The organism is Dysgonomonas sp. PF1-14 (assembly GCF_029892965.1).
In the GTDB taxonomy this organism is placed as follows: Bacteria; Bacteroidota; Bacteroidia; order Bacteroidales; family Dysgonomonadaceae; genus Dysgonomonas.
In genome coordinates this window covers 1-97819 of record NZ_JARXWN010000017.1, presented here as the reverse complement: position 1 = coordinate 97819, position 97819 = coordinate 1, and the positions used below count along the sequence as shown (strand labels likewise).

94 protein-coding genes, 1 tRNA gene and 2 pseudogenes are annotated in these 97819 nt (G+C 40.3%); 26 read left to right on the top strand and 71 right to left on the bottom strand.

All coding sequences use genetic code 11. From position 1 onward, the window contains the following. From M2448_RS17140 to M2448_RS17095, 10 genes are all read right to left on the bottom strand, one after another. On the bottom strand, nucleotides 1–774 hold a 774-nt coding region (locus tag M2448_RS17140), incomplete at its 3' end, for a hypothetical protein (RefSeq protein WP_280697190.1). 1 nt (nucleotide 775) lies between these two features. Further along, on the bottom strand, nucleotides 776–1726 hold the full coding sequence (locus M2448_RS17135) for a hypothetical protein (RefSeq protein ID WP_280647365.1): 951 nt from the start codon (nucleotides 1724–1726) through the stop codon (nucleotides 776–778). Continuing rightward, on the bottom strand, nucleotides 1723–5136 hold the full coding sequence (locus tag M2448_RS17130) for a hypothetical protein (protein WP_280647364.1): 3414 nt from the start codon (nucleotides 5134–5136) through the stop codon (nucleotides 1723–1725). The genes M2448_RS17135 and M2448_RS17130 overlap by 4 nt, the downstream gene beginning before the upstream one ends. A 303-nt stretch (nucleotides 5137–5439) precedes the next feature. Next, the gene (locus M2448_RS17125; RefSeq protein WP_280647363.1) at nucleotides 5440–5895 is read right to left on the bottom strand and encodes a hypothetical protein; all 456 of its coding nucleotides are present in this window, start codon (nucleotides 5893–5895) and stop codon (nucleotides 5440–5442) included. A gap of 9 nt (nucleotides 5896–5904) precedes the next feature. Then, on the bottom strand, nucleotides 5905–6528 hold the full coding sequence (locus M2448_RS17120) for a hypothetical protein (protein ID WP_280647362.1): 624 nt from the start codon (nucleotides 6526–6528) through the stop codon (nucleotides 5905–5907). Then, nucleotides 6510–6911 (bottom strand): hypothetical protein, encoded by a 402-nt coding sequence (locus M2448_RS17115; RefSeq protein WP_280647361.1) that lies wholly within the window; start codon nucleotides 6909–6911, stop codon nucleotides 6510–6512. Before M2448_RS17115 ends, M2448_RS17120 begins: the two co-directional genes overlap by 19 nt. After that, nucleotides 6853–7299 (bottom strand): hypothetical protein, encoded by a 447-nt coding sequence (locus tag M2448_RS17110; RefSeq protein ID WP_280647360.1) that lies wholly within the window; start codon nucleotides 7297–7299, stop codon nucleotides 6853–6855. The genes M2448_RS17115 and M2448_RS17110 overlap by 59 nt, the downstream gene beginning before the upstream one ends. A gap of 4 nt (nucleotides 7300–7303) precedes the next feature. Next, complete coding sequence (locus M2448_RS17105) at nucleotides 7304–7714, bottom strand: structural protein P5 (RefSeq protein WP_280647359.1); 411 nt, start codon at nucleotides 7712–7714, stop codon at nucleotides 7304–7306. Between the two features lie 4 nt (nucleotides 7715–7718). Beyond that, nucleotides 7719–9209: a hypothetical protein gene (locus M2448_RS17100; RefSeq protein ID WP_280647358.1), complete on the bottom strand. Its 1491-nt coding sequence runs from the start codon at nucleotides 9207–9209 to the stop codon at nucleotides 7719–7721. Between the two features lie 65 nt (nucleotides 9210–9274). Next, nucleotides 9275–10288 carry a hypothetical protein gene (locus tag M2448_RS17095; RefSeq protein WP_280647357.1) on the bottom strand — a complete coding sequence of 338 codons (1014 nt, stop codon included), beginning with the start codon at nucleotides 10286–10288 and terminating at the stop codon, nucleotides 9275–9277. 140 nt (nucleotides 10289–10428) lie between these two features. On the opposite strand from M2448_RS17095, the gene M2448_RS17090 reads away from it, so the two are divergent. From M2448_RS17090 to M2448_RS17050, 9 genes are all read left to right on the top strand, one after another. Then, nucleotides 10429–10881: a helix-turn-helix domain-containing protein gene (locus tag M2448_RS17090; RefSeq protein ID WP_280647356.1), complete on the top strand. Its 453-nt coding sequence runs from the start codon at nucleotides 10429–10431 to the stop codon at nucleotides 10879–10881. Nucleotide 10882: 1 nt separating this feature from the next. Continuing rightward, a complete protein-coding gene (locus M2448_RS17085) occupies nucleotides 10883–12469 on the top strand; it encodes a hypothetical protein (RefSeq protein ID WP_280647355.1) in 1587 nt (528 codons plus the stop codon). Between the two features lies 1 nt (nucleotide 12470). Further along, a complete protein-coding gene (locus tag M2448_RS17080) occupies nucleotides 12471–12761 on the top strand; it encodes a hypothetical protein (RefSeq protein WP_280647354.1) in 291 nt (96 codons plus the stop codon). Further along, nucleotides 12748–13164, top strand: coding sequence for a phage protein Gp36 family protein (locus M2448_RS17075; protein WP_280647353.1), 417 nt, complete (start codon nucleotides 12748–12750; stop codon nucleotides 13162–13164). Before M2448_RS17080 ends, M2448_RS17075 begins: the two co-directional genes overlap by 14 nt. Before the next feature lie 11 nt (nucleotides 13165–13175). Then, nucleotides 13176–13964, top strand: coding sequence for a chromosome partitioning protein ParB (locus tag M2448_RS17070; protein WP_280647352.1), 789 nt, complete (start codon nucleotides 13176–13178; stop codon nucleotides 13962–13964). A 12-nt stretch (nucleotides 13965–13976) separates the two neighbouring features. Beyond that, the gene (locus M2448_RS17065; RefSeq protein ID WP_280647351.1) at nucleotides 13977–14945 is read left to right on the top strand and encodes a DUF935 family protein; all 969 of its coding nucleotides are present in this window, start codon (nucleotides 13977–13979) and stop codon (nucleotides 14943–14945) included. A 147-nt stretch (nucleotides 14946–15092) separates the two neighbouring features. Continuing rightward, nucleotides 15093–16571, top strand: coding sequence for a hypothetical protein (locus M2448_RS17060; protein WP_280647350.1), 1479 nt, complete (start codon nucleotides 15093–15095; stop codon nucleotides 16569–16571). A gap of 125 nt (nucleotides 16572–16696) precedes the next feature. Beyond that, on the top strand, nucleotides 16697–17245 hold the full coding sequence (locus tag M2448_RS17055) for a phage virion morphogenesis protein (RefSeq protein WP_280647349.1): 549 nt from the start codon (nucleotides 16697–16699) through the stop codon (nucleotides 17243–17245). Continuing rightward, on the top strand, nucleotides 17242–17700 hold the full coding sequence (locus M2448_RS17050; RefSeq protein ID WP_280647348.1) for a hypothetical protein: 459 nt from the start codon (nucleotides 17242–17244) through the stop codon (nucleotides 17698–17700). Before M2448_RS17055 ends, M2448_RS17050 begins: the two co-directional genes overlap by 4 nt. A 42-nt stretch (nucleotides 17701–17742) precedes the next feature. Here M2448_RS17050 and M2448_RS17045 read toward each other — a convergent pair whose 3' ends face one another. The 18 genes from M2448_RS17045 to M2448_RS16960 all read right to left on the bottom strand — a co-directional run bounded on the left by M2448_RS17045 (nucleotide 17743) and on the right by M2448_RS16960 (nucleotide 26590). Then, the gene (locus M2448_RS17045) at nucleotides 17743–18027 is read right to left on the bottom strand and encodes a hypothetical protein (RefSeq protein WP_280647347.1); all 285 of its coding nucleotides are present in this window, start codon (nucleotides 18025–18027) and stop codon (nucleotides 17743–17745) included. A gap of 73 nt (nucleotides 18028–18100) precedes the next feature. Then, nucleotides 18101–18682, bottom strand: a complete 582-nt coding sequence (locus M2448_RS17040; protein WP_280647346.1) for a hypothetical protein — start codon at nucleotides 18680–18682, stop codon at nucleotides 18101–18103. Between the two features lie 23 nt (nucleotides 18683–18705). Then, nucleotides 18706–18948 carry a hypothetical protein gene (locus M2448_RS17035; RefSeq protein ID WP_280647345.1) on the bottom strand — a complete coding sequence of 81 codons (243 nt, stop codon included), beginning with the start codon at nucleotides 18946–18948 and terminating at the stop codon, nucleotides 18706–18708. After that, nucleotides 18945–19499, bottom strand: a complete 555-nt coding sequence (locus M2448_RS17030) for a hypothetical protein (RefSeq protein ID WP_280647344.1) — start codon at nucleotides 19497–19499, stop codon at nucleotides 18945–18947. Before M2448_RS17030 ends, M2448_RS17035 begins: the two co-directional genes overlap by 4 nt. Then, a complete protein-coding gene (locus tag M2448_RS17025) occupies nucleotides 19417–19917 on the bottom strand; it encodes a hypothetical protein (RefSeq protein WP_280647343.1) in 501 nt (166 codons plus the stop codon). The genes M2448_RS17030 and M2448_RS17025 overlap by 83 nt, the downstream gene beginning before the upstream one ends. Continuing rightward, complete coding sequence (locus M2448_RS17020) at nucleotides 19887–20189, bottom strand: hypothetical protein (protein WP_280647342.1); 303 nt, start codon at nucleotides 20187–20189, stop codon at nucleotides 19887–19889. The genes M2448_RS17025 and M2448_RS17020 overlap by 31 nt, the downstream gene beginning before the upstream one ends. Nucleotides 20190–20200: 11 nt before the next feature. Continuing rightward, nucleotides 20201–20374, bottom strand: a complete 174-nt coding sequence (locus M2448_RS17015; RefSeq protein ID WP_280647341.1) for a hypothetical protein — start codon at nucleotides 20372–20374, stop codon at nucleotides 20201–20203. Continuing rightward, nucleotides 20374–20496, bottom strand: coding sequence for a hypothetical protein (locus tag M2448_RS17010; RefSeq protein ID WP_280647340.1), 123 nt, complete (start codon nucleotides 20494–20496; stop codon nucleotides 20374–20376). Before M2448_RS17010 ends, M2448_RS17015 begins: the two co-directional genes overlap by 1 nt. Next, nucleotides 20493–21014, bottom strand: a complete 522-nt coding sequence (locus M2448_RS17005; RefSeq protein WP_280647339.1) for a host-nuclease inhibitor Gam family protein — start codon at nucleotides 21012–21014, stop codon at nucleotides 20493–20495. The genes M2448_RS17010 and M2448_RS17005 overlap by 4 nt, the downstream gene beginning before the upstream one ends. After that, entirely contained in the window at nucleotides 21007–21210 is a 204-nt protein-coding gene (locus tag M2448_RS17000) for a hypothetical protein (protein ID WP_280647338.1), read from the bottom strand. Before M2448_RS17000 ends, M2448_RS17005 begins: the two co-directional genes overlap by 8 nt. Further along, nucleotides 21207–21647: a hypothetical protein gene (locus M2448_RS16995; RefSeq protein ID WP_280647337.1), complete on the bottom strand. Its 441-nt coding sequence runs from the start codon at nucleotides 21645–21647 to the stop codon at nucleotides 21207–21209. The genes M2448_RS17000 and M2448_RS16995 overlap by 4 nt, the downstream gene beginning before the upstream one ends. Then, complete coding sequence (locus M2448_RS16990; RefSeq protein ID WP_280647336.1) at nucleotides 21628–21954, bottom strand: hypothetical protein; 327 nt, start codon at nucleotides 21952–21954, stop codon at nucleotides 21628–21630. The genes M2448_RS16995 and M2448_RS16990 overlap by 20 nt, the downstream gene beginning before the upstream one ends. Before the next feature lie 12 nt (nucleotides 21955–21966). Further along, nucleotides 21967–22611, bottom strand: a complete 645-nt coding sequence (locus tag M2448_RS16985) for an ATP-dependent serine protease (protein WP_280647335.1) — start codon at nucleotides 22609–22611, stop codon at nucleotides 21967–21969. Between the two features lie 30 nt (nucleotides 22612–22641). Then, complete coding sequence (locus M2448_RS16980; protein ID WP_280647334.1) at nucleotides 22642–23571, bottom strand: AAA family ATPase; 930 nt, start codon at nucleotides 23569–23571, stop codon at nucleotides 22642–22644. 6 nt (nucleotides 23572–23577) lie between these two features. Beyond that, a complete protein-coding gene (locus tag M2448_RS16975) occupies nucleotides 23578–25716 on the bottom strand; it encodes a kinase (protein WP_280647333.1) in 2139 nt (712 codons plus the stop codon). Nucleotides 25717–25738: 22 nt separating this feature from the next. Beyond that, nucleotides 25739–25837 (bottom strand) — tRNA-OTHER (locus tag M2448_RS16970). A gap of 337 nt (nucleotides 25838–26174) precedes the next feature. Next, nucleotides 26175–26396, bottom strand: a complete 222-nt coding sequence (locus tag M2448_RS16965) for a hypothetical protein (protein ID WP_280647332.1) — start codon at nucleotides 26394–26396, stop codon at nucleotides 26175–26177. Between the two features lie 29 nt (nucleotides 26397–26425). Further along, entirely contained in the window at nucleotides 26426–26590 is a 165-nt protein-coding gene (locus M2448_RS16960) for a hypothetical protein (protein ID WP_280647331.1), read from the bottom strand. A 26-nt stretch (nucleotides 26591–26616) separates the two neighbouring features. Between M2448_RS16960 and M2448_RS16955 the strand changes: the two genes are divergently transcribed. Then, entirely contained in the window at nucleotides 26617–27054 is a 438-nt protein-coding gene (locus M2448_RS16955; protein ID WP_280647330.1) for a hypothetical protein, read from the top strand. Nucleotides 27055–27093: 39 nt separating this feature from the next. On the opposite strand, the gene M2448_RS16950 is transcribed toward M2448_RS16955, so the two are convergent. The 3 genes from M2448_RS16950 to M2448_RS16940 are packed head-to-tail and all read right to left on the bottom strand — an operon-like array spanning nucleotide 27094 to nucleotide 27979. Continuing rightward, nucleotides 27094–27570, bottom strand: coding sequence for a hypothetical protein (locus M2448_RS16950; RefSeq protein WP_280647329.1), 477 nt, complete (start codon nucleotides 27568–27570; stop codon nucleotides 27094–27096). Between the two features lie 5 nt (nucleotides 27571–27575). Beyond that, the gene (locus M2448_RS16945) at nucleotides 27576–27776 is read right to left on the bottom strand and encodes a hypothetical protein (protein ID WP_280647328.1); all 201 of its coding nucleotides are present in this window, start codon (nucleotides 27774–27776) and stop codon (nucleotides 27576–27578) included. Then, nucleotides 27773–27979, bottom strand: coding sequence for a hypothetical protein (locus tag M2448_RS16940; protein ID WP_280647327.1), 207 nt, complete (start codon nucleotides 27977–27979; stop codon nucleotides 27773–27775). The genes M2448_RS16945 and M2448_RS16940 overlap by 4 nt, the downstream gene beginning before the upstream one ends. 119 nt (nucleotides 27980–28098) lie before the next feature. Between M2448_RS16940 and M2448_RS16935 the strand changes: the two genes are divergently transcribed. After that, nucleotides 28099–28611 (top strand): hypothetical protein, encoded by a 513-nt coding sequence (locus tag M2448_RS16935; RefSeq protein WP_280647326.1) that lies wholly within the window; start codon nucleotides 28099–28101, stop codon nucleotides 28609–28611. A gap of 725 nt (nucleotides 28612–29336) precedes the next feature. On the opposite strand, the gene M2448_RS16930 is transcribed toward M2448_RS16935, so the two are convergent. Continuing rightward, on the bottom strand, nucleotides 29337–29510 hold the full coding sequence (locus tag M2448_RS16930; RefSeq protein ID WP_280697188.1) for a hypothetical protein: 174 nt from the start codon (nucleotides 29508–29510) through the stop codon (nucleotides 29337–29339). A gap of 203 nt (nucleotides 29511–29713) precedes the next feature. On the opposite strand from M2448_RS16930, the gene M2448_RS16925 reads away from it, so the two are divergent. Both M2448_RS16925 and M2448_RS16920 read left to right on the top strand, forming a co-directional pair. Further along, on the top strand, nucleotides 29714–30661 hold the full coding sequence (locus tag M2448_RS16925) for a hypothetical protein (protein ID WP_280647324.1): 948 nt from the start codon (nucleotides 29714–29716) through the stop codon (nucleotides 30659–30661). Between the two features lie 15 nt (nucleotides 30662–30676). Further along, a complete protein-coding gene (locus tag M2448_RS16920; RefSeq protein WP_280647323.1) occupies nucleotides 30677–32773 on the top strand; it encodes a S9 family peptidase in 2097 nt (698 codons plus the stop codon). A 287-nt stretch (nucleotides 32774–33060) separates the two neighbouring features. On the opposite strand, the gene M2448_RS16915 is transcribed toward M2448_RS16920, so the two are convergent. From M2448_RS16915 to M2448_RS16880, 8 genes are all read right to left on the bottom strand, one after another. After that, nucleotides 33061–33495 (bottom strand): GNAT family N-acetyltransferase, encoded by a 435-nt coding sequence (locus M2448_RS16915; RefSeq protein ID WP_280647322.1) that lies wholly within the window; start codon nucleotides 33493–33495, stop codon nucleotides 33061–33063. A gap of 168 nt (nucleotides 33496–33663) precedes the next feature. Beyond that, nucleotides 33664–33795 (bottom strand): hypothetical protein, encoded by a 132-nt coding sequence (locus tag M2448_RS16910; protein ID WP_280647321.1) that lies wholly within the window; start codon nucleotides 33793–33795, stop codon nucleotides 33664–33666. Continuing rightward, a complete protein-coding gene (locus M2448_RS16905) occupies nucleotides 33792–34505 on the bottom strand; it encodes a DMT family transporter (RefSeq protein WP_280647320.1) in 714 nt (237 codons plus the stop codon). Before M2448_RS16905 ends, M2448_RS16910 begins: the two co-directional genes overlap by 4 nt. A gap of 12 nt (nucleotides 34506–34517) precedes the next feature. Further along, entirely contained in the window at nucleotides 34518–34787 is a 270-nt protein-coding gene (locus M2448_RS16900; RefSeq protein ID WP_280648038.1) for a hypothetical protein, read from the bottom strand. Nucleotides 34788–34790: 3 nt separating this feature from the next. Further along, entirely contained in the window at nucleotides 34791–35888 is a 1098-nt protein-coding gene (locus M2448_RS16895; protein ID WP_280647318.1) for a hypothetical protein, read from the bottom strand. A 28-nt stretch (nucleotides 35889–35916) separates the two neighbouring features. Further along, the gene (locus M2448_RS16890) at nucleotides 35917–36654 is read right to left on the bottom strand and encodes a hypothetical protein (protein ID WP_280647317.1); all 738 of its coding nucleotides are present in this window, start codon (nucleotides 36652–36654) and stop codon (nucleotides 35917–35919) included. A gap of 10 nt (nucleotides 36655–36664) precedes the next feature. Then, a complete protein-coding gene (locus tag M2448_RS16885) occupies nucleotides 36665–37606 on the bottom strand; it encodes a hypothetical protein (RefSeq protein WP_280647316.1) in 942 nt (313 codons plus the stop codon). A 9-nt stretch (nucleotides 37607–37615) separates the two neighbouring features. Next, nucleotides 37616–38965 (bottom strand): hypothetical protein, encoded by a 1350-nt coding sequence (locus tag M2448_RS16880; RefSeq protein WP_280647315.1) that lies wholly within the window; start codon nucleotides 38963–38965, stop codon nucleotides 37616–37618. A 427-nt stretch (nucleotides 38966–39392) separates the two neighbouring features. Here M2448_RS16880 and M2448_RS16875 point away from each other — a divergent pair, with 427 nt between their 5' ends. Then, a complete protein-coding gene (locus M2448_RS16875; protein ID WP_280647314.1) occupies nucleotides 39393–39551 on the top strand; it encodes a hypothetical protein in 159 nt (52 codons plus the stop codon). A 35-nt stretch (nucleotides 39552–39586) separates the two neighbouring features. On the opposite strand, the pseudogene M2448_RS16870 reads toward M2448_RS16875, so the two are convergent. Then, a pseudogene (locus M2448_RS16870) lies at nucleotides 39587–39709 on the bottom strand (Crp/Fnr family transcriptional regulator); the annotation flags it as partial. Then, nucleotides 39678–39920 (bottom strand): VOC family protein, encoded by a 243-nt coding sequence (locus tag M2448_RS16865; RefSeq protein WP_280647369.1) that lies wholly within the window; start codon nucleotides 39918–39920, stop codon nucleotides 39678–39680. The gene M2448_RS16865 and the pseudogene M2448_RS16870, both read right to left, overlap by 32 nt. A gap of 76 nt (nucleotides 39921–39996) precedes the next feature. Here M2448_RS16865 and M2448_RS16860 point away from each other — a divergent pair, with 76 nt between their 5' ends. The 3 genes from M2448_RS16860 to M2448_RS16850 all read left to right on the top strand — a co-directional run bounded on the left by M2448_RS16860 (nucleotide 39997) and on the right by M2448_RS16850 (nucleotide 43528). Beyond that, a complete protein-coding gene (locus M2448_RS16860) occupies nucleotides 39997–40254 on the top strand; it encodes a glycoside hydrolase domain-containing protein (protein ID WP_280647313.1) in 258 nt (85 codons plus the stop codon). A 285-nt stretch (nucleotides 40255–40539) separates the two neighbouring features. Next, nucleotides 40540–40722 carry a helix-turn-helix domain-containing protein gene (locus M2448_RS16855; RefSeq protein ID WP_348523199.1) on the top strand — a complete coding sequence of 61 codons (183 nt, stop codon included), beginning with the start codon at nucleotides 40540–40542 and terminating at the stop codon, nucleotides 40720–40722. A 472-nt stretch (nucleotides 40723–41194) separates the two neighbouring features. Then, a complete protein-coding gene (locus M2448_RS16850) occupies nucleotides 41195–43528 on the top strand; it encodes a beta-galactosidase (protein WP_280647312.1) in 2334 nt (777 codons plus the stop codon). Nucleotides 43529–43572: 44 nt separating this feature from the next. Here M2448_RS16850 and M2448_RS16845 read toward each other — a convergent pair whose 3' ends face one another. From M2448_RS16845 to M2448_RS16735, 23 genes and pseudogenes are all read right to left on the bottom strand, one after another. Then, nucleotides 43573–44391: a ThuA domain-containing protein gene (locus M2448_RS16845; protein WP_280647311.1), complete on the bottom strand. Its 819-nt coding sequence runs from the start codon at nucleotides 44389–44391 to the stop codon at nucleotides 43573–43575. A gap of 200 nt (nucleotides 44392–44591) precedes the next feature. Next, a pseudogene (locus tag M2448_RS16840) lies at nucleotides 44592–45287 on the bottom strand (ThuA domain-containing protein); the annotation flags it as partial. Between the two features lie 168 nt (nucleotides 45288–45455). After that, nucleotides 45456–45926 (bottom strand): hypothetical protein, encoded by a 471-nt coding sequence (locus tag M2448_RS16835; RefSeq protein ID WP_280647310.1) that lies wholly within the window; start codon nucleotides 45924–45926, stop codon nucleotides 45456–45458. A gap of 47 nt (nucleotides 45927–45973) precedes the next feature. Then, nucleotides 45974–48433, bottom strand: coding sequence for a glycoside hydrolase family 9 protein (locus M2448_RS16830; RefSeq protein ID WP_280647309.1), 2460 nt, complete (start codon nucleotides 48431–48433; stop codon nucleotides 45974–45976). A gap of 42 nt (nucleotides 48434–48475) precedes the next feature. Further along, entirely contained in the window at nucleotides 48476–49504 is a 1029-nt protein-coding gene (locus M2448_RS16825) for a glycoside hydrolase family 18 protein (RefSeq protein ID WP_280647308.1), read from the bottom strand. A 9-nt stretch (nucleotides 49505–49513) separates the two neighbouring features. Further along, nucleotides 49514–50833, bottom strand: a complete 1320-nt coding sequence (locus tag M2448_RS16820; RefSeq protein ID WP_280647307.1) for an MFS transporter — start codon at nucleotides 50831–50833, stop codon at nucleotides 49514–49516. 13 nt (nucleotides 50834–50846) lie between these two features. Next, the gene (locus tag M2448_RS16815; protein WP_280647306.1) at nucleotides 50847–51581 is read right to left on the bottom strand and encodes a glucosamine-6-phosphate deaminase; all 735 of its coding nucleotides are present in this window, start codon (nucleotides 51579–51581) and stop codon (nucleotides 50847–50849) included. A gap of 7 nt (nucleotides 51582–51588) precedes the next feature. Next, the gene (locus M2448_RS16810) at nucleotides 51589–52581 is read right to left on the bottom strand and encodes an ROK family protein (protein ID WP_280647305.1); all 993 of its coding nucleotides are present in this window, start codon (nucleotides 52579–52581) and stop codon (nucleotides 51589–51591) included. A 36-nt stretch (nucleotides 52582–52617) separates the two neighbouring features. Then, the gene (locus M2448_RS16805) at nucleotides 52618–54831 is read right to left on the bottom strand and encodes a glycoside hydrolase family 3 C-terminal domain-containing protein (RefSeq protein ID WP_280647304.1); all 2214 of its coding nucleotides are present in this window, start codon (nucleotides 54829–54831) and stop codon (nucleotides 52618–52620) included. A gap of 24 nt (nucleotides 54832–54855) precedes the next feature. After that, nucleotides 54856–56103: a glycoside hydrolase family 5 protein gene (locus M2448_RS16800; RefSeq protein WP_280647303.1), complete on the bottom strand. Its 1248-nt coding sequence runs from the start codon at nucleotides 56101–56103 to the stop codon at nucleotides 54856–54858. 32 nt (nucleotides 56104–56135) lie between these two features. Then, on the bottom strand, nucleotides 56136–56606 hold the full coding sequence (locus M2448_RS16795) for an alginate lyase family protein (RefSeq protein ID WP_280647302.1): 471 nt from the start codon (nucleotides 56604–56606) through the stop codon (nucleotides 56136–56138). 2 nt (nucleotides 56607–56608) lie between these two features. Beyond that, the gene (locus tag M2448_RS16790; protein WP_280647301.1) at nucleotides 56609–59245 is read right to left on the bottom strand and encodes a glycoside hydrolase family 2 TIM barrel-domain containing protein; all 2637 of its coding nucleotides are present in this window, start codon (nucleotides 59243–59245) and stop codon (nucleotides 56609–56611) included. An 83-nt stretch (nucleotides 59246–59328) separates the two neighbouring features. After that, nucleotides 59329–61233: a RagB/SusD family nutrient uptake outer membrane protein gene (locus M2448_RS16785; protein WP_280647300.1), complete on the bottom strand. Its 1905-nt coding sequence runs from the start codon at nucleotides 61231–61233 to the stop codon at nucleotides 59329–59331. Nucleotides 61234–61261: 28 nt separating this feature from the next. Continuing rightward, a complete protein-coding gene (locus M2448_RS16780; protein WP_280647299.1) occupies nucleotides 61262–64486 on the bottom strand; it encodes a TonB-dependent receptor in 3225 nt (1074 codons plus the stop codon). A 27-nt stretch (nucleotides 64487–64513) separates the two neighbouring features. Further along, a complete protein-coding gene (locus tag M2448_RS16775) occupies nucleotides 64514–65842 on the bottom strand; it encodes a DUF5125 domain-containing protein (protein ID WP_280647298.1) in 1329 nt (442 codons plus the stop codon). Between the two features lie 40 nt (nucleotides 65843–65882). Next, a complete protein-coding gene (locus M2448_RS16770; protein ID WP_280647297.1) occupies nucleotides 65883–67427 on the bottom strand; it encodes a glycoside hydrolase family 30 protein in 1545 nt (514 codons plus the stop codon). 290 nt (nucleotides 67428–67717) lie between these two features. After that, a complete protein-coding gene (locus M2448_RS16765) occupies nucleotides 67718–69376 on the bottom strand; it encodes a DUF6377 domain-containing protein (RefSeq protein ID WP_280647296.1) in 1659 nt (552 codons plus the stop codon). A gap of 319 nt (nucleotides 69377–69695) precedes the next feature. Beyond that, a complete protein-coding gene (locus tag M2448_RS16760; protein WP_280647295.1) occupies nucleotides 69696–71438 on the bottom strand; it encodes a bifunctional alpha/beta hydrolase/class I SAM-dependent methyltransferase in 1743 nt (580 codons plus the stop codon). 4 nt (nucleotides 71439–71442) lie between these two features. Further along, on the bottom strand, nucleotides 71443–72756 hold the full coding sequence (locus M2448_RS16755) for a dual specificity protein phosphatase family protein (RefSeq protein ID WP_280647294.1): 1314 nt from the start codon (nucleotides 72754–72756) through the stop codon (nucleotides 71443–71445). Beyond that, nucleotides 72738–73490 carry an SDR family NAD(P)-dependent oxidoreductase gene (locus tag M2448_RS16750; RefSeq protein ID WP_280647293.1) on the bottom strand — a complete coding sequence of 251 codons (753 nt, stop codon included), beginning with the start codon at nucleotides 73488–73490 and terminating at the stop codon, nucleotides 72738–72740. Before M2448_RS16750 ends, M2448_RS16755 begins: the two co-directional genes overlap by 19 nt. Then, entirely contained in the window at nucleotides 73487–74530 is a 1044-nt protein-coding gene (locus M2448_RS16745; protein WP_280647292.1) for a patatin-like phospholipase family protein, read from the bottom strand. The genes M2448_RS16750 and M2448_RS16745 overlap by 4 nt, the downstream gene beginning before the upstream one ends. Before the next feature lie 340 nt (nucleotides 74531–74870). Then, nucleotides 74871–75476, bottom strand: coding sequence for a CDP-alcohol phosphatidyltransferase family protein (locus tag M2448_RS16740; RefSeq protein ID WP_280647291.1), 606 nt, complete (start codon nucleotides 75474–75476; stop codon nucleotides 74871–74873). A gap of 118 nt (nucleotides 75477–75594) precedes the next feature. Then, the gene (locus M2448_RS16735) at nucleotides 75595–76425 is read right to left on the bottom strand and encodes a TerC family protein (RefSeq protein ID WP_280647290.1); all 831 of its coding nucleotides are present in this window, start codon (nucleotides 76423–76425) and stop codon (nucleotides 75595–75597) included. Between the two features lie 350 nt (nucleotides 76426–76775). Between M2448_RS16735 and M2448_RS16730 the strand changes: the two genes are divergently transcribed. Continuing rightward, nucleotides 76776–78002 (top strand): HD domain-containing protein, encoded by a 1227-nt coding sequence (locus M2448_RS16730; protein ID WP_280647289.1) that lies wholly within the window; start codon nucleotides 76776–76778, stop codon nucleotides 78000–78002. Nucleotides 78003–78026: 24 nt separating this feature from the next. Beyond that, nucleotides 78027–79346, top strand: a complete 1320-nt coding sequence (gene tilS, locus M2448_RS16725; RefSeq protein WP_280647288.1) for a tRNA lysidine(34) synthetase TilS — start codon at nucleotides 78027–78029, stop codon at nucleotides 79344–79346. Here the strand turns inward: tilS and M2448_RS16720 are convergent. The 4 genes from M2448_RS16720 to M2448_RS16705 all read right to left on the bottom strand — a co-directional run bounded on the left by M2448_RS16720 (nucleotide 79339) and on the right by M2448_RS16705 (nucleotide 87443). Next, a complete protein-coding gene (locus tag M2448_RS16720) occupies nucleotides 79339–80097 on the bottom strand; it encodes a hypothetical protein (protein WP_280647287.1) in 759 nt (252 codons plus the stop codon). The two genes, tilS and M2448_RS16720, sit on opposite strands and share 8 nt — an antisense overlap. Nucleotides 80098–80457: 360 nt before the next feature. Beyond that, the gene (gene carB, locus M2448_RS16715; protein WP_280647367.1) at nucleotides 80458–83676 is read right to left on the bottom strand and encodes a carbamoyl-phosphate synthase (glutamine-hydrolyzing) large subunit; all 3219 of its coding nucleotides are present in this window, start codon (nucleotides 83674–83676) and stop codon (nucleotides 80458–80460) included. Between the two features lie 84 nt (nucleotides 83677–83760). After that, nucleotides 83761–84831 (bottom strand): glutamine-hydrolyzing carbamoyl-phosphate synthase small subunit, encoded by a 1071-nt coding sequence (gene carA / locus M2448_RS16710; RefSeq protein ID WP_280647286.1) that lies wholly within the window; start codon nucleotides 84829–84831, stop codon nucleotides 83761–83763. Between the two features lie 272 nt (nucleotides 84832–85103). Then, nucleotides 85104–87443 (bottom strand): glycoside hydrolase family 20 protein, encoded by a 2340-nt coding sequence (locus tag M2448_RS16705; protein ID WP_280647285.1) that lies wholly within the window; start codon nucleotides 87441–87443, stop codon nucleotides 85104–85106. Nucleotides 87444–87657: 214 nt separating this feature from the next. Between M2448_RS16705 and M2448_RS16700 the strand changes: the two genes are divergently transcribed. The 3 genes from M2448_RS16700 (at nucleotide 87658) to M2448_RS16690 (ending at nucleotide 91386) form a co-directional block, all read left to right on the top strand. After that, nucleotides 87658–88971: an aspartate kinase gene (locus M2448_RS16700; protein WP_280647284.1), complete on the top strand. Its 1314-nt coding sequence runs from the start codon at nucleotides 87658–87660 to the stop codon at nucleotides 88969–88971. A gap of 14 nt (nucleotides 88972–88985) precedes the next feature. Continuing rightward, nucleotides 88986–90143, top strand: coding sequence for a diaminopimelate decarboxylase (lysA, locus tag M2448_RS16695; RefSeq protein ID WP_280647283.1), 1158 nt, complete (start codon nucleotides 88986–88988; stop codon nucleotides 90141–90143). Nucleotides 90144–90225: 82 nt separating this feature from the next. Then, nucleotides 90226–91386 carry a glycosyltransferase gene (locus M2448_RS16690; protein WP_280647282.1) on the top strand — a complete coding sequence of 387 codons (1161 nt, stop codon included), beginning with the start codon at nucleotides 90226–90228 and terminating at the stop codon, nucleotides 91384–91386. Between the two features lie 215 nt (nucleotides 91387–91601). Here M2448_RS16690 and M2448_RS16685 read toward each other — a convergent pair whose 3' ends face one another. After that, nucleotides 91602–92303 (bottom strand): archaeosortase/exosortase family protein, encoded by a 702-nt coding sequence (locus M2448_RS16685; RefSeq protein WP_280647281.1) that lies wholly within the window; start codon nucleotides 92301–92303, stop codon nucleotides 91602–91604. 392 nt (nucleotides 92304–92695) lie between these two features. Here M2448_RS16685 and M2448_RS16680 point away from each other — a divergent pair, with 392 nt between their 5' ends. The 4 genes from M2448_RS16680 (at nucleotide 92696) to nth (ending at nucleotide 97604) form a co-directional block, all read left to right on the top strand. Continuing rightward, entirely contained in the window at nucleotides 92696–93979 is a 1284-nt protein-coding gene (locus M2448_RS16680) for an outer membrane protein transport protein (protein ID WP_280647280.1), read from the top strand. 66 nt (nucleotides 93980–94045) lie between these two features. Continuing rightward, nucleotides 94046–94663 carry an LPS export ABC transporter periplasmic protein LptC gene (gene lptC / locus M2448_RS16675; protein WP_280647279.1) on the top strand — a complete coding sequence of 206 codons (618 nt, stop codon included), beginning with the start codon at nucleotides 94046–94048 and terminating at the stop codon, nucleotides 94661–94663. 107 nt (nucleotides 94664–94770) lie between these two features. Further along, nucleotides 94771–96879: a peptidylprolyl isomerase gene (locus M2448_RS16670; RefSeq protein WP_280647278.1), complete on the top strand. Its 2109-nt coding sequence runs from the start codon at nucleotides 94771–94773 to the stop codon at nucleotides 96877–96879. A gap of 80 nt (nucleotides 96880–96959) precedes the next feature. Beyond that, the gene (gene nth, locus M2448_RS16665; RefSeq protein ID WP_280647277.1) at nucleotides 96960–97604 is read left to right on the top strand and encodes an endonuclease III; all 645 of its coding nucleotides are present in this window, start codon (nucleotides 96960–96962) and stop codon (nucleotides 97602–97604) included. A gap of 1 nt (nucleotide 97605) precedes the next feature. Here the strand turns inward: nth and M2448_RS16660 are convergent. Further along, the coding region (locus tag M2448_RS16660) for a hypothetical protein (protein WP_280647276.1) at nucleotides 97606–97819 on the bottom strand (214 nt) is incomplete at its 5' end.

Sequence of the window (97819 nt, the reverse complement as noted above, 5' to 3'; positions counted from 1 at the left end):
GCTTGATGCAGGCGAAGTTACAGACAGGTCATTGTACTGTATGCACTTATTGAACAATGTATTGCCAAAGAGATTCACACGCGTAGTATTTCCTATAACAGATGTTGGCAGGGCTATACGGCTGTTTATATCAGATACCTGCTTATCTGCCTGATCCTGCTGATCGTATAGCAGTTGAAGCACTGAGGTATTTGTTTTATATGCTTCACTGTAATTGCCGTCTACATTATCTTTAGACAGGCATAACATTACGGCATTCTCCGGCACGGTTATTTCTGTATACACATCAATGGCTGCAGATATAGCCTCACCGCCGGAGACAAAGTTTTCGGCTGAAATAGTCGTGGATGAATAGAAGGCATAGGCGCGCTTTTTCCCCGATCCTGTACTGACAAGTTTAGCTTTAATTTTATAGGTATCACCTGCTTTAATATCTGATAGTGTAAGTACATTCCATCCTTTCACGCCCATTGTTGCGCCTGTCTCTCCTATGCAACAGTTGCTTTGCGGATAGATGGATAGGCTAAGGGCGGTGAGGGTGTCGACCGATGAATGCAGTAGATTACTGTCATCTGTCCATGCCTTTTGACTTGGTACTTGTGTAACAGACTGCCCTTTTTCCTGCGACACACTAAACAAAGGAATCAACGCTTTAAAATCTATACGTCCCGACTTAAGACTGACTGTCTTATCTTCATAAGCTAGGAACGTCGATTTATTGATGTCTTCAACTATCGGCAACTCAGAGCCTTTTATTATTTTAATATTAGCCATATTATTTAGTTATTTCTATGTATTCGTTATCTTCTGTGAGTAGCGCCGAGCCGTCCTCTGCACCCAGTACATAGGTTGTCAATCCGGTATCTAACTGCATAAACCGAAGCGTAAAGCTCACCATAACACCCCGCGCAAATACCCCATGCTTTTTGAAATTCTCCATTTTCAGATAATAGCACGATGCCCCGCCCAGATAGGTCTCTATAAGCAATTCACCCGTTTGGCTGACATGATTAAACAACGCCTCATAATTGTGGTAGAACTCAGCCAAGCTGTTAGCCGCCATTGTACACTTGATCGTTATTTCTTTAGCCTCGAATGTCGGGTTACTGTTTGGGTAAGCCAGCAAGCCCGTATATTTTGCAAATTTTCGGGTTAGCGGTGCTTTAACGGCTGCCTGTGCCAGCATACTGCTGTAGCATTCGTTGACAACAATACCGAACTGCGCAAGATCGTAGCCATTGAGCAACACACCCGACAGCGGGTAATTCTTGCTTGAGGCTGGTACGCGTATGGCAGGGTCGGTAAAAAGCTGTAGCGGGTCGTCCATCGAAAAGTTAACCTTTACCCATCCCTGCTTAGCGCCCTGCTTGTACAAGCCGCCTTTATGCTTATAGTCGGCAACCGACAGGTAACGCATCCGGAATGTACGGGCAAACTCGCGGCTGTATAAATCAATATATCCGGTAGCGATAAGCCCATAGAACGAATTGAGGTTAAACTCATATTCGAGGCTGTTGCCGTTGGATATATAGAACTGCACCGACAGGCTGCGCTCCTTGAAATACACCTCTGTGAGATCGACATCGAGCCCGTCATGCTCATGCCAATTATTCTGCTTTGGCTCTACGCGGGCAGGAAATGGCAGAAAATCATAATCACCACCTCTGAGAATCAGCGCCCCAAAGTCGGAAATATCAGTACCGTTAATAATTACACTTCCTTTCATTCTCTCAGTTTCATTTTTAGCCCGTAAGCGTCAATATCTTCCAGTTTCTTAACCACGCGCGGCAGTTCTTCTAGGTATAGCCAGTATTCGGAGCGCTCGACTAATACAGATAGCTGCCCCGTAATAGTACGCTGTATGAGCAACTCTTCGCGGTTGTCGTTGCGTATGTCGCCTACTATCTGACGTACGGCATACACCCCGCCCGTAAGTTCATTAATCGAATCCTGCGAGGCAGTGGCAAAACCCTGCGAAGCGCCTGTGCGTGATGCTTCGCTCTCCCAGCCGAATATACCCATCAGTTTGTCGCGTTCAGCCAGTGCATTATTGACAATGTCCTGCCATTGGTTTTGCAGGCGGGTATATTCGCTGTCGCTTATCTGCCCGTCGTTGCTGTTATAGTCGGCGAAGTTGTCGTAAAATTCTTGCAACTTGTCAGCGTACAGCCTGTCTATCATTGATTTTAAGATTGCTTTTTGCATATATCCGGCAAAGTCATTCGAAAAGTCCTCTGCCGAGCTGCTCATATCAGATAATGTATTCAGAAAATTATCTTTCAGGCTATCGAACGATATACCCGTTGCCGCTTCTTTAGCTGCCTTGATAGCTTCCTGCGCCTGATCGGCGTATTCTATGATCTGTTCGAGATACCCCCTGTAATCAGCATCCATAACCGACCATAAGCCGCTGTAATTCTCTTTTATCCATTGCAGCTGATCTGCCGACATATCCAACATATCAGACATGCTATTGAATGCAACCCCCAGCTGAGCGGATATTTCGCCGGATACGTCTTTCCATGTTTTACCATCGAACACATTGTGCTTGCTGTCCCACATCCGGTAGGCAATAGAATGGCTACCGGAACTTTTACCAGCCTCAAGCCTTGCCTGTGCCAGTTTTCTGACGGCATCAGCCTGTTTGTTGATAAGATCGAGCGTTTCCTGCTCTACGCGGCGCACTTCATCGGCTGTAGATGTACGCAGATATTCGTTTTTCTTATCTATGAGGTCATTCCATATACCGAGCAATGCGTCATACTTACTTTTCAGATCGGTGTATTCCGAATAGTCAGCGCCGCCGAATATACCGAATGCCGTTTTAGCCAAGCCACCCAAAGCCGTCAGCCCCCCTGTTATAGCCGAGACGGGTTTTGTTACATCAATAGAAGCAAGCCCCGACAGCACCTGATTTAACCCCTCTACCGTCTTTTGTGTGTCTTCGGACAGGCTTACGCCTAAATCGCCAAGCGTTTTCATTAACGCGTCGGACACATCGGAGATATAGCCAGCCACTTCTTTGAATTTCTGCGCTGGCAGTTTCTCTATTTTTTTATTTACTTCGTCCTGTTGCGCCTTGACCTTTTTCAGGTTGGCAGCCAGCTCTTCGGTAGGTGCGATGTCGTAAGCTTCCTGCATAGCCTGTTCGGTCTGTTGAAGCCCTGCGAGTTGTATCTGTAACAGCTCTTTTTCTTTATCGGCTTGGAACAGGTAGGTTTTATTGGTTAGTTCTTCTTTACGAAGAGCCATGTCCGTTTCAAAGTCAATTACGGTCTGTCGGTTGTCCAGCCTTGCAAGCTGAATATCCTTGTCGCGGGCAGCATTCAGTTCTTCAATCTGCGTAATGGTAGCCCCTGCTTTGGTCGCTTCTCTGACAAGCTCGGCATAATACTGGGTTATGCTGGTTATATTTCGGTCGAGCTCACTGGCAAAGCGGGTGTTTACCTCTGTGAATATACCGTCAAGCGTTGCCTTTGCCTGTGCATTTATGCGCCCTGTCTCCGCTTCATACTGGCGGGTAGCTTCCACGTCTAAGCTGAGCAATAATGTGCGCTGCTCTGTGGCTGGCTTTCCCGTCTTTTTCTCAAGCTCGGCAACGCTCCTGTATTCCCGTTCGAGAAATGCCTGTGTCTGGTCGTATTCGGCTTTAGCGGCTTCGCGCTCCTTTTCAGCACCCTCATGTATGGCTTTGACAGTTGCCGCATCTATGCGCTTCCGGTAATCGTATGCTTTTTTCTCAAGATCAGCGGCGGCTTTTGTCGCTTCTTTTTCGTCGTCTTTTGTCTTGGTCTTTTTCGCAGCTGGCGTTTTAGTTTCTTTTATCAGATCATTGACATTTATACCCTCTGCAAGTTCCCTGTTTGCTTCATCGAGCTTGCCGATTTCCTTTGTCGTTTGCCAAATAGTCTTATTATATTCTTCGATGTCAGCAGTAGCTTCGGACATTTCTTTACCACGCATCATATTCATGGCATTTGCGGCATAAGGGTTACCCCCCGAATTTTGAGCATTATATTTATATCCGGCTGCTTCTTTATTCCTTTCTGCCTGCTCTTTATCAGCTATGGCTTGCGTTCTCTTTTCCTCTAATTCTAGTTTTTTAGTCTCGTTTTCGACTATCTTATCTTGAGCAGCGCGGGCTTTTGCCGCCGCAATGATAGATGAAGCCAAACGGTTATACGCGTCAGCTCCTTTTCCTGCTAGTATTTCTTCCTGACTGAGATTTGAAAAATACTTCGGGTACAACCTCTGTAATTCGTTAGCAGCTGTTATCCGGTCTTGCTTGGAATTAGCTTCCTTTTGCGATGCGTCATATAATAATTTTAAGGCGACTGTTTCCTTTTTAGCCGCTTTTTCGCCCTCACTGGCGGCAGCTTTCAGACTGTCCGATACTATTTTATTTAATCGGGTGATCTCTTCCTGCTCTTCTTTCAATTTTTTGAAATGTGAAGCAAGGACGGCTACAACGGCAACTATAGTGCCTAAGCCCGTTGCCAAGCCCAAGCCGAGCATTATTTTACTTTGAGTGATGGTAAAGCCTAACTGTGTGTTTAGTATCTTGACGGCATTAGCCCAGCCCGTCTTAGCCGCTTGGATAACCCGCACATTGCCGATAGCATTTACTATTTGGGTATTTTCTATGCCGAGCCCCTGACATACTCCTTTTATGGCAACGCTCAGTATCTGATTGGATGCGCTGTATGTGTCTGCCGATTTGCTGCCAGTGTCGAGCTTTTGGTTTATGTCTTCCTGATTGCTGATTAACTCCTTTGCATTGTCGATAAGAGCACCTTTTGTCTCTGCAAGACCTTTCTCGGCATCTACCAGCACATCGGCAATGTCTGCCCCGTCCTGTACGGCTTTGTTCATTTGCTCGGTAGTAGCCCTGTAAACGGCAAGCTCCAGATTAGCCCTGTCGAGGGCGGCTTGCATCGCATCTATTTTCTTGGTCGAATTGTCGAACTCGTCACCGCTGCCTGCTGTTTGTTTCCTTTGCTCAGCTAACGCTGTAGACATATCCTGTACAACATTTTGGAGCCGTTCGATTTCCTTTTGCATGGTTTCGACCGACTTTGTCATTTGTTCATTAGCAGCAGAGGCTTTGCCCGCCTCTTCGCTAACGTTTTGGTTCATGTTTATATCTATGTCTATTGGCTCAAGCATAATAAGTTACAAGTTACGAGTAGACGAGTTACAAGTTGTAAGCACGCACAATCTCAATTTATCTACCGAATGCGGCGGCGGCATCTGCTACCGATGTTATTGTTTCTGTCTCGCTGGGCGGTGTTCCTCTTACATAGCGTGGCGCGTCTGCCATTTCAAGCAGGAAGAGTACCCACGCCTGCCCCCAAAGTATGTAATGGTGTGTATATCCGTATTTCTCTTTTAATTGACCTATGATTCCGAAAGGGCTATGAAGACCAGCGGTGTAGCCTCTTAACTCCCTTTTGCCTGTTGCCCCGTCCTCTTCTCCATCATCATCCGTACCTGACGATTGAAGTATGCGGTAATAGCTGTAAAACCCTCTATTTGATTCAGGCTTTCGATGTGCCTGTATATCTTTATCAGTACATGCGCCGGACACTTCCACAATAATTTTTGAGCAAGGGCTTCGCGCTTGTACTGTATTGCCCCGTCATCGTTGAGTATGGCGGTCGCTATCACAGTAGCAATAACATCGAGCCTGCTATGCAGCTCCACATTAGTGAGCCGTTCATCGAGCCCGTTTTCAAGCATCAATACAGCTATTTCCATGATAGCACCAGCCCGAAGCGGGCGAATGTGTATTCTGTTGTTGCGCCTTATCCTGTCCCAAAAAGGGGCATCGGGTATTGTAATCCGAATACCCCTTTCAAGTAACAGGTTAGCGGCTTTTACCTGTGTATCAGCCATAGATCAACGTTATTTCTTGGTTGTTGACGTTGTTGTCGTTTCTGTAGTAGTTACAGGAGCGCTGAGAGGCATAGCCTTAGCCACTATTGTTTGTGGTGCCGGAATGACAGCTGTTACATCTGTTTCCCAAATTCCAACTATATTGCCCCCTGTAGCAGGAACTAGCGGAGTGAAATCAAAAGGAGCTTTAACCCTGCTGTTATATCCCACATTCATATCTAACAGAACATAGCCCTCAACGCGTGGATATACTACCCAGCCACCGCCTTGAAATCTGATTCTTATTGCTTTTTGTAAAATTTTGAGGACATCTTCCATCAGATAAGCTGTACCATCTGAATTACCCCCAATTAATTCTACAAGTTGCGCTATTGTCATACGAATAAATGAGCCGGCTATATTTCTTGGGTCTCCTATCGTAATTTCATTCTCCACAGGTGAATCGGCTTCATGCGAGTAGATAGGTGTCTTGTTAATTGTAGGCGGCGTTATTAGAAGTTCATCATCACGCAAGGTGTCAGGCGCAGTCTTCCATTCAGCGGCTAATGCTGTAGCTTTGTCTACTATATCGGTATTGTCTGAGAAGTCAATACCTGCAACTCGCCATTTTACTCTTATTTTTTCTTCTGCCATTTTGATTTTATTTTTTTATAAATTATGAATACTATAAATAACCCCAGCAGGATGCGCCCGCACCATATCTGAAAATTTTGCCAACCGCTAAGCGCTATAGTCTCTTTTTTACTTAGTTTGGTTACAAGTGCCTTGTTACTTTCTTTGTAGCGATACACCTCTGTTGTCAGTTCATCTATTAAGAGCGTAAGGCTGTCGCAGTTGGCTGTTATTTCAAGTGTGCCATCGTCGGCAATGGTTGCCGTAGCTGTGGCGTTTCCCTGTTTATTTTCAAACTTTGCCCCTTTCGGCAGGCTTGCCAGTACGGCGGGGTCGATGTTAAGCTTAACCGTCGCCTGCGGGGTCGTTATCGGCTTGGTCGTCTTCGTCACTCGTAGGCTCACGCTGTCGGCTTCCTGTACGCTTTCCCTTACTTCGCTTGTCGTCTCTTGTTTTGAGCTTCGACAGCTCCAGCTGAATAGGACAAGGAGCATGAGGGCAAATAGTGTATTTTTTGAACGCATCTTCAAATCGTGTTAGTGCTTTTTTTAATCCTTGTATCTCAAGCTCTGCCTTATGCAGGCGACTTGCTTGGTCGTCATGGAGCTTTTTATAGAGGTCTAGCCACGAGTTCTGATTCTTTATTTCCTGTGCCTCGTTATTAGCTTTCATGCCGTCGACCTCTGCTTTCAGCTTATTCTTTTCAGAAGTGGCTTTCCAACCGAAATAGCCTGTCGCCAGTGTTACAACTGCGAGAATAAACTGCGAGACCTCTATAAAATTTAGTTCCATAACCTTACCTTGTTATTTTGCTTTGTAGATTGAAGCCTGCAACCACATCGGATAGTATTGCCTGCTTTCCGTTTTCAACTCTTGACATAGCAGCAACAATACATATATAAGCATCGCCGTCCTTTGCTGTCAGTACCTGATGGCGCGGTATGCCGGATAACTTTACAACCTGTGCTATGTATGCTTCAGTATCGTTGTTATCTTCGGGAGGTGCCCATGCCTTTATGATCTTATCTATCGTGTTGCGTCCATACTTCGACAAATACGTACCCAGCGTTACAAATGCGGCGCGGTAACCGTATGCCATAGTGCTGAATGTGATGAAGGATTTATCAGTTCCGACAACCGCCCCCTGCCATTTATCACCATTGTGGCGAATGTTCAGGGGGTTATTGTTTCTTAGTCCTCGTGCCATTGCTTTACTCTGTTACAGGTTCAGAGAAATACCCCTCGCCAAGTGTTGCTATAATAGCATCGGCAAGCTGGGCGTTTGTCATGCCCTCTGTAATTTCTATTACAAGATTATTGTCAGCGATGAATGCCTCAAGCGCGCTTCTGCTTAGCCTTTTGATAGCTGCCTGTGTCAGATGCGTGCCTGCATCATTTACCGGAGCACTGGCAGTGCTTACCGCTTCGGTCGATGTTGCTGCTTTCAGCTCGTCGAGCTCAGCCTTGAACTCTGCCAAAAATGCCTGCTGTGCTGCGTTTGTCTCAGCCAAGTCGCTAAGCGATGTAACCAACAGTTCTAAAGTTTGTGCAGATACCGGCTGCCCTGAATTAATATCCAAGCCCTGAGTAGAGAATGTGCTTGTACCTACGAAGCCCTCTTCCGCTGTATCTTGTACCAAAGCAATAACCCCTTTACCGTCTGCACGCATGATAGTACCGCCAGCACGTAACAGGAACGAATAAATATCACCATAGTACAGCGGGTTGTCTTCCGAGCCGAATGCTTTAATCTCACCAACAGAACGGCAAACATATTTCTCATACCAAAAAAGTGCCCCTGCGTTATCTGTCGGGTCGAATGTTTGCGGGTCGTCTTCATCGTCTACCAGCCACTCAAGCGGTGTGCCGTCAGCCTTATAGATAAGAGATTTAGAGCGCAGCATGAAGTTAAACGTAGCCAGCTTACCTACTACGCCGTTTTTTACATCGGCAGCGGCATGGAACGCCGTAGCGTCTTTATCTGTCATGCTGTTTAAAAGCTGTGAATACATATGCGCATCAAGCAAAGCATAGCGCCCCTCTTGAGGTACATTCTTGTCATTAAACACAGTCATTACCCTGAATACATCGGCTACGGTCAAGGCTTTGCGGAATCCTGTAGACCCATTCAGATATGAAGCAACGGCGCTGCCCGATGTTTTCAAAATGCTGGTTGTTTTGGTAGGACTCCAAGAAAGAAGAACGTCATTTGCTACAGTTTCATGCAATACCGCCCTGTCTTCTGAAATTGCTGATTCACGTTTGTTGTACGATAGTTCGACAGTTTCGATGTTCGGTATGTAGATAGGGTCGGTAGTAAATTCATTCATTTTATATTCTACGTCCTTATCTTCGCGCTTCTTAGCAGCGGCGGGTACTGTAGTCCTGTTTTTCTCTGTTTTGGATGGTCGTCCGGCATTCGGTATATGTACAAGGCTGCCCGTTACATATTCATCGGCATTAAATGCCTTGCTCAGAAAGGAATTGTCTGCAAACAGGTTGCCTATAATGGCTTTATGCCATATTTCGACAGACAGCCCCATATTCAGAGCGCCCGTAGCTGTACCTCCGAACAGGCTCAACAGCCCGCTTGCACCAAGCACACCCGCAAAGGGCAAGCCCGATACTACCGACACGGCAGAGGCGCTCAATACGTTGAATACTATAGCACACAATAGTGCAATTACATGTTTTTGTTTCATTTTCTTAATTGTTTAGTTATGATTACTGCTTTTGATTGTTTTTTTAAATCGAATTTAAACCGGATTTAAGCAGTTGGTTTTTTGCCAAACTCCTGCTCGTATTTATCGGCGTAAACTTCGGGGTACTTATCTTTAAGCATGATAAGCTTGCCGCCTTTGTCGAGTTCGTCCCAGCTCTTCGCGCTCAGATCGGTAAGTTCTGCCTGATTCCCTTTTTTTGTTTCGTCGATTTTTTCGACTACAGGCTGACGGGCTGGCAGGCTGTCAAGTAGCTTTTTAGTACCCTCATGGTCTTTATCAAATAGCTCAAGCCATTTTTTAGACACAGACTTTTCTGCATCGTCATTGATCTTGCCCGACTTAACGGCAGCATCGACAAGAGCTGCGGCTTCCGATTGCTTGGCGGTTTTATCTGCCAGTTCCACTGCTTCAAGCTTGGTCTTTAGGGTTGTGTTCTCTTCGCCAAGCGTTTTATTACTATCCTGTAGCGTAACGATAGCCGCTAATACAGCCGCATCGTTGGCGTTGTCGGATAGGTTCAATAACTTCAATAATTCTTTGTTCATTTGATTTTCTTGTTTATATGGTTTAATAAAATCAGATAGTTTTATTTCGTCTGATATGTCGATCTCTATGTCTTCATTGTCATAGAATTTAAGGGCATTATGATTTGCTCCTATGCCAACTATCGAAGCTTCACGCAAGCGGCATTTTATGATAGTGGGTAAGGTTTGCCCCTCAAGCATAAGCTTAGGGTCTTCGCTGAAAACAAGGTCGGCAAGCCCTGCCGAAACCATTTTAATAAAGCCCCTTTTCACCTTTCCGATTATGCGCTGTACCTCTTCATCGGTATCGGCTTCATCAAATTCGACATCAATAAGTATCTGCTTGTTTTCTTTCCACACATTAACACATCGCCCGATTGGTAGTTTGTCGTCAAAGTGATAACTCAAAAAAATAGGATTACGCTTGAATTGAGACAGATCAACCCCCGTAATTAATACTCTGAAACCATAGGACACTACACTTTCATCAAGCAGTGTAAATCTATGGGTGTTATTATTTTGTGATTTTGCCATTTTTTCGCTTGTTTTTCACAAAGAAAAAGGCAAAAAAGAGGCATGGCAAGAATTATTATAACGCTTGTAATGATTGTTTTAACCCTTGTAACTTTTCTTTTTTACCATTCGTATGCGGGTTAGTTTTGCTACAAAAAAAGATGGCAAAACAAGAGTTATCAATCAGCCAAAAGAAAGAATGGGCAAAGCTGCTGTTTACAAAAGAGAACCTTACACAGGCTGAAATAGCCGAACGTGTAGGGGTACGACCTGCAACCCTGAGCAAATGGGTAAATACCGAAAACTGGCAACTGCTAAAGACCTCTATCACCATCACACGCGAAGAGCAGCTCGCGCGACTATATCAACAATTACAGCTATTACAAGAAAAAATACTTGAGCGCCCCATTGCTGAACGTTTCCCGACAACTGGCGAAGCCGATACTATCACAAAGCTGGCATCAGCTATTGAAAAGCTTGAAAGGGAAACGGGCTTATCCGAGATTATCGGCGTATCAAAGCAGTTTATTGACTGGCTGCGCCTGTCAGACCTCGACAAAGCCAAAGAACTGACAATGTATTTCGACGCTTTTATTAAAGAAAGGTTAAGATAAAATGGCAAAGCAAGTAGATAAGCAAGCGGTTTTAGACTGGGACAAATACGTACAGAACATACAGGCTGAAACTACCATAGATTCAAATATGAGCTATGCCGAGCGCGAAAAAAAGCGCAAGGAACTGGAAGACGACCCTATAGAGTGGATGTATGAACTATTCCCAAACTACGCCAAGTCTAAATTTGCCAAATGGCAGATCGTGATAATATTAATGATAATCAAACACCCCCAGTTTTATGCAGTGTTGTCATGGGCTAGGGAATTAGCCAAATCGACAATAATAATGATGATTGTCATGTATTTGGTTTTGACCGGACGCAAAAAGAATGTGCTTTTAGTATCTAACAGCTACGACAATGCCGAGCGACTACTGGCACCGTACAAAGGTAATTTTGAGGGCAACAAGCGCATAGAGTTTTATTATGGCATGCAAAAGGGCATCAAATGGGAAGACGGCGAATTTATAATTAAAAAAGGCGCTGCTTTCCGTGCGCTGGGTGCCGGGCAGTCGCCGCGCGGTACGCGTGTAGAAAACGTGCGCCCCGATGTAATACTACCCGACGACTTCGACACAGATGCCGATTGCAGGAATATTGATATTATCAATAAAAAATTTGAGTGGTTTGAAACGGCGCTCTATTTTACACGTTCATGGTCTGAGCCCTTACTGACTTTGTGGGCTGGCAATGTTATCGCTAAGGATTGCGCAATAGTAAGGGCAGGAAATAAAGCCCTTGAGCTTTCAAAAAAGGGGCGGGGCATCTGGGATATTAAAAATATCCGGATGGTGAATATAAACAAGCCCGACCCTAAAAACGACTTTCTTTATGGTAAGAGCGTTTGGATAGAGAAAAATTCAGAAGAGCAAATAGACATTGTGCAGTCTGACGTATCGGCATCGGCTGTACAAAAAGAATGCTATAATAACCCCGTATCTGAGGGTGATACATTCAAAGAGGTTACATGGGGCAAAGTACCAGCGCTAAATACGTTTCCTTTCCTTATCAACTATAGCGACCCATCACCGAGCAACAACACAAAGAGCTTAGCTAATTCTTACAAATCTTCTTTTTTGATCGGCATTCACGAGGGCAGGCTTTATGTTATTACGGGCTATTTAGACAGGGTTACCAATTCCGAGTTTGTAGATTGGTTTTATCATATTGACAAATTTGTAAAAGACCGCAATCAGGTCTACAACTATATCGAGAATAATACGTTGCAAAACCCATTCTATGAACAGGTCTTTATTCCACTTTTTGCACAGGCACGGGACAAATACAATAAGATAATAAACATTACGCCCGATGAACGCCGCAAGCCTGACAAGTTTGCACGTATTGAGGGTAACCTTGAGCCACTAAACAGACAAGGCAACCTGATACTGAACGAAAGTGAAAGAGGCAACCCGCACATGCAGCGCCTTGAGGAACAATTCAAAATGGTTACACCCCGCCTGTCAGCACCTGCCGACGGTGTAGACTGCATCGAGGGCGGGTATTTCATCGCTAATAGTAAACTAAGCCAGCTTACACCCAGCTCTTACACTGTAGGAACTAGGGAAAGAGGCTCTAATAAATTTTAATATGAGACTGAAAAAACGTATCAAAAACATCGCTGTAAAGCTTTATATCCGGTTTAAGGGTAATAGTTATTTTTTGGCTAAGGCTATAGTAAAAGCAGACAAGCTGCATGCTAAAACGGGCAAGCGCTACCGTGTCTTCTTTTTCGGCTATGAGTACAAGGCATGGAACAGACAGCAGATACAGGCACAGAAGCGTATCGGGCTGCTAAGGAACGGGCTCAAGGTAGGTGAGGACTTTGATAAGATTTGCTTTTATGACACTCTAAACCCTGACGGCTATGTTTCTTACTAATGAGGAAATGAAGACGCACCTGTACGCTGAAAATGTCGATGTCATACAACGCAACGACCCGACAATACTCACGGCAGCCATACAGGGCGCGATAATAGAAGCGAAAGGCTACCTAAAAGCATACGATCTCGAAAAAGTATTCGGGGCGATGGGCGACCAGCGCAACCCCTTGCTTTTGATATGGATAAAGGACATAGCTACATGGCACTTTTTGGTATTGTGCAATGCGGGGCATGAACTGAAATTGCGGCAAGACCGCTACGACAGGGCAATAGCTTGGCTGCGCGGCGTACAGAAAGGTGATATAGACCCCGATCTGCCTGTACAGGAAGATGAAAACGGCGAAAACGGGACAGGCATTATAAAATTTGGAAGTAACCCCAAACGGGGACAACATTACTAATTATAAACAAAATGAATAATCTATTTGACGAATACGAGGCATTTGTAGACAAGTTCAAACCTAAAAAAACGACTGACGACTGCTATACACCGCCAGCAATCTACGACTGTGTTTTAAATTGGGTGGCTGAAAATTACGATCTGGCAGGTATGGAAGTCGTGCGACCGTTCTATCCGGGCGGCGATTACAAAAAATTCATATACCCCGAAAATTGTATAGTCATTGACAACCCGCCTTTTTCGATCATTGCGGAGATATGCCGTTATTATACCGAAAATAATATCAAATATTTCTTATTCAGCCCACACCTGACACTTTTTTCCTCGCTGCTGGAAAACTGCACATATGTAGTATGTGGTGCTGATATAATCTATGAAAACGGTGCGCAGGTGAAAACTTCTTTTCGCGCAAATATCTTTCCAGACACTATCATACTTGGCGTTCCCGATCTGTACAACAAACTGAAAGAAGCGAATAAAAAAAAGGATGCTGTCACTTTGCCTAAATATCAGTATCCGGATAACGTCTTAACTGTAAGCATGGTGTCGTCCATCGTTGAAAAAGGAATACCGTTAAATATCGCAAAAAAAGATGTAGCATATTGCAAGGCTTTAGAATCGCAAAAGAATGCCAAGAAAAGCATATTCGGTAACGGTTTCCTTATTTCAAACGAAGTCGCTGCGGAAAAGCTGGCTGCGGAAAAGCTGGCTGCGGAAAAGCTGGCTGCGGAAAAAAGCAATGATATAGTATGGAAATTGTCAGACAGAGAGATCGATTTAATAAAATCGTTGGGTAAGTAAATTTAATTAATTATGGCAAGGAAAGTACAAAATAGAAGAAACAAGAGTAACACCCCAGCGGTCTTACCTCAAATTATAGTCAAAGCCCCAAGCAGACGCACTTCTGATGTGTCGGTATGGCGTAATGCCATACGCTCGGCAGATAGTGGTCGCGTCAAGACGCTGTTTGAACTCTATGAAGACCTATTGATAGATTCTGTATTATTCAGGGCGTGGAGCAACAGGGTAGAAGCTATCACCAATGCAGAGCTTGTATTCCAACTGGAGAACAACGAAAGCAGCGACGATGTAGACAACCTTATGGAATCGCTGAGTTGGGAAAAGCTCATAACAGGTATAATGAACTACAAGGCTTATTCGCGTGGCGGGGTAGAATGCCGATTCGACAACGAATTTACCGTAGACATTATACCGCCCAAGCATATCAATTTGGATAACAACACCATACTGATAAACGATACTGACGAGCGGGGCATTGATTACATCAACGACCCGCACCTGATCGTACTGGGTGATAAGCGCGACTACGGGCTGTTCTTAAAGACCGCACCTTTTGCTATATGGAAACGCGGGGGCTTTGGCGACTATGCACAGTGGCTCGAACTATTCGCTATGCCGCAGCGTATCGGTAAATATTCGAGCTACGACCCGCAAAGCCGCATATTGCTTGAAGAGGCTTTCAAAAATGCAGGCTCAGCCCCGTGGCTGGTTATTCCCAAAGAATCGGACGTAGAAACAGTAAAGGATTCGGGCGGCAATTCGTCCGGCACTTCATTCAATGAGTTCCGGCAAGCATGCAATGAGGAAATGCTTATAACAGTGCTGGGCAATACGCTGACGACTATTGCAGGAGACAAAGGGGCTCGCTCGCTGGGTGAGGTACACAAAGAAGTAGAGGAAGCCATCAACAAATCAGATATGCGCTTTGTCGAAAAGGTACTCAATACATACCTTAAACCCTTACTTGAGCTGAAAGGCTAAAATGTAAAAGGGGGTAAATTCGTTTTCCCGTCGGCAGTAGAGCCATTAAATGTATCAGAGATTATCAGTCTTAGCGATGTACTCGATATTCCGACATGGTGGCTTTATGACAAATACGGCATACCATCACCCAAAGAGGGCGAAGTCTTGGCAAAGAAGCGGCAGGAAACTGCAACAGAAGAGCCAAAAGATAAGGAAGAGGAAGAGAAAAAAGACAAAAACCCGCCTGCCGACCCTAAACAGGAAAAAGACAAAGGGAAAAAGGACGAAGAGCAGAAACTTCATGACGACCGCTTTTTCTTACTGCAACTTTGGGATAAGGCATTTTCTTTTTTCGCAGTCGCCCCGACGAAGTGGAGCGGGGCATTTCAGAGCTTCAAAGGGAACTTGACGAGGCGTATAACGGGAAAGATACAACTATCTGACGGGTATAGCATCAATATAGACCAGCTGATAAATGAAGCTATAAAAGAAGTCTACGGCAACAGGGGCGAGGAACTGATAAACAAAAAGTTCTTCGATATAACAAACGATGTTCTGCAAAATGGTATAGATACTACACTCACCCGTAACGATGTAGACGAAGACTTCGCAAGGCAGTTCAAAGAGAATGCCGCCGTTTTTGCTGCGTTCAAGAATCACCAGCAGACCAAAGAAATAGCCGCCCTGATGTATGACAACGAGGGCAAGCTTGTACCATATAGCCAATTCAAGAAAGAAGCCCTTAAGATTTCGGAAAAGTACAATGAACAATGGCTGCGCACCGAATACAACACAGCGGTAAGGCGGGCACGCGCGGCGGCAAACTTCAAGAAGTTCGAGAAAACAAAGCACCTGTACCCGAATTTAGAATATATGCCGACTGGCTCGACCGTACCGCGCGAAAGTCACGAGATATTTGTAGGCACTATTCTGCCTATCGACCACGAGGTATGGGAATGGCTGATGCCGCCCAGCGACTTTAACTGCGACCACAGCGTAAGGGCTACCGACAAAGAGGCAGCGGGCGTACCTGTGAAACCGTCCGACTGGAACAATATATTTACGGGCAACCCTGCCAAAACCGCCGAATTTATCAACACCAAAGAAACGCCGTACTACAAGCATACAGACGAAGCGCTGCGCTTTGATGTGACGGCAGAGGGCAAAAGGCTGTACAAGGAATATGAAGACAGCAAAGAAGTCTATCACGGCGCTGATGGTGGCTACCTCGAGATAGTAAGGCAACAGGGTAACGAAAGAGCTAAAAACTTGAAGACATACAAGTTCATGGCTGACAGAGGGGGCAAATACCAGCTACTCAAGCCAAGCGTGGCAGAGAATGTAAAAAACCCCGATGCTTTTAACCTGTCAACTGGTATGTTCTCGGACGCCAAGCATCCGGTAACGGAAATAGGCAAAAACGCCATGCAGCGGTCGATACGTGAAGCAAACAAGCAAGGTGTTGGCGAGGTAATTATAAGATTTGAGCGTGAATATTCAACAAGATCACTGTATGACGGAATGAAAGCCGCGCTGCAAGGCAACAGGATAGACAAGGTAGAAAAGATCATTATCATACGCCTGAATAAAGAGCCCGTCACGTTTGCTGTTAAGGACTTAGTCGCGTACTTCTATAAAAAATAACAAAGGAAAGCATCTTGCGAGACTTTCCTTTGTTCGGGTCGCGAGCCACGATTGATTACGTAGTCTCTCAACACTGCAAATATAGCACTTAATTATCAATTAATCACTATTTAAACACTCTTTTTATGGATATGCAGGAATTTAACCGCCGATTTCAGCAACAAATGCAGGAAATACAGGAATTTGTAAAAGGCGACGACATAAAAGACATTATGGGTGTTGAATCGGTCAATCATTTTCAAAGCTCATTCGACAATGAGGGCTTTACCGACGAAAAGCTTGATAAATGGGACGACGTTGCGCGGCGTGACCCTAATAGCGTTTGGTACGGGCACAACGGTTTCCCTACTGAAAAGCCAAAGAAGAAAATAAAGAAAGGCAATACCGAGCTTGTCGGCAAGTTCTCACAGGCACGGGCTACAGCTAAAATTCTCAGGGGCGAAACCAGCGAGCTGCGCAACAGCATATTTTATAAACATACCGAAAGCGGGGTGCGGGTTACCAGCCCGACCGATTACGGGCGGGTGCATCAGTTCGGCTTACAGTCTAAAATTTATGGCAAGGGTGTATTCACCCAAAAGAAGCGCCCATTTATGGGTAAGTCTAAAGTGCTCAAGGCGAGTATTGAGAATAAGATAAAACGGGAACTAATTAAAATACTGAAAAAGAAATGAAGATTATTTATAACGAGTTACTAAGACCAGCAAACGACCTGCTGAGTAGTAATATTATACGCTGGTTCGACTGGGACAAAGGACAGCTTAAGAAAAAAGACGATACCGGGCGATATATGATTGCTGAGCCCTGTTTATTAGTCCGTATCAGCCTGAAAACAAAAGAGAATATAACCACTACCGTACAGGACTGCGAAGCTATTATAACCATGACACTGGCTTTCGACCCACTAAGCATGGGGCGTACTGCCGCCAACGCTCCCGAAGAGGTACGCGCACAAGGCTTAGAGCCTTACGATGTAATCAGCGAAGTATATAAAAGTTATCAGGGCTTTACAGGCAACCATTTCGACCCGTTAACCCGAATATCGGCAGGCGAACTGACACACCCCGATCTGTTTGTATATGAGATTAAGTTCAAGACCGAATTTGAGGACAGCACAGCGGACACATAAAACAAAATAGCCCTGTGCAGCATTTTGCACAGGGCTATTAACCTAAATAAACTCTATTGATAGCTGACAGCCAAGTAGCGCCTTTCGTCTTTCTATCGCTCTCTGTTTGGCTTCCTTTTTCTCTGCAAGTCTTTTTTCTGTTTTCTCTTGTTCAAGCCTGACATTAACACTCAGATAATTATTGAACGTGGAATATGACATCGGATAAACGGGGTTAACCTCATTCTCATAAACCCACTTTTGAGTAGCACCGCGCTTTTGTCCTGCTAAAACAAGCTCTTGCACTGTTTTTACTGTAAGTAATTTATTTCTGTTGTTATATGCCATATATCCAAGATTTTGCGTACATTTGCTGTTGCTACCCAGCCTTTCGCGGAATCTTCGGATATGTGAGAGGCTTTTATTTTCCCAGTACACCACAGCTTTTAGGCGTCCAAGTGTCCTCTTTACCATCTTTGTGCTCGTCTACCCAGCGCTTCATATAAGAAACCATAGAAGTAAACCAGCCCATCTGTGTACCCGTATCAAGGTTCATGTATTCGTCGCGATTGAGCGATTCGCCTTTATATTTGGATTTACCAGCAAGCCGCATATATTCTTTTATCTCACCGCTTAGATTTACGCGTAAGAGGTAAAACCATGCGGGCTCTAAACAAATAGCCAGCTTATCGGCAACACAAAGCCTTGATGGCTTAACATTATCATTCTTGGCGTAGAATCGTGAATGATACTTTGAGAAATCAGCCCACTCTTTGCCAAACAGGAAGCCCATTATTTTAGCCCCCAGCTCTACATGAGCTTCACCCTCTTTACCGTCCATATTCGGCTTGCCTATATAGCCTAAATCATGGACAAAAAAGGCAACCCACAAACGAGGGTCAAACGGAAAGCCGTAAAGCTTGCACCAAGCTATGAATAAAAATATCGGATGAATAAAAAAACAATGTGCTCCGAATAACACGCTTTTAGTTCCTACTTTCATATTGTTATATTTATTGAATTATTTTATACTGTTTCGTCCGGCTTCCATCTTACAACCACATCGGCGATCAATAAGCCTGCGCCGTTGCATCGTTGGCAAATATCCATATCGGCAGGCTCTAAACCGAAAAAGTCGCCATGTTGCGGTACTTCGCCTGCCCCGTTACAGGTGGGGCATATAATGTCGAGAAACCGGAAATGCTCGCCGTTTAAATCCTTTTCAAACATCGGCGGGGTTATTATCAATACTTGCTCTTTTCTGCTCATTTTTTCGATTTGCTAAATTTATCCTGCATCGTGTCAAAATATTTAGTCATACGCTGGGGTGTCATATTACCGCCTTTGTCGTGGAACTGGCTGTTTTCGTTTTCTTGTGTTACTGCCTGACTACGCATATCGTCGTATTTCTCAAACCAATTCATAACCTTTGGCATATCTATAGATTCGTACAGAGTGCCATATTTACCCATTTTTGCCCACTTGAAAATGAGGTGTATGTCGGCAATAGTGAAATAATAATACGTGCTTACAACCTCAAGGGCTATTTCCTCTATCTGTTCATCTGACAAATGCCGCTTTGCATGTATCATTTTGCGCATTTCGATTAAATAAGCCATTATCAAATCCTCTACAGTCTCGCTGTCGTAGTCGCGGCGGATAGCTGCCAAGCTGGGGCATAATTCACTATCGGCAGCCAGCGCCAAAGCATCGCTGACACTCTTAACTTGCTTTAGCTCACGTGTTAGAACGGCGGGCGTTAGCACGGCGGGCAAGTTTGCTTTCGAGGCTGTCGTCTGTAATTCCTGTTTTATCTCCATTTTGTTTAATACTTGCTACTATTTCGTTGAAACTTCCATTTATCCGAGTAAGAGAGAAAGCATTTTGTTTGTACCATTCGGGCAGCTTAAGAAGCAAAAGCCGGAACGTGGCAATAATTGCCGTATCAGTCGGGAACTGAATAATGCCCTTAAGCTTCGTAATGAGTGACGACAACGCCACACCGTCTTTCGCTACAAAAGAATAATCTATGCCCGCATGCTCCTTATATGCTTCTAGGAACGTATCGCGGCACAGGGCGAAGAGTGTTTTTTCTTTCTCTTTGCTTTGCCGCTCATAGGTAACGCCCAAAGCACAGGCGAGCGCTTCGCGTAGCTGCTCTTTGCTCGCCTTTGGGCTGTTTAGGGTCTTGAGTTGCTGGTCTCTATTCATTGGTTTATTGTTATATTTTGTCCGCAACGAACAGTTGAAAAATAAAGACTATCGACATCGAACATTTTTACGCCGTTTTTATTAGCTACATATATCACCCATTTACTTTTAATTAAATAAGGCTTTGGTCTGTAAGGCACTGGGCGGGGCATAATGATTGCCATTTGTACAGGTTGTACATTTTCGTTGCTCATATGCTTTGGTCTATACTCTTTACAGACTATATAGCCATTAAAAGAAGTTTGTCCTGAACAGCTCAGAAATATTACCACGATCAAAAAAGATACTATTTTTTTCATATCTGTACTATTTATATTGTTTCTACTCTCAAGCCTACTGCCCACACAAACCAGCCTATCTCTATAGCCCAGTCTTGCCACTTTGGCTTGTTTTTGTTGGCATGTATCAGCAGCTGCGGGGTAACATTCACCGACTTAGGATATATGCCCGCCTTGAGCTCTATTTTCTTTCTTCCTATTATCATTACCATATCTTGCTTAAAAAGTGCATAACTACATATACTATAAAAATCCATAGGGTAAGACCAGCCAACGGTATCATTATCCACGATATAACCGTTTCCCAGTTTATCTTATATCGTTTCATACTTCGCTGGTCTCCTTTTTAAGCTCAATGTAGAATGTTTCTTCCTGTACCACTTCTACCCCGTAATCTTTCATTTTCTCAGCCATACCCTCTTTATCGCGGTCTGCTATTAACTTTTCTTTATCAAGCTCTACAGTTTTACGGATATAATCAGGGTTTAATTTCTCTAATAGCTTAGCTACTGCTTTTTGAGTGAAGCCTTTGAGGGTTTTTATTTTCGGAGTACCAAGACGAAAACCGATAGTACCATGAGTAAGCTCGATACTCTTTTTCTTTGAAAACAGGGGGTCTTTGTTTTCCATTGCATAGGCTTGGACTAAATCAAATGCCTCACTTTTATCCGCTTCCAGCCTTGACAGTTCGTCTGCTTTTTCGTCACGCAGCTTTGTGAATTTTACATCTAAGTCAGCATTAATTTTTGTAATACTGGCATCTGCTTTTGCATATGCAGCTAATGCTTCGTTCATTTTTTCATCTGAAATGTTTGTTAAAACTGTTTTCTTTACTCTTTTAGCCATGATTTCTTATATTTAATAATTGTTTATGTTCTGTACTGATACTTACTGAGGTTATAGGGTCGCCCGTTATATGACATCTGTCTATTTTCAGGGCGTTGTATCGGTGAATGGCTGTGTCCCATTCTTTCATCGTTGTGGCTTCCATAAGCGCCACCTCAAGGCAGTCGAGCTCTGCGTCAAGTGCTATCAGGTTCATAGGCTTAGGCTTGTTAATAGTTCGTCTAATTCGTTTTGCAGATTCTTATTTTTGAATCGGTTATATAGATTCTTGAGCACGTTTAGCGGTATGTCGTTGAACCGTTCCTCTTTAGCCGCCCTGCAAGCAATGCCTTTCACGTATGCCATATCGGCGGTAATGCGCCTGTGCTCCAAGTTTCCGAATATGGCAGCTATCAGGCGCTTGCGGGCGGGGTCGAGCTGGTCGGTATCTTTCTTCTGCTGTGCGCTGAGATCACGGCGCATTCGCTGGTATAGCTTCGGGTATTTGTTGTAGAGTTCCGACAGGCTCGATGTCTTACCGTCCGAATATTCAAATACCAGCGCCGCGCGGGCTTCGTTAATATCGTCGTACCCGTGTGCTGTCTGCAAATGTGCAAATAGCCATTTGTGGGGGTTAGAGGTTTGGGTTGTCATAGTCTTCTTGTTTTTGCCATTCCATAGAATGGGCTAATGTTTGTAAATAGTCAATATATTTTAGTAGTTTTATTTGATCTGCTTTCATGAAGCAATCAATTATAATTGAACTCGGGCGCTTATCTTCAAACCTTGTACCTCTTGGCGACTGGAATAAACCTAATGTAACTGACTGCCCGCTATCAAACATCATAGTAAACCTGCTATTATCGTTGTCCTTATTAAGCCGCTCCATTACTTTTTTGCGCTCTTCATCACTCAATGTATTCCACTTTCGGAAATCCTGTAAAATTTTATCCTTATTCATGTCTGTATATTTTTATTCCACTACCGCCCAATACTTGTCGGCTTCTTCTTTCCAAATGTTATAATATCCACGCTCACCGAAGTAGCGCCCCTGAGAGATAGCTCTGAACCTGTCGCAGAATATCTTGAGCGATGCCTCTCTGTAGGCTTGTACCGCCGCCTGCTTATCAGGCAGCCCGTTCGGTTGCACATGGCACACAAAAATTATTAGTTTACTCGGGAATAGTTCCCTGAGCTCTTCCACTTGTTTAGCGGTGATACCGCTTTTCTGTATGGTATCTACCACTATCACATCATTTCGGGTGTTGGCTATCTCTTCTTTCAGCTCCTTATAGCTGATAAGGGAATTAATCATTACGATATTTTTCGCCACCTCTTCAAGTCCTACCCTGCGTATGGTTTTTTGCATGGTAATGCTCTGTTGCTCTTCGAAGTTGTAAAACCGGATGCGAAACCCCAGTAAGGCTAGTGCTTTGATCAGTTGCACCACAAAGCTTGTCTTGCCATTCGTCGGGCGACCGCCAACATACCAGATACCGCCTTTCTCAGGACGACCGAAAGCAAGCAGCCACTCACCTATAAATTCGATTACCTCGAACGTCATGCTCAGAAAGTTGGATATAGACGTAGCCCTTTGCCTTGCTGCCTTTTTAGCCATAGTTTTTAAATATTCTTTAAATGGGGTTTATTAATCCAGTGCGAAAAGTTGCTTGAACAGTTTTTCTGTCAGGGGCAGACCTTGACGGTCGGCTTCGCGCAGGGCATACTCTACATAGTCGTTAAGCTCGCCGTAGTTATCTGCCAGTGTTGTTATCAGTGTACGCAGGTTTATGTCGTCTATCGGCTCAAGGAAAGGCGCGTAATCCTTTTCTTTGTTGATGTCTCTTACAACCCTTATGCCTGCTTTAAGCCTGCGGTAAACTTGCGGCATACCGTCTACATCGTGGTCGCGCAGGTATTCCAGTTTGGCTAACAGCTTTGGCGTACCTATCAGCGCAATACAGCAGTATGGGCTCGCTACATCGTAAAATGCTTTTATCATTCGCAGTGTCGGTATGTTGGCGTTTTCTGCCTCGTCGAATGCGATAAACGGCTGCAACCCGTTCGCTTTACGCATGTACAGCTTTGTAGCCATCTTTTGCAGCTTCGAGGCAGGGCTGCCGATCTTCTCTACACCCAGCAGATCACACAGGGTATCTATTATGTCATTCAGCTTATGCAGCGAGCTAAGTTTGATAAAATGCGATTCTACAGGGGCTTCTTTTTTGAAGTAGTTAACCGAATAGGTCTTGCCATGCCCTGTCTTGGCTATAATTACTTTAACGCGCCCTGTTACTTTACCGTCCAGTAGCTCGGTAAATATCTGTGTAAACTGAGGCGTTTCGGTATGTCGCCAGTAGGTCTTGCCGGATATATTCATACCGATGGCAGAGGCTATAGTTTCAAGGTGTGCATCTTTCAGCGGCGTTTTTCCTACAGAGAAGTCGCCATTCATCAAAGCGTTTATATAACTTACATTTAACCCTGTAGCCCTTGCCAGTTGTTCTTGAGACAATGCTTTTTCTTTAGCATATGTTGTAAGGGCTTCTGCGATCTGTTTTTTAGTTTCTTGGTTCATATCTTACTAGTTTAATGATTGTTGTAATAGTTCCATTCTTTGCTTATAAAAGTCGGTACGGTCGTCGTCCTGTTGTACCTGTGCTTGCTTCTCGGCTTTCTTAATGGCGCGGCGGGTAGCTTTCTTCTTTTCTTCCAGTGCTGCCATGTTGCTGACTTCTTTCTGTAGCTCGCCTATGTCGATCTTGCCTTTCTTTGCCTTGCTGGTATTCACACCCTTAAGAGGGGCAACGTTAAGCCCGTGCTGGTTCGGGTGCATGTTATGCGATGCAAGCAGCTCGTTGCGCTCGCGTTCGTTGTCGATGCGCATTTTCTTGTTGGCTGCATCCATTTGGCGTATAAAGCTCAGGTCTTCGCTTGTTTGGTCTTGCATTGCCCGCTGTACGTAAATAAAGCTTTGTGCTATAGTCACAAACCGCATCTTTTCGGCTGCATCTTTTTCGTATAGCGAAACCATGCTCATGTCGTCAGGGCAGTAGCGGGTATAGAACTTGCGCCCGATATTCCGGCGGTAAAAGTCCATATCGGGCATGCCGTCAGCTGTCAGCACCTCAAATGCAAACTTTTGGCTTTGTCCTTGTATCTTTACCTGAATCTCTATACCGTTCGAGCGATATGTTGCTGCGGCTTTTGTAGTAACCCCGAATATAGAAATCATATCGAGGCAATCTACTGCCTGTGTCTCTTCGTTCACGCTGGTGCGGTACATTTCACTGCGGGCGATACCTGTTTTCGGGTGAGGGGCATTATTCCACTCTTCGCGGCGCTTGGCATATTGGGCTTTTACTTCGTCCAGTGTCGGCAGATTCTTTTGGTTTGCAAGAATAAACTCTTCGTTGCCCCTGCTTTCTTTAGTCTTGGCGGTGATATTCTGCCCTGTGAAATACCAGTCTTTATGCAAATAGTGTTCTTGATACCGACCGAATGCCGATTCTATGGTTTTCGATTTTCCGTTATATGGAGCTGTACGTATTGCATGACGTGATAGATTTTTAAGCAAGTCTGAGCTCTCAAGCTTCCTGTGCCCGCCCTGTCCGTCATACTTCAACTCGTAAGGCTTATGCCCTGCTTTTTGGATAGCCATTTTATAGGCATAATATTGCGCTTCGTAATCTTCGGTTTCGCTGATATGATAACCGAGAAAGACTTCACTATATACGTCCATTACTTCGTACACGTTGCATGTTCTTACTTTGCCGTCCTCGTCTTGGTAGTAGTAGTTTAGTTTAGTACCGTCACTGTACCAAAGGGTATCGCGGCGGGTTGGTAATATTGTCCTGTGCTGGCGACCGAATTTTTCTTTAGCTGCCAACTCACCATAGCGTGCAGCATACCATTTCGGCTCTATTTCGGGTCTGTGCAAATAATCGCGCACTGCTTTAGTGCTTTTTAGCTTTTTCCAACCCGCTTTGTCGGCTTTACAGTTGTATTCTGCAAACAGCTGCTCAATGGTAACTATGTCTATCGAACGGGTAGAAAAACGTGCTACCAGCCATTCGCCTGCCTCTTCGGTTATCTTCACAGAATATGTATTCCCGTATCTTTCGCTTATCAAATATCCGTAACCGTGAGTTATATACCCCTGTAGCTTTTCTTGCAGTCGGCGCGGGTTTTTCTTTAAATCGTGTTTTATTTTATTTTCCTTGAGTGTTAGTAGCTTTTGGGTAGCTGCTGCCGCATTTTTCCAAAACTCACCTGTAAGAGGTCGTTTGCTCTTGCTACGTTGAGCCATTACGTGCTTTTCCCATCTTATTTTCAAAGCATCCAGTACAGCGGCGGTATTTACATACAGCTCCTGCACTTCATCGGGCAGGCTCTCTATACGGTCGGCATACTCTATAGTATGCTTTTTATAGAAGTCTACAGCTTCGGTCTTTATCTCTATGTCATTTAGCAAGCCGTCTTTCTCTGCCTCTACTTGCGGGTCGCCAAAACGTTCCTGTGCCATCTTTTTATATTTAGGGGGTAAACTGTCAAATGCTATAAGCGATGGGTTGCCCTCACCGCCGCCACGACGAACAATTTTAGCTTTCTTTCTATAGATCATAGAAAATAAAGTATTTTCTGCCATTAGCCCTGCCGGATTATCAGCTGACCGAATAAGTTGAGCTGTGCTAATACAAACAATGCCGTTATATGTGTCCATATCTAAAATTTTTCTTTTTTTGTGGATATGGGCGGACTCGAACCGCCATCAGCCTTTTTTATGTTTCACGCAGGGGTTTGCACGCTGCCTTTTACTTGTTTTCCCATTAAACTACATATCCTACCCTCGTATCGCGGGTCGCGTAAGCGCAGTCATTGCCTTTCTATCTAGGGTTGTGCCCGTGTAAGACTCGAACTTACATGTTTGCCAATCGGGCTAAATGATTAACTTTGAAGTCTCTAATTTTAAAATCAATCATTATGGGTTATCTTCAAGAAAATTGTCAAAGTGCTATCTATATCTTTTCTTTTCAAGTTACAGGACTTAATAAAAGGGACGGAAAAAAGGCTCTGAATGCTACTATACGTAGATGCTCTATGTTTGCTGAATCTTTGCAGATTAACTTTCACCATGATTTATACCTATACCTTTCCGATGAGAAAGTGAGTTTTGTCCGCCTAATTTTCAATATAAAGGAATCGGAGGATTTTATCCTCGTTAAGGTGCCTGTTCTTTTCACATTCGCTACAGCTATCAAGCTGACTTTCGTCAATCAGGAGTTTTTCGCCAAATAATTTATCCAATACAGGATAATAGGTGCTATGTTTGAAACCATCTACAGTACGACCTAATTGCTTATTTCTTTCAGCACAAGCCTCATATTGTTGTATTGTTGCCATATATCTTTGTTATTTATTAATATTATGTATCAGATAGCCGGATAATAGATTACTTCACTCTTAGATAATTGAGGGTGAAGTATCACTTTCACATATACTTTTACGCCTATTATCCTGATGGTCTTTTTAGTTGCTACAACATCATGGATATTTATACCTGTGCCAAAAACTGGCTCTATCAATACTTTAATCATACTTTTAGTTTTTAAAATCAATCATTATGGATAATAATATTTCAAACTCTTTCAAGACTTTAGGCGAACAGACAAATCTGCTTGCAGAGAAACGTGCATCGTGGCATCATCAGTTGCTGGTGGCAAGCTCAGCTCTCTTCGGAATTCTAATTTCCCTTCATAATGGAAACTCATTATTACTTTTCGTTCGGCTGGTATTTGCTCTGTCTGTGGTATTACTCGCACTCGGTATTTTCCTAATCGGAATAAGCCTATATAGTCATATAGATGCTGTATCTCGCGCTCGGAAAGCAGCGACAGAGGAAGCGATACTCGCAGCTCGCGAACACCGCGCAATGAAGCCTGTCGCCGTGCCCGTAAGAAAAATATTCTCATTCTGCGAAAAAGCCTCATATATTTGCTTTGGGTTATCTGTTTTACTTTTGGCTGCATATTCTGTACTTATTGCTGTTTATCAATCTTAAAATCAATCATTATGAAAAAATGGAGGATCAATTATTACATCACTTATGAAAATCCAAATGCTGTAAATCTTTATCGAGAGTTAATCCATGACGTTCTAAGAAATGTCGCGTTTCTGCAAGGAATCGATTGCGTGATACAGAACGAAGCCCTTTTCTATTACGATGAGCATTTGTACGATGGTAGCAATCCATCAAAAGAAATTTCTGACATTGTATATTTCCGCTCTTCACCGCAGACAACAATTCCTGTTGGAAAGTTCCGGGGTTTGATAGACCATATATTTGAGCCATATCAGATTCTAATTTTTTCGCCTCTACCTGTCGAGGTTGGCTCATTACCTCAGAAAACTTTGCCGAAATATCCGTTTCCAAACGGTTAGACTTGTTTTTCCCTGCTATCAGATTTTCAAGGTTAACTTCTAATAGCTCCAGCTGTGGCTCATTAAGCCCTGCTGATTTCATAGCTTTATATATTTTTTCAATTCTACCCTTATCGGTAATGCTTATTTCTTTCATGGTTTTTAGTTTTTATATGGTTTAATCATTCTAGTTACTTCTTTCTCACTCAGGGTACAGGGAGCACCGCAATAGTGCTTCGTGGTAGGGTCGTAGGGTATAAATACAAAGTCCTCACCCGACATGCCATCATAGACAACCGCCTGTTTTATCGCGCCGTTTTCGCAGTTATACAGCTTATTAGTATCAAATGATATTCTTTTCATAATGTCCTAGATTTTTCGTTTTCGACCTTTACCACTTCCCAACCCCCATTTTTCTTGGCGGCTTCCCTTATGCGTTTTGCTTTGTCCTCAGATACGCGCCCTTTGTATTTTCCTTTCAGCGCTAGGTTTATCGCTACATGACTCAATTTGAATATTTCTTGTAGCTTCACGTTAGTTCCATGCGGTACGATTATTTGATTCATATTGTCAGGTTTAAAAAATTATATCTACTTTTATAGGCGTTTCGTATTAAAACTACATACAAAGAAATAAGATATATTCTAAATATCCAAATTATAAATAAGAAATATTCTATTTTATTATGGGAACATTAAAGAGAATTAAGCAATACATTGAATTTAAGGGTATTAATAATAAACAATTTGAGGAAAGTGTTGGCTTTTCAAATGGCTCTTTTGCTTCTCAATTAAAGAATAATAGAACAATTGGAGTAGATAAGTTAGAAAATATCTTATTTGTTTATACCGACATAAATGCAGAGTGGCTTTTGACTGGTAAAGGTGACATGCTGAAGACTTCAAAAGTTTATCCAAGCAGTGAATTAGCCCCTACTATTATTGAGGAACAAGAGAGTGTTTATGGTGGAAATATCTCTGATATAGATATATCTAAACTTGGTGCTGCGTCAAAAGATGAACTTATAAATATTATAAAAAAACTATTGGTAATTAACGATAGAGATAGTATCAGTATCGAAAAAATGGTAGAAACAGCAGACAGAAACAGTATAACCTTATCTCGGTTAGTAGATGTGTTATATGGAGAAGCAGGAATAAAAGGGGGGAGCAGGGAAATGGAAGCAAACGCAGGCTGATATACCCGCAATTAGAGAACAATCGCAGGGCAAGTTTGTATAGTCGTTTTGTAAATAATAATCTAACATATTTAGTGTTGTTTAGTTCGCCCGATAGAGCCGAAATGCTGCCTATTTATCAAAAAAAAGACGCAAATAAAGATACAATAGCCCATAATATAATATAACTATTTGATTATAAGAAGTATATGCCAATATTTATTTATATTATTTTATGTTCTTAGGGGGGTGCTTAATTGCAATATTCTTGCTTTTTCGTGCAATTTTATGTTATTAGCATACGATAATCAACGCTAAAAGCACAGACATTTGCACAGACATTTGCACAGACAATGAGTATTTTTAGACTTTCTGCATGTACAACACAAACCATATTTAAACCCTATTTATTTGCCATTTAATTATCGTTATATCCGTTTCTGTATGCAGTTTTGCACTACCTTTAGCTATAAAACAACAAAAGAGGCTACAAAAGCCCCTCTTATCACTCAATTATTGCGCTGTTCTTACGCTATATTGCGCATTTAGTTTTTATCTTTGTACTTTGCTAATTTGCTCGCATCCTTTTATACATGGGCATTCAGCACTATTTTAAATCATTTTTGTTTTGCGCTTTTAGTTTTTACCCCCTTATATTCAAAGACCGCTTTCATTGGCATATCGGCACATTACCAGATTAGCTCATTGATATACTATAGATAAATGTAGCACAAAATAATGCGGTATTACAAAGGCAGATCTAAAGAATTTATCATTGTACTGTCTAAGGCGCACCACTGATTATCTTTGAGTACATAATCTATTGTAAAACTCATTTGTTTTGTGGGTTTCTGTTCTGTGGTAGAATCATTTACTCCTGTGTTTTCTCCTTCTTTATCGAAAGTCTGCATAAAAGCCATATAATATTCATCACTTTCATGCTTGTAATATTTGTCTATAGTATCTGCCGTTTCGCATTTTTCGGTTAATTACAGTAAGTAGATAACAATAGGAATAAGGAAAAAAGTGGAATATATTTCTTCATCTCCATGACTAAAGTTGTGTGTATTGTAAAAAAACTGATACCTTTGATGATGTAAAACTAACAAATATTTATCTATAAATGAGACAACTTTTTTTTATTTGTATATTAGTGAATCTGAGCTTGTTGTCTTATTCGCAAACCGTTGCTACATACCGGCTGACTGTGCCTTTCAGCGGTTTTGTAGATAAATATCCCATAGAGATGACATTGGAAATATATCCTTCGCAGAATGGATATGTATCGGGTATGTACAAGTATGCTAAATCCAAGAGTAAAAACTATTTGTCTCTAGAAGGAAATATAGCCCCATCGGGTAATATAAAACTGGAAGAAAGTTATTATGATCCTAAAGCAGACGGGTTTAGGGTATCGGGTTATTTTTCTGGATCGATAGATAACGGATATAATATCTCCGGTAATTGGGCTGATTCGGCTGCAACTAAATCTCTGCAACTAGCATTAACACCCAAACTGAAAGAATTTCATAACGGTTTCAGATTCGAGCTTGTTACTACCTCCGATTTTGATGATGATGACGTTGATAAAATATATTATTCGCTACTGACAGATGTTATAATCAGAAATACAGACGGAAAGGAAATACAGACGCTAACGGGGATTGACCGTTATGTGCAAAAAGATAATGAAGCGGATGATATAGAGTTGGCCGATTATAATTTCGACGGATATCCGGATATTGCTGTATATTATGCTTTTCCCGGCAGGACTAAGTATGATTGGGGGCAACTCTATTTCCTCTATAATCCACAAACAGGAAAATTTGAACGTAATCTGGAATTGGAACGGTATGAACGGGTGTCTGTAAATTATTTTGATTATACGCTTGGAGTTAGTTTTGCAGATGGAAGCGGCAACGAATCCGATTATTCCTATATTTATCAGGACGGACATTACTATCTGATAAAAGAAGATCATCAGACCGAAGAAGGTAAAAGTACGATTATCAATTATGAAGTAAAAGGAGGTAAATCGGTTGAGGTATCACGTAAGACGATGGAATTTTAACTAAATATTTAATATATGAACAAAGCAGTTATGGCATTAGTATGCGGTGCAGCATTAGTAGCTTGTAATTCGGCAGACAAAAAGCCGGAAACAGGCAAGGAAGCGCCGATTATCGGAAAGGCGACAGTAAAAGTTGAAAATGGGATAATGACCCCCGAAGTTCTTTACAGCTTTGGGCGGGTTACCGATGTGCAGGTTTCGCCTGACAAATCCAAGATATTGTACGGGGTAACTTATGTGAGCATAGAGCAAAATAAAACGAACCGTGAGCTGTTCACGATGAATATAGACGGTTCGGAGAAGAAGCAGATAACAAATACAGCCAAGAGCGAGAATAATGCTGTATGGATAAAAGGAGGTGCAAAAATTGCTTTCCTGAGTTCAGAGAGCGGGTCTTCTCAGATTTGGGAAATGAATGCCGATGGTACAGGCCGTAAGCAGGTAAGTGCCATTGAGGGAGATATCAATGGCTTCACATATTCGCCTGACGAAAAGAAAATAATGTATATCAAGAATATTAAGTTTGGCGAACGCACAGCCGATCGTTATCCCGATCTGCCTAATGCTTCGGGACGTATTATTGATGATTTGATGTATAAGCATTGGTCGGAGTGGATAGAGGAGATACCACATACCTTTATTGCCGACTATGACGGTAATAAAATGGCTGACACTGCTATCGACATACTGGGCGATGAACCTTACGAATGTCCTATGCTACCATTCGGCGGTACCGAGCAACTGGCATGGAGTCCCGATAGTAAGTCGGTAGCTTATACATGTCGTAAGAAGACAGGAGTAGAATATTCGTTGTCTACCAACTCAGACATCTATCTTTATAATCTGGAATCGAAAGAGACTAAGAATCTGACAGAAGGGATGATGGGATATGATACGAATCCTGTATTCTCGCCCGATGGTAAGTACATTGCATGGCAAAGTATGGAGCGCGACGGGTATGAGTCGGATAAGAACAGAATGTTTGTGATGAATCTGGCAACATCCGAAAAGATATATGTAACTGAGAAGTTTGATTACAATACCGATTATCTTGCATGGAACGACGATAACCAGAGCATATACTTCGTGTCGTGTGTAGAGGCTAAAACACACTTGTTTAAGGCTTTCTTCCATACGAATGAAATTACCCAGATCACCAAAGGTGACTATGACTACGAATCGTTTGGCATAGCAGGCGATAAGCTTATTGCACTTCGTCACTCTATGTCGATGCCGAATGAAATATATGCTGTAAATACGGCAAATGGTGAAGCGAAAGAGCTTAGCTTTGAAAATAAGGAAATCCTAAGCCAGCTTACAATGGGTAAGGTTGAGGAACGTTGGATTCCGACTACCGATGGCAAAAAAATGCTGACATGGGTAGTATATCCGCCAAACTTCGATCCGAATAAAAAATATCCGACATTGCTTTATTGTCAGGGAGGCCCTCAGAGCACAGTAAGTCAATTCTGGTCGTATCGCTGGAATCTGCAAATGATGGCTGCCAATGATTATATAATTGTAGCTCCTAACCGCAGAGGATTACCAGGATTCGGGCAGGAATGGCTCGAGCAGATCAGTAAAGATTATGGTGGTCAGAATATGAAAGATTACCTCTCAGCTATAGATGCTTTGGCTAAAGAGCCATATGTAAATGCAGATAAATTGGGTTGTACGGGAGCTAGCTATGGCGGATTCTCGGTATACTGGCTTGCCGGTAACCACAACAAACGATTTAAGGCTTTCTTGTCGCATGCGGGGATATTTAATCTGGAAGCACAATATCTGGAAACAGAGGAAATGTGGTTTGCCAACTGGGATTTGGGCGGTTCTTTTTGGGACAGGAGCAATTCTATCGCACAGCGCTCTTATGCTAATTCTCCACACCGATTTGTAGATAAATGGGATACTCCGATCATGGTTACACATGGAGAACTCGATTTTCGTATTCTTGCATCGCAGGGTATGATGGCTTTCAATGCTGCCAAGCTGAAAGGTATTCCGGCTCGCATGCTTGTATATCCTAACGAGAATCACTGGATATCTCAGCCACAGAATGGGGTTTTGTTCCAACGGGAGTTTTTCCGCTGGTTCGACACTTATTTGAAATAATATTTATATAGTATAGTAAAAGGGCTTCTCCAAATCAGTTTGGAGAAGCTCTTTTTTATTTATATATCTCAGGCAGTATTTTTTTACGCCCAGCAACTCTATTGTAACGCCTATGTATCATAAAGACTGTTTGATAGCGGGCTATTTAAGCCCTATAACGGGTCGTCCTATGAAGCCTGGCGCAAAAGACTTTTTGATTCCTTTTGGGGCTTAGGCCAAAAGGAATGTAAGCAATCTGTGATTGCGCGCAGTAGAAAATTTACATAAAAAGGCATATCAAAGAAATTTCATTTTATTCTATAATTATACATTTTGAATATCTCTTCAAACCCCAACTTTTTATATACACTCAATCCCATTGGAGAAGCCTGTAAATGGGCATAATCCAATCCTTCTTCTATAGCGTCCGATAAAACCACTTGCATAGCCATTTCGGCAAAACCCCTCTTGCGAAACGGTTCCGTATTGCCCATACTATGTATCCCTATCGAATTATCGAGCTTGTAAGTTACCATTGTACCAATAAACTGGTCCTCATACTTCAAATTGCAAAATGAGACTTGATCCTTTATAACGTCAATCACTCTATCCGATATCAGGTAACCGAACGATTGTTGAAAAAGGTTGCTCCATAAGGTTGCATCTGCTAAGTTTTCGACAGGTACAATGTCGATCGAGTTGCTCACAGGAATCACTTTATAGTCTTTCAAACATAGTGACATACCTATTTGAACCGATTTTAACGTCATGCGATAGACATCAGCTCTGTTCGATTCATCTATACCGACCTATTCGGAAAAAGTCATTACGGGATTGATTCTTTGTATCAGTTCCCTTAGTGGGTCTATGTTTTCCGGTATCATTTGCTGCCGGCTCCATACTCTGTTTGGTCATTCGGAAAAACCGATATTGACTGTTTCGAAACCGTACACTGATTGGTATGCGTCAAAAGCTGTGCCGGTCAATGTCCACAAGGATGTCAGATTGTCAATATTTTCTTTTTTCATATTTTCTTTTTTCATATTTTCTCTTTGTTTTTTGTTATTGTACTCATTGCGATGCCAACCAAGACAAGGAGGCCTCCATATATATAATAGTTGTATAGATTCTCGTGCAATATAATCACTCCTGCAAATAAACCGATAACAGGGCTGAGGTTATTAAACACTCCTACCAGACTTGCCGGTAAATATTTCAGACTGTAGTTTGTGAAAAAAGAAGTGACAAGCGTAGATAATATACCCAGATACAGAATGACATAAACATAATCGGCAGTGCTGAACCGTTCCAGATAAGATGCTATGTTCCCTTCTCCAATATGATTCCCTATATTAGCTACATTGACAATAAGTGCCGCATACAGCAATAGATAATAGGTTGCTGTTATAGATGGGGTTTTCTCTAATATCTTTTTCAAAAAGATGGAATAAAACACAACAGATAAGAGGGAGCATAATATAAAGAAGTATCCTAGATAATTTGTCGAAAGATGATCAAACGATTGCAGCACAATATATACTATACCTGCAACAGAAAGAACTGTACCTATTTTCTGGTGAAGTATTGTTTTCTCTTTGAGGATAACCGACGAAGCCAATAAAGTAAAAATGGGAAGTGAAGCATAAATTATTGAGGCCTCTGAAGTCGGGATAATCAGAATACCGAATATCTGAAAAGCAAAAAAGCCTATGGGGTAAAGTAACGATAGCTCTATGAGGGGTATCACCCTCATTTCCGACAAAACCTACTCTAAGGAGCAAAAGCAGTAAAAATTAGGGACTGTCCCTTCTATATCTTTAAACAGTTCATCATGTGGAGTTCCTAAACCATTTTTTGCATCTTCCACACCTTGCATTACTTCTGTTTTCAGTTCTTCAATTGTCATTTGAGCAGGCAATTTCCTTATTTCGTAGAGTTTTTGTTTATATCGGATAAGTATTTCTTCGGTTTCTGAATTTACTATATCTAGATATCTGTCCATGTCTGTGCTAAATTCTTCGGGTGTAAGTATCATATTTTACTTTGTAATTTTCATTCTTTCGTTAGTATATTTATCCGGCTCTTTATTGAGCATATCCAGCCATTGCATATACATCTCTTCGGGCATCTGGCGATACCCGGATTTATGCAATTTGATGTACAGCGATTCCATTTCTACATACATTTCTTTTATGGCCGGGTCTGAAAAAAGAGCATCAGGCTTTTTCAGTTTACGTTCTTTCATCAGGGAATGGATATAATGTTTCTGGGCTTCGGCTTTAGTAAGTATAGCATTTGCATTGGCCGGATGGAATTGCAAAACCGTATTGCAGCATTTTATAACAAATTCAGGATCGGGATTGTCTTTTCCGTATTTATGCTGATATCCCAGAGCAAGGTCAAGCAGGCAATTGGCTACAGCCTGTTTGTTACTCAGGGTATCCATATACAAGCCATTGCGTATAGCGTCAATCGTTACATACCCGGATGCAATAATCCAGGCGTCGATAGGAAATGAACCGTTTGTAAGCTCCGTATTGTACCAACCTGTCTTTTCAGAAAAGAGTTTGATGTAGATATGATTGGGCGCAAAAGCCAGATTGCAGGGTATTTTAAATTCATCAGCAAGGATTTTGTACAGGTAGGGTAATGAATGACAGTTACCCTTTCCTGTTTTCAATAATTTAGTCATAAACATTTTCGACCAATCGTTTTGTCCTAAAGGATCATCGAAATCGTATGTATAAGGTTTATGTATGAAATAGTGCGTAGAGTCGAGAGGAATCAGGATAGTATCTGTTAATACTTTAAAAATAGCGGCATGCTTTATTATAACATCTTTGTCATTTCCAGTATAAGTAATTAAATCGGATTTGGATAAATTCTCTATCAGGTTTAATAATATCTCGTATTTTTGGTTTAATGTATCGGTTTCCAATGACTCACCATAATAGGCATCTTCCGTAATGAAGACAGCGTTTTTGAAACTTAGAGGAATACTATCTGTCAGCATGCCGTTTATATAATCATATGATTGTAGGAAAACATTATGAACGGATAAATTATTTTCCTGACTTTTTATTGTAATGTTATTCAACAATAATCCCGCTGCAATAAGAAATATTTTAATTTTCATTTAATCATTCTATATTTTTATACAAAACTTAATCTTGCCCTACGCCGATGTTTAATCCGGTTGAATACATTCTGTCTATTTTATAATTTGGGTAATAATCTAAACCTTTGTACCATTTATATTTTGAATTATTTAATGGTGGTTCAAAATCAACAAATCCTTTTTTTTTATTCTCCTTAACCCATCTTTTATATATCCTAAACACTCTCTTTATTTCCTTTTGATCATTAGTGATTTCCTTTCCTGTGGATTTATTTATCAGGACAGGAAAAGGGCTATAAGTCATAGCCGATTCGCTCATTGTCAATAATGTGATTAGATATAAGGCTTCCGTTTGTATAGTATATGATTTTGTTTTTGGCTTTGGTGTATTAGCATCTGCAAATCCATACCTTATTACTTTTTTTCCACTTAAATCTGTATCATCTTCATATTGCAACAGTTCTTCTAATATTGTTATTCTATCCTCGTTACTGTATTTACTGAAAATTCTATTCCAACCATAAGAACATCCAATATAAAGAGGTTCAAATACATTAGTAGTATCGGCGACCAAATCAGGAATTTTTATTCCTATAAAATAGCCAATTGTGTCGCCAGAATAATTATAACGTTTGTTACAGGTTTCTATCGCTTTATAAGTAAAAACCTTATCTTTGATAATGGTAATTTCCTTATCGCGCATCTTTCCCACTTTTCCATTTTGAGCCAACAAAAAAGAAATTGGATTGACCAATAATAATAAAAGAAATATTAAACATTTCATTCTCATACAGCTATCGTCCTCTTTTTACAAAATATGATGTGACCTGACTTCTCCCCCTTCCGTTAAAGTTTTTTAGTTGATGATAAGGTACGCCTGTTCTTACACGGCTTATTTCATCTTTTTCTCTAAAAGTACCCATGTTTATCCCGTCTGCTCTTGCGGAATGATACCAAACACCTTCACCCATTGCTGCGGAATCATACCCTCTGACAAGACCTACATCTGCACTCAAAGGATCATTGCTCGGCCGGTAATTATCTCCTTTAAGAACAGCGTTAACACCCTCATAATTCAACCAAAACTGTCCGTCAGCAAATGCAAGACCATGACAATTAGACATTACATCTATTCCTAGTTGTGCCTGTAACTTATTGTTTCCTACGAGTTCCTGTTGATTGCCGTCAGCATCCATATATGTTGAGTTTGTGACTTGTTTTACCTCAATGGGCGTTCCATCATCTGCATATATTGTGACATATCTATATTGTGATGTTACTGAGCCTCCATTTTTCATTTGATATGTCATTGTATTCTGTTGGTCATCTATTTTGTTTGTAACATCATAAATTATATTTCCGACTGAATCTCTTGCAAGCATTCCGTCAGGATCAACAAACCGCAAAGGGTTATTCATTGCATATACATACGGCGACCAGCTATAATTTTCTTCACAGAGCGGATCGACAGATATAAACCGGCTTGTTACTTCTGCCCTGTAAACATGTCCGGTCGTATCTGGTTCAAGGAACACGACAACTTTATCGGTCTGGGTATTAATCAGGACAGTACCAACCCGCATAATTTCTTCGTTATAGAACGTTTCCTTGTATTTGCCTTTACTCAGGGTAAGTATTTCTCCTTTAACTCCATACTTCTTGAATGGATTCTCCTGTGCCTGAATGACAAGACCGGAGGTAAGCAGAATGCTTAAAAATAATATGATTCGCTTCATAGATTTATATTATTTGATTAACCGGATTATATTTCTGTATCTTATATCGTGTTCCCGCTTTTCTTTCTCCCCATTTGCCGAATTAAGCCATTTTTCGTATAGCTCCGGCGGCATCTCAACATAGCCGGACTCATCCATCACTTTGTAAAAGTTGTTTCTTTCTTCTAGCATTATATAAACATAGGGATAGTCAGTTTTCAATATTTCCAATGGTGGCCTGCCAATCTGATCGGCCACATATTCCAGACGTATGCCAAGATAATTGTTCTTCATGGCCAATGCGGATGTATTGCCGGGAGCATATGCCAGTACCGAATCCACACATTGGATAACAAAACCATCATAACCATATTTTTGAACATAGCCTGATGCCAGGTCAGCCAGACAATGAGCTATTACCTGTTTCCGGCCTTGAGGCTGCATATAGATACCATTCTTTATAGATGCTGCATTGACGAAACCAGAACCAATAATGAAAGCATCGGTAACCATTTTACCGTTTGTCAATTCAAGGTTATGCCAGTTGTTTTGCTTATCCTGGAACTTGATATAGCTATGGCGGGGAGAAAAAGCAAGACTAGCTTCAGTTCCAGTCGCTTCACAGAGAATAAGGTAAAGTAACGGCATGGAATGGCATTGTCCTGAATGTGATGACAGCAGTTTGGTAACAAACATATTAGAATAGTTTTTCTCTCCCATAAAATCCACAAAGTCATATTGCATAGGGAATGAAACCGAAGACTTTTCCTGACTGGGTAACTTGACGTTCAATGTATCTGACATGACCCGGTAAAACATAATATTACGAGCCATCGGATTATTCCAGTTATACCTGTCCTGAATGGCTTTCGACTTGGCTATAGTTACCATTTCGGAAATCCTTTCTTCGTATCTTTTCCTGTCAAGATGGCCTTCAAAAAATGAGTTCTCTACAGAAAATACAGCATCTTTAAGGTTAAGCGGGATTTTGCCACTTAGCATATTGAGAAGTTTTTCTGCCGTCTGGTAATAATGTTCTGTTCCCTGTACGCCCTCCTGAGACGGCAGGTCATATTGTATGGATGAATTCCCGGATAAATATTCATCAGCCCTTTCCCGTGCCAGTGCATTCATGCGCTGGACTTCCAGCCTGTCACGTTCGTACATATCCATCTGTTGCTGATTGCGATTGTTAAAAACGGGAAAGGTAGGAATATTAGAGGATGGGTTGTTATTTTGATTATCTGGATGACCAATAATAACTCCGCGCGACAATGTAGCGGGCTGCGGTTGTTTTATTACAGGTATTTGTCCCAGTACATTAGTAGTGGTAATGAATAGAAACAAAGATACTGCGGATATGTGTTTACATGGTATCATCTGTTTTAATTTTAAGGTAACTTCAGTAGTTGTAAAATTAGTTAATATTTACAACTAAACAAACCAGATTGTAGAAAATTTATAAGTGTATTGGAGAAAAATTACTGATGTGCTTTTAGACCCATAATAAATAGTTCCTTTTTTGTCCCTTCCTAGATATGTTACAATTTGTCATAGTTTTCATGTTTCGTTTAAATCTTCTATTCTATATAATCTTCTTTATTATGATAATTATAGTTCAGCAACTATATAAATATTATCCGGATATTGAAATCGTTGTTTTTCGCAGATTTGCAGGAAGAACCCTAGAGTAGGTTTTGTCGGAAATGAGGATGATACCCCTATGAGTTTATATTTCACATTCCTATCAATTTTATCGATCTTAATAAAACCCGAATAGCGAAATATCAAAAGCAATAGACCGGATATGGCTAATCTGTCGGACAATAAATCAAGCGGCGAACCCCATTTCAATCCGTTTTTGATAAATACATACGATAAGCCGATAATAGTTGTACTCAGTACAATGGCAAGTAAGGCTTTTATTTTGTTTACATTCGGAATCATGGAGCAAAGCTACCGGTAAAGAATCGGATAATTCTTTACATATGTTGATTGCTCCTATTTTTTATTCTTGCGGATACGGCTTAGCTGTGTAGGGGTTATACCCAAATGAGAAGCGATATGCTGAAGCGGTACATTTTTTTCAATATCAGGGTGCAATTTCAGTAGTTCTTCGTAGCGGATAAGTGAATCTTCCATCACTTGTCGGTTTGTAATCGTTGCCTTTTACTAAAACTACATTTACGGTTTCTTCGTCACTGGGAAAAACACCCATTTGTGTTCCGTCCATATCGACTTCTTCGATTGTAATGCCTAAGATTGTTTGATAGAAATGAACTGCTCTTGAGAAGTCTGTTGTTGGAATTTCTACTATTGAAATTAAATTACGCATAATTTTTATCTTTTATTATTTTAGTTAATTACATTGATTAGGAATTACAAAGATAAAATACTGTTAATCTTCAAAATTGCAAAAATGCGACAGCCTTATCCGCCTCGACAGAAGAGTTACAGGAGAAGAGCCTTGGAGAATAGACCAGGTAAACCTGGATGTTTCCAATAAAGAATTTGATGTGACAGTAATTGTCGAAAATTCTATATGTGTAGTGTACGTAAATTATCAGATAGCCTTTACAAACCCTATCTATATGATGAATCAGAATCCGTGGGGCATATTTGCCGATAACGGAGAAGTAGAATTTCAGAATCTAAAAGTATATAAATAACATAATATAACGTGAGTTCGATATAAAAATAGTATGTAATCAATTGTTTTCCAAAATATATGATGTAACCTTCGTGCCCTTTGTGGTTTTTCTTTGTGTCCTTTGTGGTAAAAGAAATAAGATTTAACCACAAAGAGCACAAGGTTTTACACAAGGCTCACAAAGAAAATATATAACTAGCTGATATTTAGATACTATTATTTCGAACTCACATTAATATAAGTTATCATGAAAACATTATTTAAGATATCTCTGGCGTTGTCACTTTTTATCCTGATAGGGTAACTGATTAAGATAATCCGTCTGAAATATGCTGTAGAACTGCTGAATGTAAAGAGTAAAACGATGTCGGAAGTAGCCTACGAGGCAGGCTTTTCTTCGCCGTCGTATTTTACGAAATGTTTCAAGGAATTCTATAAAGAAAATCCCAGCGATTATATCAAACGCATATCGGAAGGCTTCGGTTGATCTGAAGTAGTTTCGATTTGTATAAATAATTCTTGATTTTGAACTTTGCAAATCTCTCCTATCATTGATTTTGCGAACAACGTTATATCGGTTATTTAAACCTGGATACAGTATTATCTGACAAAAAAGGCCTGAAAAAAGGATACACAACAGACGGTACTCATCTGACAGAGATTACTTACAGAAAATGGTCTGCTACACTTCAAAACTAATTGGACAAACATACAATCGATTGAGATTTCTTTAGACTTATTTAAGTTTAGTAGGTTCGGATAAAAATTTATATTTTACTTTTGTTATTTTTCCTATATTTTTCGTAATTTGCGTTGGTACTATTACATCGAAACTCACACAACGTTATGACAGACATCGGAGTCGCAACATTTACGAGCGATGGCAAGGACTTTTATGATATAGATTTTAGCTGAAAGCCTTTAACATCGGATTAATACAAGAATTAACATTCCAGCATATGAAAAAATATACATTACTGATTAGCATCTTTGCACTCTTATTTTCATGCTCAACCTCAGAAAAAGGCAGCTTTGAGCTTGGCGACAAAAACTTTCTACTGAATGGAGAAACCTTTGTCATCAAAGCTGCCGAACTTCATTATCCCCGTATTCCAAAAGAATATTGGGAGCATCGCATACAAGCAGCGAAAGCACTTGGGATGAATACTATTTGCCTGTATGTATTCTGGAACTACCACGAACCCGAAGAAGGCAAGTATGACTTTTCAGGACAGAAAGACATTGTAGCTTTCTGCCGTATGGCACAAAAGCATGATATGTATGTCATTGTCCGTCCCGGCCCTTATGTATGTGCCGAGTGGGAGATGGGAGGGCTGCCTTGGTGGTTGCTCAAAAAGAAAGACATCAAACTCCGAGAACAAGATCCCTATTATATGGAACGCACCAAGTTGTTTATGAATGAGGTCGGTAAGCAGCTTGCCGATTTGCAGATAAGCAAAGGTGGAAACATTATCATGGTACAGGTGGAGAATGAATATGGAGCTTTTGGTATCGATAAACCTTATATAGCTGAAATACGTGATATTGTAAAAGGTGCAGGTTTCACAGATGTGCCTCTATTTCAATGTGACTGGAATTCTAACTTTGAGAACAATGCTCTTGAAGACCTTGTTTGGACAATTAATTTCGGTACAGGAGCAAATATAGACGACCAGTTCAAACGCTTGCAGGAACTGCGCCCTAATACACCGCTTATGTGTAGTGAATTCTGGTCGGGATGGTTCGACCATTGGGGTGCGAAACACGAGACCCGCAGTGCTGAAGATTTAGTAAATGGGATGAAAGAAATGCTGGATCGTAATATATCATTCAGCCTGTACATGACACACGGTGGAACGAGTTTCGGGCATTGGGGTGGTGCTAATTTTCCAAACTTTTCGCCGACCTGTACATCGTATGATTATGATGCGCCAATAGGTGAATCGGGAAATATAACTCCCAAGTATTATGAGGTACGCAATCTATTGAAGAATTATTTACCCGAAGGCCAGACATTAGCAGAAATACCGGATTCAATTCCTACAATTGCCATACCTGCTTTTGAATTGACCGAAATCGCTCCTCTATTCGATAATCTGCCCGAAGCCAAAGAAAGCGAAACAGTCAAGTCGATGGAATTCTTTGATCAGGGGTGGGGGAGCATCCTCTATCGGACGAAGTTAGAAGCATCTACTGAAGAACAAACACTTATAATCACAGAGGCTCATGACTGGGCACAGGTATTCATCGATGGCAAAAAAATAGCAACACTCAGCCGTCTCAAAGGAGAAGGGATTGTAAAATTACCACCTATAAAAGACGGAACGCAGCTTGATATCCTTGTGGAAGCAATGGGGCGTATGAACTTCGGAAAAGGCATCTATGACTGGAAAGGCATTACGGAGAAAGTAGAGCTTGAATCAAAGTCAGGAACTAAAGAGCTAAGAGACTGGCAGGTTTATAATATCCCTGTAGACTACGAATTTGCAAAGAACAAGGAATACCGGAAAGAGCCGAATACAGCTAGGCATCCGGCATATTACAGAGGTACATTTACGCTCGATAAAGTAGGCGATACATTCTTCAATATGATGAGCTGGAGTAAAGGTATGGTTTGGGTAAATGGTTATCCTATCGGGCGTTTTTGGGAGATAGGCCCCCAACAAACGCTGTATATGCCGGGTTGCTGGCTCAAAGAAGGAGAAAACGAGATTATCATACTCGATATGGCTTCACCATCAAAACCTGAAACCGAAGGACTAAGAAAACCGATATTAGATATACAGCGGGGAAATGGCGCTTATGCACACCGTAAACTAGGTGAAAATCTGGACTTGACGCGCGAGACACCCGTATATCAAGGAACATTCAAACCCGGTAATGGCTGGCAACATATTCAATTTGGTAAAACAACAGATACCCGCTTTTTCTGCCTTGAAGCATTAAGCTCTTATGGAGGTGATGATTATGCAGCCATTGCAGAACTTGAATTGCTGGGAGAAGACGGTAAGCCTGTATCCCGCCAGCACTGGAAAGTCGTTTATGCCGACAGCGAAGAGCTTAATGTTGCTACCAATGCCGCTACGAATGTATTTGACTTGCAGGAATCGACATTCTGGCATACTAATTATTCGACGGCAAAACCAAAATATCCGCATCAGCTTGTGATCGACTTAGGCGAGGATAAGAAAATCACAGGATTTTCGTACTTGCCGCGTGCCGAAGCCAATAAGCCCGGAATGATCAGAGACTTTAGTGTATATATAAAAATGAACCCATTTGAATTAAAGTAAATACAGGCTTTTATATTGCATTAGTATTCATGCGAATGCTCTTTTTATTTACTGAATGGGTCTCCATTCGGACTTTGACTGACTACCCATCTGAAAGCATTCAGAAATAATAGTTTCTGAGTAGCATCGGTAAATTCGTCATCGCCATGTCCCATATTCAGATAGATCATGCGATATTTTTTATTTGTCCACACGATAGGAAAATCACCGAAGTTGACTACATCTTTTATACCTAACGGATAGTTGTCGGGCGAGATGGAAAGCAATACTTCTACATCCTTATTTTCTCTCGGACTCGGATTCCATTGGTACCATTCGCTTTCGGGAGCTATAAACGAAGCCGGGAGATTCTTGGTTACAGCATGTGTCGTGTTATCCATTACCAGTTTTACAGGTTGAGGAGGCCAGTTGTTACAATAGAATACTCCTCCGCCCAGAAACTCTACAAGCCAAGGCCATTTTGTGTTCTTATCGTTATAGGCTGCTGCATGGAATCCTACCCATCCGCCGCCGTTTTCCATATATTTCTGGAATGCTTCACGTTCTTTCGCCGCCGATGGTGTTACATTCAGCATGACCACTACATCATATTCCTTTAGTCTTTCGTAAGGATAATCTGCAAAGTTGGTTGTGATGTCTAAGTTAAATCCCCTTCCATAATTAAGCCGTTTAAAGAACTCGACACCTTGCTCAGCAAATTTCACATGTGCTTCTTCGGCATGAGTTGTGTAATAAACCAATGCTTTGAATCTAGGTTCTTTTGCATAATTGGCAGGATAGCCGGTATTACCTTGTGCGTTTATGAAAGATATGGAAATAAACAGCAGAGATATCAAAATTAATCTTAATTTGTTGTTATTCATTGTTTTATGTGTTTTGTTTATCAGTTCTTAAAAATAGATTTTAACTAAAAAGTAACGAATGTAACGGATTTGCATTGTTTTCATACTTGTTACTTTTTCCAATCATATGAATTTTATAACTTATAATCGACCCTGTCGATAGCTTTGTAATTTATAATTCTTTTCGTCTTATAGATAAAGATTTCAAGAATAAGTAAAAACTATTTTCCGGTTTCTGCTGCCCATAAAATAGCATTCGAAAACATTTTTACAAAGTCTTCCGAATCGAATAAAGTATTGGCATGCCCCATCAGAAAATATACATTGCGGGCTTTCATTCTCTGGTTTGTCCATACAGTAGGGTGGTCGCCCATTTTTATATCCGAATGGGGTGTATAGGTCGATTCATCTACTGTGGCAAGGACGTGTACATTTGGTCTCGGGCTTTTATCGAAAGTGTACCATTCGTCGTCGGGTATGCTGAACGATTTGTTCACCCCTTTCATTACAGGATGCTCTGCATCTTCCACGTTAACCGTTGCCGTAGCAAGGGGTGCGATGTAATTCTTAAACTTGATACCACCCATAAAGTCGGAAAACCATTGCCATATAGGATAACCGTCAAAATCACCGAGTAAAGTAGCATGATGGAATCCTACCCATCCACCTTTGCCTTCTTCTATGTATTTTATAAAAGCAGATTCAGCCTCTTTTGTCCATGTGTATGGTGGAAAGTCCAGTTGAATAATTACTTTATATTGAGAGAGAAACTCTTCATTTATCTGCTTTGTATTGTTTATCTCAGTGTATTCAAAATTGTTTTCTTTAGAAAAAGCATCGAGCCATTTTAGTCCGGCATCAGTAAAGCCCCCATGTTGTCCGCCCCGCTCGGTTAGTACCAGAATCTTAGATGGTTTGTTTTGCTCTACGATCTGTTTATTCTGAGAGCCTTTTGTATTACAACTAATTAGTATCAAGGCAAAAAGGGTAAATAGAAAATACGTTTTTTTCATATATTTTAAATTTTAGATGTATAATCAATATTCGGCTATCAGTTTCAACCTCTTTTCGGTCGAAATGATCCCCTACTGGTGCAGATAAGATGTTAGCATCGGGAGTGACTCTGTAGTATCTTCTTTTTTTACTCGTTCCCATATTTCATCAATCTTTTCCGGTCCGAAAGTTCCGATACAATGCATCTTTCCGTCCTCAAATTGAACTTTATATAAAGCCTTTCCGCCTATGAGGCTTCTCATGTTTTCGACTCCGTATTGCACTTCTTCGCTATACGTTTCGCCATCAAAAGAGCAGGTTCCTCCCAACGAATATACAATCACATTATCGTATGTATGTGTCCAGATAAAATGCCCTTCTGTAATGATTTTAACCTTCGCCTGATTACCCGTCATCGCTATTGCCGGATATACAAGCTTCCATACTCCAACAGTCGGGTTCGTTTTCTGTGATTGTGCCTGAATACTCGAAGTTGGCAAAATAGTAATAAAAAACAAAGTAATTATACCTATAAATGCAGTAAAAATAGTGTTCTTTTTCATTGTCAAATCCCTTATTTGTGTCGGGCACAACTCTTAATATCAATATGCTAATATTCAGCTATTAATGTCAGCCATTTTCCTGCCGAAGTTATCCACACTTCTTTATAGGTAGCATTATTAGTCGGAGGCCAGTAGGGGATATCCTCATTACCTAAACTACGAATACCGACAGGCATTTCGCCAACCATTTCTCCCGAAGAGAAGGTATCCATTTGCGGATAGTTATATCCTTCGCCGTATATCATCGATTGTCCGAACGGATTTTTGCCAACTACCCAATACAATTGCTCTCGTCCGATTTGCAGTAGTTCTTCATCTTTCAAAAAATTGCCGCAGATTGCCGCAGCTTTCCCCATTGACAAAAGGACTGCATTATTTCCATTGAAAATACCAAAGCCCACAGGAAACCGTTTCAGATAATGCTCATTATCCAATCGTACACCGTTTTGTAGTTGTTTTACAAACTCTTTGGCTTCGTTACCGCTGGTAAACAAGTGCGAATGCTGGAAACTCACTTCGTCTTTTGGCTCGTCTATATGGTAAACTCCGCTTGCTATCATCCCGTAAGGAGCAGTATATTTTGTCAAATTTTTCAGATAATCGCCATAAAGCCTGATAGACTCTTCCCATTTTTTGTAATCGGAATGATTCGGCTGTGTTTCGCAAAGCAAGGTCATTGCCTGCATATAGATTTGTTCGCGTGATTGATGGTTGTAATGAACAATCACTTTCTTTGATTTATCACAATAGAAAAATCCTTTTATTTTGTCCGTATCACCGATTGGTTCTTTTCGTTGACAGTCGAGAGTATAGTTGATAAATTCAGTCGCTTTCAGTGCATAATATGAATCTTTTGTCAGTTTGTATAACATACTTGCTGCCCACGAAATAGTTGCCATATACTGGCTTTCCGATGTATTGTAGCTATGTTCATAGAAATGCAGGAAACCGCCGAATCCGTCCTTTTTATGTCTTTCCAGAGCAAACCGGAAATCTTCTTTTGCTACATTTGTCAGGTATTCCTGTAACATCGGGTCTCTGTCGATAGTCAGGGCAGCATAGGCCTCATATCCGGCATACAGGAAATTGTCGAAAGAAATATTTTGAACCCTTACACTTGAAATATCGTCCAGTGTGCCGAAAGTTCCGTCCTGCCAGATAAGTAATCCCATGCTGCTTGCCCTGTAACCATCTCCATATCGGTTTCGCAAAATAAATTCCAGTCCCCATTCGGCTTCTTCAAGCATACGGGCTGCCAGAAGTTCATTCTTATTTTTCAGATTATTGTATGATTCCAGCAAGGCAAAAGTAACGTCTCCTGTTTGTAGTGTCTGTTGCGAAAGGTCTCCGGCATCGTGCCAGCCTCCGGCATATGAGATCATTTTACCATCATGTTTCGAGCAAAGGTCTGTATGGCATGTACCATGCTTTCCCGGTACAGGGTATCCACAGCGTTGGCAGAATATAAAATTAAGTACACGCCAGAGGGAATTATCCCATATCCTGTCATCGATCTGAAATGGTGGAGTTATAATTTCGCCTACTTTCAAACGATAAGAGCCGGCTTGCTTAAAGTCTGAAAAATCCAGAATCTCAAATTCACCTGTCGTCGTCTTTTGTTTTTTTATTTTGCCGGCGAAAACAAGTTTATTGTTTTGTGTATCTATGAGTACAAAAGAGTTGTTATGCTTATCAATATTAATTATAGCAGTCTTTTTATCCCCTGACAGGTAGCCGCTTGTGGAATAGATTATTTTATCTTTTCCCGGCGTCCAACCGCTGATTATTTCCGGATTTTCAATCTGCTGTAGTTCGATCTTATCGAAATAGTATATCATCGAATCGCCTGTTGTTCGGTCTTTTCCCTTCAGCGATGCTCCGAAACTTATCTTCATGATTTTATCCCGCTGATATTCGTCTATATCGAGGTAGCATTTATTCCACTGTTTGTTTACCAGATTGATCAGATGTGAACCCGATTGGCGGTTATAACCTTCTTTGTCAGGTGTATGCCTATTTTCAATTGAGAGGTTTATGTTTACCACTCTTGCTCCCTCGCAATCGGGATAGATATAGAATGCTATTCTGTTGAATTTTTCCCAGTCAGCACCTTTCGTATCAAAACTAATACCAGCATGCCCATAAGTTGCATAATCAGGATCGGATGGAGAGCCCTTCGCCCTTTTTCCGGTATATGTCGGATAAGATAATTTTATACTGCCTTTTTCAGAAACTGTTTTTTCTGTCGAATAGCTTATATTACCGAATCCATGTTGTGTCCAACCAGTGAGGTCATTGGTTTTACTTAGCAGTTCGCTGTATAATATTTTCTTTTGCAAACCAATTGTTTCTGCTGATTTTGAATCATCCAGCTCCAACGGGCTATGAATTACCCCTGTACGGATAATATCTTTTTCGAGTTCTTTATCGGTCGTCAATCCTTGCTGTGCAAATACAGGCAAGGCCGTTAAAAAAAGAAAGATAATAATAACAATATATTTTCTCATATCTGCTTTTTTATAAAAGTCCCCCTTGGGGGAAACAGGGGGCTATTGATTCAGTCCATTATACACCGCCTTACGAAGCGTTCCTTCATCGTCGTCTCCGGCATAATCCCAATACATTGCACCTAGCATCGCATTATCTTTTATATACTGGCATTTAATGGCAATAGAACGAGGATCGTCGTATCCGCAGACGAAATCTATAGAATCATTACTAAGATATGGAGCTTTCGCTACATCGTCCCACTTTCTTTCAAAATTGCTGAGGGTGATAATGTTTTTATAGTTGCTGAAATTTCCGACTTCTTTTCGTCCCCGTCCATAAAAAGGTATTCCCATAACAAGCTTGCTCAAAGGTACACCTGCATTCACATGTGCTTTTACCGCTTCGTCTACAGAAGTTCCTGCCGTATGTTCCGAGCGGTATAACCCTGAATGGTGGTAAGGGGGATTACCCATATCATAGGACATGATGTTCACGAAATCTATATATGGATCGATACCTCTGAAATCGATGTACTTTGCACTGGCAACTGTTGCGAGAGTAAGCAATTTGTCCTTGCCTATCTCTTCACGTATATCTTTCATCATCAGTGTGAAATTGTCCTTGTCGGCAGGAGAAGCAGATATTTGAGCCATATTGGCAGTAGGATATTCCCAATCGATGTCGATGCCATCGAGACCAAATTCGTCGACTACCCGTTTACAATCTTTAGCAAACGAACGGCGATAATTTTCATCTGCTGCCATTTCACTGAAACGTCCGCTTCCCCATCCGCCAATGGAAAGAATGATTATTAATGATGGTTTTTGCTTTTTTAGTCCGACCAGTTGTCGTAATCGGTCTTCATTGTCGATACGTACCCCGTCGAATGTATTGGTAACATGTCCGAATGCATAATTGATATGAGTTATATAATTCGGATCGGGCATTATTTTACTCCATGATGTGACATAAGCCAGCACTATTTTTTCTTCTTTTTTATTATTGGTATTCTCTGCTGTTTTGGTAGAAGTGCAAGAGAAAAGCAGTAAAGAAACTATTGTTAAAGTGATTGTTTTTAGATAATTCATGATGTTATTTTATTCTGCTGATTGTTTGATTCTTGAACCTATTAATGCATAAAACAGCATATACAATTCTCCAAAGATAACTATAAACCATGTCCAACGCCAGCCGTCGATAGCATCTGCCAGCATTCCTTGCAGAAGCGGGAGTATCGCTCCTCCGACAACACCGATCATAAATACACCGGAAGCAACCGAAGTATATTTTCCCAGCTTGGCAATGGAAAGGGTGAATATAGCTCCCCACATAATGGAATGGAAAAGTCCGACAGCAACCAGTAGCCATGGATTGTTCATCACAATAGCCAGAATGGTAAGTATTGTAGCTGAAACAGTTGTTGTCACTAATTGTACGCGTGGAGGTATCTTGCTTAACGAACTGCCTACAAGCCGTCCTATAAGCATGCCGCCCCAATAAAGGGTAGCCATGAGCGCAGGAATGGCGAAATTAATACCGAAAATAGTAAGTGAACTATTGCCGAAAAAAGAAAACGCACCATGTAGGCTTTCCTGCTCTATTGCATACAGATTTATATTAGCTCCGATAGCTACTTCAACACCTACATAAAAGAATATGGCGATAACACCCAATGTAAGGTGGCTGAAAGACCAGACACTTTTTTCCAGTTTTTCTCCGGCTTCTGCTTTAGTACCTTCTATATCGGGTAAAGATAGTCTGGTGAGGATAAATGTAACTATCAGCATGATTCCGGCTAATGCCAGAAACGGAGTCATCAACTGGCTGACTTGTACTTCTTCCATTGCCAGCCCTCCGAAAACAATGCCTGTTACAAAGAACGGAGCTATTGTGGTACCTATCGAGTTTGATGAACCTCCTATAGCCAACCTTTGGATGGGTTGCGTGCCTTTTACAGTGCAGGCTACAAGATATGGATTGATAACAACCTGCAAGATGGTTGCTGAAGCTCCTACAACAAACGAGCCGAGCAGAAAAATGAAGAATCCCGAGGGAACGGATGCTGAGGCTATCTGTACTTTAGCTTCCGGAAACCGGACTGTGAACCATGAAGAAAGAAAAAATATGAGTAGTCCTATTATCATGATAAACAATCCTCTGACCAGAGTACCTTTATAACCGTATTTTGTCACCCATGAAGAACCCAAACTTCCGGTCAGAGGATATGCTAAAAACCATGAAAATGTAATAAGTGTTGCAAATGTATTTTTCAGATCGGCTGCTCCCTCAAGGAATGCAGCCTTAAGCGGCCCTTGAAATTGTCCGTTCGCCGTAGTAAGGAATCCTACGACAAAAAACAGGAAAACCAATGTAATAAAAGGCCCTATATAATTTATTTGTTTTTCGGGTATATTCATAATTATTAGATTCTTATGTTATATATTTTGCAGCTTCCCTATCCAGTAGGAATTCACAGTTCGGATGTAGTTGCAATATTGAAGCCGGAACATCAGGCGTAACAGATCCATAGAGCATTTCTTTTACAATACTGGCTTTTGCTTCACCTTTTGCGACCAGAAGTATTTTGCGCGAATGCATAATGTTTTTAAGTCCTAAGGTTATTCCTCCCAATTCTTTTTCCGGAGGGGTGTTCGTTTCTTTTCTTATACGGGCTTCCAGTTCTTCGTCCATTTTAGAAATCCATGTTTCCTGTCCGAAAGGAGTTCCCGGCTGATTAAATCCAAGATGTCCATTCGTGCCCAGACCTAATATCTGTAAATCTATACCACCTCTTTTTTCAAGTTCGGACTGAAAGATTCTGCATTCTTTTTCGAAATTATCAGATAGAGTAGGGGGGATGATAAAGTTTTTATCTTTTATTTTTAGAGCCTCTACTATTTCGTTTTTCAGCATTGTATAACAAGCGCCGGCGTACTCACGAGGCACATTTGTAACTTCATCCAGACCGAACAAGGTAATACTTGATGTGTCAAAAGGGTTCGCTTTATATATATCACCTACAATCAGATGCATATTTTTTGTTGTTCGTCCTGTTGCTAATCCGATCACAGCTTTAGGGTTCACCAGCATTTCCCTGATGATTTGCCATGCTGCCATACGGTCAAATTCGGCTTCATTTTCGGCTATTGTTATTTTTAATGCCATGAGGTTGTTATTTTATAAATACATGATTCTTTTGTGCTTTTGCAGCCATCTGATATCCTTCGATGGCAACAGTCGCGGCTCCCAGTAAGCCCGCGTAATTCGGATCAAGTTGGGTTAACAGAACACCATTAGACACAAACCGTATGGTTGTTTTATTCAGTTTGTCGAGTATCTTAGGGAAAAGAAATCCGTTGGAAACAATACCTCCTCCAAGTACAACTGTATCGGGGTCGGTTGTCCTGACCAGATTCATGATCAGATTTGCAATGCCAGAAGCTGCATTCTCTACCAATTGAACGCAAAGCGGATCATTTTGCTGACTAAGGAAGAATATTTCCTTTACATCCACTTTTATATTCTCATTTTCGGGAATGTATAATGCTGTTTTATAATTCTTGCTCAATAATCTGGCACAACGATCGAATCCCAGTCCTGCGGAAATAAGTTCGACACAATCTTCGCGTCCGCATCCACATTTTACTCCGGCTTTTACACCAACGTTTGTATGGCCTACCTCTCCCGCATTAAAATGACTGCCTCTGATAAGCTGGCCGTTAACAACAAAGCCTGCTGCAATACCTGAGCCGATATTGATGTATATAAAATTGTCGGATTGACGACCATACCCCCATCTCTTGACAGCTCTGGTAGCACTTTTTACATCATTATCGATGAAGCAAGGCATCTCGAATACTCTGGCAAGGTCTTCCGCTAAGGAAATAGCCTGTGAGCGCTTCGGATCGATTTGTAACCAGATTCCGTTTCCATTATCCACACGTCCTATCAGGCCTGCACCCATACTAACGGGGCGTGCGGATGTAGCCCAACCTACTGTGGAAATGTAATCTTCCAGTGACCTTTTCATTATTGAAAAAGCTGAAAGCTGATCGAGATATCCGGTTTCATACCTTTTTGAATTAAGGATTTCCCCTTTTGATGTGACCTCTCCGATTAATAGTTTTGTTGCACCCAGATCGAGTGCTAAATATGTTTCGTTCATGATATTCTTTTTTTAAGCCTATCTTTTACATTTCCTTTATTTCAGTTTAAACATCACCTTATCCTTTATGTCATTAGCTGAGGCAGCGATGATGGCCTCGAAATCCCCCGGTTCGGCCACCCATTCGTGCTTCTTGTCATCGAAGAAAGAGAGAGCCGACTTATCGATTGAGAACGTCACAGTTTTCTCTTCCCCAGCCTTCAGGAAAACCTTGTCGAAGCTTTTCAGTTCCTTTAGAGGTCTTGGCAGGCTCGATTTCAGGTCTGCGATGTATAGCTGTACTACCTCTGCTCCGTCTCTGCTTCCGGTATTCTTTACCTTTACGGAGAATGATATTTTATCGTTCTGATTCATTTCCTTCCTGTCAGCCTGCACCTTACCATACTGGAATGTCGTATAGCTGAGTCCGTGTCCGAAAGGGAACAGAGGTTTGATGTTTTCCTTGTCCGTCCAGCGGTAGCCAACAAAGAGCCCTTCATGGTAGGTTGCTTCCTTATCGACTCCCGGATAGTCTCCCAGCTTGTGTGCACCATTATCTTCGAGTCTGGCAGGGAAAGTAAACGGCAGCTTTCCCGATGGGTTGGCATCACCTGTCAGTATAGAAGCCAGTGCGCTGCCCGATTCCGTACCGTTGTACCACGATTGTATGATGGCAGGTACTTCATTTACCCAAGGCATGGCAACCGCATTTCCCGATATATTGACCACCACCAGATTCTTGTTTACTTTCAACAGTTCAGTAATTACTTTATCCTGATTATATGGCAGTTCCAGATGCTTGCGGTCATGCCCTTCGGCATCCTGATAGTCACTCTTATTCAGCCCTCCGATAAAGATCACGATGTCGGCATCTTTAGCCATTTTTGTAGCTTCAGCTATCAGTTCTGCGGCTGAGCGTGAATCATGCAGGTCTCTTTTGAGTTTTACGCCGTTGTATTCACTTATAGGATCCCCTACATAACCGCGTGCATAAGACACCTCAGCCAGTGAAGAAAACCTTTTGACAATGCCATCCCAAGGTGCTACCTCATACTTAGCTTTCAGTGAAGAGCTGCCACCTCCTACAGTCATCGGCTTAATGGCATTTTCTCCGACAACGAGTATCTTCTTTGTTTTATTCAGGTCGACAGGTAGGATATTATTTTTGTTTTGCAACAATACAATGCCTTCTTCAGCTATCTTACGTCCGGCAGCCGCATGTTCCGGCGTTCCGAAAGAACCCCAGGGGCGGTTCCTGTCCATAGTCGTACGGAAAGCCAGACGAAGAATATTGCGAACCTTCTTGTCTACTTCCTCCATTTTCACCTCACCAGACCGTAGCAACTTTAAGAACGGATTAGCCAGATAGTAGTTGTCATAGGCATTACTGGCTCCTTCACTCAATCCGTCCGTCCATGATCCGAATTCCATGTCCAACCCATGATAGATGGCTTCTTTCGTATTATTAACACCACCCCAGTCAGAGACGACTACGCCGTCAAAACCCCATTCGCCTCGCAGGATATCATTGAGCAGGTACTGGTTGTGGCATGCCCATTGTCCTTTATAGCGGTTGTAGGCACCCATGATAGCCCATGCCTGTCCTTCCTGTACGGCTGCCTTGAAAGCAGGCAGGTATATTTCATAGAGGGCTCTGTCGTCCAGACTTACATTTACTGTATGGCGGTCTACCTCCTGATTGTTCAGTGCATAATGTTTAACACAAGCTGCTACACCATTTGCCTGTACCCCCTGTATATAGGGTACTACCATCATGGACGCCAGATAAGGGTCTTCGCCCATATACTCGAAGTTGCGTCCGTTGAGGGGTGTGCGGTAGATGTTGACACCGGGTCCCAGCAGGATATTCTTGTTGCGGTAGCGGGCTTCCTCACCGATACTCTTCCCATAGAGCAGCGACATGTCTTTGTTCCATGTAGCCGCCAGAGCGGTCAGTGCAGGGAAGGCGATACAGGAATCGTTTGTCCATCCGGCCTGTTCCCATTCATCCCAGAGTACCTCGGGGCGTATACCATGCGGGCCGTCTGTAGCCCAGTTTTCGGGGATGCCCAGTCGTGGCACTCCTGCTGAACTGAACTTTGACTGTGCATGGCACATGGCTACTTTTTCCTCTAAGGTCATACGCGACAAGGCGTCTTCTACTCTTTCTTCTATCGGCCGAGTTTCATCCAAGTAGACAGGACTAGTGTTCTGGGCAAATAATACTGTACAGAATATACTGGTTAGCAATAAGCTTTTGATCCTTTTCATATTATCTTATGTTTTATCGCGTTTTTACTCAGGTTTCAGTCCTAATGCACTGATGTAACCTTTTTGTATCACATTATTCTTGAATTTAGAATTTTCTATAAAGCCTAGCATAGATTTCCATGCTTCTTCCTGATTAGGACGGGCTTCACGTATTTCTTTGAAACTACCACGCGGTGCTTCGGAAAATGCTTTTACCTTATCCCAGCCTTCAGGTTCTTTGATGCCTGCAAAAGAAGAATTATGTATTTTCTTGTAGGGCCAGAATGTCCATCCGATATTATTGTCTGCCATCGTTTTACAAAATGCCGCCATCCACTCGTCTGTATTGTGACCGATTTCGCCCATATACATAGGCAGGTTTACGCTATCGCGAAAATTTATAATCTCTTTTATCGCTTCTGCTGTAGGTTCGCTTCCGTAACGATGGCAGGTGTACATGATCTTGTTGTCGAATTTAGAATCTTTGAATGGTTTAAAGTTTCCGTTCCACTGTGCGCCACCAAGTAATATAATATGGTTAGTATTTACTTCACGTATGGCAGCAACTCCCATCTTATAGATAGTTTCCAGTTTACCGTTCAATTCTTCCATATTTTCGAAGTAAGGAGCGATTGGTTCGTTGAAAAGTTCAAAGCCTAATATAGTTGGTTCATTTTTATAATAATCAGCGATTTTTCTCCAGATGTCGCAATATAGCTTCTGGCTTGTTTCGCTTTCGAATAACCAAGGATAACCGTAACTGTCGTCGATATTATCGCCTGTTTGCCCTCCCGGAGCATCGTGCATATCGAGGATAAGATAAAGACCTTCCTGTTTGCACCAACTGATAAGCGTATCGATGCGTGCAAATCCGTCTTGATTGGCAGTCAGCCCCATATAATCTTCATCTGTGAATAATTTATAATGGAACGGGAGACGCACAGTATTGCTTCCTGTTTGTTTAATAAAATGCAGGTCTTCCTGTGTGATATAATTATCCTTGAATAGTTTCCAGAATTCTGCGGTACGATCAGGACCCACAAGCTGGCAGAACATATCATTGATAAATCCGGCTGAACTGGCCTTTCCAAAACTGAACATATAACCTTCCGGATTGAGCCAGTTACCCAGATTAGTTCCTTTGATGAATAATTTTTCTCCATTTGGAGTTATCAGATTCTGACCATCTATACGTATAAACGATTCCGGTGTAAGTTGTGGTTCACTCTTGGTTTGCTGGCATGCTGAAAATAGTGTCAGAGCCAGTCCGATTATACAAAATACCTTTCTCATAATGTTTTATATTATATAGTTATTTATTCAACTTATTTCGTCTTTTCATCCAGAAACCATGTGCGGACTAATTCTATTGCTTTTGCTGCATAACGCTCGTCATTACTGTAAAAATAAGCTAAGGCTAATGTATTTACTGCACCGCACATTGTACCTAACAGATTTCTGTCATATTCATTGAGTTCCGGATTTGATTGTCCATCTTTGAAAATGTAAGGCATTCTATCATTCTTGTCCGGATTAGGCCACCAATAACGGCTAAGGCTTACATAATCGTGTTTACTTCCACTCGGAGCCACTGATTTTTTATAAGTGACAGAGTATGTCCCTCCGGATAATGCCTTGTCTGCTTGTCTTATCAGCGATTTATAGGCATTGGAGTATGCTAAAGACTTGATGTCTATCTTTATCTTTTCCATTTTGTTCCTGTCCCATAGCCATTGCGCATGGGCAGATAAGGAGAAGCTAATAATAAGAGTGAGGATTATATATAATTTTCTCATTTTTATAGTTTTCTTAGTTTTATACCATTGATAAACGATTTGCCTGAACGGGCTTTGGGTTCAACAATAATATTTTTTTCATTTTGGACTTTCACTATATATTTTTTCTTTACTCCATAGAAATTGCCTACTAAACTTTTCAGGTTTATATCCGAATCGACAATTGTATTATTAATAATCACATCGAATATATTGTTAGAATTATTATTCTGTAAATCTGAACCTAATGCGTGTGCAATACTTGTACCTGTACGAAATATATCGGCAAAAAGTAATTCCACTTCATACTCTCCTTCGGGAACATCAAAGCGATATTTATCAACTGAAGCGCGTAGGGTTTGGAACAGCGGGTTGTCAGCAGTTCCCATTATTTGTGTTTGTGTCGATTGTTTTTCACCGCCGATATACCCCCAGCTTCCTGTTGTATATTCTTTGTCGGGTAACCATGTAAGGTTACTTTCGGGGGAAGTGTAAGACACATCGCTTCCGCAGTTTATGGCAAGTTCTTTATTATAGAAATTCTCGTTGGTCAATTTATCAGGAATGGCTGTAAATGTTATTTCTATTCCTGTTTCTACAGTTTTTCCATTGTATTCTCCTTTTGCCGAAAAGTAGTGTTGTCCGTCAGTGAAAGGAATGTCCCAGATTGCTTTGTAATTTTCTACTTTTTTCTTTCCAACAGATACTCCGTTCATAAATAATTCTACTTCGGGCAGATTGGAATATATCTTTATTGGTTGTACAACAGACTTTCCGTCTATTGAAATACCTATCCGTCTTTTCCAGTCGTGCGATGCTATGTGCAGTACCGGAATGTCTTTTCTGTAGCTGGCTTTGAACAGGTAATACACATCTTTCGGTGTACGGTTGGCATATACCAGTCCTTTATTATTAATACGCGGCATGGATTCATCACGTTGAGCCGAGCCGAAGTCGATAAAATTCCAGTAAGTCGCTCCACAGATATATGGCTCACGTTCTATTACAGATAGGTAGTGTTCGGCATATTCCTGCTGATATTCTATACTGAAATCAAATCTTTTCGGTTTCAGCGAATGGATACGCTTATCTGATCCAGCCCCGTATTCGCTGATGATCTTTGGCTTGTCGGGATATTGCTTTTGCTGATTCATCATAAACTGATCGAACTGGGTCATATTATCGGAATACCATCCCTGATACAGGTTCCATCCCACTACGTCCACAATGTCGGCAAATCCGGCTTTGTTGTACGAATCGCTTCCGTGAAATGCCATCACGCTGTAACGGCGGCTGTCTTCTTCTTTCAATACCTTTTCCAGTCGTTTAGCAAGCTCAATTTCCCTGCCTATCAGTTCGTCCAGTTCCTTAGCTTTATGCTTGCGCTGGGTAACGAGCAGTATCTCGTTCATATATCCCCACATGATAACAGACGGATGATTGTAATGCTGGCGGATCATTTCACGTAGATTGGTTTCGCAATTATCGCTGAAAGAGTCTCCTTCCGGTATGATGTCTATGATTGGAATTTCTTCCCAAACCAGTAATCCCAGCTTGTCGCATTGTTCTATGATTGCTTTATCCTGTGGATAGTGGGAGATACGGATGAAGTTTGCTCCCATATCTTTTATCAATTGCATATCTCTGCGGTGAGCTTCATCACTGAGTGCATTGCCTAGTGGCATCTGATCCTGATGGCGGCAAATACCATTGAGTTTATACGGCTTGCCATTGAGGAAGAATCCTTTTTTGCCGTCAAAACTAAACCATCTGAATCCGAGTGGAGAAGTGATTTCGTCTATTACTTTTCCTGATTTTTCATCGGTTACAGTAGTTTCTACTGTGTATAAATATGGTGTTTCGGGTGACCACAATAATGGATTGTCAATTGTGGATTCCTGTTGAATTTCCGTTTTTTGGTTTCCATTGAGCGATAGTTTCCGCTCTAAGGTTTTTACAATATTATTGTACGGGTCTCTTATTGTATGATTGACCTTTATTTTTGTTTTTTCCTGAGCATCATTAACTATATTACTTTTGATAGTGTACGATGCTGATTTTTCAGATACATTATCAGTATCTATGAATATTCCATCCGAACCGAAATCAGATAAATCGATATGCTGGTTTGGTGTTGAAATTAACCACACATCCCGGTATATTCCTCCGAAAATGGTAAAATCTCCCGATATAGGTGGTACGTCTGTAATTGAATTATCTACTTTTACAACGATTGTATTTTCTTTATCGAATAGACAATATGGACTTATATTGAATGTAAAAGATGTATATCCACCTTTGTGTTCTCCTGCTAATTTTCCGTTAACATAAACTGATGCTACCTGATTTGCACCTTCGAAGCGAATAAACAATTGCCTTTCTTTTTCCTTTTCCGGTAGGGTAAATATCTTATGATACGATGCGATACCCCTGTAATAATCTTTTTGTATATAAGCATCAGTATTCCATGTGTGTGGAACAGATACTTTATTCCAATCCTGCATATTTACCGGATTGCTTTGACTTAATGTTATATCTTTTTTCGTGAAATACCAGCCATCGTTAAACGATTGTATATGTCGTTGGGCATTAGCTGCCAAGCCGCAAATCTGCGCTGCCAGCATAAAGAACAATAATTTATGATGTAGTTTCACTTTCATTCTTATTATATATTTTTTGTAAGATAGGAAAGCAGGGTGTTTTTAATACCCTGCTTTTTCTATCAAGGTTTAAGTTCTTTTTACTATTCCGCTTCCCATAATGGATTTTGTACCATCACCTTACTTTTCATTATTTCATTCTGCGGTATCGGATACAGATACATGGCCTTTCTCCATGCTCGGTTTTCTAATACTGTTCGTTTGAAATATGATGTTGGGCTACCAATAGGTTTATCTTTAAATCCATCCATATTCATGCCGGATATTTTACTTTGATCTGCCCATTGACCGGGACCGCAAACCATCCATCGGTGCACATCAAAATATCGCTGTCCTTCGAGGAAAAATTCTATTTGTCTTTCTTGATAAATAGCCAACCGTTGTTTTTCCTGATCTCCTATAATGTTTTTCAAACCATTGTTTGCCATTTCCTGATATCCCGGTATTCCGGCACGTTTTCTTATTAAATCGAGATATTTAATGATATCAGGGTCAGATGGATCTATTTCATTACAAGCTTCGGCATAGTATAAGTATAGGTCGGCCAAACGGAACAGGATCATTGGGCGCCTCCATACTCTTGTATTATTTCCGGTAAACAGGATTGTTCTATTTTTTAATTTATATATCATGTAACCCGTACGACAATGGTCCATTACAGAATTGTCGGCACCTCCTCCTTTTGAGTAATCAATGGCATAATCGGCATTTCCGTTAGGTTGTATATGCCAGCTCTTTCCTTGATATGCTACAGCCGAATAAAAACGGGGTTCTCTATTGGCATACATATTGAAAATATTTTTATCATTATGTCTGTTTTCATTGCAAGGATTGATGATATTTGTAAAACCATCTTCTTTATAGCCGGATCCGGGGTCGTTTATAGAAAGACCATTGTTCATGAAGAAAGCATCCACTGTTTCTTGCGTGGCACCAATACTGCCCCAACTATTATAAATATCCCTGGGGGTAGTCATCGGTTCTGTGTTCCATTCTCCGCTGTAACTACTTCTTGTGCCTGCCCAAATAATTTCATCATTATATTCTTGGAACAACCAGTATATGGATTGATCAGGATTAGGAGTCGAACCATCATTTTGATATCTGTAATACAGTTTACGTCCCTGTGCTTCCGTGAAATCAATAGCATCTTTTATTCTTTGTTTGGCTATTACCCATTTGTTTGCATTGTACTCTGGAAATAGCTTCTTACCATCAGGATTTTGTACTTTTAATGCTTCTGGGAAGCCTCCGTTAAATAATGGTGATGCTGCATATATAGCTAGTCTGGCTCTTAAAGTTATAGCTGCACTTTTAGATGGGCGTAGCATCTCTTTTAGGTCAGAAGTAGGGGTGTCGTTTGGTAGACCGTCCGTAGTAATTACTACATTCAACAGTGAATCGATATAATTAACTGTTTCGTCTACAGAGGCACGTGGATAGTCAACTCTTTCATACGGATCTCTTTGATAATCTTTTACTAACGGTACAGGACCATACAATTCGAATAATAGGAAATACGAATATGCCATGAGGTAATTCATTTCTGCTTTCATTCTGTTTACTTCTGCTTCAGACAGATAACTTTGGTCTGAAGAGTTTCCTATCGGCTTAGCCCTGTCCAGGAATATCTGCATCTGACGGATGTACTCATATAGTTCTCCCCAACGGTGGAACCCAGCATTAGCAGCATTAAAACCTTGCGCCATAGTATTTCTGGCCTGACTTACATTGTGTGTTATCTCCCCGCTTAGTACTGCCCATGGGTTGGTAGACGCTCTAGCATCTCCTGTATCACCATAATCGGGTATACAATTAAAGGTATTTGCATACCATCGTTTAGTATACTGTGCATTTTCGAATACTTTATCTATATCAAGGTCTTCCGATAATTCGCCGGATACATCGAGATAATCGCTACAAGAGGTGAAACCTATAAAGGTTGTAGCTAGTAATATATAATATATAAGTTTTTGTATACTTTTCATATTATTTTGTATTAATCGTTTATTAAACCTAAAATGTTACTTCTAAACCGATTGTCCATGTTCCGCTGATCGGATAGCTGGCACCGGAATTTGCATTCCCTTGTTCAGGATCCCAATATTTGACATTATCCCATACGGCAATGTTACTGCCTTGTACATAAATCCTTAGATTTTCCATATAATATTTTGATATAGTTTTTTTATTGAATTGATATCCGAATTCGATGTTCTTTAATCTGACAAAGTCACCTTTACGATACCACCATGTACTTTGTTTCAGGTTATGTGAGTTATTAGTCGTACGAAGGCGGGGGAATAATACATCTTGATTATAAGGGTCTTCAGCAGTCCAGCGATCCATTGCAAAATTACGTCCGGATGAGTAGTCAACTCCATTGTAAAAAGGAACAAAATTTTTAGGACTTGCTATCAGATTTACACTGGCTTGAGCAGCTCCCTGTAAGAAAACTCCAGCATAGAATCCTTTGTAATCAAGGTTTATGCCAATACCGTATACCATATTGGGGTTATTCGGGTAGAATCCATGCTTATAAGTTTCATCATAAGAATCAATCACGCCATCTCCATTAAGGTCTGAATATTTAATATCCCCTGGTGCAACTGGAGAATTAGGATTAGCCAAGCCGTCTTTTAATGTATAATTCTTTGATCCATTAGCATTTGTTGTAATATTAAAGTCATCAGGAGTATATAATCTTTCGGCTATATATAGTCTTGGTTGATTTATACTGTTACCTGTATATTGCTGGTATGCGTATCTTTGAGGAATTTCATCGTATTCTACAATTTTATTCTTTGCATAAGTAAAATTGAAGCGTCCGGTTAGAGTAAATTCTCCTAAGTTTTGTTTGGCAATAAGGTTTCCGTCAATTCCGCTATTCTTTGTAATTCCCATATTTTCCATAGGGTTATTTCTGAATCCGCTTGCAGAAGGAACTGTCTGACGATTGATCAATATATCGGATCTTTTGTTATGGAAATAATCTACGCTACCTTCGATACGTCCTCTAAATAAGCCGAAATCCAGTCCTAGGTTGAACTTTTTCTCAACTTCCCAAGATAACGTAGGTGCGGCAAAAGTATTTTCTGTGATACCGTTTCCTATCCAGTTGGTAGCACTACCGGCAGCCCCGGGGGAAATCCCCATATTGTATCCGGAATTATCCTGATTTAGGCTTGCCCGGTAAGGGAAACGTGCAAGGTCGGTAGGCAGATTATCGTTTCCTGTAATACCATAAGATGCTCTTACTTTCAGCGTGCTTAGATAGTCTTCCACAGGCTTCATGAAATTTTCGTGACTGATAAACCAAGCACCTCCTATAGCCGGGAATATTCCCCATCTGTGTCCTTTCGAGAAATTCTCACTACCTGTCATACCGAAACTGGCTTCTAACATATAACGGTTGTCGAAATTATATGTGCCACGGGCAACGATACTTTGTTTTCTGAATGGAAGACAGTTAAGACCCGAATTATTTTGAAATTGCTCCTCTTTTTGGTTATAAAGAATCATTCCTGTCACTGCATGTTTATCAACAAATGTTCTGTCATAGTTAAGTGATCCCTCTATATAGATTTTCTTATGTCCTCCACTGGCACTGGTAGATGGATTTCCCAATGCGGATCCTTCTGCTATGGTTTTTTTGATCAGGTCGCCATTGGTATCGCGTCCTGATGCGTAATAGGTATGCGGTCTTTTAGTGCGATCGGTACGTGACTGAGTGAAAGAGTCGAAGCTGATATTAGCTCTTGCATATAGTCCCTCGGTAAGAACATCTAAACGTTGTTCTACGCTAACTTTTGATTGCGCAGTTGCTTCCCAGTTTTTAGTATAACCTCTAAGGTTTAGCAGATTATATGGATTGTATCGGTCTGTATCTGCAAAATAGTGGTCAGAGTTTGTACCATCAGAATATTTCATTGGAACGATATGAACAGGGAATAGTGTGAATGCACTCCAAAGTGTTGAAGCGGTGCTTGAAGGAGCATTTGATTGAACATAGATGCCACTTAGGTCGACAGCCAGTTTTGTTGTCTTTGTTATATCCATGTCTATATTTGAACGTAGATTATAACGTTTGTAGCCAAGATTGGCATCATAGTTTTCAATAGTTTCACTTTTATATATTCCGTCTTCATTATAAAATCCTCCTGAAACGAAATATCTGACTCTTTCTCCACCTCCTCTGACGCTCAGAGTATAACGCCCGTTATATGAATTCTTTTTTAATAAATCGAGCCAATTCACATTCGGGTATAAATCAGAGTCTGCTCCTGATCTATATTTATCCAGAACTTCATCAGAATACTGAGGAACGAAACCGGTCATAGGATTATATTCTTCATTCCATTTTGCTTCGTTATACAAACTCAAGTAACGATAAGAATCCAGTATTTTAGGCAACCGGGTAGGAGTAACGATAGAATGTTCCGTTTTGAACGATATTTGAGTCTTTTCTCTTTTCCCTCGTTTAGATGTAATCAATACAACACCATTAGCTCCCTCTGCTCCGTAAACGGCAGTTGCAGCAGCATCTTTCAATACTGTGAAAGTTTCAATCTCATCAACACTGATATTACTCATCTGACGAGGAACTCCGTCTACCAATACTAACGGACTTGTACCTCCTGCATATGAGCTTACTCCGCGAATCCAGAACTCAGCATCATCCCAGCCCGGTTCACCGGAACGTTGAACAGCGATAACACCTGATATCTGACCGGCAATGCTATTGTTGAGGCTTCTTCCTGTAACTTGTAACTCTTTGGATGTGATAGAGTTGATCGAAGAGACTACACTCGATTTTTTCTGTTGTCCGTAGCCGATAACTACAATATCGTCGAGGTTGACATCGGATGTCAGTAGCCTGATATTTATTGTAGTATCGTTTCCAACTTCTTTTTCTTCCTGGTTAAATCCTACGTATGTATAGGTTACAATGTCTCCTTTTTGCACAGTCAGACTGTAGCGTCCGTCAACATCAGTCATGGTTCCGTTTGTCGTGCCTTTTACGGCAACTGTAGCTCCAATAATGGGGTTTCCATCACTATCGGTAACCAGTCCCGAAATTTTAATTGTTTGCGTAGGGGACTGGTTTATCCCTTGTGTTTTGGTATATACATCGGATGCCGGTTCATTAGGGTTTGCATAAGAAATACCTATCGAAGACTGCATTATCATAGCCAAAGCAGCGGCTCGGCATATGTTTTTATATTGTTTGAATTTCTTCATCTTATGTTAGTTTTATTAGATTTATTCTTATTTCTCTTCTACTGTCATAATTGCCGGACTTATGCCGCCGGAAGTATCGATTGTAAATACATATGTTTTACCAGCAGTCAGTGTAACCCCGCCTTTCAATGTGATGTTGCCATCTGATGAACCTGCCTGGAACCATGGGTTATTAGTCTGAAGTTTACCTCCTCCGAATTCTCCACCCCATCCGTCTTGGTGGAAGAATTTGAAGTTTACTGAACTTGCATTTATACTGGTTCCTGCAACAAATGATATTTGGAACTTCTTTTCACCAATAGGAGACATACAAATTCCTTTATTCGGATTCCAGCCCGGTTCATTGTTCATTACAGGTTTTCCAGCTCCGACTCCTAGTATCCATATAGCTCCGGTACCATCACTATTAAGTGTAGCTTGATCTAAAGCATCCATGTTGTCACCTTTCATTACGTTAACTTTCAGATACTTGTGTTGTAAATTTGCTATTATGCGATATTTACCGTCTATAGCAAGGAATTTAAGCGTATTTTTATCTGGACTCAATTCGAAGAAATCAGGATCAATCCAGAAATTCTGGTATTCATAGTCATCCATATCTTTTATATCAAGTAAGTCGCCTTGTTTAAGATCCATATCTACTTTTAGATTATTATTGTCGACAGTGACAAAAGGTATTCCGTTTATACTCGGGAAATAGAATGGGCCAGCTTCGAAACTGTAGGTATTAAAATGAATACGGAATTCTCCGGCATCTTTACTTAGAAATGGTATGTATCCGGTGCTGGTTGAGGATATGCTCGACCCTCCCCATCCGAATGTGACAACATTCCCTCTATCTCCCATAACCGGAGCTTGAATAATGGAATTAACCTGACGAGGAAAATCGTCTGTAACACTGTAAACATACAATTCTTCCCGTTCCATCCTGTATTCTTTCCCGTCTTCTGTAATTAATGTCAGATACGGATAGTCGGGACGGTTAATAGTCATTTCAGTCTCATGATTTGAGAAGTCGAAATCTCTATTCTTAACAGTAAACTTTACCTGAAACTTGCTGTTATCAGGGATGTTTTTCAAAACGGGAATAAATACCTTATCCTTATAGGAGTCACCTTTCGGGATTAACGTGTATTTATCAGAGATTAATTCACCTTCATAGAAGATTTCTGTTTTGAGCAGATTAAGGTCATCAGCATCAGGAATATCAACAGTGTAGGGTACACTGTCACCATATAACACTGAGCTCAGAATTTCGAATGAACTAATTTCAGGCAATTTTTCCTTATCATTATCACATGAAGTGAGTTTGAAAAGGACTGCAAAAACTAAAATTAAGAATGTGCATTTTTTCATAATAAATTCAGGTCTTTAGAGTTACTATATTTATAAAAACTTATTTAGTCCATCTGTATGAGATAACAGATTTGGCTGGTACCTCATATATGAAATGATTTTCACCGTCATCGATAGTAATTTTTTCATTTCGTTCATTCTTATTCAGTAGAACGATAGCATATGTGTTGTCGGTGTTTTCAAATGCAGAGTAAATAATGCCCTCTGGTAGGGTGTCTTTAGCTTCTATGCGTACCGCGCCGGGTTTCACTACTGCTGCCAAGTGAGATATAATATAATAGTGCGAATTGCGAGTAATGGTGGAATAATCGGTATTGTTTATATCTACTGCCCCGTAGCAGGTTTTGCATCCACCTTCACGGTTAGGTCCCCTGTCTGTATCCAGCATCAGATTCCATACTATTACACCTTTGCACCAATTGTTGACTGTGCCTAGTGCTACATTTTCCATATCTCTGAGCAAGGCTTTAGAGAGGTCTTGTCCGTTGTTCCATGTTCCGATAGAGGTTTCGGTGAACAGAAGTTCCTTCTCTGGATAGGCATTGTGAACGATGTTGAGTTCGTTACGGTTGCCCCCGTAGTCGTGATAGGCGGCTCCGGCAATGTATTGAGAAGCTTCGGCATCCTGATAGATTTTGCTAGGATAGCCCTGCTGTGTGGCTATGTTGTCGTAATTATAGTTATGGTCGAAAGCATAGATTTTTACATCGCCTAATCCGGCTGCTTTCAGTGTAGGACCAAGCTTTTTGATGAAGTCGCGCTGTTCTTCCCATCCCATATATAAAGATGCCGAATTACCTCTGTTAAGCGGTTCGTTCTGAGGTGTGATTGCGGTGATATTTATCCCTTCCTTTTCAAAAGCCTGTATCCATTTTGCAAAATAGATGGCATAGTCCTGATAATACTTCGGATTCAGTTGTCCGCTAGTCCACGAATTGTGAGGTTTGAGTTCAGTCAAGTTATTTACTTTCATCCAACGGGGACATGTCCAAGGTGATCCCAGTATTTTAATTGAAGGATTGATTTTCAGAATATCTTTTAATATTGGTATAACGTAATCTTTTTCTTCACTTTGTAAAGCAAAATTTTCAATACCTTCTATATCACAACAGGTATATTCACTAAGCGAAAAGTCTGAACAACCAATTGAAATGCGGATATAACTATATCCTAAACCATCGATAGGGTCGAAAGTTTCTTTTAAAAATTTATTCCGATCTTCCTTGCTCATTTTCAGTAAATTGAAGCATGTAGAGCCTGTTACGGCTGCTCCAAAGCCATCCATTGTCTGGTATTTAGTATTAGGATTAAGCGTTACTGTAACGGGTGACATACTACTTTTATCGCTGGAACTTATTTTTGTCCGGTAGAGATCCATCGATCGGTTTGTAGTTGTAACAATAATACTAACATCTTTATCCCTTACGGTTTCTCCAGGTTCTTCTTTTTTTATGTCTTTATCGTTAGATGTACTATTATCACTACATCCCCATCCTATGATGGAAATATTGCAGAGAAGTATTAGTAAGAAAATTTTTTTAAATTGATGAACTAGAGGTAATGATTTGTTCTTTTGTTTTATCATATACATTAAGATTTATGGTGTTTTGTGAAATGCAATACATCCGGATATTTTTCAATACAAACATATTCATATCGCAAATGCAAAAATTTGATAAAACAAAAAAAGTGAATTGTTAATATTTTTAATATATTGATATATAGGTGTATGTGTTTGTGGTGAAGGGCGAATAAAGTGGACTAGATATAAATTATTAAAGCTGTTTTTATATGATAAAAATAGCTTTTAATAAAAAATCCCGACAAAATAATATGCGGGATTGTAATAATTGAGAGTAAATATTGCTGTTTTTTTTATTTATGGAATGTACTGATTTTTTTGACGGTCCATTCAAAATCTTCTCGTGATATTTTCGCTTTGTTTTTAATCTTTGCACGATAATTATATATTGTATTGACCGAGTAGCCAAGAAAACTTGCAATTTTAGTACTATCGTCGATGCCGAGTCGCATGAGGGCGTATATGCGAAGTTCGGTATTTAAAACCTCTCCTTTTTTCAATATAATTTTTTCATCGTCTTGAAGTAAAGAGTTGAATTTCTCTACAAAATCAGGAAACAGATGAATAAACATATTGTCGAAATTTGTAAAAAACTCTTTGAGCTCTTCATCCTTTAAATGATTGTTTTTCGTGATCTTAAATAGTTCTTCTATTTCTTTATTCTGAATTTTCTTGTTTACCATTTTCCGGTATTCATCCATTTTCTCTATATACTTCGAGCATTGATCGAGAAAGTAGCCGATATATTCTTCTTTTATATAATTGGCCTCAGTCACCTCAATATTGATATTCTTGAGATTATTATTCATATTGTGCAGCTTCTGATTCAGAGAATTCAGCTCAAGATTGGTTTCTTTCTGACGTTTGGTTATTAATATGCCTTTTCTCATCTGCTTGTACACATAACACACCGATATAATGAGTAATACAGATAAAATGCTGGTGATTATGAGGAAAATACGAAGTTTTTTTCGTTGTTCGTTACTTTTTTCCTGATATGCTTTGTCTATAATAGATTGGATATTAATTATTTCAGAACTTCTGATACGTGTATTGTAATCGTTGATGTTATCTAGTGAGAAACGAACATAGGTATATGCCCTGTTTACATCTCCTTCTTGCATAAGCATATTTGATAGTATCGGAATCGACGCATTATCTTTAATTGCAGATTGGATATCAGATATTGCCGATAAGATAAGATACTTCTTTTCCATATCGATATCATTTTTTCTCCGATATAATAATGAACGCTCGAAAGCAATCAGGGCATAAGCTGGGGAGCCGTTTTTAGTCTGTTTTAAGCGTTTATCGTTTATTTCAAGTGCTTCATCAATTTTATTCTGCTCTCTGTATCGAATTTCCTCTAACCTTAAATAATCTTCGGAGTTAGGGTTGGTAACACTAAAGATAGTATCTGCATACAATGACGCTTTTTGCCAGTATTTCCATCTGTCTCTGTTGTTTTGGGTGTATAATCCTAATCCTGTAAATATATTACGATATGTGGTGTAATAATTGGTTTTTTGATATTCGTCTGTAAAATTTCTATCCGCATTTGCCATTATATCACTAGCTTCCTTATACATTCCCAGATCCGAAAACAAATTGGCTGTGTAGATAGAGATTTCATTGATTTTATGCCTGTCTTTTAGTGAATAAGCAATGTCCAGATTTTGGTTAAGATATTGTATTGCCGAATCGGAAATGTAAGACCTGTACTCTTTATATATTGCTAAATTCAAATTGTAAGTAGTAGAAATTGGTGTGTTAAGTTTAAGCTTCTCTGCTTTTAGTTCTTCTATCCTAAATTCCTTTAGTTCAATATATATGTCGCAGTTTTTGATCTTGTTGTCAAGTTCCCTGTATAAGGAATCGAGTTCATTTTTTGCAGAAAGATTGTTCGCTACAAGGCTTAATAAGATACAGAGAATGACGTAAGATCTCATCATTATTGTCGTTTAGATTTATTTAGTAAGAGAATTCAGGTTAATAAGAGACCAAGCAATCTCCATTTGTGTGTTTATGATAGTTCAAATATAATGATTTTTTGAATAAAAACATATTTATAGATTATTTAAGATTTTATCTGTGTCAAAAAAATGTTGCAAATTCGAAAGAAAATAGTAAAACTAGAGTTTATATTGGCGATTTCTAAAACAACAAACATCTTTTGCTACTTTTAAAAGGAGGCTAAACCTGCGAATAAAAAGAAAAATATATATTTGAAATAATACAGAATAAGATTGCCAATCAAATTTAAACAGTTGCTTAATCTGTTGTTATAAAGCTATTTAGTGTGTCAATATTCGTTTCTTTAAGCCGTCCGCAAGATACTGTAAAGATACCGTAATCATCTATCAGCATACTTTGTTTAGAAACCTTGTTGATAGCAAAAATACGGTCTAGTTCCTTTTGCGAGCGGCGTCTCATCACCCAGTCCTTTTCCTGATGACTGTTCAGTACATAGGCTATCATTTTGAGTTGTGGATGCCATGGCTGTCCGGTATATATAAGAGAGCTGTTTGGTTCGGCAATGGAAACGGCACCCGATATCGCTTTGCTAATTAGTTCATTATCATCGAATAATTCGAATATACCCGAAATGATTATTATATTAGGGCTGAAGTCAAGCTTTTCGTATGTATCAGGGTTGAAGCAATCGTAGTTGGTAAAGCGCATGCCTTGTATTCCTTTGTCGGCAATAACCTTTTCTCCGGCCTCGATATTCGACTTTTTGAAGTCGTTCACAACTATTTCTATTTCGGGGTACTTTTCTTTTATATCAAATAGGTAGTTTCCTGTTCCGCCGGCAATGTCCAGAATTTTAACCGGTCTGCCTTCTTCTTTTAATCTGGCTATCTGCCGTTCTATCTGACTGAGCAGATGTACTTTTCGTATGCGGATACCTCTCCAGCCGATAGCATTCAGATAAAAATAGTCCATCAGCTTGCCGATGCCCAGTTTCCCTTTCGGATTGTTCTTGTAAACATAATCGAGAGATATTCCCGAATCGAAGCCATATTTTAATCCTGTGCTCATGCCATCGCTGAGGAAGCCGAGTTTTCCCAGCGACCATTTCTGAAAAGCAAAATTGATACGTTCTGCTAATGGAATCATTCTCAACGAAAGGGTATGATACTCGTCATTCGTGAATTTGTCCGGTTTTAGCCCTGTATCAGTACTTTGCAGATTGAAGCATTCTTGCATAAAGCGCAATATATGATCATAGACCATAGGACGGTCTTGCTCGAAAAGTACACCATGATAAAAATCTTTCAGTTCGATAAACTCTTTATGTTCAGATTCGAGCCTGATAAAGAACTTCTTCTGAGAACTGTTCTTTACTACATAATCTTTCCCCGATGAAAACACCAAAGTGGGAGTAGTTATAGCAGCAGCATCTTCTACAATCCTTTTACCCGAATCGAGAAAATCGACCAACATACCTCCGTTTATAGATTTAGTGATCAGTGGGTCGCTGTCATATGCCTTTTGCTGCTCTTTATCGTGGGTTAGCACTTTTGATTTCACATAGCTTTTGACCTCCAGTTTTTTGCTTAACTTGCTGCCTAAGGCGACAAACTCTTTTGCGAATGGAACATACAGCTTTATTTCAAAGGCGGGGGCAAGTAGCGCCATCCCTGCAATCTGAGGAGCAAAATCGTGTACCCAAGCGGCGGCAATGACACTGGTTATACTGTTAGCAACAATGAAGATATCTTCTGGATCGATACTGTATTCTTTTTTCAGAAACTTTGTAAACTCGTTCAAGTCCCGCACATAGTCCATAAATATAGGAGAAACCGGTTGCGGAGTGTTGCCATGTCCTCTGAGGTCGTAACTGAACACATTGTAGTTTGCAAATCTTTCGTCAGTGGCAAATTCTTCCATACGTCCCGAATGCTCGTGACCGCGATGGAGAATGATTATTGTTTTTTGAGAAGGGGAGAAGTTCCACTCTCTGTAAAATATATCGGCATTGTCAAAGCTTGTAAATGTGTTTGTTGTCATCTTCTTATTTTTTGATCGTCAAATCTAGTAAATATTGGGGAAATATAGCATACGGATAATTTTTTCTTACCATATCTATTGCCTCCGGTGTATCGATGTTCAATAAATCGCGTATAAATATTGTTGTAATAAAAACACTCCGCGAATATCCCATCAGGCAATGAATATATATCTTTTGATCGCTATCCATATTTGTATATAGTACGGATAAGGTTTTCAGGATTGAATCTATATACTCCTTCTCTGCCACTCCTATATCTAAGATCGGGAATGAGTAATAAGTTGCTTTTTGCCTGATTGCCTTGTTTTCTTCAAGTTCTGCAGACAGGTCTATAACAATGGTTTTGTCATTGATATTAAACTTATCGGCTTGCTTTCGGTTAAGTATCGGTCCCAGAAAGACACGCGGATATATCTCAGTTACAGGATGCTTTTCATTCTTGCAAAAGAATAATCTAAAAGCTTTATATATAGCGGTATATGGCAAGTAAATGACCTTTTTGAGTATATTAATTGTTCCGTCTTCACGTTTCAGGAATCGGTGATTGGACGTGACATAAGCAACCCCAACAAGCAGGAGCGTAATGGAAAGCCATAATAGAATCAACCCATATCCACTGATATACTGATAAATAAGTAAAGCTGTCACAGCAAATAATATACTCGTTATAAGATATATTATACCGATATAATAATTGCGGTCTTTTCTCTCTGGGAAGAGAAGGAGTGTAATGCAAATAAGCAGCAAAGCAGCGATTATGTCGATCAAATGATGCTGATAGACAGTCAATGTAGATATTCCCATCAGCAATAGCCATACAGCAGCTATCGTTTTCCATTTTCCATATAATTCCTTGCGTAGTACTGACCAGAATATACAGGCATAGCTTATGTGTAGCGACGGAGCCTGATTGTAGTTCGTATCCCATGTATTCAGAAATTGAAAGAAAAAACGCAGGATAGGAGAGTCTATTTCTGGTTTTGTGAAGGTAAATTTCAGTGGAAGTATGATAAAGAACAATCCTGATACGATAGTCACAAAGTTTATCCTTTTAGTCAGCAAGAGAAGCTCCTTTTGTCCCGAACACATGAAAAATATAAGGGCGAAAAACAATCCGCTACTCATATAAGGCACGATCATCCACGCCAAAAAGGGAATATTGTTTTCGAAACGAAAAACAAAAGAGCCCACATGTTCCAGATTTGAAGCATACCATCCGCAGAAGTTATATATGATCAGAAACAATATATAACTAAGGCATAGCCCGCCCAGCTTTGCTCTTATCGTTGCCTTTCCGTCTATTTCTTTTGCGACCATTTTGCTTTTTTGTACATTACAAAGCCTATCAGACTTTTGGGTAAACAGGAGAGGAGGCGTATAAGATATTTCATCCTTGAAGGGAAAATGACAATCTCTTTGTTCTTCTCTATACCTTCGATAATCTTAGTTGCAGCATATTCACAGCCGACAACAAACGGCTTCTTCGACAAATCGTGGTCGTTTAGTTCCCTGAGTTTATCAGAGTTCACATATCCGGGCGCTATAACGGTTATGTTTATCCCGAAATCGGATAAAGCCCTGCGATAAGCGTCAGCAATCTGTATCAGTGCTCTCTTCGTTTTTCCATAAATAGTAGCTTTAGGATAATCCAGCAGACCCGATACCGATGCTATAATGGCTATATGTCCCCTTTGTTGCCTGTACATAATATCGCGTGTCACTTCCAGCGCATTTACCGCGCCTGCAATATTTACCCTCAGCATATTTGTACTGTCTTCGTAAGAAAGCTTATTTAGAGAACTGTCGGAATAATTGCCTGCCGAATAGATCATTATATCGAGTACGTCACCTGCAAAGTCTGTAATAGCCTTATTTAATGCGTCTTTATCATACACATCGAGTTGATATAGTTGAAGCAAAGGATAATCCTTATTCAGTTTTACTTTCTGTATATCACGTCCGCAAATGCCGACCCGATGTCCTGCTTCCAGATACTGTATCGCTGTAGCCAGTCCAATTCCCGATGTACCTCCTATAATAAATATTTTCATAAGCCTGTTTGCTCCATTACTTTTCTATACCCGTATTGCCATTGTATTTCCATATCTTCGGCGAACTGTTCGAGTGAATCCGGTAATGACATACTGATTCGGAATTTAGCCCAGTCGATATTTTTCTTACAATAATGTCCGTTAAGAGCCTGTGTAGCATCGCGCGTATCTATCCAATATTGCACATTGCCATTGCTGATTTCTTTCAATCGTTCATTTCCGCTATATCCCAGAACGGCTCTCACCAGAGATTCCTCCATAGTGGAGTAGGGGCTTTTCTTTTCGAAAAAGATGGTTTCTCCCATAGCTGTAGCCAGTTCCATCGGAATAAGATCGATTGCTCCGCCTGCAAAATAATGATCCCGATAATGTACAGGCTGTACATAAAACATATCCGATACGGAAATACGCATGGCCGTAATCATCGGCACATTTGTCATAATCTCTATCGACGGATCGATAGCACCTGATATGTAGTTGTCTGAACGAATTTCAATGTCCTCGCAATTAATCTTTTGTGCAGTTATTTCATCCGTAAAGAGTACTTTCTTGTATAGCTTCCTGTCGTTTCTGACCTTACCCGTTTCAGACGGATCAAATAACATCTTAGATCCGATGATTATCGATGGTATATTTGTTTTAGTTTCCGTAGAGAGGGTTGGTAACAATGTGGTCAAATCTTCCGGCGTATTTACCAGATATTTACTGAAAACATCCTCTATATATGGTGCATTCCCTTTGCTGTACATCTTTTTCAGACAGTACCAACCGATGCGGTACAACATTCTTTCATCGGTCAACTCTGTACCCCGTACAAACTCGTATAACTCTTCTGATTGCAGATAGCTTTTTCGCTCTTCATTTGTGGCGAAGGCATTAATGATGGTTGTGGCTATAGCTCCTCCGCATGCTCCGATAATCAGATCAGGTGACATGCCTGCATCCTGCATAGCTGCAAACATACCGCAATATATGGCAAATCGGGTTCCTCCTCCTGAGAAAACCGCAACTCTGTCATATTCATTGTCTAATGCCTTCATGTCAAAGGGTTAAAAGTCTGTAATCCTGTAAAAGGTAACAAAGGTAACACATTTTGCACTATTTATATTTCTGTTACTTTTCATTCTCGTAGGGGCAGACTCACATGTCTGCCCGCTTTTAGCGTCTCCGGACGAACACATGGGTTCGCCCCTACATTGCCAATTTTAACTAAAACCTTACAAACCTAACAGGTTTATTGGTCTATAGTCTACTAGCTTGCTAGTTTTAAATTTTCTTTCTTCCAGTACACTAGAACTCTATGAACTAGTACACTTTATTTCAAAGAACGCTTTCTCTATAGATAAAACTGCGAAGAGAAAATAAAGGATAGTTTCAATCTCATTTACTGCCTTTCAGCGTTTTACTGATTCTTACACTTGTACTTATAAGTAATAATAAAATGATAACGGCAAAAACCCATACCGAATATGCCGAAATACTTACTGACAAAAAACTCAGAATACCATATAATCCCAACAGGAAAGCCCTGTCGCTTTTACCCATAGGCCCTTCATATCTTCTCTCTCCCGATATCACTTTACCCATGATGCCTGCAAATTCGTTTATAATACTAAATGCGATGAATAGGACAACAAGATATATACTTTCGGGCTGGTACTTTAGCAGAGGAAAGAATACAAACAGATCGGAAACAATATCTCCGACTTCGTTCAGCATCTCTCCTTTGGTGCTGATCTGATTGTATTTGCGCGCCATCATGCCATCCAGTGCATTCAGTGCCATCCGTATCAACAATCCTATAGGCAGAGCCAGAAAGAATAAAGGATTAGTGTCAGCAAACCAGAACAAGACGCCGATGATAAGAGATAATATGCAAGCACTTATTGTTATCTGATTGGCTGTAATATTTCTGTTGTGTAAGAAAGTCAGAATAGGCGTCAGTAGCTTCTGAAACTGAGGTTTTATGTTGTAAATAGAGATCATCTGTAAAGATTTATGTGTGTGAATCGTATTGATTTTGTAACTATAAATCCTGTGTAACCATCCGGCTCACAGGATTTATGAATGCTAAAATAGCTATATTATCTGTAACTCTATCGAATTATTTATCCTGATTTTCCATCAGTTCCGAATCTTTCAATTTTACAGGAGTCGATTTTTTCCGTAGTTTCATATTCAGGAACTCTACAAGAAGAGAGAATGCGATGGCAAAGTATATATATCCCTTTGGAATTTCGCCCACAGTGCTGCCGAATATCGAAATCTGCGATAGGTGAGCCGATTCTACCAGAAGCATTACACCGATCAGTATGAGGAACGATAATCCCAGCATCTGTATAGTAGGGTGTTCGTTCACAAATTTACTTACAGGCCCTGAGAATAGCAGCATTACCAATACAGCAGCTACTACTGCCGTAACCATAATAGTCATAGCTCCTACATAGCCAAATTCGTTGAAGCTTACCAGACCGACAGCCGTAAGCACACTGTCGAACGAGAATACAATGTCTAAAGCCACTATCTGTACAATGACACCAATAAAACTGCTTTTGGATTTCCCTTGCACAGTATCGCTTTCACCTTCAAGCTTGTGGTGTATTTCGGTCACGCTCTTATATAACAAGAAAAGCCCTCCCACACCTATGATGATACTCTGCCCCGAGACAGAGCCGTCGAACCATGCCGTATCGAATGAAAATATTGGCTTGGTTAGCTTCATCAGCCATGAGATACAGAATAATAACAGGATTCTGAACAACATCGCTAATAAAAGACCTACAGTGCGGGCTTTGGGTTGTTCTTTGGCCGGAAGCTTTGAGGACATAATTGATAAAAACACAATATTATCTATCCCCAATACTATTTCGAGAAAGGCCAGAGTGAGCAGAGCTATCCATGCACTTGGCAAAAGAAAAGTTTCCAATATTTCCATATTCGTTTTTTGCGACAAATTTAATAAAGAATTTGTCTCCGATGGAAATTATTTGATCTTTTCTAGGTATTCTTTTATTACGGTATCGCGATCAGTTTTTTCCAATCTCAGTAAGAAACGGATTTTAGCAACTATTTTTCTCACTATCTTTTGCATTTAGTCTTCAGATTACAACAAATATAATTGTTTTGAATAAAACAACCGCACAAATTCAGAAGATATCGTTCGCTTTTTATTGATTTTATATATTAGTTATGGGTGCTTTAACATTAGTGGGAGATTGCATCAATTACACAAATTCTCTGTATCTTTAAGCCTTGAAATTTAACGAATCCAACATACAGCCATAAATGAGCAGCAGAAAAAAAATAATAAACGACCCTGTATTCGGGTTTATAACTGTACCTAATCAATTTCTTTACAACCTCATTCAACACCCGTTCCTGCAACGGTTAAACCGTATTAAGCAACTGGGGCTGGCATCTTTTGTATATCCGGGAGCACAGCATACACGTCTGCATCACTCTATCGGGGCTATGTATCTGATGGATGAAGCAATCAACAATCTTCGGTTTAAAGGACATGAAATCAGTCAGCAAGAGGCCAACGGAGCATTAGCTTGTATTCTGTTGCACGATGTGGGACATGGCCCTTTTTCACATGTATTGGAACATACACTGACAAACGGAATACATCACGAAGAGGTATCTCTGGCACTGATGGAAACTTTAAATAAGGAGTTGGGCGGAGAACTTGATATTTGCATTTCAATCTTTAAGAATGAGTATCCTAAGAAGTTTTTACATCAGTTAGTAAGTGGACAGTTAGATGTGGACAGACTTGACTATCTGCGCCGCGATAGTTTCTTCACCGGAGTTACAGAAGGCAATATCGGTTCGGCTCGTATCATTAAAATGCTCGACTTGCGTAACGACCGTCTTGTAGTTGAGGCAAAAGGTATATATTCGATCGAAAACTTTCTGATGTCGCGCAGGTTGATGTACTGGCAGGTATATCTGCATAAAACTGCGGTGGCAGCCGAAAAGATGCTTATAAAAACGTTGATGCGCGCTAAGGTTCTTACCGATAGGGGAGAACGGTTGTTTGCATCGCCGTCTCTCAGCTATTTTCTGGAAAACAATATAGATAAATCATCTTTTGATGAGCGTACCAATGAAGTATTGAGTCATTTTGTCGATTTGGATGATAATGATATTTGGTGTGCACTTAAAGTCTGGGCAAATAATAAAGATACTGTACTGTCAATATTAAGTTCATACCTTATAAACCGGAAATTGTTTAAAATAGAGGTTACAAATGAGCCCATGTCGGCAGAACGTCAACAAAAACATATAGACAAATGCGTACAGAAACTAGGAATAAGTGAGGAAGAGGCCTCTTACCTTTATTCATGTGATGTGATTTATACTAATATGTACAATGAAGCTGACGACAGTATTGATATATTGTATAACGATGGTTCAATAAAAGATATATCTGAAGCTTCGGATATGCTGAACATACATTTACTCTCCAAAAAAGTAGAGAAACATTATTTCTCTTATCTGAAGTTGTAACAGGTCTTTGAAATCGACAGAAAGATGAATGTAACAAAGGTAGAACAATATATAGTAGCAAACCGATTACTTTCGGGAGGAGAAAAAGTGATAGTCGGTGTAAGTGGCGGAGCCGATTCGGTGGCTTTGCTCGATATTCTGCATAGTTTTGGAATTGAGTGTGTAGTTGCACACTGTAATTTTCATCTTCGGGGTGAAGAGTCGAACAGAGACGCTTTTTTTGTTGAGGAATTGTGCCAGAAATATAATCTGAAATTTGAGCGTATCGATTTCGATACGGAAGCACATGCCGAGATTAACTCGATCTCGATAGAAATGGCTGCCCGCGAATTGCGTTACAGCTGGTTCGAGCAGTTGCGTGTAATACATTTGGCAGACAGGATAGCTGTAGCACATCATCGTGACGATTCTGTAGAGACAATATTACTGAATCTGGTACGAGGAACAGGTATTCGCGGACTTACCGGTATTTCACCGATGAACGGTTATATTATACGTCCATTGCTCTGTGTGGGGCGTGATGAGATACTGGACTACTTGAAAGAACGGAAGATGTCTTATGTAGAAGATGGTACCAATAACGAAGACTTATATACACGTAATAAGATCAGGCTAAATATTATTCCTTTGCTCGAATCTATCAATCCGTCGGCAAAAGAAGCTGTAATACGCACAGCCGGATATTTGTCACAGGTGTATAATATATATCAGTTGTATATAGAGCAGGTGAAGAAAGAAATATTCAAAGACGATAAGATCGATATAAATCTGCTGATAAGGTATGCAGAACCGGAAGCCATATTGTTTGAAATATTATCCCCTTACGGCTTCAATTCGGCCACTGTCAGGCAAATATTTGAATCATTGATAGCCCAGTCCGGTAAAATATTCTATTCGGAAACACACGAATTACTTAAAGACAGGGGATTCTATATCCTTAAAGAGAAGGAATTACTGACGCTGGATAGTTTTACTATTCGCGAAGAAACTGAAGATATACTGCATCCTGTTCATCTGAAAATAGAGAAAGTGCCGGTTGATGGAAGCTTTATAATAGAGAAAAATCCCCATATTCTGTATGTAGACTTAGCTAAGATAAGCTTTCCGCTAACCATACGTAAATGGAAGCAAGGAGACTGGTTTATTCCATTCGGCATGAAAGGAAAGAAAAAGATAAGTGATTATTTTTCCGATAATAAGTTTACCCTGTTTGAGAAAGAAGCCGCATGGCTTCTGTGTTCAGGTGACAGTATTATCTGGCTTGTCGGCGAACGTTCGGATGACAGAGTAAAAATAACAACAGATACAACCGAAGTGCTAAAGATTACTTATACGCCTACTTGATGATTTTGTAAGTAAACTCTTTCACTACTTTACCATTATAAAGCTGTTTTACTGGATATCCGTCCGCATCGTACTGGTATGTGATTTCTACAGTATCCGTTCCGAATCGGGGATCGGTCGACTCAGATTCATTCGGATTGTTTTTTCCGACAAAGTCACCGCACCATTTTACATTATTCATGTGTAGCGCCCAAAACCATGCAGGGAGATTCTCTATATTGGCAAAAACAGATTTGTCTTTGTTGTATTTATGTGTTGTTACAATATCGCTGTCTCCAAAGGCAGAGTGCAGTGTATATTTGGTAATATTGTTACTCTCATCATATTCAAACTCTTCCCAGAGTTTTCCGTCATCAAATGCCGTTTTTGTCAGGCGTTCTTTACTGTCTATGTATATTTTGTTCTGTTCGGTATTCTTACCTTGCAGTTTTCCGCTACTTTTCACATCTTCGGTAATATATCCCGCTGTTCCGTATGTATATTTAGAGTTTAATACTAATTCGCCTTTATCATTATTTATCGTACATTCCGATAGCTGATTCGTTGATTTGTTATATTTCAATGAGAATTCGCGATATGTAACTGTCCCTTTCTCGTCAAAATATATAAGCTGATTCTGTGAATTGTATTTCAATTCGACAACTTCTTTCGTCTTTAAGGAATTAATTGTAGTCAGCAACTTCTTTGTTTGGGCATCAACAGAGATAGTAAGGAATATGGAGCAAAGGGCAAATAGTAATAATCTTTTCATATGTGGACAGTGTAATATGTTAAACAACGTTTTTAAATAGCGAGAGCAGAACTCAATTTATTACATGTTATGACGAGTCACGCAAAACGACTAATGTAATTGAACTATTTCAATAACGGATTGATCATCGTCTTATTATAATTCAGGCAAATATTGTTACAAAAACAGACTTATGCGGGCAATATGATGTTATTGAGTTTCTATCTTTCTAAATTTCTCCCAAAATTACAAAAACCATCTGATAAACAGATGGTTTTTGTATCATATTATTTTCTGAAAAAAGGATTTTTTCGGATAAGCCAAATAATCAGTATAATGATAAATATAGCCCAAACGATTCCTATTTGTATGGCTATAGCTTTAATCATATTCGTTCCATGCCTTTATTTCCAGTTCATCAATGTTCATTTTACAGAAGGCCTGTATAAATGCCGATGCCAGACGCGAGTTAGTCAACAAAGGTATATTGAAGTCGATGGCTGCGCGGCGTATTTTATATCCGTTATCCAACTCACTTGTTGTAAAGTTCTTAGGTATGTTTACAACAAGGTCTATCTTCTTGTTCTGTATCATTTCCAACGCATTCGGTTGTTGGTTGTCGTTCGGCCAGAATACTCTTGTTGCAGGCACTCCATTTTCATCAAGGAATTTTTGAGAACCTCCGGTTGCGTATAGCTCATATCCTTTCTGATGAAGCAGGCGTGCAGCTTCGAGCAATTCTACTTTCGACTTGGCAGGTCCTGTAGAGAACAATACAGTCTTTTTCGGTATGCGGTATCCGACCGAAAGCATAGACTTGAGCATGGCATCGTAGAAATTATCACCGATACAACCTACCTCTCCGGTAGAAGCCATATCCACACCCAGTACTGGGTCTGCTTTTTGCAGGCGCGAGAATGAGAACTGAGATGCTTTGATACCTACATAGTCGAGGTCGAAGTCATTCTTGTTAGGTTTCTCCACATGCTTACCCAACATTACCTGAGTGGCAAGGTCGATGAAGTTTATCTTTAATACCTTAGATACGAATGGGAATGAGCGGGATGCTCGCAGGTTGCATTCGATGACTTTAATTGCATTATCTTTGGCAAGGAACTGCATATTGAACGGTCCCGATATCTGTAACTCCTGAGCAATCTGTTTTGCTACCTTCTTGATGCGTCTTACAGTCTCGATGTATAAGCGTTGTGCCGGAAACTGTATTGTGGCATCACCAGAGTGCACTCCTGCAAACTCTACGTGCTCCGATATGGCGTACATTATTATCTCGCCCTTGTCGGCTACAGCATCTATTTCTATTTCTTTTGCATTCTCTACAAACTCGCTAACTACCACAGGGTGTTTCTTCGAAACTTCGGCAGCCAGTCCTAGAAAGTTTTCCAATTCCTGATCGTTGGAACATACATTCATGGCTGCTCCGGATAGTACATAAGAAGGACGGATAAGCACCGGATAGCCTACTTCGTTGACAAAGCCTTTGATATCGTCCAGCGATGTCAGCTCCTTCCAGCGTGGCTGGTCTACCCCGATGCGGTCGAGCATACTCGAGAACTTGTGACGGTCTTCGGCATTGTCTATATTCTTGGCTGTTGTTCCCAGTATGTTTACATTCGCCTGATCGAGGCGGATAGCAAGGTTATTAGGTATCTGCCCACCTACCGACAGTATTACACCATGCGGATTTTCGAGTTCGATGATATCCATTACACGTTCGTATGTCAATTCATCGAAGTATAGGCGGTCACACATATCGTAGTCGGTAGAAACCGTCTCCGGATTGTAGTTGATCATTACCGAGCGATACCCTTCTTTGCGGATAGATTGCAGCGCATTCACCGAACACCAGTCGAATTCTACTGAAGAGCCGATGCGGTATGCACCCGATCCCAAAACTATAACCGATTTGTGGTCTCCCAGATATTTTACATCATTTTCTTTTCCGTTATATGTGATGTACAGATAGTTGGTTTGCGCAGGATATTCCGCAGCAAGCGTATCTATCTGTTTCACACAAGGTACTATTCCGTTTTCTTTACGAATGCGGCGTACATCGTGCTGTACCGTTTCTATCAGTGATGGTTCTTTACATACTATTTTAGCTATCTGGAAGTCAGAGAATCCCATTTGCTTGGCTGATAACAGCAGGCTTAACGGCAGGGACTGTATGTCGTCGAATTTTTCCAGTTCTTTCGAGCAATCGAATATGTATTGCAGTTTTTGAAGGAACCAGTTGTCTATTTTGGTCAGGTCGTGTATCTGATCTACTGTGTAACCTCTTTTAAAGGCTTCTTCTATGCAGAATATACGTTTGTCGGTCGGGTTTTTCAGTGCTTCATCCAGATTGTCGACTTCTAACGGTTTATTAGCTGCAAATCCGTGCATACCTATATTTATCATACGAAGCCCTTTCTGTATAGCTTCTTCGAAAGTACGTCCGATAGCCATGATCTCACCTACCGATTTCATGCTCGAACCGATCTCTTTAGAAACTCCATGGAATTTACCCAAATCCCAACGAGGTATTTTTACTACGATGTAGTCGAGTGCAGGTTCGAAGAATGCGCAGGTCGATTTGGTTACAGAGTTTTTCAGTTCGAACAATCCGTAGCCCAGACCTAGTTTTGCTGCAACGAAAGCTAGCGGATATCCGGTTGCTTTAGAAGCCAGAGCCGAAGAACGGCTCAAACGGGCGTTGACCTCGATCACGCGATAATCTTCCGATTCGGGGTCGAAGGCAAATTGTACGTTACATTCACCGACTATTCCTATGTGTTTTACAATACGGATCGAGAGTTCGCGAAGTTTATGAAATTCGTTGTTAGTAAGCGTCTGAGATGGTGCTACTACTATACTTTCCCCTGTATGAATACCTAGTGGGTCGAAGTTTTCCATGTTACATACGGTCATACAGTTACCATATTTGTCACGTACTACTTCGTATTCTATTTCCTTCCATCCTTTCAGCGATTTCTCTACCAATAGCTGAGAAGAGTAGGAGAGAGCCTTTTCGGCAAGTATGCGGAGTTCCTGTTCGTTGTCACAGAATCCCGAACCCAGACCGCCGAGTGCATAGGCTGCACGTATAATAATAGGGTAGCCCAGTTCGGCAGCAGCAGCTACTGCGTCCTCTATCGAACCAACTGCATGGCTTTTTATAGTTTTTACGTCTATCTGATCCAGTTTTTTGACGAAAAGTTCGCGGTCTTCGGTATCCATGATCGCCTGTACCGGAGTTCCTAATACACGCAGGTTATATTTTTCGAGGATTCCACTTTCGAAGAGTTGTACACCACAATTTAATGCAGTCTGTCCGCCGAATGCCAGTAGTATTCCGTCCGGTTTCTCTTTTTGGATAACTTTTTCTACAAAGTAAGGTGTGATAGGCAGGAAGTATATTTTATCGGCACTACCTTCCGATGTTTGTACTGTTGCAATATTCGGGTTGATAAGTACGGTTTCGATTCCTTCCTCTTTCAACGCTTTCAGAGCCTGAGAACCGGAGTAGTCAAATTCGCCGGCCTCTCCGATCTTGAGGGCTCCCGAACCAAGAACTAATACTTTTTTTACGTCTATATTTATATCCATTTTTTTTTAGTTACAAGTTACGAGTTACAAGTTAGGTGTCTCTGGTTGTTCACTGATGACTGCTAACTGTTCACTGCTTTAAAGTTGTTCTACAAATAAATCAAACAGAAAACCTGTATCAGTAGGCCCGCTTGATGCTTCCGGATGAAATTGTGCCGAGAAGAAAGGTTTTGTTTTGTGTTTAATACCTTCATTCGTGCCATCATTCAGATTTATGAACAGTGGTTCCCATTCAGCACCCAAAGATGCATTCGCTACGGCAAATCCATGATTCTGTGAAGTGATGAAGCATTTAGGCGAATCTACCATCTTTACAGGCTGATTGTGGCTTCGATGCCCGTATTTCAGCTTATAGATGGTTGCACCACCTGCTTTCGATAATAGCTGATTTCCCATACAGATACCGCAGATAGGTTTATCGCCTTCCATTGCTTTACGTATATTCTTTACAGTCTCTTCACAAAAGTCCGGATTTCCGGGACCATTAGAGATGAATAGTCCATCCCATTCCAGTTGGTTGAAATCATAATCCCACGGTACGCGAATGATTGTAACATTACGTTTCAGCAGGCTTCTTATTATATTGTGCTTCACACCACAGTCTACCAGCAGCACTTTCTTGTCACCGTTGCCGTATGTCAATACTTCTTTGCAACTGGCTTTTGCTACCTGATTTTCAAGATTCGGGTCGTAAAAATCTATTTCGTTAGTATCCTTAAATATTATTTTACCCTTCATCGATCCTTTTTCACGTAGTATTTTAGTCAGTTGGCGTGTATCGATGCCATATATGCCCGGTACATCATGCTCTTTAAGCCAGTCTCCAAGACTTTTCTTCGCATTCCAGTGCGAATATTCATGGGAGTAGTCTGATACGATTAATCCGCTGACCTGTACTTTTTCCGATTCATAAAATTCAGAAATACCGTCGATAAATGTATCATCAGGTACTCCATAGTTGCCTACAAGAGGAAATGTTACGACCAGAATTTGTCCCAAATAAGAAGGATCGGTAAGGCTTTCTGTATAACCAACCATTGCGGTACTGAACACTACTTCACCGGCACTGGCTTTTTCAGAGCCGAAAGATTTTCCTTCAAAAACGGTTCCGTCGTCAAGAATTAGTTGAACTGGTTTGTCTGAATGCATCGTTTGTTTAGAATATTAATGTGATTAATTACAATAAGCAAAGTTAAAAAAAAAGGAACGGGATATTTGATCATATCTGTTCCTTTTAGATTATAATAATAAAAATTGTATCTTTTTCTTTCTCATTTTTCAAATACTCAAAAATATCTCTTGTGAATATCTGAGGTGCAAAGTTAAGAATAAAAAATGATGAAAAAGGCTTTTATGGAGATTTTTTATTATAAATAATAACGTAAATATTTTTTATTCAATACAGATGTCTTGCTGTTCGCTCAATTTACTCTTATTTCGTCAATCATCAGATATGCTTTTTCTCCTTTCTTTTCGTGCCAGTCGGGTAATGTTTTAATCGATTCGGCTACTACTCTTATATACCGGGCCATGACAGGTTCGTTCAGCGTAGCCGATAAGTTCAGTACGATCGGGCTGGTATGTTCCTTTCGCAGAGTGAAAGGTTCCCTATACACTTCGTCAAAAGTTTTACCATCGGAAGATACATAGATAGTCAACGATTTAGGGTCGAACAGGTTACCTCTGGTATTTACAAAAGAGTTAAGATTAACAGACGAAACGTTAATATCCGCCTTCATATCTATGGTAGCGTCAAAATCTGTACCCAGAAATCCGAGCCACAGCCCTGTCCGGTAGCCGGCATTAGTGCCCAACTGTCCGTTAACCACTGTTGTGGCTCCATTGAATGTATAGCGTTTGTCAGGCTCATACTTGAGCGTGACAGGCTTGGCATACGCATCATGATATACAAAGTTTTTAGTGTAGACCCTGCTCTTCACATTATCTCTATACAGAGCCGCTTTAAACAATGTATTCTCTTTAATTATAATAGGTTCGTTTGGCGTATATAATGTAGATTCGGTAGTCGGATCTTTTTCACCTATTGTATAGTAGATAGGACTATTGTCGAATGAGGAAAGGTAAAGGGCAATCTCATTTCTAACAGTGTCTACAACTATCGAATCTTGTACTCCGTATGCCTGTTTGCAGTTTTCGTAACCCAGTTTGTCAAAGTGTTTTGAAAGCCTGTACAAGCGTGATACAAATCCGTCGTAATCCTTTGTCTCCGGATTCGTCCATACTGTTTCGGCAACAGCACACATGCGTGGAAGCAACATGTATTCCACATTTTGCTCCGAAGGCATGTATTCAGCCCATACATTTGCCTGTGCGCCCAGTATATGCTTTTGTTTATCTTCGTCCAGTCCGGCTGGCATAGGGTTGAATGAATACACTTTCTTCAGCTCGGTCAGCCATCCGTATGTAAACGGTTCGTTGTCTATATCGGGAGACTGGTAATAATCGAGATATACAAATTGCTCGGGAGTCATTATCACATCATGTCCTTTGTTTGCTGCATAAACGCCGCCTTCGGTACCTCGCCACGACATAATGGTTGCATTAGGTGCTATGCCACCTTCGAGTATCTCGTCCCAGCCGATGATGCTTTTTCCTTTTGTATTTACTATTTGTTCTACACGCTTGATAAAATAACTTTGTAGCTGTTCACCAACAGAATGTTCCGCTGTTTCTTTTATTCCTAATTGCTTTGCTTTTGTCTGGCACTTAGGGCATGCTATCCATCTGTTTTTAAGGCACTCGTCTCCGCCTATATGGATATATTTGGATGGAAAGAGGTCAGCCACTTCTGTAAATACATTCTCAAGGAATGTAAATACGTCATCGTTTCCCACACAAAGTACGTCTTCGTATATTCCCCATTCGCAACCCACTTTGTAAGGGCCTCCTGTACATCCGAGTTCTGGGTATGATGCCAGAGCGGCTAAGGTATGTCCCGGAACGTCTATTTCGGGAATAATGGTGATAAACCGTTCTTCGGCATATTTGATTATGTCTTTGATCTCGGCTTGAGTATAGAAGCCACCATGAGGTTTGTTGTCAAACTCGTTTGTGTGCCTGCCTATAACAGTCTTTTCACGCTGCGAACCGATTTTTGTCAGTTCAGGATAACTTTTTATATCAATTCTCCACCCCTGATCGTCGGTCAGGTGCCAGTGAAATACATTCATATTGCACATAGCTAATACGTCGATGTATTTTTTTACAAATTCGGCAGGGAAGAAATGACGACAAACATCAAGTGAAACACCTCTGTGAGTGTAGGCAGGATAATCGGTTATTTCTACACCCGGAAAAAGAATATTTTCACCGGAGGTAACAGGGAGAGCTTTACGTAATGTCTGTATTCCATAAAATGTTCCGGCTTCCGTATCACCGTTGACAACAATCAGAGAGTCGCTGATTTTTATATTGTATGCCTCATGATTATCACTAGTGAAGTTTGTTGTCAGAATAATTGCATTCTCCTGTAACTCTTCGTTCACTGTTTCCAGTCTGTATCCTGTTGTCTGCTCTATATATCCGGCTAACAGTTCAGCTATTTTATTCAGTTTCTCGTTGTCTGCCGGTGATGTGATCTTGGTCGTATTGTTCAGTATAAAACCATTTCCCTGTGTAAGTCTGATTTCCTGAACCAGAGGTACAATATTGTAGTTGGCTGTGTCTTCAATAAGGAGATTCTGGTTGCACGAGGCAAATAAAAGTAATAATAGGGCGTAACAAAGTCTTTTCACTATCATGGTAAATGATTTAAAATAACAGAGTAAATAATTATACCCTGCTTGTTTTTTATAAGTTGCTTCTAATGTATTACTTAGTGTAAGATAAGCTTGATTCCTTGTTTTAAAATAATCATCTAAATTCAAATATATATTTTATTCTGAAATTAATGCTCATTTTTTTTTTAATTTTGCACCATTAACAGGTAATTATAAAAATAATAGTATAAAGGCTATGAAGATTCTAAAGTTTGGAAGTGCTTCTATTGCTACAGCAGATAAAATAAAGAATGTAGCAACCATAGTAGAGGTAGAACACGGCAATATTGTTGTGTTGTCGTCTATGCGCGGAACTGCGGAAGCTTTGACCGAAGTATCTGATTATTTGTATAAGAAAAATCAGGAAGGTGCGACCGAAGTTATAAACAGGCTCGAAAAACAATATCGTGACCTTATTTCAATTTTATATTCAGAAGATAGTTTCAGATTGCAGGCCGGAGAAATGATTTCAGCCAGATTTGATTATATTCGCACTTTTACCAAAGATTTGTTTACGTTGTTCGAAGAACGTGTGGTTATGGCTCAGGGTGAGCTTGTCAGTTCCGAGTTGTTCCATCTGTATTTGCTCGAAAAGAAAGTTAATGCAGTATTGGTTCCGGCTCTTGACTTTATGCGTACTGATAAGAATGCAGCGCCTGACCCTGTTTACATTAAGGATAAATTAATGGCATTTCTGAATACTTCGCCCGATGCAGACCTGTATATCACACAAGGATATATCTGCCGTAATGCGTATGGCGAAATAGATGATTTGCGAAAAGGTGGCAGCGACTTCACAGCTTCTTTGGTCGGTGTGGCTGTCGGTGCCGATGAAGTGCAGATATGGGCGGATGTTGATGCTATGCAGAATAACGATCCGCGTTATGTTAAGGATACGAAAGTAATTCCTTATCTTAACTTTGACGAAGCTGCCGAACTTGCCTATTTCGGCACCAAGATATTGCATCCTTCCAGTATTCTTCCGGCTAAACTTGCCAACATACCGGTTCGCCTGAAAAATATTGAATATCCGGATGCTCAGGGCACTCTGATCTCTAACGAGACCGAAGCCAAAGCTATAAAAGCTGTGGCGGCAAGGGATAATATTACAGCTATCAAGATAAAATCGGGGAGAATGTTGTTAGCTCATGGTTTTCTGCGCCGAATGACCGAAGTGTTCGAAAATTATCAGACATCGATAGATATGTTGGCGACTTCCGAAATAGGAGTCTCGCTGACTATAGATGATGATAAAAACCTGCAACTGATCGTTGACGATCTGAAAAAATACGGTACGGTATCCGTTGATGCGGATATGGTGATTGTTTCCGTAATAGGGGATTTAGAGTCCGATGATGAGGGTTTTGCTTCCAACATACTAAGTGCAGTAAAAGGTGTTCCTATCAGGATGATCTCTTACGGTGGCAGCAAATATAACTTTTCATTCCTGATAGAGAAGAAAGATAAAGAGAAGACATTACAAATATTGAATGACAAATTGTTTAATTAATTATTTTAATTCAAATGACAAAAGGAAATTTTCCTGTTGACAAACTAAAGGGTATTGATACGCCTTTCTATTATTACGATATAGATTTGTTGAAGAGAACATTGAAGATCGTTAAGGAAGAAACAAAAAAATATGGATTTATTCAACACTATGCGGTAAAAGCAAATGCAAACAGGCGGATATTAGAATTAATAGCTTCTGAAGGATTTGGTGCCGATTGTGTAAGTGGCAACGAGGTTAAAGCTGCTGTAAATGCAGGTTTTCCTGCTTCCAAAATAGTCTTTGCCGGAGTAGGTAAGACTGATAAAGAAATAAATATGGCATTAGACCTGAATATATTCTGCTTCAATGTAGAGTCGCTGCCCGAACTGGAAGTGATAAACGAACTGGCAAATAAAAAGGGTAAATTGGCACAGGTTGCTCTTCGCGTCAATCCTGATGTCGACGCCCATACACACGAATATATAACTACAGGACTGAATGAGAATAAATTCGGGTTCAGCATGGCGCATTTGGAGAATGTGGTTGAAAAACTACAAGCTTTGAAAAGCATAAAACTGATAGGCCTACATTTTCATATCGGGTCTCAGATTGAGGATGTACATATATTCGAGCCGTTATGTGAGCGTGTGAATGAATTGCAGAATACTTTCGAGAAGATGGATGTAAAACTTGAGCATATAAATCTGGGTGGAGGTCTCGGAATAGATTATGAAAATCCGGATGCTAACCCAGTCCCTGATTTTGCTGCATATTTCGAGTTATTTGCCAAACATCTGAAATTGCGAGATAATCAGCAGGTACACTTTGAGCTTGGACGTGCTATTGTTGGGCAATGCGGAGCTTTGTTTACCCGTACAGTTTACGTTAAACATGGAGAAAGTAAGACATTCGTTATTGTAGATGCTGGTATGACCGATCTGATACGTCCGGCATTGTATCAGGCCTATCATAAGGTGGAGAATATATCGTCCGATCAGCCTGCTGAAAAATATGATGTAGTTGGCCCTATCTGCGAATCGTCAGATGTATTCGTTAAGGACTATGAGCTTAATGGCACAAGCAGAGGTGATCTTTTGGTTTTGCGTTCGGCAGGTGCGTATGGCGAGATTATGGCATCGCAGTATAATTGCCGCGAATTGCCGAAAGCATACTATTCGGATAAAATATAAATCGTACACAATTAATATACAAAGAGTCGTATGAAGCATATGGCTCTTCGTTTTTTATACAGCTTTTCTTAACTAAATAATAATGACTGAACAGATTCTTTCCTACTTTATGTTTAATGAGCTAGAAATCATAGCTTTATCTGTTTTACTTGTCTTTCTGCTGATACAGATATTTTATTATACCGTTTATTACAAAAAACCTTACTCTTATGTAAAGCAAAAAATGAAGGATAATTATAATCCTGTATCATCAAAGCCAAAAGTATCAGTTATTATTTCATCCGAAAATGAGGTTACAGGCCTGTCAGAAAATTTACCTTCAATACTTGCGCAGGATTATCCCGACTATGAGGTTATTGTTGTAAATAATGGCTCAACCGATGAAAGCGATGAACTGTTGCAGTCTCTGAAACTAAATAACCCGCACCTGTATCATACATATCTGCCATATTCGAACGATAAGACATTCGGCCGTAGAAAACTTGCATTCACTATTGGTATAAAAGCAGCTAAAGGCGATGTCCTGCTTTTTACAGAGCCGTATTCAAAGCCGGTTTCTGACCAGTGGATTACTTCAATGATAAACGAATTGCCGGAAGATAAAGATATCGTTCTGGGTTATTCATATTATCGGAAAGAGCAAAAATTCTTTAATCGCATAGCCCGTTTCGACAATTTGCTGTTTAGTATGCAATACCTGTCGATGGCAATAAAGAGGAAGCCGTTTATCGGAACATATCGTAATATTGCTTTTCGCAAGCACCTTTTTTTCGACAATAAAGGTTTTGCATCATATCTGGGCTTAGAGAACGGCGAAGATGTCTTCATCAATCAGATAATAACTCCTGATAATACAGCTGTAGCCCTGATGCAGGACTGTTTTGTAGAAACAAGTATAGAGCGCTACTCTCTCTGGAAGCAGATAAAAAAATCGTATTCGGTCGCAAAAGCTTATTTCCGTAGCCATGCTTCCGTTTTATTCGGGTTTGAGGTATTCTCCAGATATCTATTTTATCTGCTGCTGGCGGCATTGGTTACATACAGCATTATAACTCAGAACTGGGCTATGCTGGGTATATCGGTATTGGTGTTCCTTATCAGGCTTATCGTACAACTCGTATTGATAAATAAATTGTCTAAATATTTCAATTCGGGTAAATTTCACTTCTCCTTGATACTGATGGATATATTACAGCCAATCTATAATGCCAGATTCAGGGCAAGGCACAAAAGCCGGATATAATAAGAGTCTGTTTAAATTTTATTCATTCAGATTTTTAGAGCCATTTTGGGAATAATTTATTCTTTTTTGAGGTGATAATAGCGGGCTATTTAAGCCGATAAAAGGGATAAATTAAACTAAAAGAGCCTAAAAACGAATGAAAAAGAATCTGTAATAAAATATTTTGGTAAAATTTAAACAGGCTCTAAATATTTGGAGGCAAAAGGGTAGGGGCTCTAAGCGTTTTCTATACTTTTAGTTACCAGCCTTGTGAAGGGTTTTCTTATCTTTTCTTCCCATATCAGCCAAAGGATAAAGATGACACCGTCATAGTATATCCAAGTGAAAATATCGCGATGGAATACATTGAACCAGTCTTTGTAGAAGGTCACGTAACATTCCTTTGTATTCTCCCATGTACGGTTGTTGTACCATTCGTTTACCGATATAAACCATTCGGGAAACGGATCTTTTATGATAATGAATATTATTGCCAGCCGCAGTATATTGATCAGTATCAGTATCAGTATCGAGAGAGGTATATACCATAGTTTTTGCTTTACCGGGCCGAAATAGAACAGAAGAATAAATGTGAACAGAAACAGCTGTTTAAGACCGGTACAACCCCATATAATATCTATCGGTATCGAACCCTCAAAATACAGGCTGACTCTGTTATATATATGGAAAGTCTTGTATCCGAGCAAATCATGCAACACCCAGTACACCGACTCGGCTGTCCATTGATTTATGCCAGTTGTATATGCGGTAAGGTCTTTTCCCAGAACAAGTAAAATGCGTTCATCCTCGCCCTGATGGACACATATTTTCCAGATAAGTTCAAATATGATGAACAAACATAAAAACCACATAATGTTCTTAAATGGTTTCAATTTCAGGAGAATAATATTTATGTAGTTTACCGTTTTCGTTATCATTTTTTTCAGAGCAGACACAAAGGTACTAAAATAAGGAGAATTAACCTTTTTAAGGGAAAAAAAATGTGACATTTTATATAAAAAGTCGGTTAACTGAGTTTTTTTAATTTACTTTGCACAAATTTCATCTGTTATTTAACGAATATGATGATTAGGGTGAATTTGATCTTTAGTATTGATTATAAATAATTACTCAGGCTTTTATAGATATATATGGTACAAGAATGAAATGAAGAGAAGTTTTTACTTTAGTTAAATAATAATTCTTCATTTTTTTTGTTTATAGATCAGTAAAAGGAGAAAGATGCACAGATTGTATCACCCTAAATAGTGCCGAATATTAAAATTTAGAGTTGAAAGGTTTAAAACCCGTATATTGAAATATAATGTTAATGAGTAAAAGACTTCTGTTAGTAGCCGTTCTGGCATGTGTAATAAGTTCCCTTTGGGCACAAACCGATTCACCTTACAGTAGATATGGTTATGGTATATTGAAAGATCCGGCTGTAGGCCTTTCACGGTCTATGGGAGGAATCGGCTATGGTCTAAGGAGTGGACAAAGTGCCAATCCATCAAACCCGGCTTCATATTCACGGGTCGATTCTCTTACATTTCTTTTCGATATGGGGGTTAACCTCAATTTCGGAAAGCTGAGCGATGGCTCGGGCTCACAAAATAAGACAAGTGGCGGACTTGAATATATAACTGTCCTCGTTCCTTTGAAAAAGTATTTAGGCTTTAGTTTCGGAGTTATACCATATTCATCTATAGGGTATAAATTCGGATCAACAGATACAGAAGGTTCATTAATGTCAGCCAAAACCTTCTCAGGTTCGGGCGGACTTAGCCAGGTGTATGCCGGACTCGGTTACGCTACACCTCTCAAAGGACTTTCGGTAGGAGTGAATGGCTCTTTTATTTTCGGGACACTGGATCATTATCGTGCTCTGACTCTTGTCAGTCCGGCTAATTCATCAGTAGAATATACAGAACTGTCTGTAAAATCAGCTAAAGTAGATATAGGAGTTCAGTATGAAATGGAACTGTCTAAGACAAAGAAGCTGACATTAGGTGCAGTATATTCTCCAAGAATGAATATGCGTGCCGATTACGAGAACAGGCATTATGAAATGACTTCTACGGAAACTTTAGGAGACACTACTATACACAAGAAAGTAGATGCCGGTATTCCTCATACGTTTGGGGCTGGTTTCACTCTCAGCCAGACTGACAAATATATTTTGGGAGCAGATATAACCTTTCAGAAATGGTCAGGTGTGAAATACTCATCGGTTATGGGCGACGGATTGTCGCAATCAGATCGTTTCAATGACAGATGGAAGTTTGCAGTCGGAGGAGAATATATGATCAATCCGTATGACAGAAGCTATTTCAAAAAAATAAAATTCAGAGGAGGGCTTAACTATAGTAATTCATATCTCAATGCAATGGATGTCAATGGCAATATTGACGGATATAATGAATATGGAGCTACACTCGGATTCGGATTCCCTATACGGACAACGTTAGGTCGCAGAATATCATATGTAAACCTTAACTTTGAATACAAAAAGATGAGCCCTAAGGTGAAAAGTATGATTAGTGAAGAATACTTTGGGGTATCTTTAAATGTCAATATCAATGAACTTTGGTTCTTCCGCAGAAAAGTTGAATAAATATAATAATAAGTTATATATGCAGCCTCAATTCATAATTGGGGCTACTTGTTTTTCTATAAAATAATGAAGTTGATTCAAAGAAATATATTCGTATTTGTCATAGTAATCTTGTTTTTTGCTATGCCTTTCTTTTTTGCATCGTGCAAGCAGGAATCTAAAGCCGTTGTCGATTTCCGATACAATAAGGATAGCGTACCCTCTATGAGTACAGATAGCGTTGATATGCTTATTTCAGATTCAGGTCTTATCCGTTATCGGATGCTTGCCAAAATCTGGAATGTTTTCGATCAGGCAAAAGACCCTTACTGGCATTTTCCTAAGGGATTATATCTCGAGCAATTCGATACTACATTTAATATTGTGGTCACTGTAAAGGCCGATACAGCATGGAATTATGAACGCAGAAAGCTTTGGCGGCTCAAGGGGCATGTTTTTGTCAGGAATACGCTAGGTGAAACTTTTTCCGGAGACGAGTTATTCTGGAATCAGCAACAACAGAAAATATATTCGGAAAAACCGGTGGAAATAGACAGGCCGGCTAAGGCGCTGATCATTGCGGAGGGCTTTACTTCCAATCAGGAAATGACAGAATATGAATTTAGCAGAGTACATAAATCGAAAGTGTACGTAGAAGAAAACAAAGAGTCTCAAGAGGCAGATAAACAAGAAAAAGCAGAATAGTCTTTCAAAGATGAAGGAAATTTAATCTCAATTTATTATCTTCGTGCGCTGAAAGTTATAATTTAGAAAATTAAAAACAAACATATAAAGTAATAATAATTTATTAAATGGCTGCATTACAGAAAATTAGAGCCAAATCTGGCTTGTTGGTCGGTATAATTGCTGTAGGTTTATTAGCATTTGTATTCCCATGGGGTGAAGTAACGACATTTGTTAATAAGATGAGAGATAAAGCGTTTGTTGTAGACGGAGATGTAGTTACAACAGGACAATACGCTAACAGAATAGCAGAGTGGGAGAATTTCCAGAAAATAATGTCGGGACAGAGTTCTTTAGATGAGCTTGCCACTGCACAAATCAGAGAAATGGTTTACCAGCAAATGGTAAAAGAAGCCATGCTCGATAATGAAGCAAAAAAACTGGGCTTAGAGGTAACAAAAGAAGAGCTGAGCGATATGGTGTATGGAACACCTGCGTCAATCTTTTATCAGATACCGTTCTTTACAAACCCACAGACAGGTCAGTTCGACAAAGCATATCTGATGCAATTCTTGTCAGATATAAACCAAGACCCTTCTACTTTGGCTCCTGAGCAAGCTGCTGAAGTTACAGCTAGAAGAGAATTGTGGGCTTTTATCCAGAATATGATGAAATATCAGCGTCTGGAAGAAAAATATGCTTCTCTCGTTGCAGGTACAGTATTGGTTAACGATACAGAAGCCAAAGCTATGCACAACGATTCGAAGAATGTAGCAAACATTGCCTATGTAGTTCAGAGATATTCGTCATTGCCTGATTCTATCGTTGATGTTTCAGAAAAAGATATTAAAGCTCTGTACGATCAGCGTAAGGGTAACTTTAAACTGGATACAGAACTGCGTAAGATATCATACTTCATAAAAGATGTAATACCTAGCGATGAAGACTATGCAGTAGTAGAGAAGGAAATGAGCGCTGTACACGAAAAACTGATGACCGCAGAAAATCCGGCTCTTTTGGTTAGCGAATATTCTTCAAATCCGTATATTGATGCTTTTATGGCTGTTTCTACACTGCCTACAGAGGCTAAGACATTTGTGCAATCTGCTTCAGTCGGAGAAATCTATGGCCCGGTACGTGACGGTCAGTCATATATTATGTATAAATTAGTGGGTAGGACAAATGCTGCAGACTCAGTGAAATTGCAGATAATACCTATGCCGCAAGGTATAGATGCAGCTACATCGGCTCACCTTTCCGATAGTATTTTGACTGTAATCAAAGGTGGAAAAGATTTTACTACAGTTGCAAATGAAGTGATGCCGGGATCTAACGGCGGCGAATTAGGCTGGGTAAATGAAGTGATGATAGCCGGTGCAGGTATAGCAAAAGAATGTTTTGCCGCAGCTAAAGGTGAAATTCTAAAATTGACTATTAACGGACAAACACAGCTTGTTCGTGTTCAGGATAAAACAAACCCTGTAGCTAAAGTAAAACTGGCTATAATTCAAATGCCTGTGATTATAAGCGATAGAACTCAAAATGCTATTGATAACGAATTGAATCAGTTCGTATCAGAAAGTGGTAATCTTGAAAACTTTGATAAAGCGGCACAAGCTAAAGGTTATGCCCTTGTATCAAATACACTGATCGCTCCATCAGAGATGGGATTGGGGCAAACTTCAGGTACTCGTCAGGTTATTCATTGGGCATTCAATAATAAAGTGGGAACAGTAAATAAGTTCGATACATCGGATAAGAGAGTTATCGCTATTGTCAAGTCCGAAGTTAAAGGTGACTATCTGCCAGTATCAGAAGTGTCAGCAGCATTGAAAACTGAGCTTATCAATGAAAAGAAAGCAGTTAAGATGATCGATGACCTTAAGGCCAAAAGTCTTACATCACTTGGAGCTTATGCCGAAGCCGTATCAGGAAGGGTAGACTCTGTAAACTTTGTTACTTTCCAAACTAACAACATTTCGGGAATAGGTTTAGAACCAGTAATGAATGTCTATGCAAAAGCAGGACAGATTGGAAAACTGACGTCTCCATTGAAAGGAAAAGCAGGAGTATATGTTCTGGATGTTGCAAGCAGAAATGAAGATACAAAAGAACTTAATATAGAGCAGACAAAACAATCCCTTAAGCAAAATAACTTCTATCAGTTGATGTCTCAGGCAGTTGCAGTGCTTAAAGATAAAGTCAAAGTAGAAGATAACAGGGTTAAATTCTGGTAAATAAAATTTTATTACTATATTTAGAGTCCCTTACAGAAAAAACTGTAGGGGATTTCTGTTTTGATAAATTGGGTAAAACTATGACAAAGAAAGAACGTTATACAGGAGTGATCAGTTGGTTCGAAAAACAAATGCCGGTAGCCGAGACGGAGTTGGATTACAATAGTCCCTTTCACCTGCTCATTGCCGTTATATTGTCGGCACAATGTACCGATAAAAGAGTAAATATGGTAACACCTGCATTATTCGAGGCATATCCTACTCCGGAAGTAATGGCTGCTTCTACAACGGATGCCATATATCATTATATTAAAAGTATATCTTACCCTAACAATAAAGCTAAGAACCTGCTTGGTATGGCCAAGAAGCTTGTAGGCGACTTTGGTGGGCAGGTTCCCGATACATTAGAGGAATTGGAGTCTATACCCGGTGTTGGGCGGAAAACGGCTAATGTGATGCTTATAGTAGCCTTTAATAAGCCAGCTATGCCTGTCGATACACACGTCTTTAGAGTGTCTAACCGTATCGGGCTTACAGATAACTCGAAAAATCCGCTTCAAACAGAGAAAGAATTAATTAAAAATATACCGGCAAAATATCTGTCGTTAGCACATCACTGGTTAATTCTGCATGGAAGGTATGTTTGTTTGGCGCGCAAACCTAAATGTGAGATGTGTGGTTTGATCCCTTATTGCAAATTTTTCTCACGAAAAGGTCAAAAATAATTCATTTTGCAATATGTTGTGAATTAGATGGTTGAGAAATAGTTTTAAAATAAGGTAAAAATACTTCTTTTTTTATTTTGTATTTAGTTATTTTATTCTTTATCTTTGCACCCGCTTTGAGACAGAACGGGCTCTGTAATGACAGGCCTTCCTTGAAGCATAAGAAGCGATCTTTGAAATCAATGATAACAAGAATAAAGAGTAGTACAAGAATA

Bases quoted from the DNA above. Each gene is read 5' to 3' on its own strand.
- M2448_RS17135 (WP_280647365.1), bottom strand. From the start codon at position 1,726: ATGAAAGGAAGTGTAATTATTAACGGTACTGATATTTCCGACTTTGGG.
- M2448_RS17130 (WP_280647364.1), bottom strand. From the start codon at position 5,136: ATGAACCAAAACGTTAGCGAAGAGGCGGGCAAAGCCTCTGCTGCTAAT.
- M2448_RS17125 (WP_280647363.1), bottom strand. From the start codon at position 5,895: ATGGCTGATACACAGGTAAAAGCCGCTAACCTGTTACTTGAAAGGGGT.
- M2448_RS17120 (WP_280647362.1), bottom strand. From the start codon at position 6,528: ATGGCAGAAGAAAAAATAAGAGTAAAATGGCGAGTTGCAGGTATTGAC.
- M2448_RS17110 (WP_280647360.1), bottom strand. From the start codon at position 7,299: ATGGAACTAAATTTTATAGAGGTCTCGCAGTTTATTCTCGCAGTTGTA.
- M2448_RS17105 (WP_280647359.1), bottom strand. From the start codon at position 7,714: ATGGCACGAGGACTAAGAAACAATAACCCCCTGAACATTCGCCACAAT.
- M2448_RS17100 (WP_280647358.1), bottom strand. From the start codon at position 9,209: ATGAAACAAAAACATGTAATTGCACTATTGTGTGCTATAGTATTCAAC.
- M2448_RS17095 (WP_280647357.1), bottom strand. From the start codon at position 10,288: ATGGCAAAATCACAAAATAATAACACCCATAGATTTACACTGCTTGAT.
- M2448_RS17090 (WP_280647356.1), top strand. From the start codon at position 10,429: ATGGCAAAACAAGAGTTATCAATCAGCCAAAAGAAAGAATGGGCAAAG.
- M2448_RS17085 (WP_280647355.1), top strand. From the start codon at position 10,883: ATGGCAAAGCAAGTAGATAAGCAAGCGGTTTTAGACTGGGACAAATAC.
- M2448_RS17080 (WP_280647354.1), top strand. From the start codon at position 12,471: ATGAGACTGAAAAAACGTATCAAAAACATCGCTGTAAAGCTTTATATC.
- M2448_RS17075 (WP_280647353.1), top strand. From the start codon at position 12,748: ATGTTTCTTACTAATGAGGAAATGAAGACGCACCTGTACGCTGAAAAT.
- M2448_RS17070 (WP_280647352.1), top strand. From the start codon at position 13,176: ATGAATAATCTATTTGACGAATACGAGGCATTTGTAGACAAGTTCAAA.
- M2448_RS17065 (WP_280647351.1), top strand. From the start codon at position 13,977: ATGGCAAGGAAAGTACAAAATAGAAGAAACAAGAGTAACACCCCAGCG.
- M2448_RS17055 (WP_280647349.1), top strand. From the start codon at position 16,697: ATGGATATGCAGGAATTTAACCGCCGATTTCAGCAACAAATGCAGGAA.
- M2448_RS17050 (WP_280647348.1), top strand. From the start codon at position 17,242: ATGAAGATTATTTATAACGAGTTACTAAGACCAGCAAACGACCTGCTG.
- M2448_RS17045 (WP_280647347.1), bottom strand. From the start codon at position 18,027: ATGGCATATAACAACAGAAATAAATTACTTACAGTAAAAACAGTGCAA.
- M2448_RS17040 (WP_280647346.1), bottom strand. From the start codon at position 18,682: ATGAAAGTAGGAACTAAAAGCGTGTTATTCGGAGCACATTGTTTTTTT.
- M2448_RS17035 (WP_280647345.1), bottom strand. From the start codon at position 18,948: ATGAGCAGAAAAGAGCAAGTATTGATAATAACCCCGCCGATGTTTGAA.
- M2448_RS17030 (WP_280647344.1), bottom strand. From the start codon at position 19,499: ATGGAGATAAAACAGGAATTACAGACGACAGCCTCGAAAGCAAACTTG.
- M2448_RS17020 (WP_280647342.1), bottom strand. From the start codon at position 20,189: ATGAAAAAAATAGTATCTTTTTTGATCGTGGTAATATTTCTGAGCTGT.
- M2448_RS17015 (WP_280647341.1), bottom strand. From the start codon at position 20,374: ATGATAATAGGAAGAAAGAAAATAGAGCTCAAGGCGGGCATATATCCT.
- M2448_RS17010 (WP_280647340.1), bottom strand. From the start codon at position 20,496: ATGAAACGATATAAGATAAACTGGGAAACGGTTATATCGTGGATAATG.
- M2448_RS17005 (WP_280647339.1), bottom strand. From the start codon at position 21,014: ATGGCTAAAAGAGTAAAGAAAACAGTTTTAACAAACATTTCAGATGAA.
- M2448_RS17000 (WP_280647338.1), bottom strand. From the start codon at position 21,210: ATGAACCTGATAGCACTTGACGCAGAGCTCGACTGCCTTGAGGTGGCG.
- M2448_RS16995 (WP_280647337.1), bottom strand. From the start codon at position 21,647: ATGACAACCCAAACCTCTAACCCCCACAAATGGCTATTTGCACATTTG.
- M2448_RS16990 (WP_280647336.1), bottom strand. From the start codon at position 21,954: ATGAATAAGGATAAAATTTTACAGGATTTCCGAAAGTGGAATACATTG.
- M2448_RS16985 (WP_280647335.1), bottom strand. From the start codon at position 22,611: ATGGCTAAAAAGGCAGCAAGGCAAAGGGCTACGTCTATATCCAACTTT.
- M2448_RS16980 (WP_280647334.1), bottom strand. From the start codon at position 23,571: ATGAACCAAGAAACTAAAAAACAGATCGCAGAAGCCCTTACAACATAT.
- M2448_RS16975 (WP_280647333.1), bottom strand. From the start codon at position 25,716: ATGGACACATATAACGGCATTGTTTGTATTAGCACAGCTCAACTTATT.
- M2448_RS16965 (WP_280647332.1), bottom strand. From the start codon at position 26,396: ATGGCAACAATACAACAATATGAGGCTTGTGCTGAAAGAAATAAGCAA.
- M2448_RS16960 (WP_280647331.1), bottom strand. From the start codon at position 26,590: ATGATTAAAGTATTGATAGAGCCAGTTTTTGGCACAGGTATAAATATC.
- M2448_RS16955 (WP_280647330.1), top strand. From the start codon at position 26,617: ATGGATAATAATATTTCAAACTCTTTCAAGACTTTAGGCGAACAGACA.
- M2448_RS16950 (WP_280647329.1), bottom strand. From the start codon at position 27,570: ATGAAAGAAATAAGCATTACCGATAAGGGTAGAATTGAAAAAATATAT.
- M2448_RS16945 (WP_280647328.1), bottom strand. From the start codon at position 27,776: ATGAAAAGAATATCATTTGATACTAATAAGCTGTATAACTGCGAAAAC.
- M2448_RS16940 (WP_280647327.1), bottom strand. From the start codon at position 27,979: ATGAATCAAATAATCGTACCGCATGGAACTAACGTGAAGCTACAAGAA.
- M2448_RS16935 (WP_280647326.1), top strand. From the start codon at position 28,099: ATGGGAACATTAAAGAGAATTAAGCAATACATTGAATTTAAGGGTATT.
- M2448_RS16930 (WP_280697188.1), bottom strand. From the start codon at position 29,510: ATGGCTTTTATGCAGACTTTCGATAAAGAAGGAGAAAACACAGGAGTA.
- M2448_RS16925 (WP_280647324.1), top strand. From the start codon at position 29,714: ATGAGACAACTTTTTTTTATTTGTATATTAGTGAATCTGAGCTTGTTG.
- M2448_RS16920 (WP_280647323.1), top strand. From the start codon at position 30,677: ATGAACAAAGCAGTTATGGCATTAGTATGCGGTGCAGCATTAGTAGCT.
- M2448_RS16915 (WP_280647322.1), bottom strand. From the start codon at position 33,495: ATGTCACTATGTTTGAAAGACTATAAAGTGATTCCTGTGAGCAACTCG.
- M2448_RS16910 (WP_280647321.1), bottom strand. From the start codon at position 33,795: ATGAAAAAAGAAAATATGAAAAAAGAAAATATTGACAATCTGACATCC.
- M2448_RS16905 (WP_280647320.1), bottom strand. From the start codon at position 34,505: ATGAGGGTGATACCCCTCATAGAGCTATCGTTACTTTACCCCATAGGC.
- M2448_RS16900 (WP_280648038.1), bottom strand. From the start codon at position 34,787: ATGATACTTACACCCGAAGAATTTAGCACAGACATGGACAGATATCTA.
- M2448_RS16895 (WP_280647318.1), bottom strand. From the start codon at position 35,888: ATGAAAATTAAAATATTTCTTATTGCAGCGGGATTATTGTTGAATAAC.
- M2448_RS16890 (WP_280647317.1), bottom strand. From the start codon at position 36,654: ATGAAATGTTTAATATTTCTTTTATTATTATTGGTCAATCCAATTTCT.
- M2448_RS16885 (WP_280647316.1), bottom strand. From the start codon at position 37,606: ATGAAGCGAATCATATTATTTTTAAGCATTCTGCTTACCTCCGGTCTT.
- M2448_RS16880 (WP_280647315.1), bottom strand. From the start codon at position 38,965: ATGATACCATGTAAACACATATCCGCAGTATCTTTGTTTCTATTCATT.
- M2448_RS16875 (WP_280647314.1), top strand. From the start codon at position 39,393: ATGGCTAATCTGTCGGACAATAAATCAAGCGGCGAACCCCATTTCAAT.
- M2448_RS16865 (WP_280647369.1), bottom strand. From the start codon at position 39,920: ATGCGTAATTTAATTTCAATAGTAGAAATTCCAACAACAGACTTCTCA.
- M2448_RS16850 (WP_280647312.1), top strand. From the start codon at position 41,195: ATGAAAAAATATACATTACTGATTAGCATCTTTGCACTCTTATTTTCA.
- M2448_RS16845 (WP_280647311.1), bottom strand. From the start codon at position 44,391: ATGAATAACAACAAATTAAGATTAATTTTGATATCTCTGCTGTTTATT.
- M2448_RS16835 (WP_280647310.1), bottom strand. From the start codon at position 45,926: ATGAAAAAGAACACTATTTTTACTGCATTTATAGGTATAATTACTTTG.
- M2448_RS16830 (WP_280647309.1), bottom strand. From the start codon at position 48,433: ATGAGAAAATATATTGTTATTATTATCTTTCTTTTTTTAACGGCCTTG.
- M2448_RS16825 (WP_280647308.1), bottom strand. From the start codon at position 49,504: ATGAATTATCTAAAAACAATCACTTTAACAATAGTTTCTTTACTGCTT.
- M2448_RS16820 (WP_280647307.1), bottom strand. From the start codon at position 50,833: ATGAATATACCCGAAAAACAAATAAATTATATAGGGCCTTTTATTACA.
- M2448_RS16815 (WP_280647306.1), bottom strand. From the start codon at position 51,581: ATGGCATTAAAAATAACAATAGCCGAAAATGAAGCCGAATTTGACCGT.
- M2448_RS16810 (WP_280647305.1), bottom strand. From the start codon at position 52,581: ATGAACGAAACATATTTAGCACTCGATCTGGGTGCAACAAAACTATTA.
- M2448_RS16805 (WP_280647304.1), bottom strand. From the start codon at position 54,831: ATGAAAAGGATCAAAAGCTTATTGCTAACCAGTATATTCTGTACAGTA.
- M2448_RS16800 (WP_280647303.1), bottom strand. From the start codon at position 56,103: ATGAGAAAGGTATTTTGTATAATCGGACTGGCTCTGACACTATTTTCA.
- M2448_RS16795 (WP_280647302.1), bottom strand. From the start codon at position 56,606: ATGAGAAAATTATATATAATCCTCACTCTTATTATTAGCTTCTCCTTA.
- M2448_RS16790 (WP_280647301.1), bottom strand. From the start codon at position 59,245: ATGAAAGTGAAACTACATCATAAATTATTGTTCTTTATGCTGGCAGCG.
- M2448_RS16785 (WP_280647300.1), bottom strand. From the start codon at position 61,233: ATGAAAAGTATACAAAAACTTATATATTATATATTACTAGCTACAACC.
- M2448_RS16780 (WP_280647299.1), bottom strand. From the start codon at position 64,486: ATGAAGAAATTCAAACAATATAAAAACATATGCCGAGCCGCTGCTTTG.
- M2448_RS16775 (WP_280647298.1), bottom strand. From the start codon at position 65,842: ATGAAAAAATGCACATTCTTAATTTTAGTTTTTGCAGTCCTTTTCAAA.
- M2448_RS16770 (WP_280647297.1), bottom strand. From the start codon at position 67,427: ATGATAAAACAAAAGAACAAATCATTACCTCTAGTTCATCAATTTAAA.
- M2448_RS16765 (WP_280647296.1), bottom strand. From the start codon at position 69,376: ATGATGAGATCTTACGTCATTCTCTGTATCTTATTAAGCCTTGTAGCG.
- M2448_RS16760 (WP_280647295.1), bottom strand. From the start codon at position 71,438: ATGACAACAAACACATTTACAAGCTTTGACAATGCCGATATATTTTAC.
- M2448_RS16755 (WP_280647294.1), bottom strand. From the start codon at position 72,756: ATGGTCGCAAAAGAAATAGACGGAAAGGCAACGATAAGAGCAAAGCTG.
- M2448_RS16750 (WP_280647293.1), bottom strand. From the start codon at position 73,490: ATGAAAATATTTATTATAGGAGGTACATCGGGAATTGGACTGGCTACA.
- M2448_RS16745 (WP_280647292.1), bottom strand. From the start codon at position 74,530: ATGAAGGCATTAGACAATGAATATGACAGAGTTGCGGTTTTCTCAGGA.
- M2448_RS16740 (WP_280647291.1), bottom strand. From the start codon at position 75,476: ATGATCTCTATTTACAACATAAAACCTCAGTTTCAGAAGCTACTGACG.
- M2448_RS16735 (WP_280647290.1), bottom strand. From the start codon at position 76,425: ATGGAAATATTGGAAACTTTTCTTTTGCCAAGTGCATGGATAGCTCTG.
- M2448_RS16730 (WP_280647289.1), top strand. From the start codon at position 76,776: ATGAGCAGCAGAAAAAAAATAATAAACGACCCTGTATTCGGGTTTATA.
- tilS (WP_280647288.1), top strand. From the start codon at position 78,027: ATGAATGTAACAAAGGTAGAACAATATATAGTAGCAAACCGATTACTT.
- M2448_RS16720 (WP_280647287.1), bottom strand. From the start codon at position 80,097: ATGAAAAGATTATTACTATTTGCCCTTTGCTCCATATTCCTTACTATC.
- carA (WP_280647286.1), bottom strand. From the start codon at position 84,831: ATGCATTCAGACAAACCAGTTCAACTAATTCTTGACGACGGAACCGTT.
- M2448_RS16705 (WP_280647285.1), bottom strand. From the start codon at position 87,443: ATGATAGTGAAAAGACTTTGTTACGCCCTATTATTACTTTTATTTGCC.
- M2448_RS16700 (WP_280647284.1), top strand. From the start codon at position 87,658: ATGAAGATTCTAAAGTTTGGAAGTGCTTCTATTGCTACAGCAGATAAA.
- lysA (WP_280647283.1), top strand. From the start codon at position 88,986: ATGACAAAAGGAAATTTTCCTGTTGACAAACTAAAGGGTATTGATACG.
- M2448_RS16690 (WP_280647282.1), top strand. From the start codon at position 90,226: ATGACTGAACAGATTCTTTCCTACTTTATGTTTAATGAGCTAGAAATC.
- M2448_RS16685 (WP_280647281.1), bottom strand. From the start codon at position 92,303: ATGATAACGAAAACGGTAAACTACATAAATATTATTCTCCTGAAATTG.
- M2448_RS16680 (WP_280647280.1), top strand. From the start codon at position 92,696: ATGAGTAAAAGACTTCTGTTAGTAGCCGTTCTGGCATGTGTAATAAGT.
- lptC (WP_280647279.1), top strand. From the start codon at position 94,046: ATGAAGTTGATTCAAAGAAATATATTCGTATTTGTCATAGTAATCTTG.
- M2448_RS16670 (WP_280647278.1), top strand. From the start codon at position 94,771: ATGGCTGCATTACAGAAAATTAGAGCCAAATCTGGCTTGTTGGTCGGT.
- nth (WP_280647277.1), top strand. From the start codon at position 96,960: ATGACAAAGAAAGAACGTTATACAGGAGTGATCAGTTGGTTCGAAAAA.